At 55.5% G+C, this 114,184-nt stretch carries 112 protein-coding genes and 1 pseudogene (1 of these 113 cut by a window edge); 49 read left to right on the forward strand and 64 right to left on the reverse strand.

What is annotated here, in order from left to right:
- Positions 1-44: 44 nt before the first annotated feature.
- Positions 45-1,277 (reverse strand): NnrS family protein, encoded by a 1,233-nt coding sequence (locus tag TH2_RS14740; RefSeq protein ID WP_008891234.1) that lies wholly within the window; start codon positions 1,275-1,277, stop codon positions 45-47.
- Between the two features lie 243 nt (positions 1,278-1,520).
- On the opposite strand from TH2_RS14740, the gene TH2_RS14745 reads away from it, so the two are divergent.
- On the forward strand, positions 1,521-2,990 hold the full coding sequence (locus TH2_RS14745) for a leucyl aminopeptidase (protein ID WP_008891235.1): 1,470 nt from the start codon (positions 1,521-1,523) through the stop codon (positions 2,988-2,990).
- 85 nt (positions 2,991-3,075) lie between these two features.
- The gene (locus tag TH2_RS14750) at positions 3,076-3,531 is read left to right on the forward strand and encodes a DNA polymerase III subunit chi (RefSeq protein ID WP_040824114.1); all 456 of its coding nucleotides are present in this window, start codon (positions 3,076-3,078) and stop codon (positions 3,529-3,531) included.
- 33 nt (positions 3,532-3,564) lie between these two features.
- Here TH2_RS14750 and TH2_RS14755 read toward each other — a convergent pair whose 3' ends face one another.
- Together TH2_RS14755 and TH2_RS14760 are read right to left on the reverse strand one after the other, a co-directional pair.
- Positions 3,565-4,230, reverse strand: a complete 666-nt coding sequence (locus TH2_RS14755) for a GNAT family N-acetyltransferase (RefSeq protein WP_008891237.1) — start codon at positions 4,228-4,230, stop codon at positions 3,565-3,567.
- Between the two features lie 41 nt (positions 4,231-4,271).
- Positions 4,272-5,234 (reverse strand): homocysteine S-methyltransferase family protein, encoded by a 963-nt coding sequence (locus TH2_RS14760; protein ID WP_008891238.1) that lies wholly within the window; start codon positions 5,232-5,234, stop codon positions 4,272-4,274.
- 235 nt (positions 5,235-5,469) lie between these two features.
- Between TH2_RS14760 and TH2_RS14765 the strand changes: the two genes are divergently transcribed.
- Entirely contained in the window at positions 5,470-6,117 is a 648-nt protein-coding gene (locus TH2_RS14765; RefSeq protein ID WP_008891239.1) for a TetR/AcrR family transcriptional regulator, read from the forward strand.
- A gap of 77 nt (positions 6,118-6,194) precedes the next feature.
- Here the strand turns inward: TH2_RS14765 and TH2_RS14770 are convergent, their stop codons facing one another.
- From TH2_RS14770 to TH2_RS14780, 3 genes are read right to left on the reverse strand one after another with little or no spacing between them, the layout of a single operon-like run.
- A complete protein-coding gene (locus TH2_RS14770; protein WP_040824117.1) occupies positions 6,195-6,806 on the reverse strand; it encodes a hypothetical protein in 612 nt (203 codons plus the stop codon).
- A 45-nt stretch (positions 6,807-6,851) separates the two neighbouring features.
- Positions 6,852-9,170: a protein-arginine deiminase family protein gene (locus TH2_RS14775; protein WP_081579317.1), complete on the reverse strand. Its 2,319-nt coding sequence runs from the start codon at positions 9,168-9,170 to the stop codon at positions 6,852-6,854.
- Between the two features lie 39 nt (positions 9,171-9,209).
- Complete coding sequence (locus TH2_RS14780; protein ID WP_008891242.1) at positions 9,210-10,055, reverse strand: hypothetical protein; 846 nt, start codon at positions 10,053-10,055, stop codon at positions 9,210-9,212.
- A 589-nt stretch (positions 10,056-10,644) separates the two neighbouring features.
- On the opposite strand from TH2_RS14780, the pseudogene TH2_RS14785 reads away from it, so the two are divergent.
- From TH2_RS14785 to TH2_RS14795, 3 genes and pseudogenes are all read left to right on the forward strand, one after another.
- Positions 10,645-11,373: pseudogene (locus TH2_RS14785) on the forward strand (methionine ABC transporter ATP-binding protein); the annotation flags it as partial.
- 102 nt (positions 11,374-11,475) lie between these two features.
- Positions 11,476-12,135 (forward strand): methionine ABC transporter permease, encoded by a 660-nt coding sequence (locus TH2_RS14790; RefSeq protein WP_008891244.1) that lies wholly within the window; start codon positions 11,476-11,478, stop codon positions 12,133-12,135.
- A gap of 76 nt (positions 12,136-12,211) precedes the next feature.
- The gene (locus TH2_RS14795; RefSeq protein WP_008891245.1) at positions 12,212-13,012 is read left to right on the forward strand and encodes a MetQ/NlpA family ABC transporter substrate-binding protein; all 801 of its coding nucleotides are present in this window, start codon (positions 12,212-12,214) and stop codon (positions 13,010-13,012) included.
- A 122-nt stretch (positions 13,013-13,134) separates the two neighbouring features.
- Here TH2_RS14795 and TH2_RS14800 read toward each other — a convergent pair whose 3' ends face one another.
- Positions 13,135-14,436 carry a calcium-binding protein gene (locus TH2_RS14800; protein WP_008891246.1) on the reverse strand — a complete coding sequence of 434 codons (1,302 nt, stop codon included), beginning with the start codon at positions 14,434-14,436 and terminating at the stop codon, positions 13,135-13,137.
- 225 nt (positions 14,437-14,661) lie between these two features.
- Here TH2_RS14800 and TH2_RS14805 point away from each other — a divergent pair, with 225 nt between their 5' ends.
- Entirely contained in the window at positions 14,662-16,755 is a 2,094-nt protein-coding gene (locus tag TH2_RS14805; RefSeq protein ID WP_008891247.1) for an autotransporter family protein, read from the forward strand.
- Between the two features lie 45 nt (positions 16,756-16,800).
- On the opposite strand, the gene TH2_RS14810 is transcribed toward TH2_RS14805, so the two are convergent.
- Both TH2_RS14810 and TH2_RS14815 read right to left on the reverse strand, forming a co-directional pair.
- A complete protein-coding gene (locus TH2_RS14810) occupies positions 16,801-17,838 on the reverse strand; it encodes a helix-turn-helix domain-containing protein (protein ID WP_008891248.1) in 1,038 nt (345 codons plus the stop codon).
- A gap of 255 nt (positions 17,839-18,093) precedes the next feature.
- On the reverse strand, positions 18,094-20,001 hold the full coding sequence (locus tag TH2_RS14815; protein WP_008891249.1) for an ABC-F family ATP-binding cassette domain-containing protein: 1,908 nt from the start codon (positions 19,999-20,001) through the stop codon (positions 18,094-18,096).
- Between the two features lie 427 nt (positions 20,002-20,428).
- On the opposite strand from TH2_RS14815, the gene ndk reads away from it, so the two are divergent.
- The 3 genes from ndk to TH2_RS14830 all read left to right on the forward strand — a co-directional run bounded on the left by ndk (position 20,429) and on the right by TH2_RS14830 (position 21,966).
- Positions 20,429-20,851, forward strand: coding sequence for a nucleoside-diphosphate kinase (ndk, locus tag TH2_RS14820; protein WP_008891250.1), 423 nt, complete (start codon positions 20,429-20,431; stop codon positions 20,849-20,851).
- Entirely contained in the window at positions 20,814-21,302 is a 489-nt protein-coding gene (locus TH2_RS21305) for a hypothetical protein (protein ID WP_157194140.1), read from the forward strand. The genes ndk and TH2_RS21305 overlap by 38 nt, the downstream gene beginning before the upstream one ends.
- Before the next feature lie 109 nt (positions 21,303-21,411).
- Positions 21,412-21,966, forward strand: coding sequence for a P-loop nucleotide/nucleoside kinase family protein (locus tag TH2_RS14830; RefSeq protein ID WP_238538715.1), 555 nt, complete (start codon positions 21,412-21,414; stop codon positions 21,964-21,966).
- A gap of 54 nt (positions 21,967-22,020) precedes the next feature.
- Here the strand turns inward: TH2_RS14830 and TH2_RS21615 are convergent, their stop codons facing one another.
- From TH2_RS21615 to purM, 4 genes are all read right to left on the reverse strand, one after another.
- A complete protein-coding gene (locus tag TH2_RS21615; RefSeq protein ID WP_197145299.1) occupies positions 22,021-22,149 on the reverse strand; it encodes an aa3-type cytochrome c oxidase subunit IV in 129 nt (42 codons plus the stop codon).
- 143 nt (positions 22,150-22,292) lie between these two features.
- Entirely contained in the window at positions 22,293-22,676 is a 384-nt protein-coding gene (locus TH2_RS14840) for a hypothetical protein (RefSeq protein WP_008891253.1), read from the reverse strand.
- Between the two features lie 179 nt (positions 22,677-22,855).
- Positions 22,856-23,530: a phosphoribosylglycinamide formyltransferase gene (gene purN / locus TH2_RS14845; protein ID WP_008891254.1), complete on the reverse strand. Its 675-nt coding sequence runs from the start codon at positions 23,528-23,530 to the stop codon at positions 22,856-22,858.
- Positions 23,518-24,591 carry a phosphoribosylformylglycinamidine cyclo-ligase gene (gene purM, locus TH2_RS14850; RefSeq protein WP_040824193.1) on the reverse strand — a complete coding sequence of 358 codons (1,074 nt, stop codon included), beginning with the start codon at positions 24,589-24,591 and terminating at the stop codon, positions 23,518-23,520. Before purM ends, purN begins: the two co-directional genes overlap by 13 nt.
- Before the next feature lie 370 nt (positions 24,592-24,961).
- On the opposite strand from purM, the gene TH2_RS14855 reads away from it, so the two are divergent.
- The 7 genes from TH2_RS14855 (at position 24,962) to rnd (ending at position 31,975) form a co-directional block, all read left to right on the forward strand.
- On the forward strand, positions 24,962-26,086 hold the full coding sequence (locus tag TH2_RS14855) for a DUF2066 domain-containing protein (RefSeq protein ID WP_238538716.1): 1,125 nt from the start codon (positions 24,962-24,964) through the stop codon (positions 26,084-26,086).
- Between the two features lie 40 nt (positions 26,087-26,126).
- Positions 26,127-27,221, forward strand: coding sequence for an AI-2E family transporter (locus TH2_RS14860; protein WP_008891257.1), 1,095 nt, complete (start codon positions 26,127-26,129; stop codon positions 27,219-27,221).
- A gap of 35 nt (positions 27,222-27,256) precedes the next feature.
- A complete protein-coding gene (locus TH2_RS14865; RefSeq protein WP_008891258.1) occupies positions 27,257-27,979 on the forward strand; it encodes an HdaA/DnaA family protein in 723 nt (240 codons plus the stop codon).
- A gap of 90 nt (positions 27,980-28,069) precedes the next feature.
- Entirely contained in the window at positions 28,070-28,570 is a 501-nt protein-coding gene (locus tag TH2_RS14870; protein ID WP_008891259.1) for an ATP-dependent zinc protease family protein, read from the forward strand.
- Between the two features lie 132 nt (positions 28,571-28,702).
- Entirely contained in the window at positions 28,703-29,608 is a 906-nt protein-coding gene (rimK, locus tag TH2_RS14875; protein ID WP_008891260.1) for a 30S ribosomal protein S6--L-glutamate ligase, read from the forward strand.
- 15 nt (positions 29,609-29,623) lie between these two features.
- Positions 29,624-30,709: a succinylglutamate desuccinylase/aspartoacylase family protein gene (locus TH2_RS14880; RefSeq protein ID WP_008891261.1), complete on the forward strand. Its 1,086-nt coding sequence runs from the start codon at positions 29,624-29,626 to the stop codon at positions 30,707-30,709.
- 102 nt (positions 30,710-30,811) lie between these two features.
- Positions 30,812-31,975, forward strand: a complete 1,164-nt coding sequence (gene rnd, locus TH2_RS14885) for a ribonuclease D (protein WP_040824125.1) — start codon at positions 30,812-30,814, stop codon at positions 31,973-31,975.
- 77 nt (positions 31,976-32,052) lie between these two features.
- On the opposite strand, the gene TH2_RS14890 is transcribed toward rnd, so the two are convergent.
- The gene (locus TH2_RS14890) at positions 32,053-32,631 is read right to left on the reverse strand and encodes a TetR/AcrR family transcriptional regulator (RefSeq protein WP_008891263.1); all 579 of its coding nucleotides are present in this window, start codon (positions 32,629-32,631) and stop codon (positions 32,053-32,055) included.
- Positions 32,632-32,806: 175 nt separating this feature from the next.
- On the opposite strand from TH2_RS14890, the gene TH2_RS14895 reads away from it, so the two are divergent.
- On the forward strand, positions 32,807-33,355 hold the full coding sequence (locus tag TH2_RS14895) for a carboxymuconolactone decarboxylase family protein (protein WP_008891264.1): 549 nt from the start codon (positions 32,807-32,809) through the stop codon (positions 33,353-33,355).
- 107 nt (positions 33,356-33,462) lie between these two features.
- The gene (locus TH2_RS14900) at positions 33,463-33,927 is read left to right on the forward strand and encodes a nuclear transport factor 2 family protein (RefSeq protein WP_008891265.1); all 465 of its coding nucleotides are present in this window, start codon (positions 33,463-33,465) and stop codon (positions 33,925-33,927) included.
- A gap of 327 nt (positions 33,928-34,254) precedes the next feature.
- On the opposite strand, the gene TH2_RS14910 is transcribed toward TH2_RS14900, so the two are convergent.
- Positions 34,255-35,121: an SDR family oxidoreductase gene (locus tag TH2_RS14910; protein WP_008891266.1), complete on the reverse strand. Its 867-nt coding sequence runs from the start codon at positions 35,119-35,121 to the stop codon at positions 34,255-34,257.
- A 101-nt stretch (positions 35,122-35,222) separates the two neighbouring features.
- On the opposite strand from TH2_RS14910, the gene TH2_RS14915 reads away from it, so the two are divergent.
- Positions 35,223-36,137, forward strand: coding sequence for a LysR family transcriptional regulator (locus TH2_RS14915; protein ID WP_008891267.1), 915 nt, complete (start codon positions 35,223-35,225; stop codon positions 36,135-36,137).
- Positions 36,138-36,160: 23 nt separating this feature from the next.
- On the opposite strand, the gene TH2_RS14920 is transcribed toward TH2_RS14915, so the two are convergent.
- The 4 genes from TH2_RS14920 to TH2_RS14935 all read right to left on the reverse strand — a co-directional run bounded on the left by TH2_RS14920 (position 36,161) and on the right by TH2_RS14935 (position 41,246).
- Positions 36,161-37,132 (reverse strand): DUF1835 domain-containing protein, encoded by a 972-nt coding sequence (locus TH2_RS14920; RefSeq protein WP_008891268.1) that lies wholly within the window; start codon positions 37,130-37,132, stop codon positions 36,161-36,163.
- A complete protein-coding gene (locus TH2_RS21775; RefSeq protein ID WP_008891269.1) occupies positions 37,132-37,473 on the reverse strand; it encodes a hypothetical protein in 342 nt (113 codons plus the stop codon). Before TH2_RS21775 ends, TH2_RS14920 begins: the two co-directional genes overlap by 1 nt.
- A gap of 97 nt (positions 37,474-37,570) precedes the next feature.
- Positions 37,571-39,052, reverse strand: a complete 1,482-nt coding sequence (gene ppx / locus TH2_RS14930) for an exopolyphosphatase (RefSeq protein ID WP_008891270.1) — start codon at positions 39,050-39,052, stop codon at positions 37,571-37,573.
- A 46-nt stretch (positions 39,053-39,098) separates the two neighbouring features.
- Positions 39,099-41,246 carry an RNA degradosome polyphosphate kinase gene (locus TH2_RS14935; RefSeq protein ID WP_008891271.1) on the reverse strand — a complete coding sequence of 716 codons (2,148 nt, stop codon included), beginning with the start codon at positions 41,244-41,246 and terminating at the stop codon, positions 39,099-39,101.
- A gap of 201 nt (positions 41,247-41,447) precedes the next feature.
- Here TH2_RS14935 and TH2_RS14940 point away from each other — a divergent pair, with 201 nt between their 5' ends.
- The 4 genes from TH2_RS14940 (at position 41,448) to TH2_RS14955 (ending at position 45,986) form a co-directional block, all read left to right on the forward strand.
- Complete coding sequence (locus TH2_RS14940) at positions 41,448-41,984, forward strand: SixA phosphatase family protein (protein WP_040824207.1); 537 nt, start codon at positions 41,448-41,450, stop codon at positions 41,982-41,984.
- Positions 41,985-42,239: 255 nt separating this feature from the next.
- On the forward strand, positions 42,240-44,027 hold the full coding sequence (gene aspS / locus TH2_RS14945) for an aspartate--tRNA ligase (RefSeq protein ID WP_008891273.1): 1,788 nt from the start codon (positions 42,240-42,242) through the stop codon (positions 44,025-44,027).
- Between the two features lie 163 nt (positions 44,028-44,190).
- Positions 44,191-45,132 carry an SPOR domain-containing protein gene (locus TH2_RS14950; protein WP_157194142.1) on the forward strand — a complete coding sequence of 314 codons (942 nt, stop codon included), beginning with the start codon at positions 44,191-44,193 and terminating at the stop codon, positions 45,130-45,132.
- Positions 45,132-45,986, forward strand: coding sequence for an EipB family protein (locus TH2_RS14955; protein ID WP_008891275.1), 855 nt, complete (start codon positions 45,132-45,134; stop codon positions 45,984-45,986). The genes TH2_RS14950 and TH2_RS14955 overlap by 1 nt, the downstream gene beginning before the upstream one ends.
- A 76-nt stretch (positions 45,987-46,062) precedes the next feature.
- Here the strand turns inward: TH2_RS14955 and TH2_RS14960 are convergent, their stop codons facing one another.
- Positions 46,063-46,380: an ArsR/SmtB family transcription factor gene (locus tag TH2_RS14960; RefSeq protein WP_008891276.1), complete on the reverse strand. Its 318-nt coding sequence runs from the start codon at positions 46,378-46,380 to the stop codon at positions 46,063-46,065.
- A gap of 133 nt (positions 46,381-46,513) precedes the next feature.
- Between TH2_RS14960 and TH2_RS21780 the strand changes: the two genes are divergently transcribed.
- The 6 genes from TH2_RS21780 (at position 46,514) to dxs (ending at position 52,350) form a co-directional block, all read left to right on the forward strand.
- The gene (locus TH2_RS21780) at positions 46,514-46,762 is read left to right on the forward strand and encodes a hypothetical protein (RefSeq protein ID WP_238538717.1); all 249 of its coding nucleotides are present in this window, start codon (positions 46,514-46,516) and stop codon (positions 46,760-46,762) included.
- Between the two features lie 307 nt (positions 46,763-47,069).
- Entirely contained in the window at positions 47,070-48,002 is a 933-nt protein-coding gene (locus tag TH2_RS14965) for a histone deacetylase family protein (RefSeq protein WP_008891278.1), read from the forward strand.
- Between the two features lie 150 nt (positions 48,003-48,152).
- Positions 48,153-48,416 carry an exodeoxyribonuclease VII small subunit gene (locus TH2_RS14970; protein ID WP_008891279.1) on the forward strand — a complete coding sequence of 88 codons (264 nt, stop codon included), beginning with the start codon at positions 48,153-48,155 and terminating at the stop codon, positions 48,414-48,416.
- 24 nt (positions 48,417-48,440) lie between these two features.
- A complete protein-coding gene (locus tag TH2_RS14975) occupies positions 48,441-49,322 on the forward strand; it encodes a polyprenyl synthetase family protein (protein WP_008891280.1) in 882 nt (293 codons plus the stop codon).
- A 25-nt stretch (positions 49,323-49,347) separates the two neighbouring features.
- Entirely contained in the window at positions 49,348-50,316 is a 969-nt protein-coding gene (locus TH2_RS14980; RefSeq protein ID WP_008891281.1) for an alpha/beta hydrolase family protein, read from the forward strand.
- A gap of 114 nt (positions 50,317-50,430) precedes the next feature.
- The gene (gene dxs, locus TH2_RS14985; RefSeq protein ID WP_008891282.1) at positions 50,431-52,350 is read left to right on the forward strand and encodes a 1-deoxy-D-xylulose-5-phosphate synthase; all 1,920 of its coding nucleotides are present in this window, start codon (positions 50,431-50,433) and stop codon (positions 52,348-52,350) included.
- 78 nt (positions 52,351-52,428) lie between these two features.
- Here dxs and TH2_RS14990 read toward each other — a convergent pair whose 3' ends face one another.
- The 7 genes from TH2_RS14990 to dctP form a co-directional block, all read right to left on the reverse strand.
- Entirely contained in the window at positions 52,429-53,217 is a 789-nt protein-coding gene (locus TH2_RS14990; RefSeq protein ID WP_008891283.1) for an SDR family oxidoreductase, read from the reverse strand.
- Between the two features lie 103 nt (positions 53,218-53,320).
- Positions 53,321-54,028, reverse strand: a complete 708-nt coding sequence (locus tag TH2_RS14995) for a YkgJ family cysteine cluster protein (protein WP_008891284.1) — start codon at positions 54,026-54,028, stop codon at positions 53,321-53,323.
- A gap of 268 nt (positions 54,029-54,296) precedes the next feature.
- Entirely contained in the window at positions 54,297-55,823 is a 1,527-nt protein-coding gene (locus TH2_RS15000; RefSeq protein WP_040824209.1) for a malonate--CoA ligase, read from the reverse strand.
- Between the two features lie 12 nt (positions 55,824-55,835).
- A complete protein-coding gene (locus TH2_RS15005) occupies positions 55,836-57,152 on the reverse strand; it encodes a malonyl-CoA decarboxylase (RefSeq protein ID WP_008891286.1) in 1,317 nt (438 codons plus the stop codon).
- A complete protein-coding gene (locus TH2_RS15010) occupies positions 57,152-58,468 on the reverse strand; it encodes a TRAP transporter large permease (protein ID WP_008891287.1) in 1,317 nt (438 codons plus the stop codon). Before TH2_RS15010 ends, TH2_RS15005 begins: the two co-directional genes overlap by 1 nt.
- 12 nt (positions 58,469-58,480) lie before the next feature.
- Positions 58,481-59,170, reverse strand: coding sequence for a TRAP transporter small permease (locus TH2_RS15015; protein WP_008891288.1), 690 nt, complete (start codon positions 59,168-59,170; stop codon positions 58,481-58,483).
- A 106-nt stretch (positions 59,171-59,276) separates the two neighbouring features.
- Positions 59,277-60,284 carry a TRAP transporter substrate-binding protein DctP gene (dctP, locus tag TH2_RS15020; RefSeq protein ID WP_008891289.1) on the reverse strand — a complete coding sequence of 336 codons (1,008 nt, stop codon included), beginning with the start codon at positions 60,282-60,284 and terminating at the stop codon, positions 59,277-59,279.
- Positions 60,285-60,602: 318 nt separating this feature from the next.
- Between dctP and TH2_RS15025 the strand changes: the two genes are divergently transcribed.
- The gene (locus tag TH2_RS15025; protein ID WP_008891290.1) at positions 60,603-61,280 is read left to right on the forward strand and encodes a GntR family transcriptional regulator; all 678 of its coding nucleotides are present in this window, start codon (positions 60,603-60,605) and stop codon (positions 61,278-61,280) included.
- A 62-nt stretch (positions 61,281-61,342) separates the two neighbouring features.
- Positions 61,343-62,083, forward strand: a complete 741-nt coding sequence (locus TH2_RS15030; protein WP_008891291.1) for a TlyA family RNA methyltransferase — start codon at positions 61,343-61,345, stop codon at positions 62,081-62,083.
- Between the two features lie 34 nt (positions 62,084-62,117).
- Here TH2_RS15030 and TH2_RS15035 read toward each other — a convergent pair whose 3' ends face one another.
- The 7 genes from TH2_RS15035 to fabI all read right to left on the reverse strand — a co-directional run bounded on the left by TH2_RS15035 (position 62,118) and on the right by fabI (position 68,129).
- Complete coding sequence (locus tag TH2_RS15035) at positions 62,118-62,546, reverse strand: GlcG/HbpS family heme-binding protein (protein ID WP_008891292.1); 429 nt, start codon at positions 62,544-62,546, stop codon at positions 62,118-62,120.
- A gap of 129 nt (positions 62,547-62,675) precedes the next feature.
- Positions 62,676-63,152 (reverse strand): DUF2269 family protein, encoded by a 477-nt coding sequence (locus tag TH2_RS15040; RefSeq protein WP_008891293.1) that lies wholly within the window; start codon positions 63,150-63,152, stop codon positions 62,676-62,678.
- Positions 63,153-63,192: 40 nt separating this feature from the next.
- Positions 63,193-63,810 (reverse strand): TetR/AcrR family transcriptional regulator, encoded by a 618-nt coding sequence (locus TH2_RS15045; protein WP_008891294.1) that lies wholly within the window; start codon positions 63,808-63,810, stop codon positions 63,193-63,195.
- A 143-nt stretch (positions 63,811-63,953) separates the two neighbouring features.
- A complete protein-coding gene (locus tag TH2_RS15050) occupies positions 63,954-64,568 on the reverse strand; it encodes a dioxygenase family protein (RefSeq protein WP_008891295.1) in 615 nt (204 codons plus the stop codon).
- A 181-nt stretch (positions 64,569-64,749) separates the two neighbouring features.
- On the reverse strand, positions 64,750-66,051 hold the full coding sequence (locus tag TH2_RS15055) for a hypothetical protein (protein ID WP_157194144.1): 1,302 nt from the start codon (positions 66,049-66,051) through the stop codon (positions 64,750-64,752).
- A gap of 60 nt (positions 66,052-66,111) precedes the next feature.
- Positions 66,112-67,215, reverse strand: coding sequence for a chorismate synthase (aroC, locus tag TH2_RS15060; RefSeq protein ID WP_008891297.1), 1,104 nt, complete (start codon positions 67,213-67,215; stop codon positions 66,112-66,114).
- A gap of 83 nt (positions 67,216-67,298) precedes the next feature.
- Positions 67,299-68,129: an enoyl-ACP reductase FabI gene (fabI, locus tag TH2_RS15065; RefSeq protein WP_008891298.1), complete on the reverse strand. Its 831-nt coding sequence runs from the start codon at positions 68,127-68,129 to the stop codon at positions 67,299-67,301.
- 202 nt (positions 68,130-68,331) lie between these two features.
- On the opposite strand from fabI, the gene TH2_RS15070 reads away from it, so the two are divergent.
- A complete protein-coding gene (locus TH2_RS15070; protein ID WP_008891299.1) occupies positions 68,332-69,690 on the forward strand; it encodes a YihY family inner membrane protein in 1,359 nt (452 codons plus the stop codon).
- 83 nt (positions 69,691-69,773) lie between these two features.
- Here TH2_RS15070 and TH2_RS15075 read toward each other — a convergent pair whose 3' ends face one another.
- The 7 genes from TH2_RS15075 to TH2_RS15105 all read right to left on the reverse strand — a co-directional run bounded on the left by TH2_RS15075 (position 69,774) and on the right by TH2_RS15105 (position 77,199).
- A complete protein-coding gene (locus TH2_RS15075; RefSeq protein WP_008891300.1) occupies positions 69,774-70,442 on the reverse strand; it encodes a tetratricopeptide repeat protein in 669 nt (222 codons plus the stop codon).
- Entirely contained in the window at positions 70,439-71,248 is an 810-nt protein-coding gene (locus TH2_RS15080; RefSeq protein WP_238538718.1) for an SDR family NAD(P)-dependent oxidoreductase, read from the reverse strand. The genes TH2_RS15075 and TH2_RS15080 overlap by 4 nt, the downstream gene beginning before the upstream one ends.
- Positions 71,220-73,256 carry an AMP-binding protein gene (locus TH2_RS15085; RefSeq protein ID WP_008891302.1) on the reverse strand — a complete coding sequence of 679 codons (2,037 nt, stop codon included), beginning with the start codon at positions 73,254-73,256 and terminating at the stop codon, positions 71,220-71,222. Before TH2_RS15085 ends, TH2_RS15080 begins: the two co-directional genes overlap by 29 nt.
- 8 nt (positions 73,257-73,264) lie before the next feature.
- Positions 73,265-73,963 (reverse strand): thermostable hemolysin, encoded by a 699-nt coding sequence (locus TH2_RS15090; RefSeq protein WP_008891303.1) that lies wholly within the window; start codon positions 73,961-73,963, stop codon positions 73,265-73,267.
- A 101-nt stretch (positions 73,964-74,064) separates the two neighbouring features.
- Entirely contained in the window at positions 74,065-75,405 is a 1,341-nt protein-coding gene (locus tag TH2_RS15095) for a mechanosensitive ion channel family protein (RefSeq protein WP_008891304.1), read from the reverse strand.
- 171 nt (positions 75,406-75,576) lie between these two features.
- Positions 75,577-76,506, reverse strand: coding sequence for a DnaJ C-terminal domain-containing protein (locus tag TH2_RS15100; protein WP_008891305.1), 930 nt, complete (start codon positions 76,504-76,506; stop codon positions 75,577-75,579).
- A 216-nt stretch (positions 76,507-76,722) separates the two neighbouring features.
- Positions 76,723-77,199 carry an RT0821/Lpp0805 family surface protein gene (locus tag TH2_RS15105; protein ID WP_008891306.1) on the reverse strand — a complete coding sequence of 159 codons (477 nt, stop codon included), beginning with the start codon at positions 77,197-77,199 and terminating at the stop codon, positions 76,723-76,725.
- 146 nt (positions 77,200-77,345) lie between these two features.
- On the opposite strand from TH2_RS15105, the gene pdxH reads away from it, so the two are divergent.
- Positions 77,346-77,966, forward strand: a complete 621-nt coding sequence (pdxH, locus tag TH2_RS15110) for a pyridoxamine 5'-phosphate oxidase (RefSeq protein WP_008891307.1) — start codon at positions 77,346-77,348, stop codon at positions 77,964-77,966.
- An 81-nt stretch (positions 77,967-78,047) separates the two neighbouring features.
- On the opposite strand, the gene TH2_RS15115 is transcribed toward pdxH, so the two are convergent.
- Positions 78,048-78,356: an ArsR/SmtB family transcription factor gene (locus tag TH2_RS15115; RefSeq protein ID WP_008891308.1), complete on the reverse strand. Its 309-nt coding sequence runs from the start codon at positions 78,354-78,356 to the stop codon at positions 78,048-78,050.
- A gap of 340 nt (positions 78,357-78,696) precedes the next feature.
- Between TH2_RS15115 and TH2_RS15125 the strand changes: the two genes are divergently transcribed.
- Complete coding sequence (locus TH2_RS15125; RefSeq protein ID WP_008891309.1) at positions 78,697-79,554, forward strand: universal stress protein; 858 nt, start codon at positions 78,697-78,699, stop codon at positions 79,552-79,554.
- Between the two features lie 472 nt (positions 79,555-80,026).
- Positions 80,027-80,206: a hypothetical protein gene (locus TH2_RS15130; RefSeq protein ID WP_040824137.1), complete on the forward strand. Its 180-nt coding sequence runs from the start codon at positions 80,027-80,029 to the stop codon at positions 80,204-80,206.
- A 61-nt stretch (positions 80,207-80,267) separates the two neighbouring features.
- Here the strand turns inward: TH2_RS15130 and TH2_RS15135 are convergent, their stop codons facing one another.
- A complete protein-coding gene (locus TH2_RS15135; protein ID WP_008891310.1) occupies positions 80,268-80,963 on the reverse strand; it encodes an SOS response-associated peptidase in 696 nt (231 codons plus the stop codon).
- 202 nt (positions 80,964-81,165) lie between these two features.
- Between TH2_RS15135 and TH2_RS15140 the strand changes: the two genes are divergently transcribed.
- Entirely contained in the window at positions 81,166-81,909 is a 744-nt protein-coding gene (locus tag TH2_RS15140; protein ID WP_008891311.1) for an SDR family NAD(P)-dependent oxidoreductase, read from the forward strand.
- Between the two features lie 26 nt (positions 81,910-81,935).
- Here the strand turns inward: TH2_RS15140 and TH2_RS15145 are convergent, their stop codons facing one another.
- The 6 genes from TH2_RS15145 to TH2_RS15170 all read right to left on the reverse strand — a co-directional run bounded on the left by TH2_RS15145 (position 81,936) and on the right by TH2_RS15170 (position 88,034).
- Positions 81,936-82,442: a GNAT family N-acetyltransferase gene (locus TH2_RS15145; protein WP_008891312.1), complete on the reverse strand. Its 507-nt coding sequence runs from the start codon at positions 82,440-82,442 to the stop codon at positions 81,936-81,938.
- A gap of 337 nt (positions 82,443-82,779) precedes the next feature.
- Positions 82,780-83,319 (reverse strand): hypothetical protein, encoded by a 540-nt coding sequence (locus tag TH2_RS15150; protein ID WP_008891313.1) that lies wholly within the window; start codon positions 83,317-83,319, stop codon positions 82,780-82,782.
- Between the two features lie 232 nt (positions 83,320-83,551).
- Entirely contained in the window at positions 83,552-84,769 is a 1,218-nt protein-coding gene (hemA, locus tag TH2_RS15155; protein WP_008891314.1) for a 5-aminolevulinate synthase, read from the reverse strand.
- Between the two features lie 604 nt (positions 84,770-85,373).
- Positions 85,374-86,216, reverse strand: a complete 843-nt coding sequence (locus TH2_RS15160) for a universal stress protein (protein ID WP_008891315.1) — start codon at positions 86,214-86,216, stop codon at positions 85,374-85,376.
- 156 nt (positions 86,217-86,372) lie between these two features.
- Positions 86,373-86,960 (reverse strand): hypothetical protein, encoded by a 588-nt coding sequence (locus TH2_RS15165; RefSeq protein ID WP_157194146.1) that lies wholly within the window; start codon positions 86,958-86,960, stop codon positions 86,373-86,375.
- Between the two features lie 192 nt (positions 86,961-87,152).
- Complete coding sequence (locus TH2_RS15170) at positions 87,153-88,034, reverse strand: LysR family transcriptional regulator (RefSeq protein WP_008891317.1); 882 nt, start codon at positions 88,032-88,034, stop codon at positions 87,153-87,155.
- Between the two features lie 120 nt (positions 88,035-88,154).
- On the opposite strand from TH2_RS15170, the gene TH2_RS15175 reads away from it, so the two are divergent.
- Both TH2_RS15175 and TH2_RS15180 read left to right on the forward strand, forming a co-directional pair.
- Complete coding sequence (locus TH2_RS15175) at positions 88,155-88,526, forward strand: VOC family protein (protein ID WP_008891318.1); 372 nt, start codon at positions 88,155-88,157, stop codon at positions 88,524-88,526.
- Between the two features lie 4 nt (positions 88,527-88,530).
- A complete protein-coding gene (locus tag TH2_RS15180; RefSeq protein ID WP_157194148.1) occupies positions 88,531-89,253 on the forward strand; it encodes a glutathione S-transferase family protein in 723 nt (240 codons plus the stop codon).
- Between the two features lie 102 nt (positions 89,254-89,355).
- Here the strand turns inward: TH2_RS15180 and TH2_RS15185 are convergent, their stop codons facing one another.
- Complete coding sequence (locus TH2_RS15185; protein ID WP_008891320.1) at positions 89,356-90,045, reverse strand: orotate phosphoribosyltransferase; 690 nt, start codon at positions 90,043-90,045, stop codon at positions 89,356-89,358.
- Positions 90,046-90,307: 262 nt separating this feature from the next.
- Between TH2_RS15185 and TH2_RS15190 the strand changes: the two genes are divergently transcribed.
- From TH2_RS15190 to TH2_RS15200, 3 genes are all read left to right on the forward strand, one after another.
- A complete protein-coding gene (locus tag TH2_RS15190) occupies positions 90,308-90,580 on the forward strand; it encodes a helix-turn-helix domain-containing protein (protein WP_008891321.1) in 273 nt (90 codons plus the stop codon).
- A gap of 128 nt (positions 90,581-90,708) precedes the next feature.
- Entirely contained in the window at positions 90,709-92,433 is a 1,725-nt protein-coding gene (locus tag TH2_RS15195) for a SulP family inorganic anion transporter (RefSeq protein ID WP_008891322.1), read from the forward strand.
- Positions 92,434-92,549: 116 nt separating this feature from the next.
- Positions 92,550-93,335 carry an enoyl-CoA hydratase-related protein gene (locus TH2_RS15200; protein WP_008891323.1) on the forward strand — a complete coding sequence of 262 codons (786 nt, stop codon included), beginning with the start codon at positions 92,550-92,552 and terminating at the stop codon, positions 93,333-93,335.
- Positions 93,336-93,362: 27 nt separating this feature from the next.
- On the opposite strand, the gene TH2_RS15205 is transcribed toward TH2_RS15200, so the two are convergent.
- The 8 genes from TH2_RS15205 to TH2_RS15240 form a co-directional block, all read right to left on the reverse strand.
- Positions 93,363-93,872 carry a DinB family protein gene (locus tag TH2_RS15205; protein ID WP_008891324.1) on the reverse strand — a complete coding sequence of 170 codons (510 nt, stop codon included), beginning with the start codon at positions 93,870-93,872 and terminating at the stop codon, positions 93,363-93,365.
- 52 nt (positions 93,873-93,924) lie between these two features.
- Complete coding sequence (locus TH2_RS15210; protein ID WP_008891325.1) at positions 93,925-95,142, reverse strand: Bcr/CflA family multidrug efflux MFS transporter; 1,218 nt, start codon at positions 95,140-95,142, stop codon at positions 93,925-93,927.
- A 198-nt stretch (positions 95,143-95,340) separates the two neighbouring features.
- On the reverse strand, positions 95,341-95,853 hold the full coding sequence (locus tag TH2_RS15215) for a DinB family protein (protein WP_008891326.1): 513 nt from the start codon (positions 95,851-95,853) through the stop codon (positions 95,341-95,343).
- Between the two features lie 165 nt (positions 95,854-96,018).
- Positions 96,019-97,428, reverse strand: coding sequence for a TRAP transporter large permease (locus TH2_RS15220; RefSeq protein WP_008891327.1), 1,410 nt, complete (start codon positions 97,426-97,428; stop codon positions 96,019-96,021).
- Between the two features lie 22 nt (positions 97,429-97,450).
- Positions 97,451-98,020, reverse strand: coding sequence for a TRAP transporter small permease (locus TH2_RS15225; RefSeq protein ID WP_008891328.1), 570 nt, complete (start codon positions 98,018-98,020; stop codon positions 97,451-97,453).
- A gap of 43 nt (positions 98,021-98,063) precedes the next feature.
- Positions 98,064-99,056, reverse strand: a complete 993-nt coding sequence (locus TH2_RS15230; RefSeq protein ID WP_008891329.1) for a TRAP transporter substrate-binding protein — start codon at positions 99,054-99,056, stop codon at positions 98,064-98,066.
- A gap of 323 nt (positions 99,057-99,379) precedes the next feature.
- Positions 99,380-100,729, reverse strand: a complete 1,350-nt coding sequence (locus TH2_RS15235) for a sigma-54-dependent transcriptional regulator (RefSeq protein WP_008891330.1) — start codon at positions 100,727-100,729, stop codon at positions 99,380-99,382.
- Positions 100,730-100,776: 47 nt separating this feature from the next.
- Positions 100,777-102,747, reverse strand: a complete 1,971-nt coding sequence (locus tag TH2_RS15240) for a sensor histidine kinase (RefSeq protein WP_008891331.1) — start codon at positions 102,745-102,747, stop codon at positions 100,777-100,779.
- Here TH2_RS15240 and TH2_RS21495 point away from each other — a divergent pair.
- The 3 genes from TH2_RS21495 (at position 102,746) to TH2_RS15250 (ending at position 105,054) form a co-directional block, all read left to right on the forward strand.
- A complete protein-coding gene (locus TH2_RS21495) occupies positions 102,746-102,922 on the forward strand; it encodes a hypothetical protein (protein WP_167549077.1) in 177 nt (58 codons plus the stop codon). The genes TH2_RS15240 and TH2_RS21495 overlap by 2 nt on opposite strands.
- Positions 102,923-103,031: 109 nt before the next feature.
- A complete protein-coding gene (locus TH2_RS15245) occupies positions 103,032-104,021 on the forward strand; it encodes a mitochondrial fission ELM1 family protein (protein ID WP_008891332.1) in 990 nt (329 codons plus the stop codon).
- 82 nt (positions 104,022-104,103) lie between these two features.
- A complete protein-coding gene (locus tag TH2_RS15250) occupies positions 104,104-105,054 on the forward strand; it encodes an EamA family transporter (RefSeq protein ID WP_008891333.1) in 951 nt (316 codons plus the stop codon).
- A 54-nt stretch (positions 105,055-105,108) separates the two neighbouring features.
- On the opposite strand, the gene hemN is transcribed toward TH2_RS15250, so the two are convergent.
- From hemN to TH2_RS15270, 4 genes are all read right to left on the reverse strand, one after another.
- Positions 105,109-106,464: an oxygen-independent coproporphyrinogen III oxidase gene (hemN, locus tag TH2_RS15255; RefSeq protein ID WP_008891334.1), complete on the reverse strand. Its 1,356-nt coding sequence runs from the start codon at positions 106,462-106,464 to the stop codon at positions 105,109-105,111.
- 69 nt (positions 106,465-106,533) lie between these two features.
- Positions 106,534-106,890 (reverse strand): DUF3088 domain-containing protein, encoded by a 357-nt coding sequence (locus TH2_RS15260; RefSeq protein ID WP_008891335.1) that lies wholly within the window; start codon positions 106,888-106,890, stop codon positions 106,534-106,536.
- A 61-nt stretch (positions 106,891-106,951) separates the two neighbouring features.
- A complete protein-coding gene (locus tag TH2_RS15265; protein WP_008891336.1) occupies positions 106,952-107,380 on the reverse strand; it encodes an HIT domain-containing protein in 429 nt (142 codons plus the stop codon).
- Positions 107,381-107,533: 153 nt separating this feature from the next.
- Positions 107,534-108,223 carry an FMN-dependent NADH-azoreductase gene (locus tag TH2_RS15270; protein ID WP_008891337.1) on the reverse strand — a complete coding sequence of 230 codons (690 nt, stop codon included), beginning with the start codon at positions 108,221-108,223 and terminating at the stop codon, positions 107,534-107,536.
- Between the two features lie 123 nt (positions 108,224-108,346).
- On the opposite strand from TH2_RS15270, the gene gcvA reads away from it, so the two are divergent.
- Positions 108,347-109,255: a transcriptional regulator GcvA gene (gene gcvA, locus TH2_RS15275; RefSeq protein ID WP_008891338.1), complete on the forward strand. Its 909-nt coding sequence runs from the start codon at positions 108,347-108,349 to the stop codon at positions 109,253-109,255.
- Between the two features lie 64 nt (positions 109,256-109,319).
- Positions 109,320-110,111 (forward strand): 2-oxo-tetronate isomerase, encoded by a 792-nt coding sequence (otnI, locus tag TH2_RS15280; protein WP_008891339.1) that lies wholly within the window; start codon positions 109,320-109,322, stop codon positions 110,109-110,111.
- A 10-nt stretch (positions 110,112-110,121) separates the two neighbouring features.
- Here otnI and TH2_RS15285 read toward each other — a convergent pair whose 3' ends face one another.
- Entirely contained in the window at positions 110,122-111,384 is a 1,263-nt protein-coding gene (locus TH2_RS15285; RefSeq protein WP_008891340.1) for a glycerate kinase type-2 family protein, read from the reverse strand.
- A 44-nt stretch (positions 111,385-111,428) separates the two neighbouring features.
- On the reverse strand, positions 111,429-112,178 hold the full coding sequence (locus tag TH2_RS15290) for a FadR/GntR family transcriptional regulator (RefSeq protein WP_008891341.1): 750 nt from the start codon (positions 112,176-112,178) through the stop codon (positions 111,429-111,431).
- 294 nt (positions 112,179-112,472) lie between these two features.
- Between TH2_RS15290 and TH2_RS15295 the strand changes: the two genes are divergently transcribed.
- Both TH2_RS15295 and TH2_RS15300 read left to right on the forward strand, forming a co-directional pair.
- Positions 112,473-113,273, forward strand: coding sequence for an N-formylglutamate amidohydrolase (locus TH2_RS15295; protein ID WP_008891342.1), 801 nt, complete (start codon positions 112,473-112,475; stop codon positions 113,271-113,273).
- Position 113,274: 1 nt separating this feature from the next.
- Positions 113,275-114,184: the 5' portion of a carboxylate-amine ligase gene (locus TH2_RS15300; RefSeq protein ID WP_008891343.1), read on the forward strand. It continues 260 nt past the right edge of the window; only the first 910 of its 1,170 coding nucleotides appear in the window; it begins with the start codon at positions 113,275-113,277; its stop codon lies beyond the right edge, outside the window.

The raw sequence follows: 114,184 nt of genomic DNA on the forward strand, positions 1-114,184 counted from the left end.
AACCCGTCGCTTTCGCTGTTTGATTTTGGCTAAATCAACTTCCGTTATTGCACTGGAATACCGCGCGTTTTCTTTTGGCTTGGTCCCAGCAACACCGGCGCATAACCCATCAAAAACGCCAGCCATCCGCCAAGCCACATCAGGGTGGCAATTGCCAGAACCGTGACGTAATGCGCGTCGCTTTGGCCCGCCAAAATCCGAAATACAGTGGAAAACCAGATCAAGCCAAAGGCTGTATTCAGCATCACGCTTGCCCGCACTTCCCGCCCGGTATGACCAAGGGCGGCCCGCCCGGCGATGGCAATGATCATGCAACTCATCGCCCCGCCGGTAAGCGCATGCAGGGCATCACGGCTGCTCATGATATCAGGCCACAGGATCGCAACGCCCAGCAGGACAAGCCCGGCAGGCACCCAGAAATAACCAAGATGCAGCATGATCACGATGGGTTCGCGCCAGCTATGCACGCCGCGCCATCGGATCAAACGGATGGCATGGATAGTTCCGGCAAACAGCAACACAGAACCGGCAATCACCCCCGCCGGATCAAGGATCACGGCAACGATGCCAAGCGCAATACTGGCCAGACACACCATGTCAAACCGCCCGAACATGGCAGGCATCGGCGCGCTGATCTGTTCGCGCTGCATCCAGTTTCGGGTAAAGGCCGGGATCACCCGCCCGCCAATCAACCCGATCAGCAAGATGATCGTCAGAATCGCGGTTTGATACAACAGAACCGGATCAAGGGCGATGACATCAAGGCAAGCCGCAACAAACAGTCCATCAAACAGCGGGATCACCGAGATAACGGCCAGAACCCGCATATTGCGGTAATTGCGCGCAGCCACCAGTTCCCGCACACCAAGGGCCAGCAAGAAGATGAAATAAATAAGCGCCCCGGCAATCGTCAAAGCCGGGTCCAGAGTCTCGCCAAACCCAATCGCCAACCGCCCGACCAGCCAGCTTGTGGTTAACGCCATTAACATGGGCCCGGAAATCGGTGGGCGGCTTGTCCAGTTGGCAATCGCGGTCAGCAAGAATCCCCCGATGGCCGCCCCGCCAAACCCGAAAATCATTTCATGCGCATGCCACCATGACCCTGTTCCCAGAATGGGGGTCGCAATGCCATGCACAAAACCCGCCACCCACCAGACAACAGCCACGATGGCCAGCACCCCGGCCAGCAGGAAAAGCGGGCGAAAAGCCCCGGTCCAGAACGGATGTGTGGCCCTGTGTGGTTCGGTAATCGAAATCGGCGCGGTTCTGCCAGCCATGACATACCTCCAGAATGTTGGAATGCGTCATAGTAGCGATCAAACCTGATCGCGCCTTGATGTTGCGCAATTCGTTGGGATGGCGTTTTGGCGGGCTGGTGTTGCCTTTGCGTGAAATCCCGCACCTTTTTGAACGATAAGCCTTTTCAACCGCGTTTAACGCGCTAGATTAGGAGCATCAATTTCTTTGCAGTTGCTTGATCAAGGACTGCGCCCCGAAACATGACAGGAGTCCTGTTCACCATGAAGATCACGTTTTCCGATCTCGCCATTCCGAAAACCGGTGCCGTTATCGCCTTTGCGACCGAGGGTGCCGATCTGATGCCCAGTGCCGTCGCACTTGATGAGGCAACCGGGGGTGCGATCACCAAGGCGATCAAGGCGTCGACCTTCAAGGGCAAAACCGGCCAAAGCCTTCAGGTGCTGGCTCCCTCCAATGTCGATCTGTCGCGCGTGATCATTTTCGGGATCGGCAAGGAAGCCGAATTTGACGTGATCGCCGCCCAGAAACTTGGTGGCTCCGTCACCGCCCGTGCGCTCTCGACTGGGGAGAAAGAACTTTCCGTTCTGTTTGATATGGAAAACCTCGCCTGTGATTTCGCAACCGGTGCGATGCTGCGCGATTATCGTTTCGATAAATACCGCACCACCGAGACCAAGGAAGACAAACCGGTCCTGAAGGCCTTTGATATCGCCACCCGCGATCACAAGGACGCCAAGAAACAGTTTGAAAGTGCCAAAAAGGTCGTCGAAGGCGTGTTTTTCACCCGCGATCTGGTGTCTGAGCCGGCCAACATTCTTTATCCGGAAAGCTTCGCCAAGGAAGTTTCCGCCCTTGAAAAACTGGGTGTCGAGATTGACGTCCTTGACGAAAAGGAAATGAAAAAGCTCGGCATGGGCGCACTTCTGGGTGTTGCCATGGGCTCGGCTCGCAAACCGGCCATGGTCGTCATGCGCTGGAACGGCGGCAAGAAAAAGGACGCGCCGATTGCCTTCGTGGGCAAGGGGGTGACCTTTGATACCGGCGGTATTTCGATCAAGCCGGCTGCCGGCATGGAAGACATGAAATGGGATATGGGCGGTGCCGGTGTGGTTTCCGGCCTGATGAAGGCACTCGCCGGTCGCAAGGCGAAATGCAACGTGGTTGCGGTGCTTGGCCTTGTTGAAAACATGCCGTCCTCAACCGCACAGCGTCCGGGCGATGTTGTGACCTCGATGTCCGGGCAGACGATCGAAGTCATCAATACCGATGCCGAAGGCCGTCTGGTTCTCTGTGATGCGCTGACCTATGTGCAGGAAAAATACGATCCGCGTCTGATTGTTGACCTCGCGACCCTGACGGGCGCTGTCATCATCGCACTTGGACATGAAAATGCCGGTCTGTTTTCCAACAATGATGATCTGGCGACCCAGATCACCACGGCGGGCCTGTCGGTTGACGAAGGCGTCTGGCGTTTGCCGCTGTCGCCGGCCTATGACAAGCAGCTTAAATCTGACATTGCCGATATGAAAAACGTTGGCGGTCGTCCGGCCGGTTCGATCACCGCCGCCCAGTTCCTCAAACGCTTTATCACCAAGGATCGCCCGTGGGCGCATCTTGATATCGCCGCCATGGCATGGTCGACCGCGGACAAGGAAGTCGTGCCGAAAGGCGGCACCGGCTTTGGGGTGCGTCTGCTTGATCGCTTTGTCGCCGATAACTACGAGTCCTGATTTCAGGAACGCATAACTGAATAAAAGACGGGGCAGGATGATGATCATCTTGCCCCGTTTTTGCTTTCGCGATACTCAATTGGCTATGGCTGATATCTGGTTTTACCATCTCACCAGCATGCCGCTGGAACGGGCCCTGCCCACGCTGCTCTCCAAAACGCTGGAGCGCGAAAAGCGTGCCGTGGTGATGACCGGTGTCGAAGAGCGGGTCGAGGCGATCAATACCCTGCTTTGGACCTATGACCCTGCAAGCTGGTTGCCCCATGGTTCCAAATCCGACGGCGATGCCGAAATGCAGCCGGTCTGGCTGACGGCCGAGGATGAAAATCCCAACAATGCCCAGTTCCTGTTCCTGACCGACCGCGCCATGAGCGACAAGGTCGGCGATTATGAACGCGTCATCATGCTGTTTGATGATCGCGATCACGATGCGGTTTCTGAAGCCCGCACGCGCTGGAAAGACTGGAAAGACGCCGGACACAAACTGTCCTACTGGCAACAAACCCCGCAAGGTGCTTGGGAAAAAAAGGCCGAAAGCTGAGTGCTTCCGGCCTTTGTTGTTTCAAGGTTCTGTTCAGATTTCCTTGATCAATAACACCCAGTTCTGACCACGATTTTCCCAACCTTCCTTGACCATCGGGCGTTGGGCACAGGCCACAAAGCCTTGGCGTTGATAAAGGCGAATGGCGTCGGGATTGCCATCCGATGCAATCAGGCTAACGGTCTTTTTACCGGCATGCCGGGCATTGGCCTCGGCCCGTGCCAGCAATGCCGATCCAATCCCCTGATCGCGGTGGGCCGGAAAGACGGCAAGGACATTGATGTACCAGCTGCCCGTTGCCAGACTTTCAAGTTCAAGGATCGGTACGAATATCGCCGGGATATCCGCCGGGTCAAACGGCTCTGGCTGATCGGGTTGGGCATAATCGACAAGTGCCGCAACGGTTTCACCATGACAGACGGCAAGCGTGGTGTTGCGATATGAAAAACCGCCTTCATCACGTTGTGCGCGTCTGCGACCGACATCAAAGGCCGTCTCGCTGCCATCTGCCATGTCTTGCCACAAATAGACCGGCAAACCTTCACCGGCGATATTGATCAGCTGGGCCATCGCATCGGCATCCGATTTGGTCGCCCTGACAAAGCTCGTCACCGGCCGCGGGTGGCGCGGGTGTTGCGGGTGGTTCGGATGGGCGGCACCCTTATGTGCCGCCCGTTCCAGTACGGGTTCTGCAATCATTGCTCGTATCCTGTTTCTTTTTGGGTTTTCGTGTTTGGTTCTTAGGCGCCTGCTGCCAAAAGGCGCGGCAGGGCATGTTTGGTCATGGCCGCAACATGGCGATGGTCTGTGCCGCAACAACCGCCAATCACCGCCAGATTGGGCAGCAGATCAACCAGATCGTGATAAAGCTGTCCCAGTTCTTCCGGATCGCCATCATCAAGATGCGTGCTGGCATCAAGTTCGGCGTGGCTTTGGCGCGATGCATTGGCCCGCACACCACAAATGCGCGTTTTCCAGTCGCCGCTTTCTTCCAGTCGGTCGCGGAAATGATCCGGGTGGGCACAGTTGATCATGTAATAGGCCGGATAGGCCCCAGTTTCGGCATCAACCATGGTAATCGCATCACGGATCGTCTCGCCGCTGGGCAGGTTGCCATCGGTTTCAACCGTGAACGAAATGACGCAAGGAATATCAACATCCCGGCAGGCAAGGGCGATGCCGATGGCTTCCTCGGGATAGTTGATGGTCACGACCGACACCATATCGACACCCGTCTTGGCAAAGGTCACGATCTGCGGGGCGTGACAGGCGCGCGCCTGATTGATCGTCATCCGGTCTGATGGCACATATCCGTCACCGCGCGGCCCGATATTGCCGCTGATCAGGCACGGTGTAGCATCCGAATGATAACGATCGCGAAGCTCCGCCATCAGGGCGATGGCCTTGCGGTTGATGGCGGCCAGATCATCCTCGTCATAGCCGATCCTGGCCCCCCAGTCGCGATTGGCGCGCCATGTCGGGCTTTCAAGGATAAATCCGGCTTCGGCCTGTTTGGCCAGTTCAAGATAACGTTCGTAATAGGCGGTGATACGCGCACAGCCCGCATCCGTTTTCAAAAGGTCAAAGGATGCAAAATGCGGAAGATCAATCCCGTCATGAAAAATCAGGGTGGTTTCAAGACCACCATCGGTGATGAATTTTACCTTTCCGTGGTGCGGAAGGGGCAGATTGCCTGTGCTCATGGGTCCAAATTTCAGTTTTGGGTTTCAAAATTTCTACCGCGGGGGTATGTAATCGTGGATCGGAAATCTCGCCCTGATTGAGTTTTGCTTCTAGTAGGCACACGGTCAGGTTTTTCAGATTTTCAAAAACATATTCAAAACAGATACTTATGGGTTTTCCGGTGTTTTTCGGCGCGGCCATGGCGGTCTATGACGACGAAAAACTGTACCGGCGGTAGGGTAAGCGAGGGTTGAGATGGAAAAACTGACAATCACCGACACGTTCGGTGGCCCCAAACGCAAGGGCGAACGCACGCGCGAACGCATTCTGGAGATCGCATCGCAGTCGATTTTGGAAAAGGGGTTCGGTGCGACCTCGATCGAGGAAATCATTTGCGAAGCCGGCCTGACCAAAAGCGGGTTTTTCTATCATTTCTCCGACAAGAACGAACTCGCCCGCGCGCTTTTGCAACGCTATATCGAACAGGATGACGAAATCCTTGATCAGGTGTTTGATCGCGCCCGCGAACTGGTCGACGATCCGCTGCATCAATTGCTGGCAGCCCTTAAAATGCTGGCCGAGGTGCTTGAAGATCTCCCCAACGGTCATCCGGGCTGCATCGTTGCGGTCTATTGCTATCAGGAACGGCTGTTTGACAAGGAAGTCCGCGACCTCAACCGGCATGCCGTTCTGGCCTGGCGCACCCGGTTCCGCGCGATCCTTGATGATATCGCCGACCAATATCAGACGACAGAACCGGTCGACCTCGAACAAGTCGCCGACATGATTTCAACCGTGCTCGAAGGCGGCATTGTCATGTCAAAGGCACTCAACGAACCCCGCAAACTCGCCGATCAGGTCATGCTGCTGCGCAGTTTTTTAAAGCTGCTTTTCACCCAGTGATCGAGCGTCCAATAACAAGGCGTGGGGAAAAAGGCCGAAAGCTCAACTCTCTTGTTTGGCTTTCACTCTTTGCGGGCTTATGTCGCCAGGTGGTCCTTGTCCTCAAACAGGATTTCAACCAGCGCCCTGACCAGTTCATCCGGGGTCACCTTGCCCGACGAAATTTCATTAACAGCAGGGAAGCAGTCGCGCGCAAGCTTTGAAAGCCCGGTCTGGATTTCCGATGCGCGGTTGTTCCAGTCATGATCGATCTTCGACAGGGCAAGTAAACCGGCCTTTGCAATGGCATTGGCATCGCCTGACGAAATTGCCGTTTGGACGAAATCCAGTTTGCGCGCTTCGGAGACAGCAACTTCAAGTGTTGCCAGATGGTCCGCCACCTCTTTTGCCTCTGTTTGGATATCGCTCACGGGATACTCCTTTTCGATTTGACGAAGGACCGGGACAGCCGCAGAAGTGCCGTAGCCAGAAAGATAGTCAATCATGGCCGACAGCTTCCAGTCCGGCATGGTTTTCCAGGTGCCGGTCTTGAGGTCTTCTGTCATCGGTGCCGCAATGCTGTTGCCATATGCTGCAAAAATAGCGGCCATACTTCCTGCGTTGGGGCGACCGGAAACTCGACCAGTTGCCGTCGTCTCACGATCCGAAATCTCGCGGAGTGCGGATTGATAGTCCTGTTGTGCGCTCATTTTGCGTGCTCCTGACAATGGGATATTGATACAGCTTGACTGCGATCAGATGGCCCACCATTTTTCATCGGTTTGCGACGGTTGCCGGATTTCGTTCGTACCACAATGAATTTCCCCGTCGCACGCATGGTAGTCATCCCAGTCATCAATGAAATTGCAGTTCAGCGCACCGTTGAATTTGGCAATTTCGTCTTTCAGGTACTTTTCAAAAAGATCAAAGCTTGTGCCTTCATCGCCGGTATCGATCCAGGGGCCATACGGCTTGGGAATATAAAGCTGAGTGTTGCCGACAAACATGTTGGGCATATCGGCGGTCAAAGCGCCGCATTTAAATCCCTCACCGCGGCCAGGGAAGATGTTGAATCCGTTCCGTCGGCTTTTGGTGTTGTCGACCTTGTCGGTGCTCGGAAGTAAATATGCGTGACCACCACTAACATGATCACTTGGATAGAATATCACTGGCACTCGAACGATATCGTCGTCTTCCAAGTCAAACTCGTTTTTCAGGATATCGATATTGTCACCGATTGCCTTTTCCACCCCGCCAACGTTCCAGTCTTTAAGGCGGTCATAGGTATATGCATAACCGTTCGGTGCCAGGAGCGGCGCTTTCCCATTCCCGAGTAAATCGTTGATGGAACAGCTAACCACGGTTTTGTGCAGCTTGAGGGCCGTATAATTAAAGTGATCGGTGTCCCATTTCGGACGTTGCAAAACTTTTGCTCCGCCAAAAATGACGTTCTCAGCTCTTTTGTCCGTCATCAGGTCATAAGCCTTCTTGGGGCTTGCGACCAAAAGTTTCCATTTTTTATTCTCACCACCACCCGGGTATGGCAGGAAGGTCATCATTTCATCAACATGGCCAACGGCAAGCCAGTCGGTATCAAGTTCAATCGGGGACTGAAGGGTTTGTGCCGCGATAAAAGATCTGGTGCTTTCATCAATTTTATGACGGCTTTTCTTTAAAGTGTTGTTTGCGCCAAGTCGGTCTTTTGCACTATGGCCGTAATATATGCGCCCGAGTGGATAGGTTTTCCCACCGCTTTTCTTGATCGGGGGCGTTACTTCAAAGTTTCCACCCGAATTAGCGGAATTTACTGCATCCCCACTTCCTGCTGCAGGGTAGTAAACCGCAAAGTCTTTACTCAGAAGGTCACGAAACACCCAGTTCTGCAGATATCGTTCCCGGTGCATCTTTATGAATGTTGTTTGAGTCTTAACGTCGCCTGCGGTTCCCGGCCAGCTGCTATAGCCCGAGAAAATTGTGTCACGCATCCATTGATCTGTTGCAGGGCTAACGTCATCTGATGGTTCCTCCAAAGCCCATTTGTTCGTATCAAGATATGGAATTGGCACCTGCTTCTGATCAGATTCCATTATCTGATAACTCTTGTCTGATGGGAGTTTCGGTTCATTGGCAACCGCAGTTTTCAGTTCCTCAATAAAGTCGACATTGTCATCATCGCTCACCACAAGAAGTTTCGTCACCTGATGCAAGTGATGATTGGCGATCCACCTTGCCGCGACGACATGTTCGGTGAAGGTATAGCTTGGGGTGTCTGGTCCCGCATATTCGGGTTGAATGACGCTGAGTGTTATTTTGACGGTGCCAGACTCAAAATCCTCGCCGGCAAAGCGGATCATCTCAAGCGGCAACACTAGGTTCGGATTGATGTTGGCTGCATCCAGCGTCGCTGTTTTCCCTTTCTGGGGGCTGACAAGTTCCGTGGCGTCTGTCCCAGCTTTCGAGAAAATGCGAACATGTTGTTCGGCCGGGTTTTCAGCACCTGTTGCCTCCACTGAAAGCTTGATCAACCAGTTTGCATCGACATCCGCAGCCTCACCGGCGGAATGCCTGATGATCTTCATGCGCGAAAGCCCGGTTAACAGGTCTTCGTCGGAATTGATCTTGTCATCCTGGCAATCGCTATAGGCAATTGCGGTATTGTTGCCATCACGGTTGCAGTTCACAGGAATGATCGCGCCAACGCCATCAACGCCAAAGGTGATGGCCGCGGGCGAGAGATCGTTTATGGTTCCTGGTGTGTCATCATCGTTTTCGATTTTGCCATCACGGTCGCGATCAGTATGAAGGGAAAACCAGACTGATTTAAGCGCGATTGTTGTTTCGCCAGCATCTGACACGGTAACGTTTTGTGCTTGCGTCCTGAGGTATCCGGGACCCGTGACTGTGATTGTATAATTATCACCTGGCTCAAGCTGAAATTCTTGGGAAAGCGATGTGTCATCGTCTCCGAACGATGGTGTCTTCTGAGCGTTTGTTGTTCCCGCAACGTCGATACTCACAGCCTTCAGAAGCTTGTTTGATGCGGGTCGGGTGACTTTTACTGTGAATGTGACCATTGCATTTTCCTGTTGTGGGGAAGACGGTTAGGCTGCGTCCTAGATCGGCAGATCAAGCTTGCGTCGCATCTCAACAGCGTTGCGCAGAATCAGAATTCGCTGGTCGATCGTGCCAAGCTGCGGATTGTTGATGATGTCGTTGACCCAACCGATCTTTGTGGTGGAGGACAGAAAATCCGGGCCAAACGTGAAGACCAGAACGACGTAGATTCTGACGGCCGCGCTTGAGTTCGCGCCAAGTTTGATCGCGGCGTCCGCATAGCTTTTGCTTTGCGTTGACAGAGCCGCGTCATCATATTTTTTGACGATTTCTGGAATGGTGGCACGCAGGTAACCGGGCAGGGCGGAAATCGTATCCTGCACACTCGGTATCTTTGATGGTGGCGGTTTAACACGGTCTTCCGGTTTTGGCGTGGATGGGCTTTCTGTCCCGGTATCCGGCTTTGCATCCGGTTTGCCGCTTTCACTCTTTGCCAGTCCGGCGACCGCTTTGGCTTCCTGTGTGAGCAGTGTTGAAACCTCATCAGAAAATCGCTTTTCCGCACCCAGCCGGTTCTTTGCGTAGCCGTCGAATTTCTGTTTGCTGATGATGCTCATCGATTTCAGACGCTCGGAATCCTGGGCGGCAAAGGCAGTCAGCAGGGATGAAATCTGCGACGCGTTGAAACTCAGCCGCGATGAAAGCCCCGCTGGGTCCGTGCAGGTGCCATTTACGATGGCGGTATCTCCCTCGGCCGCCAGTGCTTCGAGCTTGGCTGTCTCGGCAGACAGTGTCCCCAATTGCTCCTTGGTGCGCACATCCACCTTGTTGTCCATGACCGTGACAAAAGTCGGGTATTGCGCCAGTGTTCGGGCAAGGTCACTGATCCGGTTGGCAAAGGCCATCTGTTCAATCCCGCATTGATATTGATGACTAGGGTCTGAACCCAACTGGATGCTTGAAATGGTCGCGTGACATTTGCGCGGATATCAGGAGCTTTGCCGCAGAAAGGCTCGCTGCCTTTCAAGGTGAAGCGACGCAATAGGCCGTGCAAATGCCGCCGATCCGAAGGACATCAGGACGATCTGCGATCTGCTTCGTCAATCTCCTTGCGCGGGGATCGCCCCGCACTGCGGCGATTTCCTGGCATATCTTGATTGTTCTGATGCCATTTTAAACATCCAGTTGGGGTCAGGCCCTAATAGACGAACAAGGTGGGGCGTTGTGATGTCGGGCTATTGCACACTAATTAAACAATATTTTTGTGTTGTATTTTTGGAAATCATACATGCCATGCGTGAAATGCATGATTTTAGCCATTGAACAATGACACCGGGTCAGATAGACAAGGGGTGTTGAACGCGCCGATTTGCTCCTCAGCTTGCGGGCGCGCTAAAAATGCGGCTAAAGCGAGAGGGCGTATATGCTCCGTATGTACGACCGCCTCGGTAAAGCCGTGGCGGTTTTTTTGTATCTACGGAAAGGTTGGGATCCATGATCCGGCTCTCGAACGTCCAGAAAACATATGCAGCCCGGCGCGGCAGCGACGAACACGTTGCGCTGCACGGCATCAATCTTGATATCGCTGCTGGCGAAATCGTCGGCGTTATTGGCCGCTCCGGTGCGGGAAAATCAACCCTGATCCGCTGCATCAACCTGCTTGAAACCCCGACGTCGGGTTCGGTCACGGTTGATGGCACCGATGTGACCACGCTTTCCAAACGCGACTTGCCGCTGTTCCGCCGCCAGCTCGGCATGGTGTTTCAGCATTTCAATCTGCTGTCGTCGCGGACTGTGTTCGATAATATAGCACTGCCGCTTGAACTGGCCGGTGCGACCAAGGCCGAGATCGCCAAGGCGGTTGATCCGCTGTTGCCGCTTGTAGGGCTTGAAGACAAGCGTGATCGCTATCCGGCCGAACTGTCGGGCGGTCAGAAACAACGTGTCGGCATTGCCCGTGCGCTGTCCTCAAATCCCAAGGTTCTGCTGTGTGACGAGGTGACCTCGGCCCTTGACCCGGAAACCACCCGTCAGATCCTCACACTTCTCAAGGACATCAACAAACGCCTTGGTCTGACCATGGTGGTGATCACCCACGAAATGGCGGTGGTCAAGGCGCTGTGTGACCGTGTGGCGGTGATGGATGCTGGTGTGATTGTCGAAGAGGGCGCGGTTGAAGGCATCTTTGCTGATCCGAAACACGCGACCACCCAATCGCTTCTCGCTGATGAATTCATGGATTTCCGCGCCGGATCGGATGCGAACAGCACCCCCAAAACCAACACAAATACCAGCGGCGTTGCCGCCGGGCAGGAGGGCTAAGTCATGTTTTCTACCCTTGCACCCATTCTGCTTCAGGCGACCGGTGAAACCCTTTATATGGTTGCAGTCTCGCTTACGATTGCGACGGCCTTTGGCTTGCCGCTTGGTGTGTTGCTCGCCACCTCTGGCCGGGGCGAGCTGTTTGAAGCCCTTTGGTTCCAGCGCGTTTTTGGTCCGCTGGTCAACGCAACCCGCTCGGTCCCGTTCATCATTCTGGCGGTGGCCATCATTCCCTTTACCCGTTTCGTTGTCGGGACCTCCATTGGGACCTCTGCCGCCATCGTGCCCCTGACCGTCGCGGCAATTCCTTTCATTGCGCGGATCATCGAAGGTGCCATGCGCGAAGTTGATGGCGGCTTGATCGAAGCCGCCCAGGCCATGGGCGCGCGTCCGGTACAGGTCGTGACCAAGGTTCTGTTGCCCGAAGCATTGCCGGGCATCATTCACGGCCTGACCCTGACCGCGGTGACGCTGATTGGCTATTCCGCGATGGTCGGTGCCGTTGGTGCCGGTGGGCTTGGCGACCTTGGCATTCGCTATGGATATCAGCGTTTCCGCCCGGATGTCATGGCCGCCGTTGTCATCACGCTGATTGTCGTCGTGCAGGTCGTGCAAAGCTTTGGCGACTATCTGGCGCGCAAGGCCGACAAGCGAAATATCTGATCAAAATCCGAATGTGAGGATTGCTCACATTCGTCAAATTCCCGCACAAAACCAAATGAAATCAAGGAGTTTTACAATGCGGTTTTTCCTTAAACTGACGGCGGCTGCCGTTCTGGCATCCGCACTCACCGGTCAGGCACTGGCCAATGATGCGATCAAAATCGGCGTCACCCCGGGTGCGCATGAAGAAGTCATGGAAGAAGTCGTCAAGGTCGCAGCCACCAAGGGTCTGGACATCGAACTGGTCAGCTTCTCGGATTATGTGATCCCCAACCAGGCGCTTGATGATGGCGATCTCGATGCCAACAGCTTCCAGCATGTGCCGTATCTTGATAACCAGATCAAGGATCGCGGGTATGAGCTTTCGGTCGTGGGATATAACATCCTGACCCCGATGGGCATTTATTCCAACAAAATCAAAAGCCTGGATGACCTGGCCGAGGGTGCCGAAGTCGGCATTCCGAACGATCCGACCAATGGCGGTCGTGCGTTGCTGGTGCTGCAGTCCCATGGCCTGATCAAGGTTGATCCTGCAGCGGGTCTTGTGGTCAGCCCGCTTGATATCATCGAAAACCCTAAGAATATCAGCTTTGTAGAGCTTGATGCCGCACAGCTTCCGCGGTCGCTCGATGATCTGGATGCGTCGGCGATTAACACCAACTACGCGCTGGAAGCCGGTCTGAACCCGATCAAGGATTCGATTGCGATCGAAGGCAATGACAGCCCGTATGCCAATGTTATTGTTACCCAAACGGCGCGTAAGGACGAGCCGTGGGTCAAGACGCTGGTTGAAGCTTACCACGATGATGCGGTGCGCAAATTCATCGAAACCAAGTATGAAGGATCGGTCCTGCCGGTATTCAAACTTCCTGAATAATCATCGCGATTATTCAAAATAATTGAAAAGTCCCGCAGGACGTGTTTCCTGCGGGACTTTTTTTATGTCCGGGTCAGACCGCACCCAAAATCCAATTGTATGAGGATTTGAGGTGGCCCGGATCAGACATCGGCAAACAGGACATGATCGGCGGTCAGATCATCCTTGTCGGTGTCTTCGATGATCACGCCAAATGTCCACGGATCGCCATTGCTGAAATCGACATAGAGATCATCGCCGGTCTGGGTGGTGTGATCGAGGAAGCTGTCGAAATCCGTGATGCCGGAGCGTTCCTGAAGATCGTGTGTCAGAAGCAGGGTATCGGGATGATTGCCAGTTTCGTCCCGGTCACCGGTTTCAAACCCGACAACCCGGTCACGACTTGAGGCCTCCGCATCGAAAACAAAGGTATCATTGCCGCTATTGCCTTCAAGCCAGTCATTGCCAGCCCCGCCCGACAAAAGGTTGTCGCTGAAAACCGGATTGCCGCCGGGGCCGGCACGCAGCGTATCATGCCCATCGCCGCCATAGAGTGAAACGTCGCGGGTTTCGCCCGTCAGCGTGTCGTTTCCCGCCTCGCCATACAGGTTTTCGCCAAACAGGGTGTCGTCGCCATCACCGCCGTAGATGGTGTCATTGCCGCGATTGCCGACCAAACGGTTGTCGCCTTCATCACCAATGATCAGGTCGCTTTGATTGCTGCCATCGACATTTTCGATGTTGATGAAGTGATCGCCGGCGCGGCCCGTACCGGTTTCAAGATTGATGACCGGTTGCGGGCCATATTCGCCATACGGCGCATCATTGCCCCAACCGGCGATATAGCTGATGGTGTCGATCCCGTCACCGCCATCAAAGATATTGGTGCGGTCCTCGGAAAAGTCGGTGCTGGCCGCGGCATAGAAGGTGTCATCGCCGCCCACACCCTGCATGACGTCGCCGTTATCGGTGCGATTGTAGTTTTGGTAGAAGGCGTTTTTGCCGTCATCGCCGATCAGCACATCGCCGTAGGTCGTATCGCGGATATCCTCGATATTGCTATAGCGGTCGCCTTCGGCATCTCCGCCAAGCCCGATGCCGGTCGTGAGATTGACGTAAACGCCCTGACCCGAGGGGGCTTGCGTGAAGCCGAAGGTGATTTCATCGCGACCGGGGCCGCCATCAATCACATCAGCGCCCGATCCGCCATTGAGTTCGTCATTGCCCGACCCGCCAAACAGAGTATCGTTTCCGGCACTGCCATTGATGTCGTCATGTCCGGCACCGCCATCAAGCGTGTCATCACCAAACCCCAGCTCAAACAGGTGATCGTTGCCGCCAAGCGCGCGGACATAATCGTCGCCCTCGCGTCCATATATCCTGTCGTCCTGTTCTGTTCCGATAATCGTGTCGTTGCCGTCGGTTCCATAGATGTTGTCAACCATGACCATCTCCTGCGTGGAATGCCTTTACCCCGGCAATCCAAGGTTGCGGCGGAATTTTGGCGACTTGATGACTGGTTGCCGACGGCGGTGTCAGATCACGATCACCAAATCTGCTTTTGGCGGGCCGGGACGCTGGTGCCAATGATTTGGGATGGTCAGTCAAAACGGAAGACAGGGCGGCGTGTATTGTTCCCCCAACCAATTAAGTGTCGGTAGGGGATATCAATGTCGAAGGGGTTTGGGTGGCTGGGTTTCGGACCCGCCTTTGGGGTGGTTGTGATCATCGTGCTATTTGCGGCGGTCATTGGGACACGGGCGCAGGCCGCAGAATTCACGGTGTCCAGCGGTGTCACCGATACGGTTGCCAAAACACTGACCGCCGGGGAAACCGGATTGGTTGAGCAGGGCGGGGTTCTTAATGTGACGACGGGCGATGCTATCACTGCCAGTGGTGATGCGGTGAAAGCGACCAACAACGGCACGATTTCAACCGCAGGAGGCGGGAGACACGGCATGGTTGGTGATGCCACCGCGACCAATGCCCGGCTTGTCAATAATGGAACAATATCAACAGACGGGTTCGTCGACAGGGGGATTTACGGCCAAGGTGCCAACTCCACCCTTATCAATCGCGGCACGATCACGACAAGCGGAACCAGTGGAGCCGGGATCCTGAGCACCGGGAGCAATTCGACGCTTTTAAATAGCGGGACGATCACAACAAGCGGAGGAACTGCAAGCGGCCTGGCCAGTAGCGAGGCAAATGCGACACTTGTCAATAGCGGCACGATCACGACCAGCGGAAATAGGGCATATGGTATCACCAGCACAGGCAGCAATGCGACACTTGTCAATAGCGGGGTGATCACGACCAGCGGAACTGATGCGACTGGCATGAGGCATGTAACTGCCAATAACGCCACACTGGTCAATAGCGGCTCGATAACCACCCAGGATGGTAATGGAATTGAAGTATTAACCAGCAGCGGTAGCACCATTACGGTTACCGGTAGCGGATCCGTTACCGTATCGGGCACGGGAAGGGCCGGGATCATATCCGATGGGGCCAACGGGACGATCAATGTCAGCGGGACGGTGATTGCGACCGGTGGTGCGACCCAGGCGATTTTGGGGGGGAGCAACCAGACGCTGAACATCAAGCCGGGCGCGACGATTGTCGGGACGATTGATCTTGGCGGTGGTACCAATGCGGTCAATATCGATACATCGGCCGGGGCGCGGTCATCGACCCTGACCATCGCCAATGCCGGTACGGTAAATACAGCGGCGGGCGGTGACGGGATTGTCCTGCAAAGCGGATCGACGGTGGTGATTGTCGACCCCACCGGGATTGCGGCCAACCGGGCGGCACTGGGAACGACGACGGTCGGCATTCATCAGGCGGTCAGCCGGCAACTGGCACGATCAAACAAACCACAATCGGTTGTGGTCGCGGCCAGTGACCTTGAACCGGGTATGTTGTATGCGCCGCAGAAGCCGTTTGTCTGGGGACAGGTTTTTGGCAGTTATTTGTCACACGGGGATGACGGGGCGAATTTGGGGTATCGCAGCCGGGTTGGCGGTGCGGTTGGCGGATATGAAAAACCGATTGATGACCACAGTATCGGTGTGTTTGGCGGGGTTTCGGTTGCCGGGATGAAAACCGACGAGGCATCGCTTGAAAGTGACAGCAACGGGTTTTTTGTTGGCGGCTATGGTGAATATGTTGTCGGCGACTGGGCGATTGATGGGACCATGGTTGTCGGGTATCAGCGCCATCAGGATGAACGTCTTGTGGTCGATAACCTTCAGGGCGAGGAAACCGCGCAATCAGATTACAACAGCGTCTATTTCAGCCCGTCACTGGCGGTGATCCGGTCGATTGATCTTGGCGGGGGCATAGAGCTGCGCCCGTCCGCAGAGGTGAATTACACCTATGGCTATTATGATGCATATCGCGAAACCGGCACGACATCGTCGAACCTGAGCATCGATGCGCATGCTGTGGATGTGATCAATGGCCGTTTGCAACTGGCCGTTCGTCAGGGTCTTGAGGATGGCGCGGGCGAGATGGAACTGCGCGGCGGGATGAAATACAGCTATTTCGGGCGTGACAGCGTTGATGTCGGCCTGATTGATGGCCCGCTTGTCCGGTATCAGGGAAGCGGGGAGACATCATCGCATGGTGGCTTTGTTGGCGGGAATTTGCGCTATGACCTTGATCGACAGATGACATTTGTTGCCGATATCGAGTTGGGCTTTGCCACCAGCGATGAGCGCACGGCATCGGGTTTTGTGGGGCTGGAATACCGGTTCTAGGCTCTGGAATGGCGGCATGGGCGGCATGTCCTTGTGCCCTGGCCGTCAGAGCTGTCGGACCCAGTTTGGCAAACCGGCAGCGTAGGCGGCGGATGCCGAGTTGTTGGCTTGATACCGGTTGCGGGCAGCCAGCGCATCGGCGCGGACCTGACTTGGCGTAATTTTAAACTTGGCGCGAAAAGCACGGCTGAAATGGGATTCACTGTTAAAGCCGCAATCAAAGGCGATGGTGCTGATGTTTTTGTCGCTGTAACGATGCTGGGACAGTAATTGCAGGCTGCGCTGCAGGCGACGATCCCACAGATAGTTGGCCACCCCGCCATGGGGTGCGAAAATGCGGTATATCTGAGATCGGGACATGCGGAAAGTTTGCGCAAGGCTTGCCGGAGTCAGGTTTTCGGAAAGATTGGCGTCGACATAGCGTGATATGACTTTTGCAAGGGCAATTGATGTTGGCGTGTCGACGGCATCGGGCATCATGCTTTCGCGCCCAAGGCATCCTTGCATCAGGTTGAGGGTTCCGTGCATCGCACTGCCTGCCTGATGGGTGGTCATATCCGGGATGCTGTCCCACAAGTTCAGGAAACCGGTCGCCATAAAGCGGATCATCGGGTTATCGCCAGATAATTTCAAACCATGCAGCGGGGCAAGCATATCGGATAATTCCGGGCGCAGTTCCCGTGGCAGAACAAGTGTGAGGTTTTCAAAGTCGGTGTTGATCATGTCGTGGGGCTGATCAAGGTCAATGATCAGCATATCGCCCGCGACAATGTGCTGGTTGTCGCTGGTAACGCCGCCGCCCTTGCAAAAGAGCTGGACCAGAATGTGGTCCATATTGTCTTGAATGATCCGGTGGTTGTTGCGGGTAAAACGCTGGGTTTGTGATCTGGTTACGCCAAAAACGGCGTCCCCGAGGTCGCAAACATCAATCCCGGCGCGGACATTTGCAGGTTGGATGGCGTCATCGGGCATCGAAAGATCGAAGAATATCCCGATATTTTCCTGCCAGGCATCAAAGCGGTGGCGCGGATCAATATCCCTTGTATCGAAATTTGATACCGGAACCGGTGTCGGGGTTGTCAATTCGGGGTTCTTTCATGTCAAAGGCAGAACCAGAAATGATGACAAGAAATCGCCCGCCCTTTGAAATCGGACAAAATCATCGGTTGATGTGATCCATTCATTTTTAAATGAAAAAGGTGGTGTTCACAAGCGCTTATGGCCGATGCCGACGCGTTGGTGCTTGGCATCAGGCGGGCGCGTATGGCTTAGATGGATTCCCGCTTGCGCGGGAATGACGGGCTTTCAAGGTGCGGGGAATAGGCGAGGGATGGCGGATCACGCCACCATCGCGTCGTATTCTTCCTGCTTGTCGAGCCATTTCTGTTCGACCATGGCGAGTTCGTTTTCGATCAGGCCGAGTTCCTTTTGGATGTCGGCCAGTTTTTGGGCGTTGGCGTCTTCGTAAAGGGTCGGGTCGGCCATTTTTTCTTCGATGCCGGCTTTGCGTTCGGAAAGCTTTTCCATCTGCTTTTCAAGCTTTTCGACTTCGCGCTTGATCGGGGCGGCGACTTTGCGTTTTTCAGCCGCCTGCTGGCGTTCGGCCTTGCGGTCGCGTTTGGCGGGTTTGCCGTTGCCATTACCGTCTTCGCCGCCGTTCTTGTTGGCACGGCGTTCCATGCGCGCACGATCGAGAAGATACTGGCGGTATTCGGCAACGTCGCCGTCAAAGGATGTGACTGTGCCGTCAGCCACCAGAACCAGACGATCCGCACAGGCTTCGATCAGATAGGGATCGTGGCTGATGATGATGACGGCACCCTCATAGGCATTGAGCGCGTGGTTAAGCGCATCGCGGCTGTCGATATCAAGGTGGTTGGTCGGCTCGTCGAGGATGAGCATATGCGGGGCATCGAGCGTCATCAGCGCAAACAGCAGGCGCGCCTTTTCCCCACCCGAGAGGTCCTTGACCTTGGTGTCGCCCTTCGCCCCTTCGAAGGCAAAGCGGCCGAGCTGGGCGCGGACCTTGTGTTCGATGACATCAGGCATCAGGGATGCCATATGCTGATAGGGCGTTTCATCACCGCGCAGCTCGTCGGTCTGGTGCTGGGCGAAATAGCCGATGCGCAATTTGTTTGAGGAATGTTTTTCGCCTGACATCAGCTGCAAGCGATCAGCCAGAAGCTTTGCCAGGGTCGATTTACCGTTACCATTGGCACCCAGAAGGGCAATGCGGTCATCCATATCAATGCGCAGGCTGATATTGCGCAGGATCGGTTTGCCTTCTTCGTAGCCGACATCGCCATCATGGATATTGATCAGCGGCGGTGGCAGTTCCTTGGGACTTGGGAAGTCAAAGGAAATGCCGCGATCCTCGACCACCGGGATGGCCGGGCCCATTTTTTCAAGCATTTTGACACGGCTTTGCGCCTGCTTGGCCTTGCTGGCCTTGGCACGGAAACGGTCGATGAAGGATTGCAGATGCTTTTGCTGGGCGATCTGTTTTTCATAATGCTTGGAGGCCAGTTCCATCTGTTCGCGGCGTGTCTTGGCGAATTTGTCGTAGTTGCCGCCATAAAGTGTCACGGTGCCGTCATGCAGATGGGCAATCGATTTGACCACCCGGTTGAGAAGATCGCGATCGTGACTGATCAGGATGATCGTGCCGGGATAGTTGATCAGATAATTTTCAAGCCAGATGGTGGCTTCGAGATCGAGGTGGTTGGTCGGCTCGTCAAGCAGCAGCAGATCCGGGCGCAGGAAAAGGGTGGCCGCCAAGGCCACACGCATGCGCCAGCCACCCGAGAAATCATCACAGGGGCGTTGTTGCGCATCGCCGTCAAAACCAAGGCCGGACAAAATGGCGGCAGCCCTGGCCTCGGCGGTATGGGCTTCGATATCGGCCAGGCGTGTATGGACCTCGGCAATGCGGTGCGGGTCGGTGGTGGTTTCGGCCTCTGCCAGCAAATCGGCGCGTTCGGTATCGGCCGCCAAAACGGTTTCAAGAAGCGACCGCGAACCCGCCGGGGCTTCTTGCGATACCACACCCATGCGGGCCCGCTTGGACAGCACAATATCGCCGCCATCGCCGGGCAGGTCGCCCGAGATCAGTTTGAGAAGGGTCGATTTCCCCGCACCGTTGCGCCCGATCAGGCCGACCTTGTGGCCATCAGGGATGGTCAGCGATACCCGGTCAAGAATGACACGTCCGCCAATGCGATAGGTGAGGTCGGTAATTTGCAGCATTTTCGGTTGGTCTCTTGAACTGGTTTGCGGGCGCTTTGGGCGCAGTTTAGGGGGAATCGCAAGGATTTCTGTGCTTTCAATAGGGCAGGAGCGTGTTTGACGCAAGGATTCTTCAAATTGTCATGGCCGGTGTGATTTCGATGACAGATCCGGGCAAAACCGGCGCTAAATCGCAGTTTCATGCCTTTTGGGGGCGTTTTGCAGGCGAAACGGGTGAATGCAACGGCTGCAGGTCTGGTTTGCAGCGGTAGAACTATGTGTTGCGTTGCGATCCAACCCCGTTTATATAGCGCCAACCTTCGGGTCTGTGGATGATAAGGGCGGTCTTTGGTGCCGCCTTTATCTTCCGCAGGCCCTTTGTACTCGGGGGGCTTCTTGGGGGCCCTCTTTGGGGGTAACGAATTTTTACAAAGCTTAGGTGAAACCAATGGCTGTCGAACGCACTCTTTCGATCATCAAGCCGGACGCAACGCGCCGCAACCTGACTGGCAAAATCAATGCCGTCATCGAAGAAGCTGGCCTGCGCATTGTCGCACAGAAGCGCGTCGCTTTGACCCGCGCTCAGGCTGAAGGTTTCTATGCAGTTCACAAAGAACGTTCGTTCTTTGGCGAGCTGGTAGACTTCATGGTCTCTGGCCCGGTTGTTGTCCAGGTTCTCGAAGGCGAAGATGCCGTCGTTAAGTACCGCGAAGTAATGGGCGCAACCAACCCGGCAAATGCCGAGGAAGGCACCATCCGCAAACAGTTTGCAGAATCCATCGAAGCGAACTCGGTCCACGGTTCGGACTCGCTCGAAAACGCTGCAATCGAAATTGCATATTTCTTCGCTCAGACCGAAATCGTCGGCTAAGCCAAGAATACCGAATTACCGGTTCTTCCGGCATGAAACGCCCCGCAAGCTGCGGGGCGTTTTTTGTTGGGAAATTTGGAAATCTATTGCGTCAATCGATCAGGAATGCGGCCATCAGCAGCAGGAGAACCCCGATCGAGATCACGCTCCAGAGCATGAATTTTGTCCAGTGGTGCCAGCCTTCCTCGTGGTGGTGCACCAGGCCTTCGTCGTAATCGCTTCCTTGCATTGTTTCCTCCCTGTTGTTGGGACCATTGTTTGGTTTGCTGTTATCACGCAAGACAACAAGGTGATGGTAGCGCAAATCAACTCAGGGGTGAATTGCTTTGATGTTGTTGACTGTTTTCATCTGTTCATCCGGATGGACAAGGTGGTGTTGCGTGTGGCAGTATTTGCGGATGGAAAACGTTTTGACCCAGAAATCGGTACGAATTTTTACCGCCTCTCATAGAGTGGCGGGGTAGCGACGTTTTGACCAAATGAGACCCACCCGCCGGCGAGGCGGGTTTTTTGTGGCTGTCTCCCGGCCAGACCAGCGATGTGCAATCCGGGAGATGACAATGACCAAGCCCCTATCAGCGTTACAACCAACCGAGCGATCCTTGATGCCGAAAGATGGTGCCAAGGTCGGAACCCTTCATTTGCTGTGTGGCAAGATTGCTGCGGGTAAATCAACCCTTGCCGCGGAACTCGCGCGCAAGCCCGGTACGGTTCTGATTGCCGAGGATGAATGGCTCTCGACGCTTTTTGGTGATCAGATGTGCTCGGTTGCGGATTATGTCCGGCTATCGGACAAATTGCGCAGCGTGATGGGGCCGCATGTGGCGATGGTGCTGCGTGCGGGTGTTTCGGTGGTGCTTGATTTTCCGGCCAATACAGTCGGCCTCAGGCGCTGGATGCGGGGCATCGTTGAGGATGCCGGGGCCGATCATGTTTTGCATTATCTCGATATGGACGATGATGTGTGCATCAACCGTCTTCGGGTGCGCAACCGGGCCGGAAGCCATCAGTTCGCCGCCAGTGATGCGCAGTTCCATCAGATCAATGCAGCCTTCGTCCCGCCGAGTATGGAGGAAGGGTTTAACGTTGTGCGCTATGAGACAGATACGCTTTGAGCATAAAAAAAGCTGCCGGAAAACGGCAGCTTTTAGTTTTTCGCAACAGGCAAATCACAGAAGGAAAATTGCCATCAACACCAGAAGGGCAATGATCGAGATGGTGCCCCATTTCACGAAGTTGGTGTAGCCGTGATAGATGCTGACATGGGTTTCGGTGAGTTCGTAATCGTTACCCTGCAAATTTGCCTCCTTGGATTGGATATTTTGGGATTGTTCAAATGTATATCCACGAAGTTGATGCAGTGCAAGAAGCAGATTAACCATAGATGTTAGACGTTTGACCCATTTCACATCCGTGCGGCTTTGTGTTTGATGCCAAGGAGTTACTGGATGCTTGATTTGCAGCCATAGGGCAGGAAGGTGCCCGATAGCCCGTGGCTCATCATCGCAAAGGACATCTTGTTGGCATAGTCGAGTTCCGTCTTGGATTTCGGGCAGGCATAGGCGCGGCCGGCACAGCCATTTTCGATATAGTCTTCTTCGGCCTTGGCAAATTCGGGGCTGAGTGCGCCGCGCGGAATTTCATCGAGCATTTCATCCCGGGTTTCCTGATAGACAGCGCATTTTTGCGCCCGCCAGGATTTCTCACCGGTTTGCATATCGGCCTTGTAAGACTCCAGTTCTGGATCGGAATCGGCCACTGCGGGACTGGTCAGCATGGCCAACAGCGCGAGGGGGATAATCAGTCCGGAGAGCTTGCGCATCATGATATCGGTTTTCCGTGGCGGTGGTGGCATTCATTGATCCCATAACAGCATCAGAATGCGCAAAGATTATGACCCCGGTTTGCGGATCTGGCAGCAGGCCACGAAAAAGGCGGGGCACATGATTATGCCCCGCCTTTTTATGCGTTTAGAAACCTGCGCAGCCAGCGCCAAAGGTTCTTTCATCCGGGCTCGAGCGCCGGGTTGATTTCGGCAAAGTCGGCTTGCGGTGCGTCGGCCACCGTTACGATGCCCTTGGCATCGACCGAAACGCGGCCTTCGGCGATCCAGCGGATGACCTGCGGGTAGATGCGGTGTTCCTGTTTAAGGATGCGCTGCGCCAGCTTATTTGCATCGTCGCCCGGCAGGACCGGAACGACGGCCTGGGCGATGATCGGGCCGCTATCGACTTCGGGCACGACGTAATGCACGGTGCAGCCAGCAAACTTCACACCGGCATCAAGGGCGGCCTGATGCACACCAAGACCCTTGAAGCTTGGCAGAAGCGACGGGTGGATGTTGATCAGTTTGTCTTTCCAGCGGGTGACAAAGCTTTCACTGACCAGACGCAGGTAACCGGCCAGAACGACAAGGTCGGCACCGCTTTCTTCGATCAGGGTGCTTACGGCATTGTCATAGGCCTCGCGCCCGCCGGGATAGCCCTTGTGCGAGATGGCCTCCGACCGGATGCCCGCACGACGGCCACGTTCGAGCCCGCCCGCATCAAGCTGGTTGGAAAAGACCAGCACGATTTCGGCCGGGTAGTCGGGCGCATTACAGGCATCGATGATGGCTTGCAGGTTGGACCCGCCGCCTGAAATCAGAACGGCGAGCTTCAACTTGTTTACTTTTCCCATGAAGGGCCCATGTTTTTGATCACAACCTGCGGGCCATCGCCAGCACGCGGGCCGATGACGCCGATCTGGCTGACGGTTTCGCCGTGCTCGCGCAGGATGGCTTCGGCTTCATCGGCCTTATCGGCCGGGACAACGACGCACATGCCAATGCCGCAGTTAAAGGTACGCGCCATTTCGGTCGCCGGAATGCCGCCCTGTTTGGCGAGCCATTTAAACACCGGAAGATATTCCCAGGTGCTGGCATCAAACACAGCGGTCAGGTTTTCAGGCAGAACGCGCGGAACGTTTTCAGTCAGGCCACCACCGGTGATGTGGGCAAGTGCCTTGACCAGACCGGCCTTGTGGGCCGCCAGACAGCTTTTGACATAAACCTTGGTCGGTTCAAGCAGGGCTTCGCCAACGGTTTTGCCCGGTGCGAAGGGGGCATCGTCGGCGTAGCCAAGGCCCGCCATATCGACAACCTTGCGCACCAGCGAATAACCGTTGGAATGCACACCACTGGATGCGAGGCCAAGGATAACGTCGCCCTCGGCCACGTTGGAACCATCAAGCAGTTCGCCGCGTTCGGCCGCACCAACCGCGAAACCGGCCAGATCATATTCGCCGTCAGCATACATGCCCGGCATTTCGGCGGTTTCGCCACCGATCAGCGCGCAACCCGCCTGTTTGCAGCCCTCGGCAATGCCGCCAACGACACTGGCGGCGTTATCGACCGACAGCTTGCCGGTTGCGAAGTAATCAAGGAAGAGAAGCGGTTCTGCACCCTGAACGACGAGGTCATTGACACTCATGGCGACAAGGTCGATGCCGACCGTGTCATGTTTGTCGGCCAAAAAGGCGACTTTCAGCTTGGTGCCGACACCATCGGTGCAGGATACCAGAACCGGGTCGTTATATCCGGCAGCCTTCAGATCAAAGAGGGCGCCAAAGCCGCCAAGACCACCGGCAACACCGGAACGGGTTGTTGCTTTTGCAAGCGGTTTGATTCGTTCGACAAGGTCATTCCCGGCATCGATATCGACACCGGAGTCCTTATAGGTAAGGCCGTTAGAGGTGGTCATTTCGGGGTCCCTGGCATCAAACATGCATGAATAAAAGGCGGCAAAACCGCGTTTTTCATCAGCACGTATCGACGTCCAATCGACGGGCACCTGTCGCATTGCGGTCCGGGTCGCAGGGAACCTGCTGTTTGACCAATCCGCCTTACTGACGCCTTTAATCAGATATAGAGGACAAAGCGATCCTGCTGATAAAAAACGCGGGCTTGATAATTTCCGCTGGGCCGAAAATACTCAAACGCGGGCAATATGCAATGATCACCTGCGCATGACAGAGTTTTCTTTGCAGAATGCGTTCAACATGCCACAAAGAGCGTTATAGAAGAATACAACAAGACACGACTTAAAATAAGACTAGGGCAAAGAGGCATACGTGCTTACTTCATTGAAAAATATCAAGATGTGGGCGGGTGCCGCCACCGTAGCAGCCATTATGGCCTTTCCGGCAGCGGCACAGGACATTTTCACCGTCAGCGGTGTTCATGTTGACGAGCGCGCCGAAACCGCGGCTGCTGCGCGCGAGCGTGCACTTGAAATCGGTCAGCGCAAGGCGTTTGAAGAAGTGGTTGCCCGCTTGACCCTGCCCGAAGATCGCGCCGGACTTGCGACACCGGAAACATCGGTGATCACGAACATGGTGAGCGATTTCGGGGTGTCGAACGAAAAGACATCATCGGTGCGCTATATCGCGGACATGACCGTGCGCTTCAAGGATGACGAGCTTCGCCGGTTCTTGCGGTTCCGCGATATTTCCTTTGCCGAATTGCAGTCCAAACCGGTGATGATCGTGCCGGTCTATCGCACGAATAATTTCGTCAATCTGTGGGATGATCCCAATCCGTGGCGCGATGTCTGGGCGCGCAATATCGCGACATCGGGACTGGTGCCGATCAAGGCACCGATTGGTGACCTGACCGATATCAGCACCGTTTCGGCAGAGCAGGCCGAAAGCGGATCGATGGAACGCCTGACCCAGCTTGCCAAGCGCTATGGTGCGGATGTGGCGGTCGTGGCCAGCGCGGATGTCACCGGGCCCGAGGGTGGCGAGAGCGTTAATGTTTCCGTGACCCGCTATGATCCGAGCGGCGCACCGCAGATTTTTGGTGTGCAGGAAAATACCCTTCCGGGTGAGACACTTAACGAGACGCTGGTGCGGGCCGCCAAAGCAGTTCAGGACCAGCTTGCGGATGGCTGGAAACGCGCCAACCTGATCAATTACAGCACGGGCGGCAACCTGATGGTGTTTATCCCGATTACCGGTCTTGGTGACTGGGCGGGGATTGAGAAAAAGCTGATCGGGCTGCCGGTGGTGCGCAATTCACGAGTGATTGCCATGTCGAAGCGCGAGGTGCAGGTATCGATTGAATATGTCGGATCGGCCAATCAGTTGCAGACAGCGCTTAATCAGCAAAACCTTAGCCTGTCGCGGATGGGGGAACTTTGGTTCATCCAGCCGAGCGGTTCAGATCGTTTGCAGGGGCTGTCGTTAGGCGGATAAGCCTTTTGCATGACAGGGACAGTTTAACAGGGGCCGGGGAATGACATTACGACAGCAAGCACGTTTCTGGCTGATCTTTGTTGTTGGATTCTTTTTCCTGATCTGGCTGTTTTCGGGCATCCTGTTGCCGTTCGTGGCCGGGATGGCGATTGCCTATTTCCTCGATCCACTTGCCGACCGGCTTGAGGAACGCGGGGCCAGCCGGGTGATCGCGACCAGCATCATTACGTTCCTTTTCTTCCTTGTGTTCATTCTGGTGATGTTGATTGTCGTGCCGATGATCGGCAGCCAGTTGGCAGGATTCCTTGAACGGTTTCCGGGCTATGTCGATACGTTGCGCACCAATGTCGCGCCGTATTTGCAAAATGTCCTCGATCGCGTGGCACCCGAAACCCTGCAAAGTGTATCGGATGCGATCAAGGGACAGAGTGCCAATGCCCTTAAATGGGTCGGTAATGTTCTGACCAATGTGCTGTCGGGCGGGTTGGCACTTTTGAACTTCCTGAGCTTGCTGTTCATTACGCCGGTGGTGTCGTTTTATCTGCTGCGTGACTGGGACAAGATCGTTGCCAAGGTCGACAGTTACCTGCCGAGGCGGTCGGCCAAGGATATTCGCCAGTGTGTTAGTGAGATTGACGAAACCCTTGCAGGCTTTGTCCGCGGGCAGGCGACGGTGTGCATTCTGCTGGGCCTGTTTTACGGGCTTGGCCTGACGCTGGCGGGGCTTGAGTTTGGCTTTGTCATTGGTTTGATGACCGGGCTTGTGTCGTTCGTGCCCTATTTCGGGATGATTGCCGGCTTTGCGGTTGGCATGGGTGTGGCGCTGGCACAGTTTGGCTTTGGGCTTGATCTTGGGCTGGTGGCGCTGGTGTTTTTGATCGGTCAGGTGCTTGAGGGCAATTTCCTGACGCCGAAACTGGTTGGTGACAAGGTCGGGCTGCATGCCGTTTGGGTGATGTTTGCCTTGCTTGCCGGGGGGGCGGTGTTCGGACTTCTTGGCGTGATGCTGGCGGTGCCGGTGGCCGCCGTGATCGGCGTGCTTGTACGTTACGGCTTAAGGCAGTATCTCGATAGCAGGCTTTATGATCACGGACCGGAAGGCGATAGCAATGCCACGCCCGAGACCGAGAAATAGACCCCAGAGATCGAGATCAGCAAATTGAGTTTACTGTGACCCGGGTGACATCCAAGCCGGATAAAGATAACGACCCGCAGCAATTGCCGCTGGCGCTTGAAATGCGTCCGGCGCTGGGGCGCGATGATTTCATGGTGGCCGATTGCAATAGCGAAGCGGTGGCGTGGATCGACCAATGGCCGAAATGGCCCGCCCCGGCCTTGTGCCTGTATGGGCCCAAGGGATGTGGGAAAAGTCATCTGGCGGAAGTCTGGCGGGCGCGATCCGGCGCGTTACAGGTCGCAGCATCGGATTTGAACGGGATCAATCCCGATGAGCTTCTGGGTGACGCCACCGGTCTTGTGATCGAGGATGCGGACCTTGTGGCTGGCGCGGGCCTTGATGAAACCGTCTGTTTCCATATTTACAATATGCTGAAGGAACGCGGTGGGCATTTGTTGTTGACCGCAAGCCAGCCGCCATCGCGCTGGCAGATCGATTTGCCCGATCTGAAATCACGGCTGGGCGCCGCCCTGGTGTGCGAGATTTCGCCGCCGGATGATGATTTGATTGTCGGTTTGCTGATCAAGCTGTTTGCCGACAGGCAGATCCCGGCCAGCCCGCAAATCATCAGTTATGTTTTGCCACGGATCGAACGCTCCTTTGCGGCGTTAAGTCAATTGGTGGCGGCCATTGATCGCCGGGCATTGGCCGAAAAGCGGGCGGTGACCTTGCCGCTGGTGCGCAGTGTCATGGATGACATGACCACGCAATCGTAACATCGAAACGAATTTCGTAAGCCGATCAGGTTGTTACAGGTTATCATCGCCACCACCTAACAGATTGCATTCAATAACCGGAAGCTGCATGTGAGCCCGCAACGCGTAAAAGCAAAACCGTCGCTTAAGAGCCAGACCGATACCCTGATTTCCGATGGACATGTTTTGGGGTGGCGGGAATGGATCGGCCTTCCTGATCTTGGCGTGCCCTTGATCAAGGCCAAGGTCGATACCGGGGCCCGAACATCATCGCTGCATGCGCTTAATCCAAAGAAGGTGGTGCGTGACGGGCAGGATTTTGTATCATTTACCCTGCCGCATTATCGCGGGGACGGGCATGGGCGGATCGATTGTCTGGCGCCACTGATTGAAATGCGCGAGATTCGCTCTTCGAACGGAAATGCCGAAGAACGGTTTGTGATTGCCACCCATATCCAGGTTGGGCATCACAAATTGAAAGTTGAAGTATCGCTGGCAAACCGGTCAATCATGGGCTTTCCCATGCTTTTGGGCCGCACAGCGATGAAAGCAGGAAGATTTTTGGTGCTGCCATCGAAATCTTATCTTGCAGGGAAGCCGGAACAGAGATAGACGCGCAGAAGAACGACCCATTGCCGGAACAAGATCCCGACAGGGTCGTTTTACTTTCTGACAATTCCGCATTCGCCAGCCACCGGTATTATACCGGTCGCACTTCGTTTTGCCGACCTTGGGGGACATCTTATGAAAATCGCGATGCTTGCACGCAATCCAAACCTTTACTCCCACAAACGGTTGGTCGAGGCGGCCGAAGCACGCGGGCATGAGTTGGACATCATCAATACCCTGCGGGTGTCGATGAACATCACGTCGCTGAAACCGGAAATCTATTACGGCGGTGACAAGCTTACCGGTTATGACGCGGTGATCCCGCGTATCGGTGTATCGGTGACCCAGTTCGGTCTGGCTGTTTTGCGCCAGTTTGAAATGATGGGCGTTTATCCGTTAAACGAGTCCGTTGCCATTGGCCGGTCGCGCGACAAGTTGCGTTCGCTGCAGATCCTGGCACGCCGTGGTATTGGCCTGCCGGTGACGGCCTTTGCCCATGACCCGAAAAAGACCGATGAAGTTCTGTCGATTGTGGGTGGGGCGCCGGTGGTGATCAAGCTTTTGGAAGGCACACAGGGCATCGGTGTGGTTCTGGGCGAAACCGAAAAATCCGCCAAATCCGTGATCGAGGCGTTCCGTGGTGCGAATGTTGCGATCATGGTGCAGGAATTCATCAAGGAAGCCGGCAACAGCGATATCCGTTGCTTTGTGATTGGTGGCAAGGTGGTTGCCAGCATGGAGCGCAAGGGGGCGGAGGGCGATTTCCGGTCCAACATCCATCGCGGTGGTTCGTCGCGTGCGATCCGCATCACGCCGCAGGAACGCTCAACCGCCGTTGAAGCCGCCAAGGCGATGGGGCTTAATGTTTGTGGTGTTGATATCCTGCGATCCAATCACGGGCCGGTGGTGATGGAAGTGAATTCATCCCCCGGACTTGAAGGCATTGAGAATGCGACGGGCAAGGACATTGCCAGCATGATCATTGAATTCATGGAAAAAGATTTCAAACCCGGTAAGGTGCGGACCAAAGGCAAGGGATAACCAGGGAACAAAGCCATGAGCGAAACCGGATCAGCAACCAAACGCGGGCAACGCAGAACCCCCAAGACCCCCGATTTTGAAATTTGCGGCAAAAAGGTTGCAGCCGGTACCCGCCAGATTGTTGATATCCCGATCTCGCTTCTGTCCAACCACACGCCGGTCAACCTGACGGTCAATGTGGTGCATGGCAAACGGCCCGGGCCGGTGATTTTCGTCAGCGGGGCCGTCCATGGTGACGAGATTGTCGGGGTGGAAGTTATTCGCCGTGTCTTGAAATCACCCGCCCTTCGCGGCATGCGGGGCACGTTGCTTGCAGTGCCGGTGGTCAATGCGTTCGGGTTTTTGAACCATACGCGGTATCTGCCCGACCGGCGCGATTTGAACCGCTGTTTCCCCGGCCATTCGCGCGGATCGCTTGCCGCCCAGCTGGCGCATCTGTTTCTAAACGAAATTGTCGAACGATCCGATTTCGGGATCGATCTGCATTCGGCGGCGGTTAACCGTGTTAACTTGCCCCAGATCCGGGTCAATGAAGATGACCCGAATATCATGGAATATGCCGAGGCGTTTGGCGCGCCGATCATCCTGACCAGTCCGCTGCGCGACGGATCGCTTCGCGAAGCCGCGCGCGAGCTTGGCGTACCGATCCTGCTGTTTGAGGCGGGCGAGGGGCTTCGTTTTGACGAAATGTCGATCCGTGCCGGGGTATCGGGCGTTTTGCGCGTGATGCGCAAACTGGGCATGACATCGCAGCGCACCGTGCGCGAGCCGCGCGTGCCGTCATTCAAATCCTCCAACAGCCATTGGCTGCGCGCACCGGCGGGCGGCATTTTGCGGACGTTCAAACTGGCCGGGGAGTTTGTCCGGGCCGGGGATGTGGCCGCCGCGGTATCTGATCCGTTCGGGCAGCGTGACGAAGAAGTCATCGTGCGCGAGGAAGGCTTGATCATCGGGCGGACCAACCACCCGATTGTCAATCAGGGGGATGCGCTGTTTCATATCGCGTCGATCAAGCGCCCGTCGGAAGTCCAGGAACGCATGGACGCCATCGAAACCCATCTGCAATCCGATCCGCTTCTGGATGAGGACGAGATTATCTAATCTCTGGAGCGCCTTGGGGCATATGTTGCCCGAATACGGCGAAGATCAGCCCTGCATCGAAGCCACTGGCGAATTGTGGCAGGCAATGCTATAGCAGTCGGCATGGAACCAATTACAACTACAGAAGAACTTCGCAGTCTCTGTGAAAGATTGCGCAAGTTCGAATATGTCACTGTCGATACCGAATTCATGCGGGACTCGACCTATTGGCCGCAACTGTGTCTGGTGCAGCTGGCAAGTCCGGAGCCGTCCGATAACGGGGCTGCGGTCGATCCGCTTGCCGAGGGCATTGACCTGACGCCGCTGTTCGAGCTGATGCAGGACGAGGCGGTGGTCAAGGTGTTTCACGCTGCCCGCCAGGATATCGAGATTTTTGTCCATCTGTCGGGCAAGGTGCCCCATCCGGTATTTGATACCCAGGTGGCAGCGATGGTGCTCGGCTATGGTGATCAGGTCGGCTATGAGACGCTGGTCAACAAGGTGGCGCGCAAGAGCATTGATAAGTCGATGCGCTTTACCGATTGGTCGCGCCGTCCTCTTTCGACCAAACAGATCAGTTACGCGCTTTCGGATGTCACCCATCTGCGCGTGATCTATGAAGCGTTTCACGAGCGCCTTGAGGCCAATGGCCGTGCTGTCTGGCTGTTTGAAGAAATGGAACGCCTGACCGATCCGTCGATCTATTCGATTGATCCGGCCGAAGCATGGAAGCGGCTAAAAACCCGATCCAACAGCCCGAAATTCCTGGCAGTCGCCCGTGCGCTTGGCGAATGGCGCGAGACCGAGGCACAGCGCAAGAACCTGCCGCGCAACCGGGTTTTGCGCGATGATACCTTGCTGGATATCGCTGCCCGTCAGCCGATGACCGACAAGGATTTGGATAAAACCCGGGGCGTTGGCCGCAACTTTGGCACCTCCAAACCGGGGCAGGCGATTATCGAGGCGATCAAGGCCGCACTTGATAGCCCGCAGGATCAGTGGCCGAAGCCAAAGGAACGCATCGAACTGCCGGCCGGGATCGGCCCGACGGTGGAGCTTCTGAAGGTGTTGCTTAAACTCTGTGCCGAAGAAAAGGGCGTTGCCCAGCGTCTGGTGGCATCAAGCGACGATCTTCAGAATATCGCGGCTGATGACAATGCCGACGTTCCGGCCATGCGTGGCTGGCGGCGTGAGCTTTTCGGGCAATACGCGCTGCGCCTGAAACACGGGCAGCTTGGCCTTAAGCTGAAAGACGGCGAAGTGGTGTTTGTCGAGCTTGATGACTAGGTCGCTTATTGCTGTGCTGAACAAAAAACGGGGCCGTCTGGCCCCGTTTTTGTTTTTGAACCGGTTTGGCCAAACGATCAGGCGGGCAGGGCGGCATCAAGCAGGGCGGTTGCCATGGTTTTGGCGATCCGGGCCGATTCGGGCATGCCGCGCACCTGGGCTGTGACAATTGCCCCTTCCTTAAGCAGGGCGAGTTGTTCGGCCAGTTGTTTAGGATCGGACGCGCCGGCCTTTGTGCACAGATCGGCAATATGTTCGAGTACGCAGCGTTTGTGTTCGGCGGCGATCTGGTGGGCCGGGTGATCAAGCTTGGCGAACTCGCTTGAGGCGTTGATAAACGCGCAGCCGGAAAATCCCATGCCCTTGAAGGCGCGGCCATGAAACCATTCTTCGAGCGCATCAAACATTGCAAGCAACTGATCGCGCGGGTTGGGTGATGCCTTTTGCATTTCAGCGGTAAGCCAGTCGCGGAACTGTTCATCGCGGCGCATAAGGGCGGCCAGGATCAGTTCATCCTTCGACTTGAAGTGTTTGTACATCGTCATTTTGGCGACGCCGGACTCGGCCAGAATCTTGTCGATTCCGGTGGCGTTGAAGCCCTGTGTATAGAAAAGACGCAGGGCCGTATCGACGAGAACGTCGCGTTTAGACTTCAATTTTCTTACTCCAATAGTCAGACCGGTCTGTATCCTTGTGGCGGGAAAACCGCAGAATTGCAAGCGTTTCAGATACAAGAACGGTCATTCCAAAAATATATTTGACAAGTAGACAGACCTGTCTGTATATATGTTTTCAACACTGATCAACCCGAACTTGTTTAGGAGAGTTTGAATGACCCGTATTTCCCTGCCTGCTTCGATCGATGCTGCGCCTGAGGCTTCCCAGCCTCTTCTTGAAGGTGTGAACAAGATGCTTGGTTCGGTTCCGAACCTGTTTCGCCTGACCGCAAACAGCCCGGCGGCCCTTGAAGGGTATCTTGGTCTGAATGGGGCACTTGCCAAAGGGGCGCTTGATCCGCAGACCCGCGAACGTATTGCCCTTGCGGTCGCACAGCTTAATGGCTGTGACTATTGCCTGTCGGCGCATACCTATCTGGGCAAAAACATCGCCAAACTTGATGACGCCGAGATCACGGCAAACCGCAATGGGACTTCGAGCGATCAGAAGGCTGATGCGGCTGTGCGCTTTGCCGTCGCTTTGGTCAAAAGCCGTGGCCAGGTGAGTGAAGGTGACGTCAGCGCCGCCAAACTTGCCGGTTACAGCGAGGCCGAACTGGTCGAGATCGTGGCGCATGTCGCGCTTAATACCCTGACCAATTACCTCAACGAGGCCTTTGATACCCCGATTGATTTCCCGGTGGTGAATGCCTCTGCTGCCTAAGGCAGGGTCCACTTCCGGCAACTCCCCCGGTCGGCATTCCCCCCTCCGCATGTTGCTGCACGCCGACCGGGGTCCCTTTATCGACCAGAAACCAAAGGATCAGATTGATGTCACGGCCACCTCTTCCGCCTTTTAACGTCGAAACTGCCAAACAAAAGGTCCGTATGGCCGAGGATGGCTGGAACGGCCGCGATCCCGAAAAAGTGTCGCTGGCCTATACGCCAGACAGCCGTTGGCGGAACCGCGCCGAGATTTTCGAGGGCCGCGAAAACATCGTGCAATTCCTGACCCGCAAATGGGCCAAGGAGCTGGAGTACCGCTTGATCAAGGAACTCTGGGCGTTTCATGAAAATCGCATCGCGGTGCGCTTTGCCTATGAATATCGCGATGACAGCGGCAACTGGTTTCGGGCCTATGGCAACGAGAACTGGGAATTTGATGAAGACGGCCTGATGCGCCATCGCGTGGCATCGATCAATGACAAGCCAATTTCGGCTGAAGACCGGCTGTTCCATTGGCCGCTTGGCCGCCGTCCGGATGATCATCCGGGGCTGTCAGACTTGGGACTTTAGTCCCGATAACCCCGCCATGTTCCGGTTCCCTGAGGGGAAAGGAAAGTTCGGCGGAAACGCGTTCTACTTGGGGCCTTACCCCAAGCAGGCAAGATGGTACGTCCCCGGTGCTGTCTTGCCTGTTTCCCCGCCCCCGCAAAGGAGCCTGAACATGATTATCAAATATATCGCTTTTTCGATTACCTCGACCGCCGTGCTTTTTGTCTCTTCTCTGCTGACCTTTACCCCCTGAAGGTCTGGGACCGTTTGGTCCGTTTCTGATGCCTCCCTGAAAACTTGCCGGGCCCTTTTCGGGGCCCGTTTTTGTGTGTTGGTAATGGGGTTGGGTCAGCTTGCTAGGGCGGATTTGATGAAATCCTCAACCGATTGTGGCTTGCGCCCGACAACCTTTTCGAAATCGTTGCTGACAGATTCGTAGTCGCCTTTCTTCGCCCCGACATAGAGACCCGCAAGGGCTTCGATCAGGTGATCGGGCAGGCCGAGGCTTTTGAGGATGCCGGTATGGACCTCAGCCGGCAGGTCGACGAACTTGACGGGCTTGCCGGTGGCATCTGCGATATAGCCGGCAATTTCGGCGTGCGTCACACCCTTGGTCCCGGTCAGGTCATAGATTTTATTGACGTGATCAGACGGCTTGGCGAGGACCACGGCGGCGGCTTCTGCCAGGTCATTGCGCGGGATATAGGTGATTTTGGCATCACCGGCCGGGGCACCAAAATCGCCGGTTTCAAGCGCATGCGGTACACCGGCCAGCAGAAGATCGGCATAGAAGCTGTTGCGCAAAATGGTGAAGGCGAGGCCGCTTTGGCGGATGTAATTTTCGGTATCAAGGTGAATGGCCGAATAGGTGAAATCGGCATCCGCCTTGGGATCGACAATACCGGTATAGACGATGTGTTTGACACCTGCGGCCTTGGCAGCATCGACAGCGGTGCGGTGTTGTTTGATGCGGGTTTCGTTGTCGTCCTCGGCCGAGATGATAAGGGCTGTGTCAATACCGGCAAAGGCCTTGGTCATCAGGGCAAGGTCATTGAAATCGCCCGCGCGGACATCAATGCCCTTGGCGCTCAGGTCTGCGGCCTTTTCAGGCTTGCGGACACTGACGGCGATGTCGTTTGCCGGGATGCGATCGAGCAGATGTTTGACAACAAGGCTTCCGAGTTGGCCGGTGGCGCCGGTGATAAGGATGGTCATGTCAGTTTCTCCGTTAAGGGGTCAGGCATCGCCTGTTCATGGGAGAAATCTGGACCCAATAATGCATATGATCAATTCGATGGGTATGATAATACTTATACATGAAAATCGATGAATTGGATCTTGATTGTCGCCTGCTTCGGCTGTTCCTGACGATTTATGACGAGGGATCGGTGACGGCCGCCGCACATCGTCTTGATGTCGGGCAACCGACGGTCAGTCACGGGCTGGATCGGTTGCGCCAGATTATCGGCGATCCGTTGTTTGTCCGGTCAGGTAGATCAGTTGCACCGACCGCCCATGCCGACGAAATTGCGCCACAGGTGCGTGGGTTGTTGCAAGGGATGCGCGGCCTGACCCGGGTGGTGGCGTTTGATCCCGATAATGCCGATCATTCTGCGCGCTTTGTGCTTGGTGCTAATGATTACGAGGTGGCGGTGATCCTGCCGGCGCTGATGAAGCGGTTGCAAAACTGTTCTGCGGATGTGCGGCTTCAGGTCGTATCGGTTCCGGGGGTAGACCGCATGGTCAAATGGCTGCGCGATGGCACGATTGATCATGCGATCACGATTAATCAATCGGGCAAGCATGGCGATATCGCGCGCCAGGGCCTTTTTCGCGAGCGGATGCGGTGCTTTTATGATCCGGCATTTCACGACGGGCCGCCCGATACGCTGGACCGGTATTGTGCAGCAAGTCATGCGCGGGTGATGATCGGGGCCAATGACAGTTCGGAAATTGATGACATTCTGCGTGGCCTTGGCCGATCACGCCGCACAGTGCTTCAGGTGCCGACCTTTGCCAGTGTCGCCAACCTGATCCGTGGCACCGACATCATCGCCACCCTGCCATCGCGCCTGGCAGGCTCCATGATGCAGGATTTCGGCCAGTTCGATCTGCCGATCGCGTTCCGCGAATATGGCTTTGCCCAATACTGGCACGTCCGCAACGCCGCCAATGCCGCACATAAATGGCTGCGAAGCGAGATTTTCCGAGCGTCGCGCGGGTTGGGGTAACAGCAGGCGATAAAGTGCCTCTTTTATGACGTGGCCGACGGAGTGATCTGAATGCCGCCAACCCAACGAACGCCGGTAAAGTTATCGAGGAAATTTCGTTTGCCAGCCAAGGTCTCGTGGCCAGTGTTGGTGAGTGTGATGGTGCGTTCGGCCCAGTTGGTTTTGGGGGTGGCGGGCGTGAGGGTGAAGAGCGGGTCCTGGCAGTCCATCATCCACTGAATTTCTGACCAGAACATCAGATCGCCGAGATAGGGAAGTGGATCAACGCTTCGCATCAGGTGGCCAAAGACCTTGCCGACCGGAAGCGGGCCATGATCCTTGATGATTTGCAGGGTGAGTTTTTGGGTCAGGCTTAGGCCGGTTTGCGGGTCGGGCAGTTCGGCGAGGTGGCGTTTGACGGCCTCTGGCATGTGGGGCAGGGGCGCGCTGCTGGCTTCCGCAAGTGTTTTGAGGTCTTTCGGGGTGTCTTGGCGGAGTGCCTTCCAGACTTTGCTGCCAAATGTCAGCATGTCGCTGTTAAGCGGCGTGCGTTGAGTGTTCCAGCACCAGATCAGACCATCGAGGGAGAGTTGACCAAGGCCGATGAAGCGGTCGATGGTTTCGGACGCGGGCGCGTGGTTGACGGAGATGACGTCGATGTTGGTTTCGGGCTGGATGGTGGCGATGGCATCCATCAGGAAGGCCAGGATCAGCTGATCGTAGCTGTCATGTTCGAACCAGAGCACGACATGGTCATACTGCCCAAGGCGACCCAGCGCATCATATTCACGCCTGAGGCGTTCAAGTGCTGCTTCACCGGGCAGGTCGTAAGCACCGGCAATAAAGGCCGCACGGGTTTCGATGAAGGCATCGCGTGGCAGATCGGGCACCGGGCCCTGACAAAACGGATCGGAGAATTCCAGAAAATCGCCGATGAAGCCTGCCTGCTTGAGGCCATCGCGGATATCGGATCCGCAACGGACATGCAGCGTGGCTTGGGTGTCGAGTGGTTTCATTATTCGCCTGGGACCGGGACGCCCGTGCTCGCCCGAAGGGCACTTAGCAATGAGAGCATGTTGTCGGGCACATCGGATGCGGCGATTTTGGCATTGGCCGGATCGTCGTCCGGATTGGCAAACAAGGGGGCAATGTCACCAAGTCGGGCAGACCGCAGCGCGATCAGCAGGTCAATCAGTGATTTCTCATCATCGCGGGCGGCAGCGCGAAGCTTTTCAATGTCTTCGTCGGTATCTGGCAGAACGGTTATTTCCTGACAAAGCGTTTGAAAGGACATGTGCGCCAGTGCGCCCACGATGTCACGCGCGGTGTGATCGGATGGCTGTTTGGTGTCGGTCATGACACGGCACTCCTGATCAGAAAAGAGATCGATGATCGTGCCGGTTTTGGTGTGGGGCGTCAATAAAATGCGCGGTCTGATTGTACGTGTTTGGGCGCTAGTCGGCGAGGCGGACAATACTTTCGCGGTTCATAAGCTTGGCCAGTTTCGACAAACGTTGTTCAACGACTTCGCCATACAGGGCCGATGCCTGCTTTTCGAATTGCAAGATCAGCTTGCCTTCTTCGAGCAGCAATTGTGTTTGTGGCAAGATGCCTTCGACGCCACCAGACAGCGTGTGACCCAAGCGAATGACATGGCCAAACAAACGGCCCGTCAGGCGGTCCTCGTCGCTGAGGATGCGGTCGCTGGCTTCATCGCCCTTGAAATTGCCGGTATAGCGCGAGCCGATGGTGTAGGCGAGGAACACGCGGTCGTGATGGTTGAGGTCGATATAGGGGTGGCGCAGAATGCGGTTATAGCTTTGCTCTGCACGGTAATCGGGATGTTCGTTCCAGCCGATATCCCCGATGATGCAGGCCGCCAAACGCAGCCGTTCGATATTGACCGGCAGTTCGGAGAAGATCGGCGCACACCATTGCGCAACTTCTTCGCCGTGCTGATGGAACCGTTCGCCGTCTTCGGCGAAGCTAAAGCAGGCTTCAAGCACCGGGTCGCGTTGACGCAGATCTTCTGGCAGGACTTCATACATCCAGCCTTCGCGAAGCCCGTGGCCGGAAAAGACAACTTCCTTTGGCTTCATGCGGGTCATCAGCATGTTCATGACAAGCGATGCATGCGGCAGGCTGTCGATACGGCGTTTGGACACACCGCCGATCTTTTCAAGCGACACCCGGCTTTGCTGGGAAATGATGTGGGTCAGTTCGGCCATTTCCGATTGCGGCATGGCAAGGTTATGCACCACCGAAATCGGATAGTTTTCCTGGGCAATGAACAGCTTGGCAATTGATCGCCAGGAGCCGCCAACGGCATAAAGCTGTTGGCCTTTGCCCTCTGCCAGCCAATCGACCGTATCAAGGTGCTGATTGATTTCAGCCGTCAGACGGGCCCGGTCAGAGCCAAAGACTGTATGCAGGCGCATCGCACCCAAGGGCAGGCTGACACGTTTTTTGATCTCCCCCTGATCCAGCAAAACCAGTTCGAGTGACCCGCCACCGATATCGCCCATGATGCCCGATGCCATCGGGTCGCCCGATATGATGCCAAGGGCCGACAGGCGGGCTTCTTCAAGGCCGTCAATCACCTTGACCGTAAGACCGGTTTCCGATGCCACGCGATCACAGAATTCCTTGCCGTCGCTGGCAGCCCGCACAGCAGCGGTTGCCAGCACATCGACATGGGTGACCTTCATCGCACGCAACAGCTTCGCAAAGCGGTGCATGGCGACCACGGCGAGCTCCACCCCCTCGGGGTTGAGGCGACCGGTGTTTTCCGGGTCACGGCCAAGGCCGCACATGACCTTTTCATTGAAGATCGGCATCGGTGCGCGGGTCATGCCATCAAAAATGACAAGCCGCACAGAGTTGGAGCCAACATCTATGATCGCGATGCGGTTGGAAGCCCGTTGGTCAGTCAGCATAAGATGTTGGCACCTGTTGGTCGTCTTTGGTCGTCTTTAGCCGTCTTTAGTCGTCAAGCTGTAGCACGGGAACATTCGGGTCGGCTTGATCCAGCGCACTTCCGCGGCCCGAAAGTGACGGGTTGGTCATGAAATACTTGTGCGACGAGAATGCATTTTCACCTGCCTCGCAGCGTTCATAAGAGCCGTCCGGCTGCAGATGCCATGCCTGTGCAGTGTCTTTCAGGTTGGCAATCATGATCTGTTCAACAATCTGTTGCTGACAGGTCGGATTTTCAACCGGAACCAGGGTTTCAACACGGCGGTTCAGGTTGCGCGGCATCCAGTCGGCGGATGAAATAAACGCCTTGGCCTTGCGCGACGGAAGCTTTGCCCCGTTGGCAAAGACAACAATGCGCGAATGTTCAAGGAACCGGCCGACAATCGATTTGACGCGGATATTTTCCGAAAGACCCGGAACCCCCGGACGCAGGCAGCAAATGCCGCGCACGATCAATTCGATATGAACGCCAACCTGACTTGCGCGATAAAGCGCATCAATCACCACCGGATCGACCAGACTGTTCATCTTGGCCCAGATGCCAGATGGCTTGCCGGCCTTGCAGTTCTCGATCTCCTGATCGATGTGGGTGAGCAGGGTCGGACGCAGGGTATGCGGCGCAATCGCGATTTTTTCCAGCGAGCGCGGTGTGGCGTACCCGGTCATGAAATTAAAGATGCTGGCCGCATCACGCCCCAATGCCGGATCGCACGAGAAGAACGAGATATCGGTATAGAACTTGGCAGTGATCGGGTGATAGTTGCCGGTCCCGAAGTGGGTATAGGTCTTAAGGCCGTGGGTTTCACGGCGGACCACCAGCGACACCTTGGCGTGCGTTTTCCAATCAAGGAAGCCATAGACCACCTGACAGCCCGCACGTTCAAGGTCAGCCGCCCAGCGCAGGTTGGCTTCTTCGTCAAAGCGGGCTTTGAGTTCGACCATGGCGGTGACGGATTTGCCGGCCTCGGCGGCGGCGATCAATGCCTTGACGATCGGGCTGTTTTCCGAGGTGCGATACAGGGTCTGTTTAATGGTGACCACATCGGGGTCACGGGCAGCCTGAAGCAGGAACTGCACCACCACATCGAAATCTTCGAACGGGTGATGAACCACCAGATCCTTCTTGCTGATCGCGGCAAAACAATCGCCGCCAAAGTCACGTACCCGTTCCGGATAACGTGCGGCATAGGGCGAGAACAGCAAGTCGTGATGCAGATCGGAATCGATCAGCTGTTTGACATCAACAACGCCGAGCAGGCCATCGACCTTGACGACCTCTTCCAGCGCGACATCAAGTTCATCAATGACGAAATCAAGCAGGTCTTCGGGCATTGCCGCGTTGACCTTAAGACGGATGATGCTGCCGCGACGGCGGCGTTTCAGCGCGGTTTTGAAAACGCGCACCAGATCTTCGGCTTCTTCTTCGATTTCAACGTCCGAGTCTCGAATGACGCGGAAGAAACCGTGTTCGATCATATCAAAGCCCGGGAACAGCTTGCCAAGATAGAGCAAGATCGCCTGTTCGACCGGAAGATAACGTTCATTGCGGCCCGGCAGGCGCAGGAAACGGCCGATTTTTTGCGGTACCGGAATAAGCCCGCGCATATTGTGCCCGTCCGCCGGATCAAACAGCTGCATGACGATGGCAAAGCCAAGGTTCGGGATGAACGGGAAGGGGTGCGACGGATCGATGGCAAGCGGGGTCAGCGTCGGGAAGATTTCGCGCGTGAAATAGCCATCAAGCCATTTGCGGTCGGTCTGGGTCAGGTCGCCCTGATCAATGACCGAGATGCCCTGTTTTTCCATCTCGCTGCTGAGCTGGCGCCAGACGCGCTGCTGATCCTGCATCAACTGGTTGGCATCAAAGGTAATGGCGCGCAGCTGTTCGGACGGGCTCATGCCATCCTGACTGACCTTGGTCATGCCAGCGCGGACCTGCCCAACGAGGCCGGCGACGCGGACCATATAGAATTCATCAAGGTTGCTGGCCGAAATCGACAGGAAACGCAGTCTTTCAAGCAGCGGGTGGCCGGTATTCTGGGCCTCTTCAAGAACGCGATTGTTGAATGCCAGCCACGATAATTCGCGGTTAATGAAGCGGCTTTCCGAATCAATGGTGATCGCGCTTGACTGAACTGCAGCGGCGTGTGTCACGCTATGCCTCCTGCGGATTGAGGGAACGTCCTTGAACTTATGCTACAGTTCCCGGTTGCAAATGGAGTATAGGATAACTGCTTGGGTGGGTGCAATTTTCTTAAATTTATGTGTCAGTTTTTATAATGGCGTCACGGCGTGTGATATGGCATGGAAGAACACCGTTTGATCATCGTTCGCGACTGCTTAAGACACGAAGACATGAAAACGCTGTTGTTGCTTCGGCATGCCAAATCAAGCTGGGCGGATCCGGGTCGGGCCGACCATGACCGCGAACTAAACCGTCGTGGTGAAAAGGCTGCACCCTTTATGGGCCGCTATCTGCGTCAGCATGAACTGGTGCCGGACCTGATCTGGAGTTCAACGGCGGCGCGCGCGGTGCAGACCCTTGGTCTTTTGGGGCGGGATTTCGCAACCGATGCCGACGTGATCTATAACGAAGACCTGTATATGGCCAGCGAGCGGGTACTGCTTGAAAACCTGCATCACACCCATGAAGACGCCAAGCATGTGATGTTCATCGGCCATAATCCGGGGATCGAGATTTTTGCCCAGTCGCTTTATGGTGGTGGGAATGATGAGGCCCGCGAGATCATGGCGCGCAAATATCCGACCTGCGGGCTTGCGCATTTCGAGTTCGATGTTGATCACTGGGGCGAAATCACACCGGGCAGTGGACGGCTGATCGACTTTATCAAGGTCAAGGATCTTCAGGCGATCAAGATTAGCGCGGAATGATTTGCTGATCTGCATTAGCTGGTGTGCGTTAGCTGGTCTGCGTTACTGGCACTTGACGAAGGGCCTGTCTGCGCGTTTTATACCGCTGAAATTTAGGACGCCGTGCTTGAACAGGAGGGAAACATCACACATAAGCGCCATGGATCACTGGTTGGCGGGCATGTTGTGGTGCGTTTTTTGTTTGACAGCGCGGGTCTGGCATGCACCTTTGCGGCCAAATTTGCGGCCCAAAATACAAAGCAACCTGGAATGACAATGCATCCTTTTCGCTCTCATAACTGTAATGCGCTGCGCGCGACTGACGCCGATGCGGAAGTTCGCCTGTCTGGCTGGATTCACCGTAAACGTGACCACGGCAACCTTCTGTTCGTTGACCTGCGCGACCATTACGGCATCACCCAGGTCGTGATCGATATTTCGAGCCCGCTGTTCGAGACGCTTGATAAAGCGCGTGCTGAAAGCGTGATCACGGTCGATGGCAAGGTTGTCAAACGTACCGCCGAGACCATCAACCCCAACTTGCCGACCGGCGAGATCGAAGTTTATGCATCGAACATCGAAGTTCAGTCTTCGGCGGAAGTTCTGCCGATGCCGGTGTTTGGCGATGTCGAATACGGCGAAGAAGTTCGCCTGCGTCACCGTTATCTCGATCTGCGTCGCGAGAGCGTGCACAAGAACATCGTTCTGCGTTCGCAGGTGATTTCGGCCATGCGTCAGAAAATGACCGCGCAGGGCTTCCTTGAAATCCAGACGCCGATCCTGACCGCAAGTTCGCCGGAAGGTGCACGTGACTTCCTGGTGCCGTCTCGTATGCATCCGGGCAAGTTTTATGCCCTGCCGCAGGCACCGCAGCAGTTCAAGCAGCTGCTGATGGTTTCGGGCTTTGACAAATATTTCCAGATTGCACCGTGCTTCCGCGATGAAGACGCACGTGCCGACCGTTCGCCGGGTGAGTTTTACCAGCTCGACTTCGAGATGGCCTTTGCCACCCAGGATGACGTGTTTGCCGCAATCGAGCCGGTTCTGCATGACATCTTTGTCGAGTTCGGCGGTGGTCGTGATGTGACCCCGTATCCGTTCCCGCGCATTCCGTTTGATGAATCGATGGCGAAATACGGCTCCGACAAGCCGGATCTGCGTAACCCGCTGATCATTTCGGATGTCACCGAGCCGTTCCGCGGATCGAGCTTTGGCATCTTTGCATCGAACATCGAAAAAGGTTCGGTGGTGCGTGCGATCCCGGCAACCGGTGCCGCATCGCGCCCGCGCAGCTTCTTTGACAAGCTCAATAACTGGGCACGTGATGAAGGTGCGGCTGGTCTTGGCTACATCGTTTACGGCGAAGACGGCGAAGCAAAAGGCCCGATTGCCAAGAACCTTGATGCCGACCGTATTGCACAGATCAAGGAAATCACCGGCGTTGCCAATGGCGATGCGGTATTCTTTGCCTGTGACAAGGAACTGGCCGCTGCCAAGTTCGCCGGTAAGGTCCGTGACAAGGTTTGTGACGAGCTGGAACTGCGCGAAGAGGGCATGTTCAAGTTCTGCTGGATTGTTGACTTCCCGATGTATGAGGAAGACGACGACGGCAAGATCGAATTCAGCCACAACCCGTTCTCGATGCCCCAAGGTGGTCTGGACGCGTTGGAAAACATGAACCCGCTTGATATCAAGGCGTGGCAGTATGACATCGTTTGTAACGGTATCGAGCTGTCATCGGGTGCCATTCGTAACCATCGCCCGGACATCATGTACAAGGCGTTCGAGATTGCCGGTTATGGCAAGGACGTTGTCGATGACCGCTTTGGCGGCATGATCAACGCGTTCAAATTCGGCGCCCCGCCGCACGGTGGTTCGGCCCCGGGTGTTGACCGTATCGTCATGTTGCTGGCCGATGAGCCGAACATTCGTGAAGTCATTGCCTTCCCGCTGAACCAGCAGGCACAGGATCTGATGATGAATGCGCCGGCAGAAGTCGATGACAAGCAGCTTAAAGAATTGCACCTGCGTGTGCAGTTGCCGCCGAAAGCGAAAAAAGACTGATGTGTTTGGGGCCTTGCCCGAAATACTGAAGATACAAGCGGCCCGGAGCTTTCCGGGCCGTTTTCTTTTGGGGAAATCTATTGGCAATCGTTACCTAATATTAACCGGCATTGGGCCACTGTAGCGGAGGAAAAGAAAATTCGATCCTTCGGGGGATGGCCTGTTGAGAAAAATTCTTGTGGTGGCGGCACCTTTGGCGCTTGGCGCGTGCGGTGGTCCGATTGAGTTGACGGTGGCAAAGCTTGCCGGTGATTTGATCAGCTATGTGTCGACCGGCAAAAGCACAACCGACCATGCGGTTTCTTTCGTTGCCGAGCGCGATTGCGCGTTGCATCGCCCACTTCTCGAACAGACCATCTGCAAGGACGACGAAACCATCCTGGCCGAAGAGGCCGCAGCCCTTGCCGTGATGGGCGAGCCTGAGATCAAACAGGAACTGCGCGTTGCCCGCCCGGAAATCTATGCGGTAAATGCCCCGGCCGAAGATTGGTCACGCCCGAGTGCGACGGCGCTTAAATCCAACGCGATTGTTACCACCAATTTGCCGCCACTGACCCCGAAAAAGACCGCGGATGATGCGGTTGATGCGGTTGAGGTTGCCTCTGCACGCGATCAGATCGAAGTCGAAGACGTTGCCGTTGATCGCAGTGACCTTGGCCCGATCGACCCGCAGGTCGAGGCGGATGCCGCGGTTGCAGGTTATGTCAGTGACGAACCGGCCACCGAAATCGACACCCCGAAGGAAACCGTCACCGCCGCACTGGTCGATCCGGCTGTTATGGGGGACGGGGATGATGTGGTGGTCAAACCGGTGGATGCAGCACTTGACGGGGACGCCCTTGCAGGGGATGACCTTGCCGCGCCGCTGCCCGGTGATTATGTGGTATTGGCAAGCTTTGCAGATGAAGCGCGTGCCAACAGGGCGCTGGGCCTTTATAAGGAATACCAGCCGCGCCTTTTGAATGCCGAGGTGAAGGGCAAACCGTATCTTCGTGTTGCGGTCGGGCCGCTTTCGGCAGAACACGCACATGATTTGCGCCTTCTTGCTGCCAAAAAGGGGGTTAAAGATCCCTGGATTGTTGGAGTTGGCGCCACCGGAGAGTGATGTTGTCTGGATTTTTTTCAGAGATTAAGCAACGTCAGCGTTCCCTTAAAGGAACGCTGATCTTTTGTTTGGGTCTTGGTGGCTGTGCCGCGCAGGCTGGTAATGTGACGGGCATCGAAGATGCCATCGTGCCGCATGTGGCGGAATATCACTTCAAGCTGAGCCATGCCGAGCAGGGCAGTTCGATCGTGGATGCGTCCGGTGTGCTGGGCTATCGCTTTGAGAAGATGTGCGATGGCTGGGTCACGGAAATGCAGCAGATCATGATCCTTCAGGGCAGCGAAGGCACGCCGATCAATTCGGCCTATTCCATGACCCAGTGGGAAGATTTCGACGGGACGGAATATCGTTTCCGCATGCGTGATTATCTTGATGGCACCAAGGTCGACGAGATCGTCGGCAAGGCGGTCCGCAAGGACGACATGGTCAAGGTCAGTTACGAAATCCCGGTCGAGGTCGAGGAAGAGCTTCCGGCCGATGCCATGTTCCCGACCCAGCATTCGCTGGTGTTGCTGAAACGTGCGAAAGACGGGGTGCGGTTTGCCAATGATCTGGTGTTTGATGGCAGCGGCGATACCCCGACCAACCGGGTGGCTGTGGTGATTTCAGGCAGCAAGGATGCCGATAACACCGCCAACGATCCTGATGCGATTGCCCGCGGTGCGTTTCATCGCATGAACCTGGCATTTTATCCGATTGGGGCGGCGGAAAACGGCCCGTCAACCGAGATGGCGGTTGATTTTGGTGATAATGGTGTCGCGCATGGTATGCGTTTTGACTATGGCGAGTTTGAAGTGCTGGGCACCCTTGACAAGGTCACCAAGCTGCCGCTGCCGGAATGCGGATCGCAATAGACAGATTTTAAAATCCAGACGTAAAAAAGCCTGCCCAAAAAAGGCAGGCTTTTTTAGTGGGGAGTGCCCGGGTGTTTTACGCAGCAGCAGAATTGCGTGAGGCGTTGCAATAAAGCCCGTAGAGGGTCTCGATCACGCGCAGAGCATCGTTACCATTCAGCGAATAGTAGATGGTCTGTGCTTCGCGACGAGTCTGGACGAGCTTGTCACGACGCAGGCGTGCAAGATGCTGCGAGAGGGCGGACTGGCTTAGCCCGACAATGCGTTCGAGTTCGCCAACCGACTTTTCGCCTTCGTTGAGTTGGCAAAGGATAAGCAGTCTGCTCTGATTGCTCATGGCCTTTAACAGGGTGCTAGCCTGTTCGGCCTTTTCTTCTAAGTTGTTAAGTTCCATTTGGCTTCCTTATGAGCCTGACCGCAAGCGGCCATTGTCCCAATGAAAATTCGACAAATCACCAGACGGAGCCATCGGGTGGCTTCTGATCCGACTGGCGCGAAGTCACTGCGGTAATAATACCTAAAGGATAGTGACTTCTGCCACCAACAAATTACAGGAATTCATCGGTAAACTTATTCTCAAGTATATTACAAATCTGTCAAGAGAGTGTTTACTCGGATCTGTCCTGCGGCTGATGGTGTTTGTGCCGGAATCCGGCCTGTCGAACTTTCTTCCATGCACCAGATTTTTCTCTGGCAATCGCGAATTTGATCCCTTGGGCGGTGTGCGGGCGAATGAAACCTTTGCACCGATTCCGACAGGACCTGTTTTTATTTGATTATGTTCCCGTTTGCTCGGTTTGAAACATAATCGATACCAGCATATACAAACCCGAGAAAACGGCAAAACTGTGAAAGTATTAGTAGCAGACGTGACACGAGCCAGATGATGCGAAGATCGAAGGCCAAAGAGCTTGCCTTGTCGTTCGGTGATGTGCTGATTTAGAACAAAGAGAAGCGTCCTGTTTTGCGCTAGAACAAGCAAAGCAGGATAAAAATAATGGACGCGGTCAACGCGATCCCGTGACCCGGGCTTGGTCCCGGCGCCGCACCATATCGGACCATTCAGGAAGGCGACGCAGAAAAATGGCGACTTTGTTCGTGACCCATCACGATTGTATTGAACATGATACCGGCCCGGGACACCCGGAATGCGCCGATCGTCTGCGCGTGATCCAGCGCGTTTTCGAGGCCGAGGAATTCATGTTCCTTCACCGCGAAGAAGCGCCGCTGGGCGATATCGACCTGATCAAGAAAGTGCATGACCCGGCCTATGTCGACAAGGTGATGGCAAGCATCCCCGACCACGGCATCGAGCCGCTTGATGGTGATACCTATGTCTCGCCGGGGTCGGGCAGGGCGGCATTGCGATCAGTTGGCGGGGCCTGTGTTGCGGTCGATGCGGTGATGGAGGGGCATGAAAAGAATGCCTTTGTCGCGACCAGACCGCCGGGACATCACGCCGAATATGACCGGGCGATGGGATTTTGCCTGTTTAACAATGCCGCCATTGCCGCCCACCATGCGCGCAACAAATTCGGCATCAAGCGGGTGGCGGTGATGGATTTCGATGTTCATCACGGCAACGGCACGCAGGACCTGTTTTATAATGATGCGGATCTGTTTTATTGCTCGACCCATCAATGGCCGCTTTATCCCGGCACCGGGGCGGAAAGCGAACGCGGATGTGCCAACAATATCCTCAATGTCGGCATGGTTGCCGGATCGGGCACAAAAGAAGTGCAAGAGGCGTTTAATTCGACGGTCTTGCCCGGTATTGCCGCGTTCAAGCCGGAACTTCTGATCATTTCGGCGGGCTTTGACGGGCACAAGAATGATCCGCTGGCGGGGCTTTGCTATGTGGCGGATGATTTTGTCTGGATGACCAAGCAGTTGATGGATCTGGCCGAGGAACAGTGTGGTGGACGTGTGGTGTCCTTGCTTGAAGGGGGCTATGATTTGCCGTCTCTTGCAACCAGTGCCGTGCAACATGTGCGGACATTGATGGGTGCACATTAGGGGCAGCCCAAGATCACTCAAAGATCACTCAAAGATCATCGGGGTAATGCCCGACAAAAGCGTTTCAGTCAGACGAAATTGCGTTCTGTTCGGTTGCCCTGATCGTGACTTGCGCGTAAACTCCGCGCCGATCTAAGAAATGGAGCTTACATGTCCGAGGCTACTGCATCTCCCGCACTTCCTGAAGATATCGCGAAACTGAGTTTCGAAGAGGCGCTTGGGCAGCTTGAGACCCTCGTGCGTCAGCTTGAACAGGGGCAGGTCGGGCTTGATGACGCCATTGCGTCCTATGAACGCGGTGCGGCGCTGAAACGCCATTGCGCGGACAAACTGCGCGCGGCTGAAGAGCGCATCGAAAAAATCACCCTGAATGCGGATGGCCGCCCGTCGGCAACCCCGACCGAAATTGAATAATCGGAGACCGTCGTGAGTTACGACATGATTGCCGAACTGAGTGCGGCGTCTGCTGATCTGGGCGAGACGCTTGACGGGATCCTGCCCCGCGCCAATGGCCAGATCGAGCAGCGCCTGTATCAGGCGATGCGCTATTCGACGCTGGGCGATGGCAAACGCTTGCGCCCGTTTCTGGTGCTGAGCTCTGCTGGGTTGTTCAAGGTTTCGCGCCGGTCTGCCCTGCGTGTTGCAGCGGCGGTCGAGATGGTGCACAGCTATTCGCTGATCCATGATGATCTGCCGGCGATGGATGACGACGATCTGCGTCGCGGCAAGCCAAGCTGCCACAAGCAGTTTGACGAGGCGACAGCGATTTTGGCCGGTGATGCGTTGCTGACCCAGGCGTTTGAAGTGCTGGCCGATGAAGATACCCATCCTGATCCACGCGTTTGTACCGATCTTGTCCGTGCCCTTGCCCGTGCGGCGGGGCCATATGGCATGGTTGGCGGTCAGATGATTGATCTGGCCGGTGAAGGACAGAGTTTTGACCAGGCGCAGGTGACACACCTGCATTTGCTTAAAACCGGGCGGATGTTTGCCTTTGCCTGCGAAGCCGGTGCGATCCTTGGCAAGGCACCGAAAAGCATTCGTTTGGCGCTGCGATCCTATGCCCATGACATGGGGCTGGCGTTTCAGATCAAGGATGACATCCTTGATGTCGAGGCAAGTTCGGAAGAGCTTGGCAAGACGGCCGGCAAGGATGTTGATCAGGAAAAATCAACCTTCGTGAAATTGCTGGGTCTTGATCAGGCCCGCGAACAGGCCAGAATGCTGTGCGATCAGGCGATCAATCACCTGAACTGCTTTGATGACGAGGCCGAACCGCTGCGTGCGGTGGCACGTTTTGTGGTTGAACGCGGCCGTTAATCGGCTGTGGCCCTAGATCATCACCATGACCGATCATGCGCCATATACAGCCGGTTTTCGCGACCGGCTGTTTGACAAGGACCCGTTTCCACTCGCGATCTGGTATCCGGCGACCGCACCGGAAAGTTCGGTGCGCCATATGGGCGTGGTTTCCAGTGCGGCGCGCGGGGCCGCCTTTGCCGATGATGGCCCGTTTCCCATCGTGCTGTTTTCCCATGGGTCGGAAGGCCATCGGTTCAATCAGTTCTGGTTGGCGGAATATCTGGCACGGCGGGGTTATATCGTCGCCGCCCCGCAGCATCATGGCGACAATTATCTGGATGCGTCCGAAGCGCGGCAGTTGGCGATTATTGAGCGCCGCCCGCAGGAAATGCGTCTGGCGCTTGATCTGTTGTTGGCCCATGACGAAATCGGGCCGCAGATTGACCAGGACAAAATCTATGCCCTTGGTCATTCGGCAGGTGGGGCGACGGTCCTGAAATTGGCCGGCTGGGATTTTGATGCCAAGGCCTGGCAGGATTACTGCGAAATCAACGCTGATATGGATCACGTGATTTGCCAGCATGCGCCAAGTGATGATCACCTTGATCGGTTGCACAATGTGTATGGCGGGCCGGTGGTGTCCGAGCGTGATGAACGGATTGCCGCCATCATCGCGATTGCGCCAGCCTTTGGCGTGGCAGCGACCGATGAAGGATTAAGCGATATCGATATCCCGATGCTGTTTGTCGAGGCCGATACAGACGAAATCCTGCATGACCATGTTAATGCCGCACACTTCCGCAAGCTGTTGCGCGGGCGGGCAAAGTTTGTGAAGGTCAAGGGGGCGGGGCACTATTCATTCTTGCCGAAATGCACCCCATATATTGCAGAGAATTTTGGCTATTTATGCTGCGATTTTGGTCAGGATCGCGACACCATTCACCGCACTGTTGAGCAAGTGATCCACCGTTTCCTCGATAAGGTAAAAACCGGTGAAATTCAGGGTCGCTAATTCGGTCGAACCTCGCTATTTTACGCAGCTTGCAACATGGCGCCATAACAGTCACCCTGTTGCTGGGTCCTGACCCGAACCAACGCCATATAAAAAATTGAAATCGAGATCGGAATGAGCACGACCTCCAAGACCCCGCTGCTGGATACCATCAACACCCCCGAAGAGCTGCGCAAGTTGCAGCCTGCCCAGATGAAGCAGGTTGCCGATGAGTTGCGCGCCGAGGTGATTGATGCGGTATCGGTGACCGGTGGGCATCTGGGCGCTGGCCTTGGTGTGGTCGAGCTGACGGTTGCGATCCATTACCTGTTTGATACGCCATATGATCGTTTGATCTGGGATGTTGGTCATCAATGCTATCCGCATAAAATCCTGACCGGGCGGCGTGATCGTATCCGTACCATCCGTCAGGGTGGCGGTTTGTCCGGTTTCACCAAACGATCCGAATCCGAATATGATCCGTTCGGGGCGGGGCATAGCTCCACCTCGATCTCGGCCGGGCTTGGCATGGCAGTTGCCAACCAGCTATCGGATGACAAGCGCAAGAATGTGATTGCCGTGATTGGCGACGGATCGATGAGTGCTGGCATGGCCTATGAGGCGATGAACAATGCCGCCGCCACCGATCAGCGTTTGATTGTGATCCTGAATGATAACGACATGTCGATTGCCCCGCCGGTGGGGTCGATGTCGGGCTATTTGTCGCGCCTGATTTCGGGCAAGGGATATCAGGGGCTGCGCAATGCGGCCAAGGGGCTTACCAAGCATCTGCCGCGCCAGATCGAAGAGGCGGCGCGCAAGCTTGAAGAATATACCCGTGGCATGGTCACGGGCGGGACCCTGTTTGAAGAAATGGGCTTTTTCTATGTCGGGCCGATTGATGGTCACAACATGGATCATCTGTTGCCGGTTTTGAAAAACGTCCGCGATGCCGATGTTGATGGCCCGATCCTGATCCATGCCGTCACGCAAAAGGGCAAGGGCTATGGCCCCGCCGAAAATGCCGCCGACAAATACCATGGCGTTGCCAAGTTTGACGTCGTCACCGGCAAACAGGCCAAGCCGACCCCGAATGCGCCGAGTTACACCAAGGTGTATGGCGAAACGCTGGTGAAGCTTGCCGAGAAGGACGAGAAAGTCACGGCAATCACGGCTGCGATGCCGTCTGGCACGGGTGTGAACATCTTTGCCGATCATTTCCCCGATCGTGCCTTTGACGTGGGGATTGCCGAACAGCATGCGGTGACCTTTGCCGCCGGGATGGCGTGCGAAGGGTACAAGCCGTTTTGCACGCTGTATTCGACCTTCCTGCAGCGTGGTTATGATCAGGTCGTGCATGATGTCGCGATCCAGAACCTGCCGGTGCGCTTTGCCATGGACCGTGCCGGGCTGGTCGGGGCCGATGGCGCGACCCATGCCGGGGCCTATGACATCGCCTATCTTGGGTGCCTGCCGAACTTCGTTCTGATGGCGGCCGCCGATGAGGCAGAGCTTGTGCATATGACCACAACCGCCTGGGCGATTGATGATCGACCCAGTGCGTTCCGCTATCCGCGTGGCGAGGGTGTTGGCGTTGAAATGCCGGCCGAGGGCAAAGTCCTTGAAATCGGTAAGGGCCGTATCCTGCGCGAGGGGGGCAAGATTGCTATCCTGTCTTATGGTACGCGACTGGCCGAGGCGCTTATTGCCGCCGAAGATCTTGCCGCACGGGGTTTGCCTGCCACGGTTGCCGATGCGCGCTTTGCCAAGCCGCTTGATCATGAACTGATTGCCGATCTGGCGCGCAACCATGAAGTCCTGATCACCATCGAAGAAGGATCGATCAACGGTTTTGGCGCGATGGTCCTGCAACATATGGCAGGGCACGGATTGCTTGATAACGGGCTTAAGATCCGCACCATGGCGCTGCCAGATGCGTTGATTGATCATGACAAGCCGGAAATCCAGTACGAGAAGGCCGGGCTTGATGCCAAGGCCATCGTCAAGACCGCCCTTGGCGCGCTTGGCATGAGCGAAAGCAAGGCACGCGCCTGATCAGGTCAAAGATTTCGAGATAAACAAAAGGCCGGTTGTCGGAAATGACAGACCGGCCTTTTTCGTTCTTCGCGTTCGTCAGTCGACGTAAATCATCTTGTGCGTCATGCCGCCATCGATGCGGATGGTTTCACCGGTCATGAAGCCGGATTTATCACCATCCAGCAGGAAGGACACGGCCTGTGCGATGTCTTCGGGCGTGCCGACACGGCCAACCGGGTGTTGGGCCTTGTCGGCTTCGCTGTGGTCAGGTTCGGTTTTGTTGGCGTTTTTCTGCCAGTCGCCAACTTCGATCCAGCCCGGTGCGATGGCGTTAACGCGAATATCACCCGCAAGGCTGACGGCCAGCGCATGGGTCAGGGCAACGATGCCGCCCTTGGACGCGGCGTAGGGTTCGGTATTAGCCTCTGACTGGAAGGCGCGGGTGGAGGCGATATTGACAATCGCGCCCTTGGTATCGCGCAGATGCTGTGTCGCGTGTTTGGTTGCCAGAAACACCCCGCCGAGATTGACATTGATCACGCGTTGCCATTGATCCCATTCAAGGTCTTCGATGTTGGGGACATGGGGATTGGCAATCCCGGCATTGTTGATCAGACCATCGATGCGGCCAAACCGGTCAACGCATTGCTGGATGCAAAGTTTGATATCAGCTTCATTGGCAACGTCGCCCTGCAGGAACAATGTGCGGTCGCGTTCAGCGTCCGTCAGGCTATCAAGCGCGTCCTCGCCCGCATCGGCATCAAGATCAAACATCGCGACCTTCCAGCCAAGGCCCAGAAGATGCTTTGAGATGCCAAGGCCCAAGCCCTGGGCGCCACCGGTGACAAAGGCCACGTGCGGTGATTTTGCGGACGGGTTATCCATGTCTGCCCCATTTGGTTTTTGATGGCAAGGCCGGGCGGATGCGCAGCCCTTGAGGAACTCTGGGGAAATGGTCTTGTTTGCGCGAAATTGCAAGGCGTTTGTATCAGGCGGATGCTGGCACGTTTTCAAGCTGATCGAGCAGGGCGTGAACGAAGCCTTCCTGACGGCCGTTAAGGCCGCGACGGGTTGCCAGATTTTGCAGGGCCTCGGTCGCTGCGATATGCAGGCGGTAATGGCCGGGATCCTGATCAATACGGGTGGATTGTTGCGCACTGTCGCCAAACACCATGGCATGGCACAGACCGGCATTGGCCGAGGTAAAGGCACGACAGGTCAGCGGGCGGACGGCGTAAATGCTGCATCGATCCTGTTCATCAAGCAACGGGCAACGCACCCGGACGTCCGCAGTTTTTGTAAACTGTTCGATATCGGTTGCGGCACTGCGCAGGCGATCTTTCAGGGCATCGATCTGTGGCGTGGTGAAAGTTGCCGTGATGTGGGCGGCGATCAGGTCGGTCACACCGGGCGGGACACTGACAAACAGGTGGCAGCAGGCGCTACATTGATCGCGACAGGCACGCGGGTGCGGGTTGGGGAAGCTTTGGCGCAAGAGGCTAGACGCCTGTTCGAGTATCGCAATGGTGGCCGCCGCGGCACCGGCAAGCGTATCGACCGCATCAAGGGCGCGGTCCAGTTCGGTGCGGAAATCGGCAAACATCTGTTCGTAGCGCCGTGATGCCTCGGTCGTCAGGGCGCCGGTTTGGGCGATGTTGCGCGAAACCCGGTCTATTGCGTCATCAAGCTTGGTCATCAATCCCAGTTACTTTCGTGCTGGTCCCTACGACAGGCCTTCAGATTGGTTGTTGGTCGTTGTCTAATTTAGCATTGTTTGGCGCTATTCCCTAAAAATTGCATAACGGCGGAATTCGTGCCGTTCGGGTTTTGGGTGTGCAGGCAAAAAAAACCGGCCAGATAAATCCGGCCGGGGAGGTAGGGTCAGAGACCCGATGGGTGCTGCGGGAAAGAGCTTTCTGTTAGCAGGAAAGGCTCCGGGCAGCGGGAGTATAAGACTGCAACGCTTATGCTGCAGGGGAGGTAAAGGTGTCTTCGTATTGTTTGCGCAGCTGGGCCTTCTGGATTTTGCCCATGGTGTTGCGCGGCAGTTCCTTGATCACCCAGATGCGCTTTGGCACCTTGAATTTCGCCAGCTTGTCCTGGGTGCGTTTGATGATGGCTTCGGGGTCGGCCTGATCACCATTGGCAGCCACAATCACACCGGCAACGGCTTCGCCGAAGTCGGGATGGGGCAGGCCAAAGATCGCGACTTCATCGACCTCGTCATACTCGGCAATGACTTCTTCGACTTCCTTGGGATAGACGTTAAAGCCACCGGAAATGATCAAATCCTTGTCACGGCCAACGATGGTGACATAGCCGTCTTCGCCAATGGTTGCGAGATCGCCGGTGATAAAGAACCCATCAGAGCGGAACTCGGACGCGGTTTTTTCCGGCATCTGCCAGTAACCTTTGAAAACGTTCGGACCACGGACTTCCAGCACACCGATTTCACCAGCACCAAGGACGTTGCCATCCTTGTCACATACGCGCGCCTCGATCCCCGGCAGGGTCGGACCAACCGCACCCGGACGGCGTTCACCATCAAGCGGATTGGACGTGTTCATGCAGGTTTCGGTCATGCCATAGCGTTCAAGGATCTTGTGGCCGGTGCGTTCAAAGAACGCGTCATGGGTTTCGGCCAGAAGCGGGGCCGAGCCCGAGACGAACAGACGCATGTTGGCGGTAACATCCTTGGTGAATTTCGGATGCGCCAGCAGACGGGTGTAGAAGGTCGGAACGCCCATCAGAACGGTTGATTGCGGCAGGCGTTCAATCACGTCATCGGCATCGAATTTCGGAAGCAGGATAACCTTGCCGCCATTCATCAGCATGATGTTGATCGCAACAAACAGCCCGTGGGTGTGAAACAGCGGCAGGGCATGCAGCAGAGTATCACCCGGCTTGAAGCCCCATGCCTGATGCAGGGTTTTGGCGTTCGAGCCCAGATTGTTGTGGGTCAGCATCGCGCCCTTGGACCGGCCCGTCGTGCCCGAGGTGTACAGGATCGCGGCAACGTCATCCTTGTCGGCGGCGACGATGTCAGTCATGGCGGTGGCGTTTGCGGCCTCGTCATTGAGGCTGCCATCGCCGTTTGAACCGAGCGACAGGACAGCCGCGACGTCATTCTTGGCGCCGAGTTCCTTTGCCGCATCGATATGGCCCGGACGGCAGACGAAGACACGCGGTGCAGCATCACCAAGGAAATAGGCGATTTCATCACCGGTATAAGCGGTGTTAAGCGGCAGGTGAATGGCGCCAAGTTGCAGGCAAGCCAGATACAGCGCGATCACATCGGATGATTTGTCGACCTGAGCGGCAACGCGGTCACCCTTGACCACACCATGGGATGCCAGCACGGCGGCATAACGACCGGTGCGATCAAGCAGCCACGAAAAACTGCGTTCGGTGCCGTCGCGTTCAATCAGAAACGTGCGGGATTTGTTGGCCGGAAAACGGTCCAGAAATGTTTGAAGAAGATTATCTGACATGGTCATACCTGTTTAAATTCCGGCAAGCTGTGCGACGGATTTCGATGTGGCGATCTTTCCGTCATTCATCAGTGCTTCGTGGTTTTTCTCGATATCATTGAGGTGATAGGCGTAGTTCACCATCATGCCGCCCGCCTGACGCAGACCCTTTTCGGATGTGTCGCCAAGCCAGTTCAGGCGTTCAAGCTGTGCACCATTGCCCAGATGGAAGCGGGCAGTGGGATCAAGCGGGGACTTGCCACGTTTGCAGGTGGCAAGATAGGTGGCACACAGCGCCAAAGTCGGTTTTTGCAGCTTGGCGACCTTGATCGGATCGTTGATCCAGTCGTCTTCGCTAAGCCCGTCCAGCACCTGACCGGCAAGCTCTGCGTCGTCGGCCTTGCTTTTCTGGCGGGTGCGCAGCCAGCCCATGAAGCCCGGAATGGGCGACAGGGTGGCGAATTGTTTGAGCTGCGGGAATTCGCGTTTGAGTTCCTCGACCACCTGTTTGATCAGGAAGTTGCCAAACGAAATGCCCTTAAGGCCGGCCTGACAGTTGCTTATCGAATAGAAGATCGCCGTGTTGGCGGTTTCCGGCGCCTTTTCATCGATTTCCGGGGCCAGAAGCGCCTGAACACTATCGGCCAAACCGTGCACGAGGGCGACTTCAACAAAGATCAGCGGATCGTCGGGAATGGCCGGATGGAAGAAGGCAAAGCATTTCCGGTCGGTCGCCAGACGACGGCGCAAATCTTCCCAGCCCTGAATTTCATGGACCGCCTCATAACGGATCAGTTTTTCAAGGATGGCCGCCGAGGTATCCCAATCAATGTGGCGCAACTCAAGGAAGCCACGGTTGAACCAGCTGGTCAGCAGGTGCTGCATATCGGCATTGAGCGGCTCAAGATCGCGGTTGTTTTTCAGAAGCGCGATCAGGGTTTCACGCATATCGACAATGGCCCGCGTACCACCCGGTGCCATGTTGATTTTGCGCAGCAGTTCCTGACGGATCGGCTCGGACGTTTGGGTCAGGACGGCGAGGTTTGCCTCGGACGGATCCTTGGCAAAGGCCTCGGCGGCCTTGGTGACCTTGGCGCGATCAGCGCTAAAGTCATTTTGCATCATCCGGAAGAAGGCCAGATGGTCTTCTTCGGGCAGGTTTTCCCAAAGCCGCACCACTTCGCGTGCAGCCGCGGTGCCACGTGCCTCGCCCTTTTGCGAAACAAGGTCCTTGCACATGGCGCCAAGCTGCTTGAGCGGGTCCTGCGGGGTCGAGAGTGGCAGATCAAGCAGTTCACGACCACGGTCGGCAATGCTTGAAAGCCAGCTTTTGACAGACATGCCTGACATTAGCGTCCTCCGATGATGGTTTCCGGAAGCCAGGTGGCGATCTGCGGGAAGAAGCACAGAATGATGATCGCTGCGATCATGCACATCACATAAGGGAAGGCGCCCTTAAGGATGCTCTGCAGACGAATGTCGGGTGCAATGCCATTAATGACATACAGGTTCAAACCAACCGGCGGGGTGATCAGGCCGATTTCCATGTTGATTGTCAGGATCACGGCAAACCAGTAAGGATCGAAACCGGCATTGATGATCACCGGCAGCAGGATTGGTGCGCTCATCAGGATGACTGCGACCGGCGGCAGGAAGAAGCCACTGATCAGCAGGAACACGTTGATGAAGCCCATCAGAACCCAACGGTTGACCTCGAGGGCGGAAATCCACTGGGCAATCGACTGGGTGATGAACAGCGATGACAGCATGTAGCTAAAAAGGCCGGCAGCCCCGATGATCAGCAGGATCATCACGGATTCCTTGGTGGTGTCACGCATGACATTCCAAAGCTGACCCGGTTTCCACATGCGATAAACGATCATCGCGGTGATCAGGCAGAACAATGCACCAACGCCAGCCGTTTCCGAAGGTGTCGCAACACCGCCATAAAGGGCGAACAGAACCGCACCGATGATGACAAGGAAGGGCAGAACACGCGGAAGGATTTCAAACTTTTCCTTCCAGGTGTATTTGACAACACCAAGGGCGGCCTGGGCGTTGCCCTGACGCCAGGTCGAATAGAGCGACCAGGCCATGAACAGGGCGGTGACCAGAAGACCCGGCAGAAGACCGGCAAGGAACAGGCGCCCGATCGAGGTTTCGGTCGAGATGCCATAAACAATCATGGTGACACTTGGCGGGATCAGGATGCCCAGCGTACCGCCAGCGGCAATCGAGCCGGCCGCAACCGTATCGGGGAAGCCGCGTTCGCGCATCGCCGGGATGCCCATCTTGCCGATTGCGGCACAGGTGGCAGGCGATGAACCCGACAGGGCGGAAAAGATCGCGCAGGCGCCAAGGTTTGAAATCACAAGCCCGCCCGGAATACGGGTCAGCCAGCGATCAAGAACAGAATACAAGTCACCACCGGCCCGAGACGAGGCCACAACCGCCCCCATCAGGATAAACATCGGGATGGCGAGAACTTCGAAGCTTTCGAGTTTGCCGAACAGGATTTCCGGCAACAGCGGCAGTGATCCGGTGCCATCAAAGGTGATGATGAAGCCAACACTGACCAGAAGCAGGCCAATACCGACCGGAATGCCGGAGAAAAGAACAAGGGTGGTTGCGATGCCGACAACGGCCGCAAGAAGCAAGGGATCCATGATGCGGCCTCCTTAGGAAATGTCGTCGCGAATATCGAACGGTGTCGATCTGCGGGTGATGAGCGACAGGAAATCGGCAAAGAATTGCAGGAACAGCAAGCCAAAGCCGATCGGCAGCGCGGTGTAAGGTTTCCAGAGTGCGACGGCCCAGATGGTTTCAGACAACCAGCCGCCTTCATAGGCCTCAATCACCAGTTCCAGACCATAGAAGCCAAACAGGGCACTGATCGCCATGCCACATGACAGGGTCAGGATGGCAAGGGTCATGCGTGCGCCGCGTTTGAGGTACATCGGGAACAGGTCAACATTGACGTGACCGCGCAGCAATTGAACATAGGGCAGGCCGACCAGTGTTGCGCCGATCATCAGGAAGATGACGGCTTCGGTCTGCCAGACGGTGGATTCATTGAGCACATAGCGCATGAAGACCAGCTGGCAGATGATCAGCATCGCAATGGCAAACATGCTTGCCGATGCGATCCCGCAAATGCGCGATAAGAAATGGATGGCAGAAATGACGCCATCAAGCGGGCCCTTTGGCGCCTGGGACCGGTTTGCGGCCATGGCGTTTTGATGGTCGATCGGCTCGACATCAGGCGGGGGAGGCATATCTGATTTAACGGAATGCGACGCACTTGGTGTCTGCGTGAAATCGTCTGGCAGATCAATCGGAAGTGGGTGCGGGGACATGGCGTTCGACACGCGCGTTCTCCTCTGACGGAACCGTATTGGTCTATATTTTTGTATTTTGAGGAATGGGGTGGTGCCGGACGGACCGGCACCACCATCACTTCACGTCAAGAACCGATCACTCGACTGCAAGTGCCATATCAAGAAGTTCCTGACCGTTCGGGGTCTCTTCAACGAACTTCTTGTAGGAGGTTTCCTTGGCCAGAGCCTGCCAGGCAGCGAAGTCTTCATCGGTCAGTTCGGCAATATCAACGCCGTTTTCCTTGAAGACAGCGATGCTGTCAGAGTCCTGCTTGCGGCCTTCGGTGGTGTAGTATTCTTCGGCCTTCTTCGCAGCAGCAGCCAGGGCTTCTTTCTGCGCATCATTGAGGTTGTCGTAGCTTTTCTTCGACATCAGGACCGGCTGATACATGAACCACAGTGCGTTGCCTGCGGCCGGGGTGTAGCAGCTGACCTGCTCGTAGATACGATAGGAAACGAAGCTTGAGGAGCTGGTGTTGGTGGCATCAAGAACGCCGGTCTGCATGGCCGGATAGATTTCCGAGCTCGGCATGGCGGCGATGGATGCACCGGCACCTTCAAGCATCTGCTCGAACGATTTGCCGGCGGCACGAATCTGAAGGCCTTTGACGTCTTCCGGCTTGCGGATGCAGCCCTTGGTCGAGGCAAAGCCACCGGCCAGCCAACCCTTGGCAACGGTTACAACACCATCTTCGTTCAGGAGTTCTTCGATTTTAGCCATGAACGGGGATTCGTTGATGCGGTTGGCATGATCGTGGTTTTTGACCAGTGCCGGCATCAGGGTCAGGTTGGTTGCCGGAACACGACCACCGGCATAGGCCAGCGGATAAACGATCATGTCGAGCTGCCCGCGTGTCATCGGGGTCCACTGTTCTTTTGCCTTGAACAGGGAGCCGGACGGGAAGATCTGGATTTCCAGATCAACGTTTGCAGCTTTGACTTCATCGGCGACGATCTGTGCAACCTTGTGACGGATGTCGCTGGTCGACCACTGGTGAGACAGTTTGAGCGTCTCGGCACCAGCAGATGCGGACATGCCAAAGGCGGCAACAGACATGGAGATGGCGGCAACAGACGCCGTAAGAGTCTTCTTGAAAATCTTCATCTTTATCCTCCCGGATGAAGCATGCGTTTTGAATGCATTTTGACGGCTTTTTGCGCGTCTTATTATTGATGCGGTTTTCGCATTGGAAGAAAGCGTTACAGATTTCTGGCATGCTGTCCACGCAATTTTGTATACCAGAACGTCATTTTGCAGTGCCACAAATCCGCGCCCTAGTATTTGCCGGGGGATTTAGGAAAACCGCGCCTGAACTTTTGCGGTGCAGCAGGAAATCATCGCAAAGCAGCATCGAAAAGGCTTTGATTGGTACCAGAATATGTGTTCTGGTATACCAGTAAGTGACGAAAAACGAGGTCCCACATGTCGCAAAACGGAAAGCTTGCCACCGATCTGGTCCAGAAACTTGAACGCGATATCGTGACCGGAGTGCTCAAGCCTGGCGACAAACTTGACGAGCGTTCGTTAAGCGAACGGTTCGGTGTTTCACGTACGCCGGTGCGTGAAGCGCTTCAGACACTTGCCGGTTCGGGACTGGTTGCGACCATGCCGCGCCGTGGCACCATTGTTGCCTCGATCACGGTTGCCGAACTGATTGAAATGTTCGAAGTCATGGCAGAACTTGAGGCGATGTGTGCGCGGCTGGCGGCACGACGTATGCCGCGTGTGGATATCGAAAACCTGATTGCGCTGTCCGAAGAGTGCAACGGGCTTAAGGATCATGCCGACGCGGACGCCTATTACGAGGCCAATGTCCGCTTCCACGAGGCGATCTATGCCGGATGCCGCAACAGTTTCCTTGAACGTCAGACCAAGAATGTACGCAACCGACTGGCACCTTATCGTCGCCTGCAGTTGCACCGTCCGGGACGTGTCAAGAAATCCAATAATGAACATGCCGATATCCTGAGTGCCATTTCCAACGGCGAGGCCGAGACGGCGGGCAAACTGATGCAGCAGCATGTGGCGGTTCAGGGTGAGTCGCTTAATGATCTGCTGGCGATTGTGCCGCGCGGATACCTTGAACCGTTGGCCAGCTAATTCCGGTTTAAAGACGACACCAAATGCGTGACCTTTTTGGGCGGGTACGTTAAAACGCGCTCATGGCAAAGAAACGTTTGGATCAGTTGCTTGTGGAACGTGGATTGGTGGAAAGCCGGTCCAAGGCACAGGCTTATATCATGGCAGGCAATGTCTTTAGCGGCGAGCAACGGCTTGATAAGCCGGGCATGCCGTGCAAGGAAGACATTTCCATTACGCTGCGCGGGCAACCCCATCCGTGGGTGTCACGCGGCGGGCTCAAGCTTGAAAAAGGGTTGGTCGAGTTCGAGATCGACGTGACCGATTTTATCGCGGTCGATGTCGGCGCCTCCACCGGCGGCTTTACCGACGTTCTGCTTCAGAACGGGGCGGCCAAGGTTTATGCCGTTGATGTCGGGCAGGGGCAGCTCGATTGGAAGCTGCGCAATGATGACCGCGTTGTGGTTATGGAAAAGACCAATGCCCGCCACCTGACCGAAGAACAGATCCCCGATGCCATCGATATCGTTGTTTGTGATGCCAGCTTTATCGGCCTTCGTACAGTGCTTCCAGCCAGTATGGAACGGGTCAAGGCGGGCGGGTATCTGATTGCGCTGATCAAGCCGCAATTTGAAGTCGGCAAGGAACGGGTCGGGAAGAAGGGGGTCGTTCGCGAACCTGAATTGCATCAGGAAGTCTGCGATACCATTTCCGACTGGCTGGCAAATCTTCCGGGCTGGGAAGTGCTTGGCATTACCAAAAGCCCGATCACTGGCCCCGAAGGCAATGTTGAATTCCTGATTTGCGGGCGGAAAACGGCCTGATCAACAGGCCTGATTTCCACCCGTCCTCATCAGATTACTTGCCGATTTTCTTCATGAAGAAATCAATGCCGGCCTGTGCACAATCCTGATCCTGCGGCGGGGTGCCGGAACTGACGCCGATACCACCCACGCATTCACCATCAACGAACACTGGCAGGCCACCAGCGACAATCGACAGGCGACCACCAATTTCGGAATCGATGCCATAGGCCGGTTTGCCGGGCTGGGCAGCCGCGGCATATTCATGCGTGCCCTTGCGCGCACCCGATGCGGTAAAGGATTTGTCCTGGGCGATGGTGGTGCTGGTGACCTTGCCGCCATCCATGCGTTCAAACGCGATCAGCACACCGGATTCGTCAGTAATCGCGATGCACATCGGCACCCCGATTTCATTGGCGCGGTTGCGCGCGCCTTCGATCAGGATATAGGCATCCTCAATGGACAGGCGTTTGATGGTCAGCATTGGACTTCTCCCGGGACGTTTTCTTTGATGCAATTAACTGCTGGCATCTTAGGACCTGCGCCAAAAGGCGATCAATCAGATAAAACGGCTTTCCGTATGGTGGAAGGCGCAGCATGTTGCGCCCGCCACTTAGAAGTCGGGACGCATGATCATCAGGTAAAGTGCACCCAGCGGAAACAGAATGGCGATGCGGCCAATCATGTTCCAAAGCCTGCGGCATTTCTCATAGCTTGCGGGCATTTCGGTTTCGCCGTTTGCGACGGTCCTGGCCGCGATCTTTGACATATAGATCTGAAGCGGGAGCAAGCCGACCAACCACAGCATCGCCGCCATGCCAAACAGACCAATGCCATAGATCAGATAGGGCGCATCCGAAAGCGCGATGCCGGTCGCGTGGAAAAGACCGATACCACCAATCACGATCAGGGCCGAACCAAGCGCAGTAAAGGCGAGGTCGGTGACGTTGATCAGTCGACAGGCAAAGGCGATAACGACCGGGTTGTTGGTGCGGTCTGCCTGTATTTTCCAGACGGCGGATACGATGATATTGCCCAAAAACAGGATGGCGCCAATGACGTGTATGAGTTTGACGGTTGCGTATTCCATCTGATTTTCCGGTTGGTAACAGGCGGCTGCCCGTTATGGGTTAAGGGGCTTTGGTGGAGTTGACCGGCATGGTCAGATCTTCGGCCAGAAGGCCCAGAACAAAACTTGAAAGATCCTGATCGGCGGGCGGCACGATCATGCCATCAATCACCAGCATGGCGATGCCGTGTGCCCGGCTCCAGGCGGCGAGAGCCCGGTTATAGGCGCTGGCGGCCTCGGCCAGGGTCATTTCGGCCTTGCGATCAACCGATGTGACGGCGCGTTGCAAGACGTCAAAGGCGTTATCGGCGGCATCGCGCAATTCGGGATATTGATCGAGGGGTGGGCGTTCACGGCCAAAGATCAGACGGAAATGCTGCGGGTTTTCGACCGCGAACTGCACATAGGCAGCCCCCAACGCCATGATGCGTTCTTCGTGATTGGGGGGACTTTCCGCAGCACTTTCAAGTTGTTCGGCGAACCTTTCGAAGGCGGCAATCGCGACTGCCGCCAAAATGCCATCCTTGCCGTCAAAATGGCGATAGGGGGCGGCTTCCGACACACCGGTCAGCCGCGCCAGACGGCGTAGCGACAAGCCAGCCGGGCCTTCGTCCGTCAGGATGTTTTCAGCTTGTTGCAGGAGGACATTCCGGACATCACCGTGGTGATACTTTCCCATTTGCACGTATCTCGTTTTTCTTATGTTAACTTCGTTAACATTAAAGCGTGACACACGAGGGCGCAAGACCAAAAATCACGTTTTTTCATACGGATTTTATGGTGGAAGGCTGCGGGTTATCGTGATGTGCGGGTGATGGCCAATCAGGCCAGAACGAAATCAAACCGGCCGATTTCGCCGTCACTTGCCGGATGCATATTCATCAAAAGCGCGCTGTCAAACAGGTGATCAAGCTCGTTAAGCGGTTCATCCGGGAAATAGAGCTGGGTGGTCAGGGTTCGGCCATTGGGCGGGGTGATCTTGACGTGGTAATGCGGGGTGCGACCGGCATATTCGGCCGGGCGGATGGTATCGAAATAATAGCGTCCCTGGCCGTCAGTGCGCTGATAGCCGCGCATGTTAAAGCCCTGATTGTCATAACGGCCATCTGAGTCCGCATGCCACAGATCGACAATCGCATTGGCAATCGGCGTGCAGGCCGAGTTCAGCACATAACCCAGAAGGGTCACTGGCGTGCCGCCGGTATCGGTTCGGAAGTTGCGCTTTTCGGGCGGGTTTTCGCTATAGAACGGGCCTTCGGTCATGGCGCGTGTCGGGCCGATATCTTCCCCGCAGGCTGGTGTCGCCGGAAGGGTTCTGTCACTGGCGTAGGAAACCGGTGAAAGAATGGAATTGCCGATAAGTGCCGAGCCTGCAGCAAACCAGCCCTTCAGCGCAGACCTGCGCGACAGACCGGCTAAGTCCAGATCGATGGTCATTGGTTTTGCCTTTTCCCAACCGCGTTTGGGGTTCGTTTTTTTTGTTATGAAAGTTAGATGTGGTCACCCAGCAGAACTACAAGATGGCGTGCAGCAAAAATTACTTCGATCAGCAAAAAAAATGCGCCACCCGTTATCGGATGGCGCGAGGGGAGTCTGGCGCTTATGGTTTAAAGGCTTATCAGGACTGTTCTTTTTCCGGGGCCGCTGGGTGAGCCGTATCGGTCGTGGACGGAGTATCTGCAGGTTGGGTTGGTGTCTTGTCTTCATCTGAGTCTGACTGCGAACTTGCAGGCTCAGCTTGTGTTGTGTCGGATTGAGTTGCGTTTTCTGATTTGTCCGTCGTTTCGGCGGAGGTGGCGTCGGTTGACGCCGCTTGGCTTTCCGGCGATGCGGTTGTTTGGGTCGCGTCCGACGCTTGGGTGCCGTCGGAAGAGGGTCGTGGCACCGGGGCGGCGGCGGTATCGCCTGCCTCGGACTTTGACTGTTCTTGATCCTGAGGCTGATCGTTTACCTGTGCCGCACTTGACGTATCAGACGCCGGGGGGGCGTCTGGCGTCGTGGTCTCGGTTGGTGCGGCTTTGGCGGTTTCGTCGGGGGCCTTGTTGTCCGGATCAGTTTTGGTGTCGTTGGTTGCCTTGGTGTCCGTGGTATCCGTTGCCGGAGGCTTCGTCCCCGCGCCCGAGTCCGATGGAGAAGAGGCATTGTCCTTGTCGTCGGTCTGGTCCCCGGATGTTGCCTTGGGATCTGTATCGGGCGGGCTTACCGGTTGAACCTTTTCCGACGTTGGGTCGGGCTGGTTGCCATCAGGCTTTGGCGTCTCGGCGGGGGCCGGTGTCAGGTCGACCGTGGGGGCGGCTGGTGTCTTCTGATCTTCGGGCCGGTCGGGGCGGATCAGGAACTTGTTTGAGAGCGTGTCCTTGCCGATCAGAAGCGGTTGATCCAGAGGACCCATTTCCAGAAGGCCGATTTCGACATCACGGATCACGCCGCCAAGCTTGATGCGGGTTTTGATCACAGGGGCGTGCACGGGCGGGGTGCTGGCACCGGTTTGAACATCGCGAAAGCCCGCAACGGGCAATGTCAGCTTCCAGACAATGGTGCGCGACTTAAGGCTGCTGTCGGCGGCAGGCGGGGCCTTGATGGTCAGGGAGAAAGATACCGATCCGCTGGCCGCTGCATCGGACGCGTCATCGCTGTTGCCATCGGAACTGCCGGTGTCGTCCTTATCCTCGCCGTCATCATCGACAGTGAGGTCGCTGACAAACAGGCAGGTTTGCGGTGCCGCGCCGAGGATCATGGACGGCAGCCCTGAAATCCCCCAGTCGGGCAGGGCGACTGCTTCGTCCGCAAACAGGACGATGCGATTTTTGAGCTGCGCGTCACTGCCAACCGTTCCGCTGGGAGCCGGTTTTTTGTTTGATGCAGCAAGTTGGATCAGGGTTTTGAGCAATATCGGGTTCATGCCACTTAGACGCGGCATGAAACCAGTTGTGATGCGATATTCGCCCGTTCCGATTGCGTCGGAAAACTAGCCCGAAAATTAGCTCGGAAAATGCTTGTTGGTGTTCCAGCCTTCGCACTGTGCGCGGTGGCGCAGAAGGTGGTCGGCAAGCGTGATCGCAGCCATGGCTTCGCCCACCGGAACGCCACGGATACCAACACACGGATCATGGCGACCCTTGGTGACGACATCGACTTCCTTGCCATAGATATCAAGGCTTTTGCGAGGTGTGAGGATCGAGCTGGTCGGTTTGACTGCAAAGCGTACGACAATGTCTTGGCCCGATGAAATCCCGCCCAGAATCCCCCCGGCATGGTTGGAGCCAAAGACCGGCTTGCCATCTTCACCCAGACGCATCTCATCGGCATTTTCAATGCCGGTTAGCTCGGCTGCTTCAAAGCCATTGCCGATCTCGACCCCCTTGACGGCATTGATGGTCATCATCGCCTTGGCGAGATCGGCATCAAGCTTGTCATAAACCGGGTCACCCAGGCCAACCGGAACGCCCGAACAGACGACTTCGATCACCGCGCCAACGGATGAGCCATCCTTGCGCAGGCCATCAAGATATTCCTCGAACACCGGAACGGCTTCGGGGTCGGGGCAGAAGAACGGGTTGTTATCAACCTCGGCCCAGTCCCAGTTGGCCCGGTTGATTTCCTTGGTGCCCATTTTGACCAGGGCCGCGCGGATTTTGATGTCATTGCCCAGCACCTTGCGGGCAATTGCACCGGCGGCAACCCGCATGGCGGTTTCGCGGGCCGAAGAACGGCCGCCGCCGCGATAATCGCGCGTGCCGTATTTTTCCCAATAGGTGTAATCGGCATGGCCCGGGCGGAACTGGTTTTTGATCTCGCCATAATCCTTGGAGCGCTGATCAACGTTTTCGATCAGAAGGCCAATCGGGGTGCCGGTGGTTTTGCCTTCGAACACGCCCGAAAGGATTTTGACCTGATCAGGTTCGCGGCGTTGGGTGGTAAAGCGCGACTGACCGGGTTTGCGTTTTTCGAGATAATTCTGAATATCGGACTCGGTGAGCTCAAGCAGGGGCGGCACACCATCAACAACACAGCCGATGGCCGGGCCGTGGCTTTCGCCAAAGGTGGTGAAGCGGAAAAGTGTTCCAAAACTGTTGCCAGCCATAACCGATTATCCAGAATTCAAATATTTAAGAGACAAAACGGGCCGCCCATCAGGGCAGCCCGCAAAATCGTATCAGGCCCAGATCAGGATTTCTGGACAGTGATGTCAGGTGCGTCTGCCTGTTTCATGCCAACGGTGTGGTAACCGCAATCGACATGATGGGTTTCGCCCGTAACACCGGTCGAAAGATCCGAGAGGAAGTACAGACCTGATCCGCCAACATCATCAAGCGTGACGTTACGGCGCATCGGCGAATTGTATTCGTTCCATTTCAGGATATAGCGGAAATCGCCAATCCCCGATGCAGCAAGGGTCTTCATCGGGCCCGCCGAAATGGCGTTAACACGAATGCGGTCCGGACCAAGGTCATTGGCAAGGTATTTCACGCTGGCTTCAAGGGCCGCCTTGGCAACGCCCATGACGTTGTAATGCGGCATGACCTTTTCTGCGCCGTAATAGGAGAGCGTTAGAAGCGAACCACCATCGGTCATCAGTTTTTCCGCGCGCTGTGCGATCGCGGTAAAGGAATAGACCGAGATGTTCATCGAAAGCGCAAAGTTTTCCGGCGAGGTATCGACATAGCGACCACGCAGTTCGTTCTTGTCGGAGAAACCGATAGCATGCACGACGAAGTCAAGCTTGCCCCATTTTTCCTTAAGCGTCTCGAACACGGCATCCATGCTGGCCGCATCGGTCACGTCACATGGCAGAACGATGTTGCTGCCAACAGACTCTGCGAGCGGGCGCACACGTTTTTCAAGGGCTTCGCCCTGGAAGGTAAAGGCCACTTCGGCGCCGGCCGCAGCGGCCGCACGTGCAATGCCCCAGGCAATCGATTTATCGTTGGCGACACCCATAATCAGGCCGCGTTTACCGGCCATAAGGCCCGAAATATTGTCGGTGGACAGGCTCATATTTCCTCTCGTTCCCACGATCTCTCTCTGGCAGGTAGAGGCATTCAAGAAAAGCCGCGACCGGCCCAGAAGGCATTAGACATTTTGCGCATCCTACACAAAGCGCGGCCAAGGTCAATCTGACCTGTCATAACGTGTGCAGGCACGCTATCTTGTTGATCAGGTGCAGTATAACCGGAAAATGCGTGGGGATAAGCGTTTAATGGCCGAAATTCAGAAATTGCTCGCTGATCGAACCGCATTCTGGCGCTATGCCGGTATGCGTTTTGTCCATGACAAATCCATACAACGTGCCGCCGGTTTGTCCTACACGACGCTTTTGGCGATGGTGCCGTTTCTGGCGATTGCACTAACGGTTTTGTCGGCCTTTCCGGTTTTTGATCAGTTCAAGGACCAGATCATGACCGTGGTCCTGAGCAATTTCCTGCCGGAAACCGGCGCGCAGGTCACGGACTATCTTGGCAATTTCTTGCAGAATACCGGACAGATGACGGCGATTGGCACAATCGTCCTTGGCCTGACGGCGGTCATGTTGCTCAGCGCCATCGAAGGGGCGATGAATGATGTGTTTCGCGTAACCAGCCCGCGTAAAATTCTGGCGCGTCTGGTGGTGTTCTGGACACTTTTGACGGTTGGGCCGATGTTGCTGGGCTTGAGTTTGTCACTGGCGTCGTATTTCTTTGCCATGCGATATTTGGTGGGCGGCGAAGCGGTTGCCCAGCATATCGGTCAACTGACATTCTTGGCGCCCTTTGTCCTGTCGGCGGTGGCCTTTTCATTGCTGTTTATCGGCATGCCGAACCGTTCGGTCGAGATTATTGATGGTGTGGCCGGTGGCGTGGTGGCCGCCGTTTTGTTCGAAAGCCTGAAAAAGGGCTTCGCGTATTACGTCACGACATTTCCGACCTATCAGACGATTTATGGCGCGGTTGCGATTGTGCCCATCTTTTTGTTGTGGATGTATCTGACCTGGATCGTGATCCTTTTGGGTGCGCAGGTGGCAGCCGCGCGGTCCGAATGGCGTGCGGCACGTGCAGCCGGCCTGATCCCCGATCCGCGTGGTGCGGTGCCGGGGCATATGGAACGGATTATCGCCGTGCTGCGGGTTTTGGAATATCTGCAAAGTCGTTTCCACGAGGCCGACAAGCCGCCGACCTATCGCAGGATGATGCGCGACGTCAAACTGGGTGGGCGTGATCTGAACTGGGCGTTGGCAGCATTGCGGCGTGAAAAGCTGATTGATCGTTCCGAAAATCATCGCTGGCTGCTTTCGGGGGACCTGTCGCCGATTTCGTTGATGGATCTGATGAGCCGCCTTGGCCTGTTTCTGGATTACGACCGGTTGCTGGTCGTGCAGACAGATAGTGGCTGGCCGATTGCCATGCGTGAACGCCTGATCGAGCTCGAAGAAAAACGCAAAACGGTTCTGGATGTGAAGGTGGGCGATCTGCTTGATACCCCGCGCCCCGAAGACAAAATCCCCGAACAGATCGAGAAAGACCCGGATCACGAAAAACAAGACGATATCAATCAGAAAGACATGACCGACATCATGAACTGATGGCTGCTTCGCGGGTTACAGAAAAAAAAGGCCGGGAAGGATATTCTTCCCGGCCTTTTTGATGTGTTGATGATCGGTCGTATTTATCGGGAAGCCATTTGGTTGAGCGCAAGGGTTATTTCGGCCCGACGGCCAGCATCGGCAAGCGGACGGTCCGGGCGGTCCGGGGCATCAAGCGCCTTTTGGAAATAGATCCGCGCTTCGTCATAACGTTCCTGTTGGCGCAGGAAATCGCCATAGAAGAAGTTCGGATCAATGCCGTTCGGGTTGAGCGCAAGCGCCTTTTTGAGGTTTTCCTCTGCCTTGGGGTTGCTGCCAAAGGCCAGCGGCCAGGGTGGGACCTGATAGTAAAGCGATCCGAGCGAGGTATAGGCTGAGCCATCCATCGCGGTCGGTGCGGTGGCAATCACGTTTTCAAAAAGTTCGCGGGCGTCGCGCACTTTGCCAAGGGCCGAGATACCGCGCACAATCCCGGCATCGGTTGACAGAATGATGCCTTGCCAGATTTGCAGTTCCGGGCTGTCGGGGAATTCTGCACGCAGCTTTTCGCCGTCAGCTTCAAGCTTGTGAATGGCATCAAGTTGGGCATCCTCATCGGTGATTTCGTATTTGATGTGTGCCCATTCATGTTGCAGGTGGCTGACAGCCTTCATCACCGCCGGGTTTGCTGTTTGCGCCTGCGACGTTGCCGGCAAAGCCAGAAGGAGAGCAACCGCAAGGGCCGATAAGGTGATCATGTTTTTGCGTTTCATGCGATGTTCCTCTGTGCGTCACTTTCTGTCCCGGTGCCATTGATGATCAGGGCCGGTTTGGCGTTGGCCTTGTCGGTTGCCAGTATCTCTTCACCAATTTGGGTGTTTTTGCGCAGGCCCTTGTCGATCATCGCGGGCACGAGTGCATTAAGGGTGGCAAACAGCCGTTCCGGCCAACCAAGGCGAAAATCACTGGCGTTAAGTTCAATCGCGCTGGCAATGCGAAGTGCGACATCGCGCGGGCGATCTTCGCTGGCTTTGGTCTTGCGATTAAGCATGCCGAGCTTGCCGCTATTCATACCGGTATTGACCGCACGTGGTGCGATGTGGGTGACAGTAATAGCCGTGTTGCACAGTTCCCGACGCAGGGCGTCGCTATATCCCTTAAGGCCGGATTTGGCCGCCGCATAACCGGTCATGTGCGGTAACGGAATCAACCCAACCATCGAGCCGATATTGACGATCTGGCCATGATTGCGGGCACGCATGGCGGGCAGGACCGCCTGACACAGCCGCATCGGCACCAAAAGGTTGAGTGTCAGAAGCGCGTCGTAATCCTGGTCTTCGGCATGGCTGAAATCATTGATCCCGGCAAGGTTGATCAGGATGTCAGGCGTATGTTCGCGAAGCGCCTTGCAGGTCGTATCGATGCGTTCCATCAGATCGCCTTCGGATGCCCGGTCATAGGACCGGACATTCGCACCGCGTTCTTTCAGGATTTCCACAAGGGGTTTTCCAATCCCGCCGGTTGCCCCGGTGAGAAAGATGTCTTTTCCCTCAAGCAACATTTTTCCGTTGTCCTTCATGCGGGATCGCTGCGAACAGGTTGGCAAACAGACGGAAGGTGTTGTTGGCGACTTCGATGATCGCGGCCTGATCGTTCGGATCGGTGATTTGGTTGACGGTTTTCTCGAAGAATTTCATGTGTTCGATATCAAGCGAACCGTGCGAGAACAGATAGCTGAATGCCGATTTCGGCAGATCAAGACCGGTCATCACCGCATCGGCACCCTGACTTGCGATCTGGGTTGATGTGCTTTCGAGCATGAAGACCATGCCAAGGAAACCAACCGGGTTCTTGCGCGCGATATAGTCGTAGTTATAGGCGACCATCACCTGGGTTTCGAGGTTAGGCGTTGCATTGCGTGCAGCTTCGCGGTTACCACCAGCGGCCTCGATATCATTGAGGATCCATTCTTCGTGGCCTTCTTCCTCTTCGAGATATTCAATTACCGCCTTGTGCAGCCAGCGTTTGTCATCGGGCAGGCGCGATCCCATCGCCATCAGGAAGGGAACGGTATGTTTGACGTGGTGATAGGCCTCGGTCAGGTAGGCGACATAGGTGGAGCGGGAAATATTGCCCGAAAGTCCGTCAACAAGCTGCGGGACGTGATAAAGGGCTGCGCGGGCATCAGCGGTTTGGGCAACAAGACGATCATAGAAATTCATGGGGAGCTCCGAAGTGTTTTGTGAGGAGATATATCGTTTAACGATCACATCACGCTTGGGCCGACCATTTCCGGTTAGGCAGCCGTTCTGTGCGGTGAAGGGCGCACAAAGCGTGAAGTGTTTGATTTGGGCATAGTCGGGCAGGCCGGCGTTTGCGGCCTGAAGGGCGGCGTTGATGTCTGCATCAGTGCTGTTTGGTACGATCAGCGCTTCAAGATGGGCTTGGCCGTCGCCAAAAACGATTGCCTGATAAATGGCGGTTTGGGCCAGCAAGGCGGCCTCGGGCCATTCGGGTGATATGTTGCGCCCGTTTGAAGTGATCAGGACGTTTTTGCGCCGTCCGGTAACGGACACAAAGCCGTCGTCTGAAATCCGGCCAAGGTCACCGGTGGCGAAGCGTTCCGAGAGGGATGCGTTTGCCGGGGACGGATCGCCGACATAGCCAAGGAACCCCGGATTGCGAATGACGATTTCATCATCGACGATTTCCGCCGTGACATGCGGCAACAGCGTGCCGGTTGTGCCCGGTTTGTTCTTATCCGGAACGTTCAACGACAAAACCGATGCGCATTCAGACAGGCCATATCCTTCGTAAACCGGAAGGCCGATCTGACGGGCCTTGGCAATCAGGGCGGGATCAATCCGCGCGCCGCCAACGGCAATGAAATCAAGTTTGGTCAGCGGGCCATATTGCATGACCTGCATCATCAGGGCGTGCAGCAGTTCCGGCACCAGAATGACCGAGGTGGCATCAGCCCCCTTGAGCAAGCCATGCAGGTTTTCGTACTGCGCTTCAAAGTTCCGCAAGGACGTCAGATGCACGGTGCAACCGGCGAGAAGTCCGGCATAGACGCCTGCAACATTTTCCAGCAAGACGGCCAGGGGCAGGGCGGAAAAATGCGTACCGGCAAACCCGTCGCCCAGCATCTGATAGATCGAGCTTGCGACATTCATCATGGCGGTTGCAGGCAGGCAGACACCTTTGGGGGTGCCGGTGGTGCCGGATGTGAAGGTGATTTTTGCAGTTTTTGCCGGGATGGTCGCGGATTTGGCAAGACCGGTTCGCACCATGCCATCTGGTGTGATCATGTGAGTGATGCCAGCGGTTGCGGCGGCATGATCAATTTGTGCTTTGGTAAAGAAGGGCGGGATCGGAACACAGATGGTTTCCGATTTGAGTGCCGCCAAGTCCCAAAGTACCCAGTCGATACCGTTATCAAGCGCGATGCCAAGAACATCGACATCGGTAAGGTCTTTGGCGTGGTCGTCAATGCGCTTGATCAGGTCGCCATATGTGATCTGATCGGTCTGGCTTTTAAGGGCAATTTTGTCGGCCGGGTGTTGGCCGATGCGTGAAAACAGCATGATCAGACTCAGACCTCGCCATTATGTTGGAGACGGGGATAAAGGCGCGGGCGCATGTGGCTGTATTCGGCGCCAAAAAGCGATTGCAGGCGCAGATATCCCAAAGTGACCGAGCCCGAGAGAACATGCGGGCGCGTGTCGTAGTAACGGCCCCAATGGGTGTTGCCGCATTCAAGCAGGGCCGGGTCAGCAAGCGCATGACGCACCGGCGCCAACCCCATTTTCTGGAACCGTTTTTCAAGACTTGCGGTGCCAGTAACTACCGCCTGTTTGAAGCCGCTATGATGCAAATAAGCCGAAAGGGCAGTGAACAGGAAGGATGACGCGCCTGATCCGTTTGATGCCAGATTGCCGATTTCAGCAATCTCGTGGCGCGGAATGCCGAGGAGCGAATTGATCGGTCGGCGGAGATATTGTTCGAGAAACAGCGGACCATGCCCGGCAGAGCGAAACCCAAGGGCGGCAACGATATCGCCGTGATCATCGCGCACACTCATCAGTGTGTCGTAATGAACCGAAATTTCTGCCTCATAGGTGCGGGCATAGATGCCAGAAATGAAATCCTCGACCTCTGGGCGTTCGCGCGCCGTATTGGTCAGGATTGAAATGGCGCAAGCATGCGTCGGCACGCGGGACAGAAACCCGTTCTTCTGCAAACGAAGTCTGGCCGAGGGATTGCCGTTTTCGTTGTAATTAAGCTGCAGCATTCAGTGGACGCCTTTTGATACGTGAATAACGCATTCTGACGTCGCAACCTGACAGCAAGCTGAAGAGCTGAAATCAACTTAAATCGAGGTGTTTGGCAGGGTCAGGATCGTTTGGAGGAAGGGCTTTGTGTCATTTCCACGCGGATTGGTTCATCGCTGCTGCGCAGGTGCAAATCGCGTTGCGGGAACGGGATTTCGATATTGTGTTCGATGAACGCATCCCAGACATTGAGCAAGACTTCGCTGATGATATTGCCGCGTCCGTTTTGCGGGTCGTTGATCCAGAAACGGATTTCAAGATCGACCGAGTTGTCACCAAAACCGCGCATCAGGGTATTGGGCCCCGGATTGTCCTGCACGCGTGCGCATTTTGCCGCCGCCTCGTTACACAGCCTGATCGCAAGGTGGGGATCGCAGTTATAGGAAATGCCGACTGGGACCTTCAGGCGCAGTTTGACGTCCGAGTGGCTCCAGTTTTCGACCTGATTGGTGATCAGGTCTTCGTTCGGGATCAGGAATTCTGTGCCATCGCGGGTTCGAACCGCTGTATAGCGCGCGCCCAGTGACTGAATCCAGCCAAAGGTATCGCCAATCGCAATGACATCGCCAGGTTTGATCGAGCGGTCAAGCAACAGGATCACACCACTGATCAGGTTGGCGAAAATGCGTTGCAGACCAAAGCCGATCCCTACACCAACCGCACCACCAAATACGGCGAGTGCCGTCAGATCGACACCCATGGTCGACAGCGCAAACAAAACGGCGATCGACAGCAAGACAAGCTTGAGAAGCTTTGCCATCAGGACCTGCACCGAGGGCGTCAGGTGATGGACCTTGCGGATGCGTTGTTCAAACAGGCGCGAGGCAAAGGATGCGACCCACAGCAGAACCGCAAGCGAGAGAACGGCTTTGATGATGCCATAGATCGAAATGCGGAACTCGCCGAATTCAATCGCATGCCCGTCAAGGATTGCGATACTTGGTTCCAGCCATCCGACAATGTTGAGTGCCGCCAACGTCCAGGCGACGGTTGCAATGGTGCGTGACCAGACAGGATCATTGACAATGGCAGCCGCCAGACGAATGACAATCCAGGCATTCAGAAGACTTGCCACCAACCGGATGATGTTATGGCGATAGCCAGCCTGAATGGCGATGGCATCAAGCAGCCAGATGGCAATGACAAAAATCAGCGGGAAGGCAAGACTGGGCAGAACCAACGCAAAGCGTCGAAACCCGGCATAGGGTAAAAGCGGCTTCCAGTTCTGCAAGCGTGCGAGAAGCGACGCCAGACGACCACGCAGCAAAAAGGCCGGGATGGTGGCAAGCAGGCAGGCAGCAATCTGGATCAGGATCGGGACCAGCAGGACATTTGCAGAGATCCAGGCGATTGCCTGTTCAAGCCATTGCAAATAGATGTCCGGATTGCTGAGCTGTTCCATATTTTCCCTGATGGTCGGTTTCGTTTTTTGCGACAAAGCCCGTTAAAACAATATGGTAACACGGAACGCGATTAACAGGCACCTTTCAACGCAGGGCCTTTTGTATCGCCTGACCCCGGGTGCCAACTGGGCAAGAAAAAAGCCGGAGAATGCCGGCTTCGAGGTGATCTATCAGCGCGCCTTGTAGGGGTGCTTTTCAGACCAGTCCTTGATGAACTCGACCAATTCATCATCGCGTTCTTCGGGCAGCTTGACCGTCAGGTGAACATATTGGTCACCGCGTTTGTTGCCCCGGTCATAGGGGGCACCCTTGCCGCGCAGGCGTAGCTTGGTGCCGCTATTGGCGTTGGCGGGCAGCTTCATATTGACCTTGCCATCGACAATCGGCACTTCGATGGAGCCACCCAGAATGGCTTCGGGCAGGCTGATTGCCAGATCACAATGCAGGTCATTGCCTTCGCGTCGGAAGGTTTTATCCGGATGGACATGCAGCTTGATCAGCGCGTCACCGGCCTCGCCACCATTCATGCCAGCCATCCCCTGGCCTTTAAGACGGAGCGTCTGTTCGTTTTCGCTTCCGGGTGGAATGCGGACCTCAAGGCTTTTGCCGCTGGCGAGATTGATACGCTTTGTCGTGCCCAGGATGGCCTCGGCGAAATCAAGGCTCAGCTCATAGGAGATGTTCGGGCCTTTGACCTTTCTGGGTTTGCGTTCCCCGCCAAAGCCACCGAAACCGCCGCCTCCAGAACGTGCGCGTCCCTTGCCGAAGATTTCGTCAAAGATGTCCTCGGCATTAGCACCGGAAAAGCCGCCGAACGGATCACCACCGCCAAAGCCGCCACCGGCATGTCCGCCACCACGGGCAAACGGGCTGGTTTCGCGACCATCGGCGTCGATTTCACCATTGTCGAATTTCTTGCGGCGCTCCGCATCACCGAGAAGGTGATAGGCGCTCGATACCTTTTTGAAGCGTTCTTCGATTTTGGCATCGCCCGGATTGACATCGGGGTGAAGTTCACGCGCCAGTTTGCGATAGGCCTTTTTGATTTCTTCCTGACTGGCGTTTTTGGCGACGCCAAGTGTCTTGTAGGGATCCTGCATTTACTGACCGGTTCCAGAAACTAAAAGCACGTTATGTGATTTGCACGTTGTGTTCATTATTAGATCATGCGCCGCAAAAGATGAACCATTTTGCCGCATCTGATCCGAAACAATGACATTAAGACGGGTTTGTCGCCCGAACCGATGACCAGATATGAAAAGGCGGCGCAGATCGCAAGGACCGCACCGCCTGTCATTTCAGATTTTTAGCAAGGCTTAGTTGACGACTTTCCAACTGCCATCCGGCTGGCGGCAGGCGGTGCCATAAGCCGTTTCTTCCTGACCACCGATCATCACCGTTTGCTGGTATTCACGGCAATATTCCTGGGTTTTCGGTTCCTGATAGGTGCGGGTCGGGGTCACCGTCCCCTGAACACCGGTATCGGGGTTGTTCCAAGTGGTGGTTTGACCTGTCGGGGTGGCTTCCAGCGTGCGCTGGGTGCTTTTTGCCATGATGGCGCGGTCGGCATTGTCAAGCGACTTGCCGACTTCGCTGCCGATGAAGGCGCCGGCAAGCGTACCAAGCGCAACACCGACAAGCTGGCCACTGCCCTTGCCGAACTGTGCGCCTGCGACGGCACCACCGACGGCACCAAGAAGTGTGCCGGCAGTTTGCTTCTGACCCTGATCCTGGGCGCAGCCAGCGATAAATGCGGTCATGACCACCGGGATAACGATCTGACGGAATTTCATGTTTAATTTGCCCATCTTGTCTTTACAGTCCCAACCGATATTCTTTGGGTATATATATTGATCCAACGTTGTTGCTGCCACCGTAGTTCCGAAATATGTCGTCCTGACGGCAACAAATTTAATCAGCCAAAGGAAATCCTTTCGCAATGAACGAGAAAAATGCGCCAAAAATTGGGCATGAACCCCACGATGCCCCGTTCGACATGTTCGAAACCTGGTTTGCGGACGCAAAAAAGGTCGAGACTGCCTATCCGGATGCGATGACGCTTGCGACTGCCGATGCGCAAGGTCGCCCGTCGGCGCGCATTGTGCTGCTTAAGGGTTTTGATCCGCGCGGATTTGTTTTCTATACCAACTATGAAAGCCGCAAGGGCGACCAGTTGGCCGAGAACGGTTTTGCCGCCCTTTGTTTCCACTGGAAGACGCTTGAAAAGTGCGTGCGCATCGAGGGCAAGGTTGCCAAGGTCGATGCAGCCGAGTCAGACGAATATTTTGCGTCCCGCCCGCGCGGCAGCCAGTTGGGAGCCTGGGCATCCATTCAGTCGCGCCCGATGAGTGGCCGGTTTGATCTTGAAAAACGGGTTGCGGAATTCACCGCCAAATTTGGTCTTGGCAAAGTGCCGCGCCCGGAACATTGGGGCGGTTATCGCCTTGTACCGGATCGGATCGAGTTCTGGGCGGAGGGCAAATTCCGCCTGCATGACCGCAAGCTGTTTACCCGCGATGACGCCGATAGCGGCTGGGATACGCAAAAGCTGTTTCCGTAAGGACGCCACGAGACTCCAAAACGCAAAAAACGCACAAGGGGATCAAGCCTTGTGCGTTTTTGTATTTTGGATCGGTGCGCCTTAGACCGCGGGTTCCGGCGGGCAGAAGGTGTCTTGTAGCACAGCGATGATCTTCATGATGTCGGGATTGGCCAGCGAGTAATAGATCGTTTGCGCATCGCGGCGGGTTTTTACAAGCCCTTCGCGGCGCAGGCGTGCAAGGTGCTGTGACAGGGCGGATTGTTTGATGCCCAGTTCATTTTCCAGCGTGCCAACGGATTTTTCCGTGTCGCCGAGAGAGCACAAAATAAGCAGACGCCACTCATTGCCGAGCGTTTTGAGAAATTCTGCAGCTTCACGTGCATTCTCGTGCAGTGCCGTATAGTCCATCCGCGAGTAACCCCGTTCTTAACTCTGCACACCAGGTCGCATTTTTGCTTTGAATGCCCGGTATCCTACCCAAGAGAATAATATCTCGATCTTTAAAGCGTCATCGTAATCGTTGGCATTCATGTTACAATCATTTTGTGCATGGTCGATTGAGAAAAACCGATCTGGCACCAACCACCGACACCAACAAAGTATAAGAATAATAATAACTTTCGCAAATTTTTGATCTTGAACAAAGAAAGCTGGGGCAAAAGACCTCAGACTGCTTGGCAGTAAAGGCATCATCAGTCGGTATTTCAGGCAGGTTCAATGACCTGTTCGACAGGCGGGAGTAGTTAACATGGCAATTCGCACCATTCTGGCACCGGTAGCAGGCACGGCAATCGACAAACGTGTGATGGCGACGGCCTTTAAACTGGCCAAGTCATTCAACGCGCATCTTGAGGCGCTTTTTGTTGCGGCCGAACCACAAGACGCCATTCCGATTGTTGGCGAAGGCATGTCCGGCCTGATCATCGAAGAAATGATCCAGGCCGCCACCACCGAAACCGAAAAGCGCGAAGCCAGCGGCAAGGCATCCTTTGCCGCCGCCGTTAAAGAGGCCGGCATCGAGGAGTCCAATACACCGAGCGCAGACGCCAAGCCAACCTGTGCCTGGCGCAAGGATAGCGGGCGCGAAGACGAAACAGTGGCCCGCCGCGGCCGTCTTTTTGATCTGGTGGTGATTGGCCGGGATCCCAAGGAAGCCTCCGCATCGCTGACCTTTGATGCGGCCCTGATGGAAACCGGACGTCCGATCCTGGTGGCCCCAGAAGTAACCCCGGCGACCATCGGTGAAAAAGTCATGATCGCCTGGAATGGCGGCATTGAGGCCGCGCGCGCGGTTACTTCCGCCATGCCGATGTTGCGCAATGTCAAGGAAGTCACGATTGTCAGTGTCGGTGAGGTTCCCTATGGGCGTGCGTGCGCCAAGGCGCTGGCCGAACAGTTCAGCTGGCACGGAGTCGATGCGGCCGTGGTTGAAAGCACGGAAACCGGACAGGTTGCTAATACCTTGATTTCCGAGGCAGAAAAATGCGGTGCCGATACCATTGTTCTGGGGGCATACAGCCATTCACGCTTCAAAGAGATGATCCTTGGCGGTGTGACGCAGGATATGTTGGCAAAATGTGCCTTGCCGCTTTGGATAATGCACTAGGCCAAGGGGCTGCTTAAGCGCCTGATATCGCGAAATTATATTACCTAACCGATGGTATATGACTGAAAAGGCGCATTTTTGATGCGCCTTTTTTTTGTTGCGTTGCGGGATAAATAGGAACAGGGTTACAGAAATAAGAACGTGACGAAACCCCATAGGGGCAGCACTGACTAATTTGATTTGAATGGCAGACGTTATATTTGTGAAATCCAAGGAAAAGCCTGCGGGGCGGGCTGGTATCCCGGCCAAAGGGTTTGACGCAGGAGTTTGCAAATATAACGTCTGTCCTTCGGATTAACCGGATTTGCACGGGCTACTTTGTCGCAAAGCCTTGAAAGATTTTTATCTTCCTGCGGTTTTGCTCCGCGTATCCGCACAAATCCGGTGAACCATTGAAACCAAATTAGTCAGTCCTGCCCCTAAACGAGGTGTTTCGCATTGTGGGAAATCAACGTCTGACAGGGGAAAACCCATGTTGTCATTGCGCGATATCATCGATTTCGCTTCGATGTCCGAAGACCTGGCACAGGAACTTAACAATCCGAATGTTGGTGTGCCTGATCTTGCTGCGTTGCTGTCTGGTCAAGCTGGCGGTGCGTTGCAGCCATGCAATGCGGCACCATGTGCCGCCAACGACGTTGACAGCGACTAATCATCTTATTCGGAATTACGGACTGATTGGGCCAGACAGGCTGCGTGCCTGCCCAAGCAGCCTATTTTGAAAACAGATCAATCTGGTTTGTTTTCTCATCCGCATCCGTATTCGGATCTGTTTTGGGGCGATCCGAACTTTGTTCCTGCCATGACAGAACATGATCAGGAAGCGGGCCCAGCATATATCCCAGATCTTCGAACGCCATGTGCGGATCAAGCCAGGACGCCAGATGGTTCGGGCCGATCACGACCGGCATCCGGTTGTGAATATGGGCGATTGAGCCCGATGGCGCGCAGGTGATGATCGTGGCTTCACGGCCGTTTTCGAGGCCCGCAAACAGAAACGGTTGATGATCGGGCAGGGTGATGCGGTTCTTGTGCTTTGCCTTGCCGTCCTTGCGCCATTCATACCAACCGCTTGCCGGGATCAGGCAGCGGCGGTTCAAAAGTGGTCGGAAGGTTGGCTTTTCGGGCAGGGTTTCGGCGCGCGCATTGATCATCGGGCTGTTCATGCCCGGGATGCTCAGCCCCCAGTATCGAATGGCGGCCTTTTGATGCGGCAGAATGACGGCGATTGGATCGGTCGGCCGACGCGTACCGGTCAGGCTGTCGAAGGCGGCGTCTTCGTCCTCGTCATCTGATCCGTTACGATTGAACCCGTCGGGTAATGGCATGCGAATGATATCTTCCACTTCCAGGCCAAGCTGAACCTGGAAGGCGCGGATATCGCTGTTAAGATCAAAGCGGCTGCACATGGTCTTGCCCATCTTTACAATGGCAAAAACATAGCCTGTTTCGCATCCCTTGCCAAATACCTGTGGGGCAGCCTATATCGCAACGGTGACTGCAGAAAAATCTTACAGTACAAGGCTTTTCCTTCGATGGCGGGGCCTGTGGTGCTATAAGAAAGTCAGCAAAATTCTGTTTGCGCGCATATCTTGTGAAGTGAGTACACCAATGAGCAGCAATGCCCCGAAAACAGTCGTTCTGACAGGTGCCAGTCGTGGCATCGGCCATGTTACGGTTGGATATTTTGCCAAGCGCGGCTGGCGGGTGATTTGCTGTTCACGTGAAGCCCCGCCGCCGAGCTGCCCACGCGATCCGGCGTTGGGTATTCACATCCGTGCCGATCTTTCCAAACCGGCAGAGGTCGAAGCCTTTATTGCCGAGGCGAACGAAGTTCTGGGCGATGATCCGTTGCATGCCCTGATCAACAATGCCGGTGTATCGCCCAAGACCCCCTATAAGGAACGGCTTGGTTGTCTGAATGGTGATATTGCTGCCTGGCGCGATGTGTTTGAGCTGAACTTCTTTACGCCGCTCACACTTTCGCGCGGGTTTGCATCAGCACTGCATCGGGGCAAGGGGGCAATTTGCAACATTACCTCGATCGCGGGGCATTACGTCCATCCGTTTGCCGGGTCGGCCTATTCGACATCCAAGGCAGCGCTTTCGGGCCTGACGCGTGAAATGGCTGTTGAGTTTGCCGAGCTTGGGGTGCGGGTCAATGCGGTTGCCCCGGGCGAAATCAAGACTGATATGATTTCCCCGGAATATGAGGCGCTTGTGCCACGCATTCCGATGAACCGGATGGGCACACCCGAAGACGTGGCGGCAGCGGTGCATTATCTGGTCGGGGATGACAGTACCTATGTCACCGGCACGGAAATCTTTGTTACCGGCGGGCAGCATCTGTACTGATTGGCAGATCGGGACTGGATGACTTCTTAGCTGTCAGCCTTGATGTAAAAGGCCGGATCGTATTCGACCAAACCCGCCGGGATTTCATCAACCAATGGGCGTGCCATGAAATATTCATCGGGCACGCCTTCAAGCTTTAGATCGGGCAGGGGCGCAAAGCCAAACCGGCCGTAATAATCCGGCTCGCCCAGAACGACACAGCCATGGGCGTCATCGGCGCGCAAATGGCGGATGCCGCTTTGGATCAGTTCGGAGCCAATGCCTAGGCCTTGGCGATCCGGCGTGACCGCAACCGGGCCCAGGCCAAACCAACCACAGGCTTTGCCATCGATTTTCACCGGTGAAAACGCGATGCAGCCAACAATTTCATCGTCCTGTTCCGCGATCAGGGAAAGGGTGAGTTGACCACTTTTTCGGAGCGCATCGACGATCAAATGTTCGGTCTGCTGACTGTGGGGTGCAGTTGTAAAGGCACCATCCAGCAACGCGTGAATCGCCGCGATATCTTTTTCGGTTTCTTCACGTATCAACATTTTCCGTCCCTGCCTGTGACGTTGGACCTGCTTCCTGCGGGTTCAGACCATAATGCATTAAGTCTGGTTCACTTTGTTTGAAATTGGCGTGTCGCTTGGCAAGGCACAGCATGCAGGACGATGCGGCGCATCGTTCAAGTGTTGTAACGTCGCCAAAGGCCGCCAACTTCAAACCCTTCGGGCCGGGACATGGTTTTGCCGCTCAGCGTCAAGGCTCTTGACCGTAGCCCCGCTACGCTCGGCGAACCTTTCCTTGCTCGACAAAACCATGCCTCCGGCAAAGTGCATCAGAGTTAATGCATTATGGTCTAGATCACGACTATAACGGGAAAACGGTTTACGCTGAAAGGCTTTTAAGCCAGTCGCGTTTTTGCTCCAGGCGTTTGACTTCCATTTCGAGCCAACTGGTGAAGTTTTCGGCCTCGTTTGCGTGCTCGTCGCGCAGGGCCAGCACACGTTCGAGATCAAGTTCGCAGACGTCTTGCAGGATTTCGATCTGTTCGGTGCGGATGTCATGATCAAGCAGATGCAGGAACCGCATCTTGAGCGCCATGATCAGGCGCGATAGCTCGCCCGATGTATCGCGCACATTGCCCTGCATCAGTTCGATGAACTTCTTGTGCCCGGCATCGGTCAGGCTCAATTGCGCGTCAGACAACCCGCCGCTTGAGGTATCTTCCTTGACCAGGCCTTCAAGCTTGAGCAGCTGAAGCGAACTTCCCATCATATCCAGGGACGGCCCCATGATGTGCGACATGAAATGGCGCACCTCGTTGGCCAGATCGCCATAGCTGATCGGCTTTTCGGAAAGGGCAAGGGTGCCAAGTGCACACAGGCGGAGACATTCTTTGGGGAGCAAGGTTTTATCCGAATACATGGGCGGTCCCTGTTTGATGACAGGTCCGACATTAACGCGAACGGTTCTTAATTGCAAAGTATTATCTTTACCGACGCGAAACCGGCAAGACAGCTTCAATATAAGACGCCGCCCGGTGAAAGCAAATGGCCGAACATCATTGTTCCCGGTAGCGGGCCATTAGATGGGGCGGATCATCAAAAAGGCCGGGGCATTTGCCACCGGCCTTTTAATTTCGTGATTGCCAAAAGTCTTAAGCGACCTTGGAAATGCCCAGTTTGCTCCAGACCGACAGGAGCGAGTCGATCAGGTGATCGACCAACTCGTCATTGTGCAGCGGGCCCGGCGTAAAGCGCAGGCGTTCGGTGCCGCGCGGGACGGTCGGGTAGTTGATCGGCTGGACATAGATGTCATGTTCGAACAACAGACGGTCGCTGGCTTCCTTGCACATGGCCGGATCGCCCACCATCAAGGGAACGATATGACTTGGCGCGTCCATGACCGGCAGGTCGACCGCGCGCATGCGTGCGCGCAGGGTATCGGCGCGTTCCTTTTGGGCGAGGCGTTCGACGTTGCTTTCTTTTAGGTGGCGCACAGCTGCCAGCGCACCTGCCGCGATGCTTGGCGGATGGGAACTGGTAAAGATAAAGCCATTGCCGAAGCTGCGCACGAAATCGACGATTTCAGGCTTGGCCGCGATATAGCCACCAATCACGCCAAAGGCCTTGGCAAGCGTGCCCTGGATGATGTCAACGCGGTGCATGACGCCATCACGTTCGGCAACGCCACCGCCGCGCGGGCCATACATGCCAACCGCATGAACTTCGTCCAGATAGGAAAGCGCGTTGTATTTTTCGCAAAGATCAAGGATCTGACTGATCGGCGCGATATCGCCATCCATCGAATAGACAGACTCGAACGCGACGATCTTGGCGCGCTGCGGCCCGAGATCCTTGAGGATTTCCTCAAGATGGGTGACGTCGTTATGTTTCCAGATGCGGCGCTCTGCCTTGGAGTGGCGCATGCCTTCGATCATGGAATTGTGGTTTTCGGAGTCGGATATGATCACGCAATCCGGGAGCTTCGAGCCGAGCGTTGACAGCGTTGTCCAGTTTGCGACATAGCCCGAGGTCATCAGAAGGGCGGCTTCCTTGCCATGCAGGTCGGCGAGCTCACGCTCAAGCGCGACATGCAAATGGTTGGAACCGGAAATGTTACGTGTGCCACCGGCACCGCCACCCTGACCGGTAATGGCACTTTGCATTGCCTCAAGCACTTTGGGATGCTGGCCCATGCCGAGATAATCGTTCGAGCACCACACGGTGATTTCACGCGGGGCTTCGCCGTTATCGGGATGATAGAGCGCCTTGGGGAATTTTCCGACAATACGTTCGAGATTGGCGAATACACGATACCGGCCCTCAGCCTTGAGGCCAGCCAACGCATCTTTGAAGAAGGTGTTGTAATTCATACTTGTTTCTTTCGCCTGTCTCTTTGCAGTGTCACGCCCTTTACCGTGGGTGGTGGCATCACAAAGCTCTGGTCTCGTCCAGATCAGCGAGCTGATCCTGGACATATCCTCCGGTTTGACCGGGTCTTTATGGTTCCCTTATTGACCATGGTGGCCGATATGGCATTGACCCTTGTCAAAAATTAAAGCGATTCCAGTCTTCTTTGGAACCATCAGATCAGAGAAGGCGATCCATCTCTCTTTTGTCGATCTCTTTTCGGAGCAAGCTCCGTTTTGCGATAAGATCCAATTTGGCCTTAATGGTTCCATTTGGCAAGGATTCGAACAGCTTTTACGCCACAATTAAATCGTTCTCATCCATCGGAAAAATCAATCATGACAGAAATTACATATGTTTTTCAATATGTATTCATGTTGATCGTTCGATAAATTTGATGCTGAATTTTGGATTGGATGTCGGTGTCAAACGCGGTTTGTAGACGTTTTCTGTTCTTTAACAAGTATATAGCGCCTGCGCGATGACGTGTTTTGAAAGATCTCTGTCTTGATGTGAAAAACCGGCCGGAAATTCCGGCCGGTTTTCTAGAGCGTGAAATTCGGGTTCTTAGTGCGACATCAGGACCGGGACGGTCATGTGGCGCAGAAGGTGCTGGGTCACACCACCAAGCATCAGTTCGCGCAGGCGCGGACGGCCATAGGCGCCGCAGACGATCAGATCGATGCTTTCGTCAGCCGCACGCGACAGAAGCAGGTCGCCCACGCTTATGCCAGATGCATTCAGGGTTTCCTTTTTCGCATTCACGCCGTGGCACTTCAGGCGCTCACCGATATCGATACCGGGAACTGGCATGGTGTCACGTGCACCTTTGTTCGGGTCGGCACACAGAACCAGTGCGGATTTTGCAGCTTCGAGGAACGGCATGCTGTCATTCATCGCACGGACCGCTTCGCGATAAGGTTTCCAAGCTACCATCACCCGTTCGCCAATGCTGTCGAACTTGCCGACATACGGCACAATCAGAACCGGCGCGCCAGAGGTCAGAATGGCCTTGTCAGGCATTTCCGAGACAGAGCACGGATCGGAACTTTCGGGATTGTGCTGACCGAGAACCGTCAGATCATGATGGCGGGCATACATGGCCGTGGTATCAGCAATTTCAGATGCCGGGCAGGAGGTTTCCTGCCAGCTGAAAGCAACACCGGCTTCCTTGCAGGTTGCTTCGAAATCCGTGCGGGCGGTCTTGGCGGTTTCAGCCATCGCAGCGCGCTGCTGGTTGATGATTTCCTCGGTGATCTGGACTTCCATGAAGCGCGGAATTTCAGGATAGGGCAGCAGGAAAAGACCGGTAAGGTGCGCGTCCTGCGCCTTGGCAACTTTCAACGCAACAGAAAGGCGTTCCTTGCAGGCAGCTGAGGTGTCGATATGGACAAGAATATCCCGATACATAATCCGATCTCCATTCGGTAGGGGGCGTGGCGCAAACCCGAAATCTGTCAAACTGCTTCGGGGCTTAACGTCAGGGGCACCATAGCCTCGGTGCGGGATGGTTTCTTTGCTCTATCTCAAATTAAATTATTCCAAGTTGTATTTTCGCGCTAACTGTCATCCATCCGCGCCCGGTTGGGTCATCGGAATGGTTTTCTCCATGGTAGGTGCATCTCCGCCTGACGGTTCCTGCATGGTCGGCTCGCTTGCCGGCGTCATTGGCGCAGTTTCATCCATGGCCGGCATCGCCGGATCATCAGTCGGAATGTCTGATGGCATCTGCATCGCATCATTCGACATCATCGACAGGGTTTTGTGCAGTTGTTGTGACAGGCTGCTCCAATTTGTTTGAAGCGTTGCGCAGGCGGCCGCATCGCCAGCCTGAACGCAGCGCTGCGCCATTCGATCAAGGATGCCAAGTGCGATCCGGGCCTCGTCGATCTGCTTTTGACGGATGTCATCGAGCACCCTGCGATTGGGGTCTTCCATCATGACCAGATTGTCATTTTCCGGCGCAGGGTTTGCCATCTTGGCCGAGCTTGCCGGACGTGCATTCTGCGACGGTGCCCCCCAAGGCGTAACGATGGTATCGGAACTGTTGGAAACCGTGACCGGTTTCTCGACCGGGGCCATGCAGCCAGACAGGGCAAGGCTCATTCCCATTCCCAGTGTAAGTGCGGGCAGGCATTTGGCAGTCTTGCGCATCAACATGCGTAGCTCCTCCGACCGGTGGCGGGCGCGCCGTGGCCACATCAGTTTGTTGTCCCGAAATAACTCATAGTCGCTGCTATGGCTTTGCTTTTGTTCGTGAACATATTGAACTTCGTTAAGGAACCTGTCCAGTCCGGGTAGATCATTGCAAGTGAAGCGCACCCAGGCAGGAGACACATCGTTCCCTTATGTTGCAGGGGTTGCGGATAGCAGCAGCCGGGGCTCGTGCTTGAGGGATTTACTGATCCACCGCATTGTTTCGCGAATGCGCGATATATTTCGCAAATCAGGATGGGTCAAAACCCAGAGTTTATTTGCCGTTATCTCCGGCAAGGGGGCAAGCAGTTGCAAGCCGGGAATGGCGATATCTGATGGCAAACAGGCCAATCCGCATCCTGCGCGTGCCAGATAGGCCATAGCGATCAGGTCATCTGTTGTTTGCTTATGGGGTTTTCTGCTTTTTGCATCGAGCCATTTGTAGGGTGAATAGCTGACCAGTGTGCCTGATGCACCGATAAAGGGTTGGCCAAGCAAATCATCCAGCTTTGTGGGTACGTATTTATCGGCAGCACCATAAATACCCCATTGAAGTGTTCGGATTTCCTTGCCAACAAGATGCTCGGGCGGGTTCGCTGCAACCCGGACGGCAATATCCGCATATCGCTGTGTCATGTTGAACTCCTGATTGCTGGAAAGCAGCTCTATCTGGATGTCGGGCCAACGTTCCTGAAAACGTGCGATATGGTCTGGTAAAAAGAAGTACGAGAAACTGGTCGGCGCCGTGATGCGTACCAACCCCGAAGGCACCCCGTCTGAGCCGGAAATTGTGGTGTTGATGATATCGAAGCTGTTCATGATCTGACGGGCAGGGACAAGCATTTCTGTCCCGGCATCTGTCAGGCTGTACTGGCCGCGTATCCGGTCAAACAGCCGTACCCCTGCCTGTTCTTCAAGCGCGTGGATGTGGCGGAATACTGTAGTTGAACTGACCCGAATGTTCTGAGCTGCCTGTTCAAGCGACCCTGTTTCGGCGATGGCAAGAAACGACTTGATGTAGTTCCAGTCCAATCAACCCTCCAATTTCAAATTTGCAATTTTATACTACAAAATTGCCTATTCATTGCAAAATTGAAATTACCTACGGTGAGCTAACAAAGGTGCTCAATATCCCAGTACAGGAAAGAAAACATGATTGGTTATACGTCGCTTGGTACCAACGATCTGGCTCGTTCGGCTGCGTTCTATGACGCATTTCTTGCCGAGTTTAATGCACAGCGTGTCTTTGAAGGGCCGGACTTTATCGTTTGGAGCGCTGGTGAAAATTCTTCGGCATTTTCGATCCACATTCCCTTTGACGGTAATAAGGCCACAATCGGCAATGGTACCATGATCGCACTTGCGGCAAGCTCACGCGATAAGGTTGATAAGCTTTATAAGAAGGCAATATCACTTGGTGCTGCAAATGAGGGTGAACCAGGACAGCGCCACGAAAATGGCTTCTACGCGGCTTATTTCCGCGATCCGGATGGCAACAAACTCAATGTCCATTTCATGGGTTGAAGAAATGACGTCGTATCATTTGATCGGACATCGACTTTGCCCCTATGTCCAGCGGGTTGCGATGGTGCTGGCGCAGAGCCGGGTCGCGCATAAACGTACTGACATTGCCCTTGATGCCAAACCGGACTGGTTTCTTGAACTCAGCCCGACGGGGAATGTCCCCGTTCTGGTTGTTGACGATGAGCGAATGCTTTTTGAGGCCGCCGCCATCTGCCAGTACCTTGATGCGATGTGTTGGAAAAGCCTGTATTCCGCGGATACCTATTATCGTGCGTTGGAGCAGGGCGTGATTGCCATCGCGGACAAGATTTTGGCGCTAACGGCAGATCTGATTTATCGCGATTTGTCCGAGCAAGCTGTGGATGCAACCATCCACGCAATCCACATGCAAATGTCGATTGTGTCCAATCTGATAACGCCATCGATCATTTTCGAAGACAAAGATCTTTCGATGCTCGATATCGTTTTTGCCACTGTCTTCCGGCCTTTTGCCCTGATTTCGATCGGGTTAAACCGGGATCTTTTTGCCGGTTTTCCGGGGTTGCGAGGCTGGGCAAGTGGTCTTGCAGCGCACCAGACTGTCAGGAATGCAGTGCCCGCGACATATCATCGGGAAATGCACGAATTCATCGCGTCCAAAGAAGGGTATCTGGCAAAGCGTATAAGAATGATTCCCCAAAATGAAATCACGCTTGCCAACGACACGCCTGCGATGAAATTGGTGTAATCAGCCAATCAACAGGATTGTGTAAGGGACTGAGCAACACAAACGCCCGCCGAATTCTTCGCGCGGGCGTTTGTTTGTATTTCCGACGATCGGAGCTTCAGGTCAGTCGTGCTTGCCGCCGTTGGCCTTCGACCAGCTGATCGGATCGTTCAGGAAGGACCGGACACCTTCGATGGCATCCTTGCTGAAATACTGGCCTTCTTCGGCAACGGCGAGGACATCGGCCCAGGTCGCAAGGTAATGCATTTCGATGTCGTCCTTGCGCAGTTCGTCAAGCGCGCCTTCGAAGATGTCATAGAAGAAGACGACAAAGGCATGTTTGCACTCAGCACCGGCTTCGCGAATGGCATTGACGAAGTTGACTTTGGATGCGCCATCCGTGGCAAGGTCTTCGACCAGAAGCACGCGTTGGCCTTCATGGATGTCGCCTTCGATGCGAGCCTTGCGGCCAAAGCCCTTGGGCTTTTTGCGGACATATTGCATCGGCAGGTCAAGGGCATCGGCAAGCCATGCGGAATAGGGAATACCAGCCGTTTCGCCGCCGGCAACTGCGTCAAAGGCTTCATAGCCAGCCGCATCGGATACCTGACGGGCAGCGAGTTCAATGACCTTGCGGCGCGCACGCGGGAAGGAAATCAGTTTGCGGCAATCAATATAAACCGGGCTGGCCCAGCCTGATGTCAGGATATAGGCCTCTTCCGGGCGAAAATTCACAGCCCCGATATCAAGCAAAATCTTGGCAACTGTTTTGGCAGCGTAAGTGCAATGCGCGGTCGGTTTTTCAGTGGTCATGGCGGCTATACCTTCTCCGGATCGACTATTTGCGGACCTCTTAGCGCTTTTGGCCGAAAAGCGCAAAGAAAAGCCGCTGACCATTTGGTCGGGTTCCTTTGTGGTTTCTGTTGTCCGAGCAAGGGGATGCAGGTCGGGTTCTGTCGTCATTGAGGTGATACATAATACACCAGTAATGATATCTGAGATATCATAATTGAAGTTATAAGGAGAATTTGTTATATCTGGAGTTTGATGATCTGCCTGTTGGAAGGGTGACTTGATGATTACAGCCGGACAGATGCGGGCCGCGCGGGCCCTTTTGGGTATTGACCAGAAAATGCTGGCAGAAATGTCAGGCGTCTCGGTTCCGACCATTCAGCGCATGGAAGCCAGTCAGGGCAATGTACGAGGAGTCGTCGATACCCTTTCAAAGGTGGTCGAGGCGCTTGACCGTGCAGGTATCGAGCTTATTGGCGAACAGGCTCCGAGTATGGGGGCCGGTCGGGGTGTTCGGCTGAAGGAAGCGGAAACCCGACATTCGAGAAACGATTAGCGTGTAGTCAAAAATGCCGGTTCGTGCAGTCGCCAAACTTGGTGACGGCTGATCGGTAAGGGCCTGTGTCATCCCGGACGCGCCGGGAACATGATGTGTGCAATCACCCAATGAGGGTGCCAAGCAAAATGAAGCCAGAAAATCCAGAGAAAAGCCGGTATCCAAAACCGGATTTTGTCGAACTGTTTACACCGAAGCTGATCACCGTTCTGCGTGAAGGGTATGGTCTTGCGCAATTGCGCGCAGATGCGATTGCCGGGCTGACCGTTGCCATCGTTGCCTTGCCTTTGTCGATGGCGATTGCAATTGCATCCGGGGCGACACCGGCGCAAGGGCTTTATACCGCGATTGTTGGCGGGATACTGGTCTCGCTTCTGGGCGGGAGCCGGTTTCAGATCGGGGGACCGGCGGGTGCCTTTATTGTTCTGGTCGCAGCCACCGTTCAGGCGCACGGCATGGATGGCCTGTTGCTGGCAACGATCATGGCGGGCGGGCTTCTGGTTTTAATCGGCCTTTTCAGGCTGGGCACCTATATCAAGTTTATTCCCTATCCGGTGACGGTTGGATTCACCGCCGGGATTGCCTTCATCATCTTTGCCAGCCAGATCAAGGATCTGCTTGGACTTGATCTTGGTGGTCCGGAGCCGGGACCGTTTCTTGAAAAATTGCCGGTTATCTGGGCCGCTTTGCCGAGTATGGATCTTGCGACCGTGATGTTGTCAGGATCAACTATTCTGGTGATTGTCGGGCTTAAATATGTTCGCTCGCACTGGCCGGGAATGCTGATTGCCGTGGTCGGTGCCGCGTTGATAACCGCTGTGTTTGATCTTCCGGTTGCGACGATCGGCAGTATTTACGGCGGCATTCCAAGCAGTTTTCCAATGCCATCCTTGCCCGAAATTGATTTTGCCAAGGCGCAGGCCGTGCTGCCAAACGCCATTGCCTTTGCGCTTTTGGGGGCGATTGAGTCACTGCTGTCTGCTGTGGTGGCCGATGGCATGACGGGGCGTCGGCACAGATCAAACTGCGAACTGGTGGCACAGGGCATTGCAAACGTTGCATCGGGCCTGTTCGGGGGCATTTGCGTTACCGGCACAATCGCGCGCACAGCAACCAATGTGCGGTCCAAGGCACATGGTCCGATCGCCGGAATTTTGCACGGCGTATTTCTGTTACTGTTCATTCTGATAGCGGCCCCCTTGGCGGGGTTCATTCCTTTGGCATGCCTTGCCGGTCTGTTGGCAACAGTTGCCTGGAACATGATCGAAAAGCACGCCATCGTTACTTTGCTGCGATCATCGCGTGGTGACGCGGCGGTTTTGATGACAACGTTGCTTCTGACCGTGTTTCGCGATCTGCTTGAGGCGATTGTTGTCGGTTTTGCGTTGGGATCGGTTCTGTTTATCCGTCGTATGTCACGCATGGCCGATATCGAAAGTGCTACCCCTTTTGTTGCCGAGGACCGGGCGGATAATCAGGTCGTCTTGATGGCATCGGACCCTGTATCGGCCGGTGATCCCGACATCGTTGTTTACCGAATTTCCGGCGTCTTTTTCTTTGGGGCGACGGCGGCCTTTGGATCGGTGCTGGACCGTATCGGTGATACGCGCCGTGCACTGGTTGTCGATTTTTCAGCCGTGCCTTTTCTTGATTCGACGGCCGCCAATACGTTGGCAAGTTTGGTTCAAAAAGTACGCAGCCGGGGCGGGCTGATTGTCTTTAGCGGCACGAAACACGATATCCGGCGCGATTTGTTTGTGCACGGGATGAAGCCGCCAGCAATCCATTACGAGGCCGATGTTGAGCAGGCTGTCAAATGGCTGGGCGAAAAGCTTGGCGCGTTGCGGGATTAACCGCAGTCGGGTGCAGCCAATTGGTCTTTTGTTGGCAAAACAGCATTTTGGGTTTATTCGGTATCGTTATGCCGATTTAAGCTGTGCCCAAACAGCAAGCCCCAAAAGGAAATGCCATGACTGATCAGACCGGACTGAATGTCACCATTGATGATCGCGTTGCCACCATCACGATCTGTCAGCCGGAACGCAAAAACGCCCTGACCAAACCGATGTGGGGCGCGTTGGCGACGATTGTCCACGAATTGTCGGATGATCTTGATCTGCGTTGCGTGATTATTCGCGGTGGCGAAGGGGCTGGTTTTGGCGCCGGGGCAGATATCCATGAGTTCGTGCGTGAACGGTCCGGGTTCGAGAAAGCACGCGATTACGGCATGCTGCATGCCGAGGCGCTTCAGACCATTCAGAACTGCACCCATCCGGTGATTGCTGCAATTGATGGTCCGTGCATGGGGGCGTCTTTCGTGCTGGCAGCGGCGTGCGACATGCGCATTGCCGCCGATAACGCAAAGTTTGCCGTACCGCCGATGAAGCTTGGCGCAACACTTGGCTATCCCGAGCTTGAAATCATGCTTGATCTGCTGGGTGAGGCGGCTTTGTTTGAAATCCTGCTTGAAGGGCAGGTGTTTGATGTCGTCCGGGCGCGCGAGATCGGCTTTATCGCCCGTCATGTTGCACTTGAAGTGTTTGACGAAGAAGTTGCCAAGACCGGCAAACGCATTGCCGGTGGCGCGCCACTGACGCAACGGGCGCACAAAAGCATGCTGAACCGTCTGCGCCAGGGCGGCTCAATTGACATGCACGAATTTGATGAAGGCTACCGCGCCTTTGAAAGTGCCGATTTCAAGGAAGGCTACACCGCGTTTCTTGAAAAGCGTAAACCGGTCTTCACCGGGAAATAGGCAGAAAGGGCCTTAACAGTCGGCCTGTTAAAGCCCCAAATCCGGCGTCAACGGCACGTCGGTGATGCCGTAATCAATGCCCATCTTGTGCAATTCGCTGGTGATCTGGGAACGGTGATGGGTTTGGTGATTGAAGAATTGCACCAAAAATAGCGGGCGCGGCAGGTTGCGCGTAATGCCGTCGACACCGGTGAATCCGCGATATCCATCCTGCCAGTCACGATCGTCCGAGGCGACAAATGCCTCGATCTCGGCATCAAGATCGCGGCGGATCTGCCGCAACTCATCAAAATCATCGGCGACCTGAGTGTGGGCGTCATAGACCGGGGCGTTTCCGGTTTTCATGATGCTGAGAATACGACGGTCGATATGCACCAGATGATTAAGGGTGGCATTGATCGACTTAAAGAACATGCCGCGATCACGACGGCGTTCGTCGTCGCCAATCTGATCGCAAAGATCATAAAGCACATTGTTCTGCCACGTGTTGTATTTGGCCATTGCGTAGCCATAGTCGTCAAATGTCATCCGGGCCATTGAAGATATCCTGAAATGAGTGGTGGCGGGGTCGGTGTGATCAGCAGCGAGATCAGGTGGGGGATTCTGCCTGTTTTGCGTCGGCCATAAGATGGACCATCAGATTGGCAAAAATCGCAAAGCCCAGCATTGATACGGTCAGTGGCAGCAATGTGTTGTCATGAAAATGACCGATGACGACGCCTGCAACCGCGCCGGTGGCGAACTGGATCGTTCCTAAAAGGGCCGTCGCCGTACCGCCGATATACGGGAAATACTGCATGAAGGATGCGGTGGCATTCGGGGCGGTCAGACCGATCAGCCCGACCGAGAACATGATGAACGGCACCACTGTCCACAAGCTTGGCTCAAAGACATTTGTCGCGATGAACAGGCCGATGGTTGCGACAAGTTGAATGCCGGTGCCGATTTTTAGAATCTGATGACATTCGAGGCGTTTGAGCAACGGATTGTTGAGGCGGTTACAGATGATAATCACCGCAACATTGGCCCCGAACAGATAGGGGAAGTATGCCTGCGGCACGCCAAAGAAATCGATATACATAAACGGGCTGTCGGTGACGAAACTGAACATCACCGCACTGGCCCCGGCATGGGTCAGCATAAAGCCAACCGCCTTGCGTGTGCGCAGAACTTCCAGATAAGTCCACCAGACCCGGCGTACCGGGCCGGGATGACGTCGGCGCATCAAGCTTGTTTCGGGCAGTTTCAGGTAAACGATGGCAAGCATCAGGCTGCCATAGATAATCAGCAGCACGAAGATCGATTGCCATGTTGACCAGACCAGCAGTAACGAGCCGATGGTTGGTGCGACAAGCGGTGCAATCATCATGATCACCGCAATCAGCGCAAACATGCGCGCAGCTTCCTTGCCTTCAAACAGGTCGCGCACCGACGCACCGACAATAACAATCGAAAATCCGCCGCCAATCGCTTGGAAGAAGCGCATGACATTCAGTGATGCGGCGCTGTCGACGGTGGTGATGATCGCGCTTGTGACGATATAGATGACCAGACCGACCAAGGCGATGGGACGTCGACCGATCCGGTCAGACAGGGGGCCGCCGATCAGTTGCCCCAAGGCAAATCCGATCAAGAAGGTACTGACGGAAATTTCAACAGCATGGGTGGCTTCGCCAAAGTCGCGCGCCATTGCCGGGATTGCCGGCAGATAGGTATCAATGGCAAATGGTGCCGTCGCAACCAGTGCGGCAAGCAAGATGGCAAGCTTTTTCGGGTCAAGCGATGCGCTGGACAGGGGCGTGGACATGCGCAATCAATTCCGTTCAGTGTTTGGCGGCGGGTCAGAGCCCCCGAGCAGAGGGCACGCGTTGCGCGGAGTATGCAATCACGCGCAGGGAAGCAAAGTGACCAAGGCGCAGCAGTGTGGGGCGTCGGGTGTGTTAATCCCGAGCCCTTCATTATCCATAAAATTCAGGCTTCTGCCAGCGGTTGCTTGGATCGCTTCCTAGCTTATTGGCAGATCGGGCGTGTAGGGCACGTCCGTGTTGCCGTAATCAAGGCCCATCTTGTGCAGTTCGCTTGTGATCTGGGAACGATGATGGGTTTGATGATTGAACAGTTGCACCAGAAACAGCTGTCGGGGCAGCTTGCGGGTGACACCATCAGGGAAGGGCAGTTCGCGGATTTCATCTTGCCAGCTGTGATCCGTACCTTCGACGAATTCGGTGATGTCGGCATCGACCTCAGCCCGCATGGCCTTTAGCGTTTCGAAATCGTCGGCAACGATGGTGGTCGGTTCGAACGGACCAGCTTCACCGGTGCGCAGGATGGTCAGACTGCGCAGATCAACATACAGGATATGGTTTAGCGTATTGTGGATGGAGCCAAAGAACATATTGCGATCCATCCGCCGTTCGACATCGCCGATCTGATCACAGAGGTCAAACAGCACGCCGTTCTGCCAGCTGTTATAGGTCGCCATGCAGCGGCCATAGTCGTTGAAATTCATCTTGGACATTTTGAAACCGCTCCTTCCAGAGGCGCAATCAGGCCTGGTTTTTCTTGGTTGTCATGGGTTTAACCAATACTACCGCATGTCGCGGGCGGTGGCACTGAAATACAGCAAGGGCGGCATCCGATAGAATGCCGCCCTTGATTTTTGTGTGTCTGCGATCAAACCCGGTTAGTGGGTCATGATCCGTTCCGGCCCCATAAGGGTCGTCGGAAGCCAGGTCGATATCACCGGGACATAGGTGATCAGGATCAGGAAGCCCAGCAGGATCAGAAGCCACGGGAAGGCGGCCTTCACGACCTTAAGCAACGGCATGCCGGTAATCCCGGATGTCACAAACAGGTTCAATCCGACCGGCGGTGTGATCATGCCGATTTCCATATTGACCACCATGATGATGCCCAGATGGATCGGATCAATGCCAAGCTGCATGGCAATCGGGAACAGGATCGGCGCCATGATCAGAAGGATCGCCGATGGTTCCATGAAGTTGCCGGCAATCAGCAGAACGATATTGACGACAATCAGGAAGCCCCATGCCGGAAGACCCCATCCAATGATGGTTTCAGCAATGGTATGCGGAATGCGTTCAGAGGTCAGAACATGGGCAAACAGCATCGCGTTGGCGATGATGAACATCAGCATGATCGTGACTTTGCCGGCATCGAGCAGGACGTGACGGACTTCCTTGTCAAACGGGATCAGGACCAGTGCCTTGCCCATTTTCGGAAGGTTGTGCGCCATCAGGCTGCCAATGCCGGTATTGCCGTTTTCAGGCACCCATGAAAGTTCCTTGATCGGGCCCATGTCGCGGTAAAACAGGACGGCAACAAACATGGCATAGAACGCGGCAACCGCCGCGGCCTCTGTCGGAGTGAAGACCCCGCCATAAATGCCACCCATGATCAGCAGAACCAGCAACAGGCCACCCGATGCCGAAAACAGTGCACCGCCCCATTCACCAAGGGTCGGGCGGGGCTGGCTTGGCAGTTTCTTGATGCGTGCAACGATATAGATCGCAATCATCAACATCAGGCCGACCATGATCCCCGGAATAACGCCAGCAAGGAACATGCGACCAACCGAAACCTCGGTCGCGGCGGCGTAAACAACCATCACGATTGAGGGCGGGATCAGAATGCCAAGCGTACCGGCATTACAGATCACACCGGCGGCAAAGCTTTGCGGGTAACCTGCGCGCACCATGCCGGCAATCACGATGGAGCCGATGGCAACGACGGTTGCCGGGCTTGAGCCCGAAACGGCCGCAAACAGCATACAGGCCAGAACCGATGCCATGGCCAGACCACCGGGGAACCAGCCCACGGTATCAATGGCAAAGCGGATCAGACGACGTGCAACACCCCCGGTCGACAGGAAGGCAGATGCCAGAATGAAGTAGGGAATGGCAAGAAGGGTGTAGTGTTCCATCCCGCCAAAAAGCTTTTCTGCCAGGGTGGCAAGGCTGTCGTCGCCAAAGAGAAGGATGGTCGAAAGCGACGCAACACCCAACGAAATGGCAATCGGTGCGCCAAGCGCCATCAAGCCAAACAGCAGGATAAACAGGAATGCGATAGTCATTTGAATGTTCCCCCTGTCCGGCTTACGATTTTGGCGTCGAAGCGGTGGCGGACTTGTCGTCCTCCACGGTGCTTGCGCCAAGCTGATCAATCGCTTCGCGTGCTTCGTCAGCCAGATTGAAGCCAACCTGTTGGCCGGTAATGATGCGCCAGCCAACCTGTGCCAGACGGAATGCCAGCAAAGCGGCACCCACCGGCATGATCAGATAGACGATCCACAGCATGATCGGGCTGTCTTCGGCTTCCATTTCAAGCATGTGGTTGAAGCTCACAAGCTCCCAGCCGCCAATAATCAGCCAGCTTGAATACAGAATGCCGGCCGCGACGACGATCAAACCGATGACACGCTGGGCATTTTTGGGGAACAGGCGAACGAGGGCGTCCACCCCGATGTGCGACCCAACCTTGACCCCATAGGACATGCCAAACAGGATCAACCAGGCAAAAAGAAATTCCGTGGTTTCCAAGGCCCAGGTCAGGCCGGAATTGAACACGTAACGCATGACGACGTTTACAAAGGTAAGCGATGTCATAGCGGCGAGCAGGAGGGCAATAATGCCCTCCTCCAGCCGGTTAACGACCGTTGAGATCATCTTGAACGGCCCTTTTCCGATGATGTTGGGAAAAAAGTACGGATCAGTTGCACGCAGCAGCGGCGTCGATGATGTCCTGGCCGATATCGCCAGAGAACTCATCCCAAACCGGTTTCATTGCAGTCTGCCATTTGGCGAATTCTTCGCCGGAAAGCTGCAGGATTTCGGTTTCGCCGGAGTCAACAACTGCCTGACGCTGTTCAGCGGTCAGTTCCGCCGACAGGCCGTTTGCGTAATCGCTGGCTTCTTTCATCGCCTGCGCAAGGCCGTCGCGGATTTCCGGATCCAGACCTTCCCACCACTTGGTCGAGGTCACAACCATGTAGTCAAGCAGACCGTGGTTGGATTCGGTGATGTAATCCTGAACTTCGAAGAACTTCTTGGAATAGATGTTCGACCAGGTGTTTTCCTGACCGTCAACAACGCCGGTCTGAAGGGCCGAATAGGTTTCCGAGAAGGCCATTTTCTGCGGAACCGCATCAACAGCTTCGAACTGGGCAGCGATCACGTCAGACGACTGAATACGGAATTTCTGACCAGCAGCATCTTCCGGTGCGCGCAGCGGCTTGTTGGCCGAAAGCTGTTTCAGGCCGTTGTGCCAGTAACCAACACCGGTCAGGCCTTTGGACGACATTGCGTTCAGCAGTTCCTGACCTTTTTCACCGTTCTGGAAGCAGGAAACCGCATCCATGTCCTTGAACAGGAACGGAAGATCATAGACCTGAAGTTTCTTGGTCCATTTGCCGAATTTTGCAAGCGACGGTGCACCGAACTGAACGTCACCACGCAGGATGGCTGCAAGAACCTTGTCGTCATCAAACAGCTGCGAGTTCGGATAGATTTCGATCTGGACCTTGTCGCCGAGGATTTCTTCAGCGCGTTTTTTGAAGAAGTCGGCACCCTGGCCTTTCGGGGTGTTCGGCGCAACAACGTGCGCGAACTTGATCACTTCCTGTGCCGAAGCGGCAAAGTTGGACCCCAGAAGTGCTGCGGCAGCAACGCCAGCAGCAACAATGCTTTTGCTGATAGGACGCATCAAAACGTCTCCCTTGATGAATTAAATCTGTTTTCCCGTTAGCGCGCCATTTTTGGCGTCGTTCTAAAACGCCGTTTGGCGCTGTGCCGTAATCAGCAAGCTCTGGGCCAGTTCGAAATCAGTTGGATTTATGTAATTATATCAATGAGATAAGGTGGATTTCATGTTGCTGCGATGCAGCAAATGTTGGCTATTTCGTGTGTGAAGGCGCACACGAATTTTATGTCAGTGTGTGGACTGCCGCACATGTTGCCGGATGTGGATTTGACGGACCGGACGACAGAAAAAAAGCCCGTCTAACTGACGGGCTCCTGATCGGTTGATTAGCGCGGGCGTCGGAATTCGGCGGGGACAATGTTGTATTTGGTCAGTTTGTCGTAAAATGTCTTGCGCGGGACGCCAAGCGCACTGACCGTGGCAGTTACATTGCCACCATGTTCGCGCAGGGCTTCGGTAATCAGGCTTTTTTCAAATGCTTCGACTTGCTGGGGCAGGGGAACGGCATAACTGTCTTCGCCATCCTCGTTGTTTGCCAGGGGATCAAGACCAAGAACCCGGCGTTCGGCGGCATTGCGGAGTTCGCGGACATTGCCCGGCCAGTCATAGGCATTGAACCGTGCCAGTTCCGCCGCACTCAAGGCGGTGACTGTACGATCGAACCGCTTGGCGGCATCGCGGGTGAAATATTCAAACAGAAGCGCGATGTCATCCTTGCGATCACGAAGCGGGGGGATATGCAGCTGCACGACATTCAGGCGATAATAAAGATCTTCGCGAAACGCACCGCGTGCCGATGCGGACCGCAGATCAACCTTGGTTGCAGCAATAACCCGCAAGTCGATCGGCAGAACCCGGTTTGATCCAAGCCGCTCAACCGCGCGTTCCTGCAAAACCCGCAGCAATTTGATTTGCAGCGCCAGCGGCATGCTTTCGATTTCATCAAGGAACAGCGTGCCCTTGTCGGCAAACTCGAACTTGCCGATACGTTTGTGATCTGCACCGGTGAAGGCGCCGGCTTCGTGGCCAAACAGTTCTGATTCAATCAGATGTTCTGGCATGCCGCCGCAATTGACGGCCACAAACGGGCCGGGACGACCCGACATTTCATGCAGGTTGCGCGCGATCACTTCCTTGCCCGATCCGGTTTCGCCGTTGATTAGGACATGGGCGTTGGTGGCCGCGACATTGCCGATCAGCGTGCGGAGCTTTTCCATCGCCGGATTGCGGCCGATAAAGTCCGATGCGTTTTTGGAATGGCGTGCGAGTTCGATCTTGAGTGTGCGGTTTTCAAGCACAAGGGCGCGGTGGCTCATTGCGCGGCGGGTAATGTCGATGAACAGATCCGGGGCATAGGGCTTTTCGATAAAATCAAATGCCCCGTCATGCATGGCCTGAACGGCGGTTGCGACATCCCCATGCCCGGTGACCAGAATAACCGGCATTTCCGGATCGATCTTTTTGACCTCTGTCAGCAGATCAAGGCCATCCATCTTCGGCATGCGAATGTCGGAAATCACCACACCCGGCCAACCTTTTTTCAGGCGTTCAACCGCAGACGCAGCGTCCGAGAACACTTCGACAGGGATGTCGGCAAGTTCCAGCGTTTGCTGTGCGGCTTCACGCACATCTTCGTCGTCATCAACAAACAGGACGCATTCGGCACTTGTTGGCACTGGCTTATCCTTTGACCCGATAACAGGATCAGAGGACAATTTGCGTGTCAGCCCTGATCGTGATGGTTTGCAAGGTATGTGCGGGTTTCTGAGGGTGTTTTAGCAGCCGTGAAGGCGGGCGTCGAGATGCTGTTTTTCGGCTCCGTATCGCCGGGGCCATCATAGCGGAGCTCGACAATGAAGGATGCGCCGCCTTGCGGGCGGTTTTCCGCACGGAGCGTTCCGCCAAAGCTTCGAATGATGCCATAACAAATCGAAAGCCCAAGCCCCAGACCATCACCAAACGGCTTGGTGGTAAAGAAGGGATCAAAAAGCTTGGGCAGGTTTTCTGGCAAAATGCCATGCCCGTTGTCATTGACCTTCACAATCACCCGGTCTTCGCCGCCGGTAATCGCGATATCAATCTCGGGGTTTGCCATATTCTGGCAGGCATCCGCCGCGTTATTGATCAGATTGGTAAAGACCTGGGTCAGCTGATTGGCCTCGGCAATCACGTGTTTGACATCGCCGTGCTGGTGCAGGGTGATGTTTTCGACACCTGCGCGTCCGCTTTCAATCGCAAGATCAATTGCCATTTGCATCTGGGCCGGGACATCGACCGGATGATTATCCTGTTCCGGGCGGCGCGAAAATGTTTTGAGGTTGCCGGTAATGCGCCCCATGCGATCGGTCAGTTCTGAAATCCGTTGCAGGTTGCGGTTTGCCGTTTCCTTATTGTCGCGCGCGATGAACTTCATCGCGTTTTCCGCATAGTTCCGGATGGCGGTCAGGGGCTGGTTGATTTCATGGGCGATCCCGGCGGACATCTGACCAAGGGCGGCAAGCTTGCTGGTTTGGACCAGTTCGGCCTGGGCTGTGCGCAGCGCGTCTTCGGTGCGTGACCGTTCGGTAATTTCTTCTGCCAGACGCTGGTTGGTGTTCATAAGGTCGGTCGTGCGCAGGCGAACCTGACGTTCAAGTTCGCGTTGCGACCAGTCGCGGATTTCAAGCTGTTCAAGCATCGCGCGACGGCGTTGCAGGATGATGAAAATCAGACCGGTCAGAATGATATGCGCAGCCCCGCCCATTGCACCGGCACTGATCACGGATCGATCCAGCACGGATTTATCGGTCAAAAGAAACATCCGCCAGCCCTGTTTGGGGAGTGTGCTTGCCGTGACCAGATAGGTTGTCTTGTCTGGCGTGGTCTGGCGCGTTTGCACTTTACCGGTTGCTTGTTCGTTGGCGGTTCGTGCCTCGTCTTCGCTGGCAACCGGGCCGAGGCTGAGGATTGCCGGGCTGTCGTCAACCGGCCATGCCCCATCGAGTAAAGGCATGGGTTCAAGCGGGTAGTCACCATATTTGCGCGATGCGATCAGGCGGGGGCGATCATTGTTGCCGAGCCCGGCAAGATCACGAAACCGCCAATCGAGGTTGGATGAAATGATAACGACGCCGTTCTGATCGGTGACCAGAACGCTTTCGCTGCCGCGTGCCCAACGCTGCACAAGGGTTTCAAGGTGGGTCTTGACCACCACGGCACCGGCAAAACTCGTCCCGTCCGGGCGCACCGGGTGGGAGATATAATAACCCGGTACGTTCGACGTAATCCCGAAGGCAAAGTAATGACCGGTCAGGCCGCTTTTGGCCTGCTGGAAATAGGGGCGGAAGGAAAAGTTGCGCCCGATAAAGGACGCATCGCTGTTCCAGTTGCTGGCAGCCAGGGTGTCGCCATTTTGATCCATGAAATAGATGTCTGAGGCGCCGCTGTCGGCTGCCAGTTTTTCAAGGTAAATGTTGACGGCCTTGGCGATCACCGGATCGGCATGAATTGCAAGATCGATGATGCGTTTATCCGATGCCAGCGTAATCGGAAGATATTCGTGTTCCTTGATCGCGCCCTGAAGGTTGGATCGATACAGCTCAAGCTTGTTGCGCCCATCTTCGGTGATGTCGATCAGTTTTGCCTCATGCCAGAACGTCGTGACCAACCAGACGGTTACCGGCAGCAGTGCGAGCAAACCGCATAATACGATCATGGATATTCTTTTGATTGAAACCGAAGAGTTCAGCATTCTGTCCACGTTGGCGTTGGGCTTTGATCGACCCCTTCTTAAGGGTGGGAAGTCTTCCCTTAAAGGTGGGGCGTCGGGATTAGATTACAAAAATATTTCAAAGCCCAGCGCAAATTTTACCGATGCTTCTCATGCTTGATAATCGTTGGATCAGGCTGTACCTATCAGGAAAGCATCCGCGGGATTTTCAGACCATATTTATGCACGGTTGATCAAGCCCGAATAAACCTGTCAGGAAAGTTCCCTGCATGAGCGACGAAGACACACACCTGATCTGGGTTCTTGCCGATGATCGCGCCGGGAACGTCAATCAGGCGGTTGGCGTCGCGGAGGCACTTGCTCAGCCCTTCAAGCGCATTGATATTGGCTATACAGCTTTTGCTAAACTGCCAAATTTCCTTCGCCGTGCGACCCTGATCGGGCTTGACGAAGCTTCGCGTGCGCGCCTGGTGGCTCCGTGGCCTGATCTTGTTATTGCCGCAGGACGTCGAACGGCGCCAGTGGCCCGCTGGATAAAGAAACAAAGCCGTGGTCATACGCGTATTTGTCAAATTATGCGTCCAGATGGCGGCGAAGGCTCTTTTGATCTAATTGCCGTGCCTGCCCATGATCGTCCGGCTGTGCGCGAAAATGTTGTCGAAATCCCTGGTGCGCCGCATCGGGTGACTGAGACCCGGCTTCTGATTGAAGCCGACAACTGGCGTCCCCATTTCAAAGGACTGCCAAGCCCAAGATTTGCGGTGGTCATTGGTGGTAGCACAAAAAAAACCACATTCACCGCCACGATGGCAAAAGAAGTCATAACGCGTGCAGTTAATGCTGCGCAGAGCGTCGACGGGTCTTTGCTTGTCACGACCAGTCGGCGTACCGGGGCAGAATGCGAAGAATTGATTGCCAGTTGTCTTGCCAGTTCCAGCGTGGCCTATCACCTGCATGACTGGAAGTCGCAGGAAGAAAATCCTTATTTCGGTTATCTTGCTTTGGCTGATGTGGTGATTGTAACGAGTGATTCTGTCTCGATGTGCTGCGAAGCTGCAGCATCCCCGGGCGGCGTATATATCTACGCGCCGGACGGATTGGCAAATGAGAGGCATCAACGCTTGCACCAGGCATTGTTTGAAGGCGGCTACGCCCGACCGCTTTTGCCCGATACCGAACTGGTGCCATTCAAGCATCCGTCCTTGCAGCCGGCCCGCATGGTTGCGCAGCGCTGTCTTGAGCTTTTGGGGGCTCCCTGACCTGAAAGGTCGATAACACCTTGTTTTGTTGTGGTGTATCGGGTCTATTCGCCGGGCACCACCACCAAGGAATATCGCCCCGATGTCTTCGTCCCCGACCGATCCCACCGCTGTGCGTGCGTTAAATGCACCGCAATTGTTTCCACGCCACATTGCAGTTGCGATTTTGGCTGCTGTTGCCTGCTTTTTTGCGGCAAACCATGTTGCCGCACGTCTGACATTTGAAAACGGGACAGGGCTACTTCTGGCTGTTTTATGCCGCTCGGCGGTTGCGCTTTCGATCCTGATTGCGATCGTCTATTTCAAACGTCATTCCATACGTTTGCCGCGTGGTCTGGTGCGCTGGCAATTGGTGCTTGGCCTGATGATCACGATCCAGAGCCTGTGTCTTTATTCCGCAGTGGCCCGCGTGCCGGTCGCCCTGGCGTTGCTGACGGCCAATACGTTTCCGATCATTCTTGCCTTGCTGACATGGGGGCTTGGCGGTCCGCGCCCGACATTGCGCGCGGCAGGTCTGATGTTGTTTATCCTGTCGGGCCTTGTGCTGGCGCTTGATCTGCCGGGTATTCTCGGCGGTGGGGCAGAGGTGACGTCAAGCTGGTGGCTGGGCATCGGTTTTGCGCTGATGGCGGCGACCGTTCTTTCGGTGGCTTTTTGGGTGACCGATCACAAGCTTGCCGGGATCAGCGGGCCGGTGCGCTCGATGTTCACCATGCTGGTTGTTTTTGTTTCGATGATCATTGCCGGGATCGGTGATGTTGTGCCTGGGGGTATGGGGCTTCCGAATGCCACGCCGGGATGGATGGGGCTTATGGCCTTGATGCTGCTTTACGGCGGGGCGTTCGCAGTTCTGTTTATCAATGTGCCGCGTCTTGATATGGCGCGCAATGCACCGGTGATGAATATGGAGCCGATTGCGACATTACTGTTTGGCTGGGTCATTCTGGGGCAGATGATCAGCCCGATCCAGATGCTGGGCGGGTTGGTCGTGGTCAGCGGTATTGTCATTCTGACCCTGCGCAAAGGGGCCTGAGCTGAATAAAAAAAAGGGAGCCATTTGGCTCCCTTCATGCAGTGTGATTGTTTATCAAACGGCTTGTGAATGCCGTCCGTGTGCGTGGTTGAGATTGGTATCAAATGCAGCACAGACTGCGCGGACCAGCGGACGGCCCAACTCGCTTAGTTTAATGTAATTCCCCTGAACTTCCACAATACCATCCCGGGTCATTGCCTTGATGCGCTCAAGCTCTGGTGCGAAGCGATCGGCTGAAATGCCGTGGCTGGCGCAAACCGGGTCAAGGTCGACGGCAAGATTGCACATCAACTCATTAATGATGTCGCGGCGCAATTTGTCGTCGCTGGTCAGGGCAACGCCCTTTTCAATGGCGCATTTGCCACCTTCGACCGCGCGCTGCCAGCGGGCCAGCGCCGGGTCATTTTGCGCATAACCCTGCGGCAGGGACGAAATCGCAGACGGGCCAAACCCGATCAGGGCTTCTGCCCGGTCGGTGGTGTAGCCCTGGAAATTCCGGTGCAGCAGGCCATCAGACAGGGCGCGTGCCATGCTGTCAGCCTGATGGGCGAAGTGATCAAGGCCGATGGCGACAAAGCCATGCTTGGCAAGGCGGTTCTGGATTTCTTCATACTGTGCCCAGCGTTCCGCGGTATCTGGCAGGGCCTCGGTCGGGATAAGCTGTTGATGCTTTTTCATCCACGGCACATGGGCATAGCCAAAGACCGACAGGCGATCCGGGCAAAGCTCAACCGTCTGATCAACTGTTTCGCGCAGTGATTCAACAGTCTGGAATGGCAGGCCATACATCAAATCAACATTGATGCCGGCAATCCCGTGCGAGCGCAATTTGGCAATCACATCACGGACGAGCTGCATGCTTTGAATGCGGTTGACCGCCGTCTGGACCTGTTGGTTGAAATCCTGAATGCCGATGCTGGCTCGGTTAAAGCCGCACTCGACCATGGCTTCCATGAAATCATCGGTCGCGGTGCGCGGATCCATTTCAATGGCGATTTCGGCATCATCAAGGATATCAAGGCGAGAACGGATTGCTGCCATGATGGCGCGCAGGTCATCGGCCTTGAGGATGTTCGGGCTGCCGCCGCCAAAGTGAATGTGCGACACCGTGAATTTCTGGTCGGCTGGCAGTTTGCCAAGTGTGCCTTCGATCTCCGTCAGAAGGGCTGCGACATAGCCATTCACCGGCTTGTAAGTTTTGGTGATCTTGGTGTTGCAGCCGCAGAACCAGCACATTTCCTCGCAATAGGGGACATGTAGATAAAGCGATAGCGGTTGTGCGGGATCAAGATCACCCAGCCAGCCTTCAAACACCTCGCCATTCACATCGGCATGGAAATGCGGCGCGGTCGGATAGCTGGTATAGCGCGGCAGTCGCAGGTCGTATTTTTCGTAAAGGGCAAGCTGCATGACGGACATCCCGAAAATTCGTTCTGTCCGTCTTTTGCATTATTCCAAACTTGCCTGCCTTGATATGCGTCAAGGGTGGGGAACAGGGAAACCGTGTCGTTCGCTTAACGCCAGCAAAATGTTGTCCTTGCCATCAATGAAGGCATGACCATTTGCGGTACCGGTTTGAAGCGATGATGTGTCGCCGGATTTCAGGATCATTACCGGAAGTGACTGATGTTCTTCGCCCAAAAGCGCAATCACATCATGCCGGGGACGGGGCCAATTGATATGGCGAATATCAAGCCCGGCAAGCAAGTCCGGGAAAGATCCCAGAACCCCATCAATCAACGCACAATGCCAGCAGTAAAAGCGTTGGTTTGGCCATGCGGGATCTTCAAAGTCGGGTTTGAGCAGGAATATCGTATCGCGTTCCAGATCCGGCATGGGGTGTGGCCTTTTTGGTGGTGGCACTGTGTTTGCGCCGTGGCGATGTCAGGGACGGCCTTCAAAGATGCTTGAAGGCTGATATCAGATCGGCACGAAGGGCGGCCAGACGGTCACGGCCTTCGTCTTCGTCGTAGGGTTCGGCGGTACCAACGCCCCAAACCGGGCTTGGCCATGCGGCGTCGTCCTTAAAGCGGCCGATGACGTGGCAATGAAGCTGCGGCACCATATTGCCAAGCATCGCAACATTGGTCTTGAACGCATCAAAGCGACGTTTGATGACGCTTGAAACGGCAGCGACCTCATCACCAAGGATTTTGCGGTCTTCCGCACTCAGGTCGTCATAATCGACAAGGTCGGGGCGTCTGGGCACCAGAATGAGCCACGGATAACGCGCATCATTCATCAAAAGCACATGCGATAGCGGCCCGTCGGTGACGAGGGTGGTATCGGCGGCAAGCTGTGGATGAAGGGTGAATGCGTTATTCATGGTCAGTCCTTGTTATCGTGATAGCCCGATCAATGTCCCTGCTTATAACCTGCCGTTCTTTCGCTGTCTTGGTCTGTGGTGTGAAATCCGTCAGATAGCTGTGCGGGTATGTGCGAAAATTGGCGGGAAGGTCGGGCCCTCCCGTCCGGGAAATCATGCGACCTTTACATCGCGATGTTTGGCAAGCAGCTGATCAACAAGACCGATGACTTCTTGTTCTGCTGCGTGAATAGAGGCCTCGGTTCGTTCGTCGGCGAACTCGTCATATTCAATGGCCGCACCAAACTGATCGGTGATGCCGATATATTGTAGCGGGGTAAACAGCCCGCCTTCGACAAAGTTCAGGTGCGCAATGCGACCATCGGGCCCATAGCCATAGTCGCCACGCGATGACAGAGCGACAATCGATTTGTTGCCGGTCACCATTGGCCAGTAGGGAACGTCGCTACGCGTACGGTCAAAGCCGAATGTCCGGCCGACGCGGACAATGTTATCCACCCAAGCCTTCATCTGTGACGGCATGCCAAAATTATACATTGGCACCCCGGCAACGATGATGTCGGCGGCAAGCAGTTCGTCGACCAATTGATCGCTCTCGCGCAAGGCATGGCGCATCCATTCTTCGCGGTCTTCGGGTTTGGTGAATGCAGCATGGACCCATTCCCCGGTCACCGGGCTTGGCGGATTTGCGCCGACATCGCGATAGATGATTTCGGTTTCCGGCCGCTTGGCCAGCCAGTGTTCGATGAACTTGGCCGTCAAGCGGCGGCTGTGCGAACCATGTTGTTTCTGATCGGACCTGCCGGGCCGGGCGCTGCTGTCGATATGAAGAATTCTGGTCATGATGTTCTCCATGTGATGAAATTGGCTCATCTGTGATTTGGTTTGATGGTCAAGGATTGACCAAATTTCATTCGCACGGCAAAATCGAATTTCTCAGCCAACAGATGAGTTGAATTCATTCATATGTCGTTGCCGCCACTTGCGACCCTGCGCGCCTTTGAAGCCGCAGCACGCCATCAAAGTTTCAAGAATGCTGCATCCGAGCTTGGCGTCACGCCGACCGCGATCAGCCATCAAGTGCGTCTGCTTGAAGAAACGCTGAGTGTCCGGTTGTTTGACCGCAAGCCACGGCAGGTTGTTCTCACCGATGTCGGGCAGGAGTTGTATCCGGTTTTGCGTGATGGCTTTGCCGCCTTTGCCAAGGCGGTTGATCGGGTGCGGAACCGCCCCGTATCGCGCAGCATGACGGTTTCGGTCATTCCATCCTTTGCAGCAAAATGGCTGTTGCCACGCTTGTCCGGGTTTCAGGCAGAATACCCCGATATCAACTTGCGACTTCATACCTCGCCAGAGGCCGTCGACCTTGCCGGTGGTGTGGCGGATGCAGCCATTCGCTATGGTGTCGGACCCTATCCGGGATTGGTTGCGCACAAGATGTTTCGCGAAAAGTTCGTGCCACTTTGCAGTCCGGCACTGGGCCTGAAAAAACCGGAAGACTTGCGCAATGCGACCTTGCTGCATTTTGACTGGTTACGCCGCGATGATGCGACCCCGACATGGCAAAGATGGGGGCAGGTGGCAGGTGCTGCAGATCACTTGCCATCTGCGGGGATCAGTTTTTCCGATGACAGTCACGCCATTCAGGCGGCGATTGCAGGCCACGGCGTTGTTTTGGCCAGTCCGGTGATGGTGCGCGCAGAAATTGATGCAGGATTGCTGGTGATGCCATTTAGCCCGGAAATCAAAGGGCATTGTTATCACTACGTGCACACTGGCCGGGGCGATAACCTTCGCGAAGTTGAAGCATTCGGGGAGTGGATCAGAAGCGAAGTGGCATCTTCGGCACCACTTACCGAGCAATCTGGCGATTGACGATTGACCTTGCGGGCTGCATCAGAAACCATGTGCCATTGTTAATCATTAGTGTGGATGGATCATGCCCCGCTTTGCCGCCAACCTTTCGTTTCTGTTTGCCGACTTGCCGTTTGAAAAACGGTTCGCCGCGGCGGCAGATGCAGGCTTTGTCGGGGTGGAATATATCGGCGCCTATGACATGCCGCTTTCCACGGTCAAATCGCTTCTGAGCGATAACGGTCTGGAGCAGGTTTTATTTAACCTGCCAGCCGGTAACTGGGAGGCGGGTGACCGTGGTCTTGCCTGTCGCCCTGGGCGCGAGGAAGCTTTTCGCGACTCTGTCGTGCAGGCGCTTGATTACGCGGCGGCAACCGATTGCAAGATGCTTCATTGCATGGCGGGGCTGATGGGCAAGGGCGAAGATCCCGGCGAACTTGCCCGACTTTATTGCGACAATCTGCTTTATGCTGCGGACCTTGCCGATCAAGCCGGCGTCGATATCCTGATCGAGCCGATCAATCCGCTCGATATGCCGGGTTATTTGCTTAATTCCATCGAACAGGCGGCCGTGATCCTTGAACAGCTTGATCACCCGCGCCTGAAACTGCAGTTTGATATCTATCACGCGCAGATTGTTGGCGGGAACATCGCCGCACGGCTTGATAAACATATCGATAGCATCGCCCATGTGCAGGTCGCCGGTGCACCGGGAAGGCATGAGCCTGACAGCGGGGAACTGAATTACCCTTTCCTGTTCTATATGCTGGATCGCATTGGCTATGAAGGCTGGATCGGCTGCGAATACAAGCCGCACGGCAAGACCGAAGACGGGCTTGGCTGGGTCCGTCCATGGATGCCAAAACCCGGCGCCTGATCACCTGGATTTATTCGATCAGGATGGCACGGAAATCGTTGACGTTGGTTAGCGTCGGGCCGGTCACCAGAAGATCATCGATCTTGGCAAACGCGCTATAGGCGTCGTTGTTGGCAAGATATTCGCGAAGGTCGATACCGGCCTTCTGGGCGTTTTGCCAACTTTTGGCGTCAATGATTGCCCCGGCGTTGTCTTCGCTGCCATCGATGCCATCCGTGTCAATCGCCAGTGCCGTGAAACCCGGCTGATCACGAAGTTGCAGCAAAAGTGACAGCAAGAACTCGCTATTGCGGCCACCACGGCCGCCCTTGCCACGCACGGTGACGGTGGTTTCACCGCCCGAAAGCAGGACACAGGGCTTTGCCGCCGGTTGGCTATGATTGGCAACCTGATGGGCAATTCCGGCATGAACGATGGCGACTTCGCGTGCCTCACCCTCGATGGCGTCACCAAGGATGACGGCATTCAGTCCCATGTCACGGGCAACCGATGCTGCGGCCTCGAGGCTATCTTGCGGGCGGGCCAGCATGATGGTTTCATGGCCGTCAAAGCAGGGATCATCGGGTTTGATCGTTTCGTCCTCTGCACTTTGCAGAAGGTCCTTGGCAGCCTGCGGAATGTCGATCTGATAATGGCGGATGATATCAAGTGCATCCTGCCCGGTCGTCGGATCGGAAACCGTTGGGCCAGACGCAATGATCGCCGGATCATCACCCGGCACATCAGATACAAGATAGGTCACCATACGCGCCGGTGCCGAGGCCTTGGCCAGGCGGCCACCCTTGATCGCGGACAGGTGTTTTCGCACACAGTTCATTTCCGAAATAGTCGCACCACTGCGCAAAAGCGCCTTGCTGATGGCCTGCTTGTCTTCAAGGGTCAAGCCCGGACCGGGCAGGGCAAGAAGGGCCGATCCACCCCCGGAAATCATGCAGACCACCAGATCATCAGGGCCGGCATCGGAAACGATGTCAAGGATACGCTTCGCCGCCTTTTCACCCGCAGCATCGGGGACCGGGTGGGATGCCTCGACAATTTCGATTTGGTCACACTCAACCGCATGGCCATAGCGGGTGACAACCAGACCTTCGACATCGCCTTTCCAGGCCTTCTCGAACGCACGTGCCATATTGGCCGATGCCTTGCCCGCACCAATGACGATGGTTTTGCCCTTTGGCGGTTCGGGCAGGTTGCGCGGGATCTGAACCCCGGGGTCGGCGGCCTTTAATGCCGCATCCATCAAAGCCAGAAGTTTTTCGCGCGAAGTCGTCATATCGGGTTTCCCTGATTGGATTGTGGCCGGTTTGGTCCGGGTTTTTAGGTTGCCTGCTTGTCAGATGCGGTCTTGAAGAAATCGATCACGGCCTGGAGATGGTTTGACATCGCCTTTTCGGCGGCGTCCGGGTCGTGGGCCGCGATGGCTTCGATAATGTCGCGGTGATGTTCCTGCACCATGCGGTCAAAGGTCGGGCCGACCATCCCATTGAAGCGAATTTCATTGAGTGCTGCCTGCAACACATCATGCAGCATTTTCATCACGTGATAGTAAATGATTGAGCCCGTCGCCCGGCCGATCATCATGTGCAGGCGGTGGTCATCGTCCGCACGGTATTTGGCGGCCCGCCGTGGGTCATGCGCCTGACGATAGGCCATGCGCAGAAGTTTGATGTCCTCGTCACTGGCATTGATCGCGGCCCGCCGTGCAGCCCAGGTTTCAAGTGTGCAGCGAATTTCCTGAAGATCGCGCAGATTAGTGATCGAATCGCGCACCAGATCGGTCATCGCGGTGTCCATGTCGATCCCGGTGGATGACAGGATTTCTGTGCCGCCCCCCTGAACTGCGCGCAAGTACCCACGTGTCTTGAGCTTTTGCAAGGCGGCGCGTACCGACACGCGGCTGACCGACATGCTTTCGGCAAGCTGTCGTTCGCCGGGCAGGCGATCACCGGGCAGAAAAATGCCATCTGAGATCTTTTCAAGAATTTGATCTGCAACCTGATCGGCAATCCTTTTGGGGCGCCTGGTTTCCGCGTCGTCTTGTGCCTGAAGCGTCTTGGCAGACGGCATGTTGGGTTGTCTCCAATCGTGTTTTTCTCTGCCAGTGCAGCGATATCGATATTGGTTCGCGCAATGGTCATACCAGTTTACGGGATGTTTGGCGGCGACGCAAAGTGTCGATATGCACCACTCGCGCTTATTGCAGTGCAATCTTGTTTCGGTAGAGATAAATTGATAGTTCAACAGGGGATGATCGGCGTATCCGCCCCACTTTCACTGGCGCTTCGGCGGCTGTGATGCCGAGGGATACCGCCATCGGACCTTGCAGATACCCAAAGACCACCAGATTTCAGGAGAACTCGCGTGCCGAACCAAGCCGGGACCCTTTTGGGCCATGATGATCCCGCCCCGTTTGAGATATTGAACGAGAACGGCAAGGGTCATTCGCTTTTTGTCTGTGACCACGCGTCCCGGGAAATCCCCAAAAGCCTTGGCACCCTTGGCCTGCCCGAGGAAGAGCGCAAACGCCATATCGGTTGGGATATCGGTGCGCGAAAGGTGACCGAAATTCTGGTCGAACGGTTTGATTGCCGCGCAGTTTTGGGCGGATTTTCGCGCCTTGTCATTGATTGCAACCGTCAGCTTTGGGATCCGACCGGGATGCCTGAAATCGCCGATCAGACCGTGGTGCCGGGCAACAAGAACGTCTCGCCCAGCGAACATATGCAGCGCATCCGCGAGATTTTCCTGCCTTATCACTGGGCGATCGAAGAACAGATTGCCAATTTCCACGCCCATAAAATCGCCCCGGCGCTGATTGCCATTCACAGTTTTACGCCTGTGTTTCAGGGCTTTGAACGCCCATGGGAAATCGGTGTTTTGTGGGATCAGGATGATCGCATTCCGGTGCCGTTGCTTGAAACACTTCGGGCGCAAAACCCGGATTTGACCATCGGCGATAACGAACCTTATTCCGGGCGTCATTTGGCCGATTACACGATTGACCATCACGGCGAGGCGGCTGGTCTTCCCTGTGTGTCGATTGAAATCCGTCAGGATCTGATTGATACTGATGCGGGATGTGAAAAATGGGCAAAAATCCTTGGCGATGCCTTTGCCGACATCCTTGCGGATCCGAACCTATACAAGATCAGGAGAGACTGATTTGGCAGGGGCCAACGCGCGCGAGCCGGGATTTTCCATCGGCATAGAAGAAGAATTCTGGCTCGTGGATCGCGAAACCCGCGATCTTGCCAAAGACCCGCCTGCCGAATTCCTTAAGGACGCCAAGGCAAAGCTTGGCGATCAGGTTTCAAGCGAGTTCATGCGCTGTCAGGTCGAAACCGGAAGCAAGGTGTGCAACAGCGCACTTGAAGCGCGCGAGCAGCTTATTGAAATGCGCAGCACGCTTTCCGAGGTAGCGGCAAAATATGACATGGCGCTGCTGGCGGCGTCGACCCATCCCTTTGCCCAGTGGGACGATCAGAAACATACTGATGGCGAACGGTACAACACCATCGCGCGCGATCTGCGCACGGTGGTCGACCGGTTGCTGATTTGTGGCATGCATGTCCATGTCGGGATCGAGGATGACGACCTGCGCATCGAGCTGATGGCGCAGGCGAGCTACTTCTTGCCCCATCTTCTCGCACTCACCACCAGCTCACCGTTCTGGCGCGGCAAGGAAACCGGGCTTCAGACATTCCGTTTGTCGGTGTTTGATAACCTGCCGCGCACCGGCCTGCCGGAAGTGTTTGGATCCTGGGCGGAATATCGCCGCCATGTCGATATGCTGATTAATGCCGGTGTGATCGAAGATGGCACAAAGCTTTGGTGGGATTTGCGGCCCTCTGATCGTTGGCCGACCCTTGAAATGCGGATCGCCGATGTTTGCACCGACCTTGAGGATGCTGTCTGTGTTGCATCGATTACGCGATGCCTGATGCGGATGCTGTATCGTTTGCGGCGCAACAATCAACGCTGGCGGATCTATGCGAACATGCTGGTGCGCGAAAACCGCTGGCGGGCATGCCGTTATGGTAGTGATCCGGGTGAGAAGGCCGGGTTGATCGATT

The organism is Thalassospira profundimaris WP0211, from assembly GCF_000300275.1.
Lineage (GTDB): Bacteria > Pseudomonadota > Alphaproteobacteria > Rhodospirillales > Thalassospiraceae > Thalassospira > Thalassospira profundimaris.

What these genes read in the sequence shown, in the direction of transcription:
- TH2_RS15165 (WP_157194146.1), bottom strand. Translation starts at nt 86,960, where the DNA reads ATGCGCAAGACTGCCAAATGCCTGCCCGCACTTACACTGGGAATGGGA.
- TH2_RS14755 (WP_008891237.1), bottom strand. Translation starts at nt 4,230, where the DNA reads ATGATTGCAGAACCCGTACTGGAACGGGCGGCACATAAGGGTGCCGCC.
- TH2_RS14840 (WP_008891253.1), bottom strand. Translation starts at nt 22,676, where the DNA reads ATGATGCGCAAGCTCTCCGGACTGATTATCCCCCTCGCGCTGTTGGCC.
- TH2_RS15190 (WP_008891321.1), top strand. Translation starts at nt 90,308, where the DNA reads ATGATTACAGCCGGACAGATGCGGGCCGCGCGGGCCCTTTTGGGTATT.
- TH2_RS15250 (WP_008891333.1), top strand. Translation starts at nt 104,104, where the DNA reads ATGTCTTCGTCCCCGACCGATCCCACCGCTGTGCGTGCGTTAAATGCA.
- TH2_RS15005 (WP_008891286.1), bottom strand. Translation starts at nt 57,152, where the DNA reads ATGTCAGGCATGTCTGTCAAAAGCTGGCTTTCAAGCATTGCCGACCGT.
- TH2_RS15030 (WP_008891291.1), top strand. Translation starts at nt 61,343, where the DNA reads ATGGCAAAGAAACGTTTGGATCAGTTGCTTGTGGAACGTGGATTGGTG.
- TH2_RS15195 (WP_008891322.1), top strand. Translation starts at nt 90,709, where the DNA reads ATGAAGCCAGAAAATCCAGAGAAAAGCCGGTATCCAAAACCGGATTTT.
- TH2_RS14915 (WP_008891267.1), top strand. Translation starts at nt 35,223, where the DNA reads ATGAAAATCGATGAATTGGATCTTGATTGTCGCCTGCTTCGGCTGTTC.
- otnI (WP_008891339.1), top strand. Translation starts at nt 109,320, where the DNA reads ATGCCCCGCTTTGCCGCCAACCTTTCGTTTCTGTTTGCCGACTTGCCG.
- TH2_RS14880 (WP_008891261.1), top strand. Translation starts at nt 29,624, where the DNA reads ATGAGCGAAACCGGATCAGCAACCAAACGCGGGCAACGCAGAACCCCC.
- TH2_RS15035 (WP_008891292.1), bottom strand. Translation starts at nt 62,546, where the DNA reads ATGCTGACCATCAAACGCCTGTCCATTGAGGATGCCTATATCCTGATC.
- TH2_RS15175 (WP_008891318.1), top strand. Translation starts at nt 88,155, where the DNA reads ATGATTGGTTATACGTCGCTTGGTACCAACGATCTGGCTCGTTCGGCT.
- TH2_RS14860 (WP_008891257.1), top strand. Translation starts at nt 26,127, where the DNA reads ATGACATTACGACAGCAAGCACGTTTCTGGCTGATCTTTGTTGTTGGA.
- TH2_RS14770 (WP_040824117.1), bottom strand. Translation starts at nt 6,806, where the DNA reads ATGAGCGCACAACAGGACTATCAATCCGCACTCCGCGAGATTTCGGAT.
- TH2_RS15140 (WP_008891311.1), top strand. Translation starts at nt 81,166, where the DNA reads ATGAGCAGCAATGCCCCGAAAACAGTCGTTCTGACAGGTGCCAGTCGT.
- TH2_RS14765 (WP_008891239.1), top strand. Translation starts at nt 5,470, where the DNA reads ATGGAAAAACTGACAATCACCGACACGTTCGGTGGCCCCAAACGCAAG.
- ndk (WP_008891250.1), top strand. Translation starts at nt 20,429, where the DNA reads ATGGCTGTCGAACGCACTCTTTCGATCATCAAGCCGGACGCAACGCGC.
- TH2_RS14900 (WP_008891265.1), top strand. Translation starts at nt 33,463, where the DNA reads ATGTCACGGCCACCTCTTCCGCCTTTTAACGTCGAAACTGCCAAACAA.
- TH2_RS14815 (WP_008891249.1), bottom strand. Translation starts at nt 20,001, where the DNA reads ATGCTGCAAATTACCGACCTCACCTATCGCATTGGCGGACGTGTCATT.
- TH2_RS15205 (WP_008891324.1), bottom strand. Translation starts at nt 93,872, where the DNA reads ATGGCCCGGATGACATTTGACGACTATGGCTACGCAATGGCCAAATAC.
- TH2_RS15100 (WP_008891305.1), bottom strand. Translation starts at nt 76,506, where the DNA reads ATGCAGGATCCCTACAAGACACTTGGCGTCGCCAAAAACGCCAGTCAG.
- TH2_RS15185 (WP_008891320.1), bottom strand. Translation starts at nt 90,045, where the DNA reads ATGACCACTGAAAAACCGACCGCGCATTGCACTTACGCTGCCAAAACA.
- fabI (WP_008891298.1), bottom strand. Translation starts at nt 68,129, where the DNA reads ATGAGCCTGTCCACCGACAATATTTCGGGCCTTATGGCCGGTAAACGC.
- ppx (WP_008891270.1), bottom strand. Translation starts at nt 39,052, where the DNA reads ATGCTGACTGACCAACGGGCTTCCAACCGCATCGCGATCATAGATGTT.
- TH2_RS14955 (WP_008891275.1), top strand. Translation starts at nt 45,132, where the DNA reads ATGTTGTCTGGATTTTTTTCAGAGATTAAGCAACGTCAGCGTTCCCTT.
- pdxH (WP_008891307.1), top strand. Translation starts at nt 77,346, where the DNA reads ATGAACGAGAAAAATGCGCCAAAAATTGGGCATGAACCCCACGATGCC.
- TH2_RS15075 (WP_008891300.1), bottom strand. Translation starts at nt 70,442, where the DNA reads ATGAAACGCAAAAACATGATCACCTTATCGGCCCTTGCGGTTGCTCTC.
- TH2_RS15130 (WP_040824137.1), top strand. Translation starts at nt 80,027, where the DNA reads ATGTTGTCATTGCGCGATATCATCGATTTCGCTTCGATGTCCGAAGAC.
- TH2_RS15200 (WP_008891323.1), top strand. Translation starts at nt 92,550, where the DNA reads ATGACTGATCAGACCGGACTGAATGTCACCATTGATGATCGCGTTGCC.
- TH2_RS15135 (WP_008891310.1), bottom strand. Translation starts at nt 80,963, where the DNA reads ATGTGCAGCCGCTTTGATCTTAACAGCGATATCCGCGCCTTCCAGGTT.
- TH2_RS14775 (WP_081579317.1), bottom strand. Translation starts at nt 9,170, where the DNA reads ATGGTCACATTCACAGTAAAAGTCACCCGACCCGCATCAAACAAGCTT.
- TH2_RS15285 (WP_008891340.1), bottom strand. Translation starts at nt 111,384, where the DNA reads ATGACGACTTCGCGCGAAAAACTTCTGGCTTTGATGGATGCGGCATTA.
- TH2_RS15215 (WP_008891326.1), bottom strand. Translation starts at nt 95,853, where the DNA reads ATGTCCAAGATGAATTTCAACGACTATGGCCGCTGCATGGCGACCTAT.
- TH2_RS14960 (WP_008891276.1), bottom strand. Translation starts at nt 46,380, where the DNA reads ATGGAACTTAACAACTTAGAAGAAAAGGCCGAACAGGCTAGCACCCTG.
- TH2_RS14910 (WP_008891266.1), bottom strand. Translation starts at nt 35,121, where the DNA reads ATGACCATCCTTATCACCGGCGCCACCGGCCAACTCGGAAGCCTTGTT.
- TH2_RS15270 (WP_008891337.1), bottom strand. Translation starts at nt 108,223, where the DNA reads ATGACCAGAATTCTTCATATCGACAGCAGCGCCCGGCCCGGCAGGTCC.
- TH2_RS15260 (WP_008891335.1), bottom strand. Translation starts at nt 106,890, where the DNA reads ATGCCGGATCTGGAACGCGATACGATATTCCTGCTCAAACCCGACTTT.
- TH2_RS15050 (WP_008891295.1), bottom strand. Translation starts at nt 64,568, where the DNA reads ATGACCATCGATCTGGACTTAGCCGGTCTGTCGCGCAGGTCTGCGCTG.
- TH2_RS14980 (WP_008891281.1), top strand. Translation starts at nt 49,348, where the DNA reads ATGACCGATCATGCGCCATATACAGCCGGTTTTCGCGACCGGCTGTTT.
- rnd (WP_040824125.1), top strand. Translation starts at nt 30,812, where the DNA reads ATGGAACCAATTACAACTACAGAAGAACTTCGCAGTCTCTGTGAAAGA.
- TH2_RS15055 (WP_157194144.1), bottom strand. Translation starts at nt 66,051, where the DNA reads ATGCCGCGTCTAAGTGGCATGAACCCGATATTGCTCAAAACCCTGATC.
- TH2_RS15245 (WP_008891332.1), top strand. Translation starts at nt 103,032, where the DNA reads ATGAGCGACGAAGACACACACCTGATCTGGGTTCTTGCCGATGATCGC.
- TH2_RS14920 (WP_008891268.1), bottom strand. Translation starts at nt 37,132, where the DNA reads ATGAAACCACTCGACACCCAAGCCACGCTGCATGTCCGTTGCGGATCC.
- TH2_RS15180 (WP_157194148.1), top strand. Translation starts at nt 88,531, where the DNA reads ATGACGTCGTATCATTTGATCGGACATCGACTTTGCCCCTATGTCCAG.
- TH2_RS14995 (WP_008891284.1), bottom strand. Translation starts at nt 54,028, where the DNA reads ATGACCAAGCTTGATGACGCAATAGACCGGGTTTCGCGCAACATCGCC.
- TH2_RS14965 (WP_008891278.1), top strand. Translation starts at nt 47,070, where the DNA reads ATGGCGACTTTGTTCGTGACCCATCACGATTGTATTGAACATGATACC.
- purM (WP_040824193.1), bottom strand. Translation starts at nt 24,591, where the DNA reads ATGACCACCTCTAACGGCCTTACCTATAAGGACTCCGGTGTCGATATC.
- TH2_RS14780 (WP_008891242.1), bottom strand. Translation starts at nt 10,055, where the DNA reads ATGGCCTTTGCCAACCGGATCAGTGACCTTGCCCGAACACTGGCGCAA.
- TH2_RS15150 (WP_008891313.1), bottom strand. Translation starts at nt 83,319, where the DNA reads ATGTATTCGGATAAAACCTTGCTCCCCAAAGAATGTCTCCGCCTGTGT.
- TH2_RS15115 (WP_008891308.1), bottom strand. Translation starts at nt 78,356, where the DNA reads ATGGACTATACGGCACTGCACGAGAATGCACGTGAAGCTGCAGAATTT.
- hemN (WP_008891334.1), bottom strand. Translation starts at nt 106,464, where the DNA reads ATGCAGCTTGCCCTTTACGAAAAATACGACCTGCGACTGCCGCGCTAT.
- TH2_RS14740 (WP_008891234.1), bottom strand. Translation starts at nt 1,277, where the DNA reads ATGGCTGGCAGAACCGCGCCGATTTCGATTACCGAACCACACAGGGCC.
- rimK (WP_008891260.1), top strand. Translation starts at nt 28,703, where the DNA reads ATGAAAATCGCGATGCTTGCACGCAATCCAAACCTTTACTCCCACAAA.
- TH2_RS14975 (WP_008891280.1), top strand. Translation starts at nt 48,441, where the DNA reads ATGATTGCCGAACTGAGTGCGGCGTCTGCTGATCTGGGCGAGACGCTT.
- TH2_RS14940 (WP_040824207.1), top strand. Translation starts at nt 41,448, where the DNA reads ATGAAAACGCTGTTGTTGCTTCGGCATGCCAAATCAAGCTGGGCGGAT.
- TH2_RS14830 (WP_238538715.1), top strand. Translation starts at nt 21,412, where the DNA reads ATGACCAAGCCCCTATCAGCGTTACAACCAACCGAGCGATCCTTGATG.
- TH2_RS15045 (WP_008891294.1), bottom strand. Translation starts at nt 63,810, where the DNA reads ATGGGAAAGTATCACCACGGTGATGTCCGGAATGTCCTCCTGCAACAA.
- TH2_RS15090 (WP_008891303.1), bottom strand. Translation starts at nt 73,963, where the DNA reads ATGCTGCAGCTTAATTACAACGAAAACGGCAATCCCTCGGCCAGACTT.
- TH2_RS15085 (WP_008891302.1), bottom strand. Translation starts at nt 73,256, where the DNA reads ATGCTGTTTTCACGCATCGGCCAACACCCGGCCGACAAAATTGCCCTT.
- TH2_RS15040 (WP_008891293.1), bottom strand. Translation starts at nt 63,152, where the DNA reads ATGGAATACGCAACCGTCAAACTCATACACGTCATTGGCGCCATCCTG.
- TH2_RS15230 (WP_008891329.1), bottom strand. Translation starts at nt 99,056, where the DNA reads ATGCGTCCTATCAGCAAAAGCATTGTTGCTGCTGGCGTTGCTGCCGCA.
- TH2_RS15125 (WP_008891309.1), top strand. Translation starts at nt 78,697, where the DNA reads ATGGCAATTCGCACCATTCTGGCACCGGTAGCAGGCACGGCAATCGAC.
- gcvA (WP_008891338.1), top strand. Translation starts at nt 108,347, where the DNA reads ATGTCGTTGCCGCCACTTGCGACCCTGCGCGCCTTTGAAGCCGCAGCA.
- TH2_RS15145 (WP_008891312.1), bottom strand. Translation starts at nt 82,442, where the DNA reads ATGTTGATACGTGAAGAAACCGAAAAAGATATCGCGGCGATTCACGCG.
- dxs (WP_008891282.1), top strand. Translation starts at nt 50,431, where the DNA reads ATGAGCACGACCTCCAAGACCCCGCTGCTGGATACCATCAACACCCCC.
- TH2_RS15210 (WP_008891325.1), bottom strand. Translation starts at nt 95,142, where the DNA reads ATGTCCACGCCCCTGTCCAGCGCATCGCTTGACCCGAAAAAGCTTGCC.
- TH2_RS15290 (WP_008891341.1), bottom strand. Translation starts at nt 112,178, where the DNA reads ATGCCGTCTGCCAAGACGCTTCAGGCACAAGACGACGCGGAAACCAGG.
- TH2_RS15000 (WP_040824209.1), bottom strand. Translation starts at nt 55,823, where the DNA reads ATGTCAGATAATCTTCTTCAAACATTTCTGGACCGTTTTCCGGCCAAC.
- TH2_RS14795 (WP_008891245.1), top strand. Translation starts at nt 12,212, where the DNA reads ATGCGGTTTTTCCTTAAACTGACGGCGGCTGCCGTTCTGGCATCCGCA.
- TH2_RS15265 (WP_008891336.1), bottom strand. Translation starts at nt 107,380, where the DNA reads ATGAATAACGCATTCACCCTTCATCCACAGCTTGCCGCCGATACCACC.
- TH2_RS14990 (WP_008891283.1), bottom strand. Translation starts at nt 53,217, where the DNA reads ATGGATAACCCGTCCGCAAAATCACCGCACGTGGCCTTTGTCACCGGT.
- aroC (WP_008891297.1), bottom strand. Translation starts at nt 67,215, where the DNA reads ATGGCTGGCAACAGTTTTGGAACACTTTTCCGCTTCACCACCTTTGGC.
- TH2_RS15225 (WP_008891328.1), bottom strand. Translation starts at nt 98,020, where the DNA reads ATGATCTCAACGGTCGTTAACCGGCTGGAGGAGGGCATTATTGCCCTC.
- TH2_RS14745 (WP_008891235.1), top strand. Translation starts at nt 1,521, where the DNA reads ATGAAGATCACGTTTTCCGATCTCGCCATTCCGAAAACCGGTGCCGTT.
- hemA (WP_008891314.1), bottom strand. Translation starts at nt 84,769, where the DNA reads ATGAATTACAACACCTTCTTCAAAGATGCGTTGGCTGGCCTCAAGGCT.
- TH2_RS15025 (WP_008891290.1), top strand. Translation starts at nt 60,603, where the DNA reads ATGTCGCAAAACGGAAAGCTTGCCACCGATCTGGTCCAGAAACTTGAA.
- TH2_RS15070 (WP_008891299.1), top strand. Translation starts at nt 68,332, where the DNA reads ATGGCCGAAATTCAGAAATTGCTCGCTGATCGAACCGCATTCTGGCGC.
- TH2_RS15160 (WP_008891315.1), bottom strand. Translation starts at nt 86,216, where the DNA reads ATGTATCGGGATATTCTTGTCCATATCGACACCTCAGCTGCCTGCAAG.
- TH2_RS15240 (WP_008891331.1), bottom strand. Translation starts at nt 102,747, where the DNA reads ATGATCGTATTATGCGGTTTGCTCGCACTGCTGCCGGTAACCGTCTGG.
- TH2_RS15220 (WP_008891327.1), bottom strand. Translation starts at nt 97,428, where the DNA reads ATGACTATCGCATTCCTGTTTATCCTGCTGTTTGGCTTGATGGCGCTT.
- dctP (WP_008891289.1), bottom strand. Translation starts at nt 60,284, where the DNA reads ATGAAGATTTTCAAGAAGACTCTTACGGCGTCTGTTGCCGCCATCTCC.
- TH2_RS14760 (WP_008891238.1), bottom strand. Translation starts at nt 5,234, where the DNA reads ATGAGCACAGGCAATCTGCCCCTTCCGCACCACGGAAAGGTAAAATTC.
- TH2_RS21495 (WP_167549077.1), top strand. Translation starts at nt 102,746, where the DNA reads ATGGATATTCTTTTGATTGAAACCGAAGAGTTCAGCATTCTGTCCACG.
- purN (WP_008891254.1), bottom strand. Translation starts at nt 23,530, where the DNA reads ATGGGAAAAGTAAACAAGTTGAAGCTCGCCGTTCTGATTTCAGGCGGC.
- TH2_RS14790 (WP_008891244.1), top strand. Translation starts at nt 11,476, where the DNA reads ATGTTTTCTACCCTTGCACCCATTCTGCTTCAGGCGACCGGTGAAACC.
- TH2_RS15080 (WP_238538718.1), bottom strand. Translation starts at nt 71,248, where the DNA reads ATGAAGGACAACGGAAAAATGTTGCTTGAGGGAAAAGACATCTTTCTC.
- TH2_RS21775 (WP_008891269.1), bottom strand. Translation starts at nt 37,473, where the DNA reads ATGACCGACACCAAACAGCCATCCGATCACACCGCGCGTGACATCGTG.
- TH2_RS14895 (WP_008891264.1), top strand. Translation starts at nt 32,807, where the DNA reads ATGACCCGTATTTCCCTGCCTGCTTCGATCGATGCTGCGCCTGAGGCT.
- TH2_RS14805 (WP_008891247.1), top strand. Translation starts at nt 14,662, where the DNA reads ATGTCGAAGGGGTTTGGGTGGCTGGGTTTCGGACCCGCCTTTGGGGTG.
- TH2_RS14970 (WP_008891279.1), top strand. Translation starts at nt 48,153, where the DNA reads ATGTCCGAGGCTACTGCATCTCCCGCACTTCCTGAAGATATCGCGAAA.
- TH2_RS15105 (WP_008891306.1), bottom strand. Translation starts at nt 77,199, where the DNA reads ATGAAATTCCGTCAGATCGTTATCCCGGTGGTCATGACCGCATTTATC.
- TH2_RS14800 (WP_008891246.1), bottom strand. Translation starts at nt 14,436, where the DNA reads ATGGTTGACAACATCTATGGAACCGACGGCAACGACACGATTATCGGA.
- TH2_RS15095 (WP_008891304.1), bottom strand. Translation starts at nt 75,405, where the DNA reads ATGGAACAGCTCAGCAATCCGGACATCTATTTGCAATGGCTTGAACAG.
- aspS (WP_008891273.1), top strand. Translation starts at nt 42,240, where the DNA reads ATGCATCCTTTTCGCTCTCATAACTGTAATGCGCTGCGCGCGACTGAC.
- TH2_RS14750 (WP_040824114.1), top strand. Translation starts at nt 3,076, where the DNA reads ATGGCTGATATCTGGTTTTACCATCTCACCAGCATGCCGCTGGAACGG.
- TH2_RS15010 (WP_008891287.1), bottom strand. Translation starts at nt 58,468, where the DNA reads ATGGATCCCTTGCTTCTTGCGGCCGTTGTCGGCATCGCAACCACCCTT.